This window comes from Sphaerimonospora mesophila, from assembly GCF_001417795.1.
In the GTDB taxonomy this organism is placed as follows: Bacteria; Actinomycetota; Actinomycetes; order Streptosporangiales; family Streptosporangiaceae; genus Sphaerimonospora; species Sphaerimonospora mesophila.
Genome location: NZ_BCBX01000035.1, coordinates 56,312 through 171,654, shown reverse-complemented (window position 1 = coordinate 171,654; position 115,343 = coordinate 56,312). Strand labels below are relative to the sequence as shown.

Below are 115,343 nucleotides of genomic sequence, written 5' to 3'. Positions count from 1 at the left end.
TCGACACCGAGGCCGCGCTGGATCTGTTCGACCACGCCCTCGCGAGCCCGGAACCGGCCGTGCTGCCGCTCCGGCTCGACCTGGCCGCCGCCCGCGCTCACGCCGAGCCGCCGTCGCCGCTGCTCCGCGGTCCCGCCCGCCCCGCTCGCCGGGACCACCAGGGCCACCGGGAGAGCCTGCGGCGGCGCCTCGCCGGAATGGCCGCGGCCGAACGCGAACGCGTCCTCCTGGACCTGGTCCGCACCCACGCCGCCGCCGCCCTCGGTCACTCCTCTCCCGGCGAGGTCGACCCTGACCGCGCCTTCCGAGACCTGGGCTTCGACTCGCTCACCGCGGTCGAGCTGCGCAACCGGCTGAACGCGGCGACCGGGCTCCGCCTGCCGGCCACGCTGGTCTTCGACTACCCCGCGCCGACGTCGCTCGCCGCCCACCTGCTGGCCGAGCTGTCCGGCTCGCTCCCCGCCCGGGCGGTGGCCCGGGTGCGTACGGAGCACACCGACGATCCCGTCGTGATCGTGGGGATGGCGTGCCGGTTCCCGGGTGGGGTGTCGTCGCCGGAGGGGTTGTGGGATCTGGTGGTGTCGGGGCGGGACGCGGTGGGGGTGTTTCCGTCTGATCGGGGTTGGGATCTGGGGGCGTTGTTCGACGATGATCCTGGGCGGGCGGGGCGGTCGTATGCGCGTGAGGGGGGTTTCCTGTACGACGCTGCGTCGTTTGATGCCGGGTTTTTCGGGATTTCGCCGCGTGAGGCGTTGGCGATGGATCCGCAGCAGCGGTTGTTGTTGGAGTCGTCGTGGGAGGCGTTCGAGCGGGCGGGGATCGATCCGGTGTCGGTGCGCGGCACCGACACCGGCGTCTTCGTCGGCATGATGTACCACGACTATTCGGCCCGGCTGCACACCACCCCGGCCGAGTTGGAAGGCCACATCGGCATCGGCAACTCCGGCAGCGTGGCCTCCGGCCGCCTGGCCTACACCTTCGGTCTGGAGGGGCCCGCCGTCACCGTCGACACCGCGTGCTCGTCCGCGCTCGTGGCCCTGCACCTGGCCGTACGGTCGCTGCGCTCGGGCGAGTGCTCGCTCGCGCTGGCCGGCGGTGTCGCGGTCATGGCCAAGCCGGACGCGTTCATCCAGTTCAGCCGGCAGCGGGGGCTGGCGCCGGATGGGCGGTGCAAGTCGTTCTCGGCCTCGGCTGACGGCACGGGCTGGGGCGAGGGTGTCGGGGTGCTGGTGGTGGAGCGGCTGTCGGACGCCCGCCGCAACGGGCATCGGGTGCTGGCGGTGGTGCGTGGCAGTGCGGTGAACCAGGACGGCGCGTCGAATGGTTTGACGGCGCCGAACGGTCCGTCGCAGGAGCGGGTGATCGGTCAGGCGCTGGCCAACGCTGGGCTGTCGCCCGCTGACGTGGATGTGATCGAAGCCCACGGGACCGGGACCACGCTCGGCGACCCCATCGAGGCGCAGGCGTTGCTGGCGACCTATGGGCAGGGTCGGGAGCGTCCGCTGCTGTTGGGGTCGATCAAGTCGAACATCGGGCATACGCAGGCGGCTGCCGGTGTGGCCGGTGTGATCAAGATGGTCGAGGCGATGCGGCACGGGGTGGCGCCGAAGACGTTGCATGTGGACGCGCCGTCGCCGCATGTGGACTGGTCGTCGGGTGCGCTGGAGTTGCTGACCGAGGGCCGTGGGTGGCCGGAGGCCGGACGTGCTCGGCGGTGCGCGGTGTCGTCGTTCGGCATCTCCGGCACCAACGCCCACGTCATCCTGGAGCAGGCACCGGTCGAGGAGAGCGCCGCCGAGGAGGCCGCTTCGGGGCAGACCCCCGCTGACGGTCCGCTGGTCTGGACGCTCTCGGCCGGTGGTGAGGAGGCGCTGCGCGCCCAGGGGGAGCGGCTGCGTGTCCACCTGGACCGCCACCCCGAACTCGGCGCAGCAGACGTGGCGCACACCCTCGCCCGGGGCCGTACGGCGCTGCAGCACCGCGCCGCCGTGGTCGGCACCGACCGGAACGAGCTCGTAGCGGGACTCGCCGCCCTCGCGGAGGGCCGTGCCACCTCGAACGTCGTCACCGGCTCGGCCGCGCCGGGAACCGTCGCGTTCCTGTTCTCGGGGCAGGGGAGTCAGCGGGCCGGGATGGGGCTGGAGCTGGCGGCCCGGTTCCCGGTTTTCTCCCGGGTCTTCGACGAGGTGTGCGCGCAGCTCGATGGACATTTGGATCGCCGGTTGCGTGAGGTGATCGCCGAGGGTGGCGGTCTGCTGGATCGGACGGTCTATACCCAGGCGGGGCTGTTCGCGGTTCAGGTGGCGTTGTATCGGCTGGTCGAGTCGTGGGGCGTACGCCCGGACGTGCTGGTCGGGCATTCGATCGGGGAGTTGGCGGCCGCGCATGTGGCCGGGGTGTTGTCGCTGTCGGATGCGTGCACGTTGGTGGCGGCGCGGGGGCGGTTGATGCAGGACCTGCCCGCGGGTGGGGCGATGGTCGCCGTTCAGGCCGATGAGGCCGAGGTCGTGCCGTTGCTGGGTGAGCGGGTGTCGATCGCGGCGTTCAACGGGCCGGGTTCGCTGGTGGTGTCCGGCGACGAAGACGAGGTGGCCCGGATCGCGGATCATTTCGCCGCTCTTGGGCGGCGGACGCGGCGGTTGCGGGTGAGTCATGCGTTCCACTCGCCTCGCATGGAGCCCATGCTCGATGCGTTCGCCGAGGTCGCATCGGGGCTGGAGTTCCGTGCGCCGGTGATTCCGGTGGTCTCGACGGTGACGGGTCTTCCGGCCGAGGAACTGGACACGCCGGGGTATTGGGTGCGGCAGGTGCGGGAGCCGGTGCGGTTCGCCCAGGCGGTCGCCGGGCTGGGTGAGGACGTCACGCTGGTGGAGGTCGGGCCGGATGGTGTGCTGGCCGGGATGGTGTCCGATCGGTCGGTGGTGGCGCTGCTGCGCCGGGATCGCGACGAGCCGCGCACGCTGCTGACCGCGCTGGCCGAGCTGCACACCCGTGGCGTGGACGTCGACTGGGGGGAGGTGTTTCCCGGTCGGGTGGTCGATCTGCCGACCTATGCCTTCCAGCGTCGCCGCTACTGGCTGGAGGCGCCTCCCGGCGGCGGCGATGCGGCGGGGTTGGGGTTGTCCCCGGCCGGTCATCCGCTGCTGGGCGCGGCGGTGACGCTGGCCGATGGTGATGGTCTGCTGTTCACCGGCAGGCTGTCGCCGGACGCCCATCCCTGGCTCGCCGACCACACCATCGCCGGCACGGCGGTCGTACCGGGCACGGTTCTGGCCGACCTGGCCTGGCACGCCGCCGAACAGGCCGGATGCGCCGCGATCGACGAGCTGGTCCTGCACTCCCCGCTGGTCCTCCCACCGACCGGCGGCCTGCGGGTGCAGGTGCGGGTGTCCGGCCCGGACGCGGCGGGGCGGCGCGAGCTGAGCGTCCACGCCCGCGACGACGACGAGCGTCCCTGGACCCGGCACGTCAGCGGCACGCTGTCCGCGTCCGCCGCCTCCTCCCCGGACATCGGCGAGTGGCCGCCTCCGGGAGAACCGGTGGACCTGGACCGGTTGTACGCGGATCTGGCCGCGACCGGTCTGGACTACGGCCCGGCGTTCCACGGGCTGGTCACGGCGTGGCGCGACGGCGACGACGCGTACGGCGAGCTGGTGCTGCCCGAGGAACTGCACGCGGACGCCGCCCGATATGCCCTGCACCCGGCCCTCCTCGATGCCGCGCTGCACCTGCTCTCCGCGACGGGCGCCGAGACGGCGCGGGTGCCGTTCTCCTGGCGGGACGCGCACCGATACGCGCCCGCTCCGTCCCGGCTGCGCGTACGGATCTCCCCCACTGGTGACGAGGGGGCCGCGATCCTGATCACCGACGAGGCCGGACGGCCCGTCGTCACCGTCGGCTCCCTGACCCTGCGCCCGCTCGACCCGGCCGACCTTCGGGCGGCGGGCGCATCGGCTCGGGACGCGCTCTTCGACGTCGAGTGGGTCCCCCTGTCGTCCGACACCGAGCTGCCCACCCCGACGTGGGCGGTGCTCGGTGCGGCCGGACGGGATCTCGCCGAGGCGCTGGACGCGGCCATCCACCCGGACCTCGACGCCCTGGCCGAGGCCGGCGTGCCGGACGCCGTGCTGCTTCCGGTCGAGACAGCGGCCGAGACGGCAGCCGAGACGGCAGTCGAGACGGCGGGAGACCTTGCGGTCACGGCGAGCACCGCGACCGCGTCCGTACTCGCCGCCCTGCGGCGCTGGTCGGCCGACGCCCGGTTCGCCGCGGCCCGCCTCGTCGTCGTGACCAGCGGCGCCTTCCCGTCCGGTACGGACCCGGCGGCCGCGGCGGTCTGGGGACTGGTGCGCGCGGCCCAGTCGGAGCATCCCGGCCGGTTCGTGCTCGCCGATCTCGGTGACACCGCCGCCGCGCGGCTCCTCCCGGCCGCCCTGGCCACCGGCGAACCCCAGGTCGCGATCGGCGCGGGCGTCGTTCTCGTGCCGAGACTGACCAGGTTCGCCCCGCGTGCCGAGCCACGGCCGAGGGCGGTGGAGTGGCGGCCCGAGGGCACGGTGCTCATCACCGGAGGCACCGGCACGCTGGGCGGCCTTCTGGCGCGGCATCTCGTGACCGAGCACGGTGTGCGCGACCTGCTGCTCGTGGGAAGGCGGGGCCCGGACGCGCCGGGGGCCGCCGAGCTGGCCCGCGAGCTGACCGAGTCGGGCGCGCACGTACGCGTGGCCGCGGTGGACGTCGCCGACCGTGCTGCGCTGGGCGCCCTTCTGGCCACGCTGGAACGCCCGCTGACCGCGGTCGTGCACGCGGCCGGGATCACCGACGACGCCCTGGTAGAGTCGCTCACTCCCGAGCGCGTCGAGCCGGTGCTGCGGGCGAAGGCCCATGCGGCCTGGCACCTGCACGAGCTGACCCGCGACCACGACCTGTCCGCTTTCGTGCTGTTCTCCTCGGCCGCCGGCACCCTGGGCAGCCCAGGGCAGGCGAACTATGCCGCGGCGAACGCGTTCCTCGACGCCCTGGCCCGCCGCCGCGCCGAGGAGGGTCTGCCCGCCACCTCGCTGGCGTGGGGGCTGTGGGCGGAGAGCAGCGGCATCACCGGTCGCCTCGGCGAGGCCGACCACGCGCGCATGGCCAGGCACGGCACGCTTCCCCTCGCCACCGCGGACGCGCTGGCCCTGTTCGACGCCGTGCTCGCCGACGGCCGTCCGACGGCGGTGCCGCTCCGCCTCGACCTCGGCGCGCTGCGCGCGCGGCCCGGCGAGGCGCCGCCGCTGCTGCGCGGTCTCGTGCCCGCCCCCGCCGGCCGTACGACACCTTCCCCCGCCGGTACGGCGCCCGCCGCCGACGGGCCGAGCGGTCCGACCCTGCCAGAACGGCTGGCCGCCCTGTCGGACGACGAGGCGAGCGCGGTCCTCCACGAGGTGGTGCGGAGGCACGTCGCGGTGGTCCTGGCCCATACGGCGGCCGACACGGTCGACCCCGATCGTCCGTTCAAGGACCTGGGCTTCGACTCGCTCTCCGGCGTCGAGCTGCGCAACCGGCTGCGCGACGACACCGGCCTGGATCTGCCCGCAGCCCTCGTCTTCGACTACCCCACGCCGGAGGCGCTCGTCGGCCACCTGCTCGAGTCGCTCCGACGCGACGTGCCGGGTGCGCCCGACCCGACCGGTGAGGCGCTCGACCGGCTGGAGGACAGCCTGGCGGAACCGCCCGATGAGGCGGAGCGCGACCGGATCGTCGTGCGGCTGCGTGCCCTGCTGTCGCGGTTGACACCGGAAAAGGAAGCCGATCTGGCCGCCGCAAGCGACGACGAACTCTTCGACCTCGTAGAAAACCTGGGGAGCTGACGACACGATGCCGAACGCCAACGAGGAGAAGCTCCGCGAATACCTCAGGCGGGCGATCGCCGAGGCCCAGGACGCCCAGCGGCGGCTGCGCGAGCTCGAGGAGGCGGACCGCGAACCGATCGCCATCGTCGGGATGTCCTGCCGGTTCCCGGGCGGGGTGTCGTCGCCGGAGGAGCTGTGGGACCTGGTCGCCGGGGGACGCGACGCGATCTCGGAGTTCCCCGCCGACCGCGGCTGGGATCTCGCCAAGCTCCACGACCCCGACGTCACCCGACCCGGCACCTCCTCCACCCGCTTCGGCTGCTTCCTGCACGACGTGGCCGATTTCGACGCGGACTTCTTCGGGATCTCGCCGCGTGAGGCGCTGGCCATGAATCCCCAGCAGCGGCTGCTGCTGGAGACGTCGTGGGAGGCGTTCGAACGGGCCGGCATCGACCCGACCTCGCTGCGCGGCAGCCGTACGGGCGTCTTCGCGGGGCTGATGTACCACGACTACCACTCCCGGCTGCACGAGGTGCCCGAGGAGGTGGAGGGCTTCATCGGCAACGGCAACGCCGGGAGCATCGCGACCGGGCGGGTCGCCTACACCTTCGGTCTGGAGGGGCCCGCCGTCACCGTCGACACCGCATGCTCGTCCTCGCTCGTCGCGCTTCACCTCGCCATCCAGTCGCTGCGCCGCCGGGAGTGCACGCTCGCCCTGGTCGGCGGCGTGACCGTGATGGCCTCACCCAACACCTTCGTGGAGTTCAGCCGGCAGCGCGGGCTGGCGCCGGATGGGCGGTGCAAGTCGTTCTCGGCCTCGGCTGACGGCACGGGCTGGGGCGAGGGTGTCGGGGTGCTGGTGGTGGAGCGGCTGTCGGACGCCCGCCGCAACGGGCATCGGGTGCTGGCGGTGGTGCGTGGCAGTGCGGTGAACCAGGACGGCGCCTCGAACGGTTTGACGGCGCCGAACGGTCCGTCGCAGGAGCGGGTGATCGGTCAGGCGCTGGCCAACGCGGGGTTGTCGCCCGCTGACGTGGATGTGATCGAAGCCCACGGGACCGGGACGACGCTGGGTGATCCGATCGAGGCGGGGGCGTTGGTCGGTGCGTACGGCCCAGGGCGGGAGCGTCCGCTGCTGCTGGGGTCGGTGAAGTCGAACATCGGGCATGCGCAGGCGGCCGCGGGTGTGGCCGGTGTGATCAAGATGGTCGAGGCGATGCGGCACGGGGTGGTGCCGCCGTCGTTGCATGTGGATGCGCCGTCGCCGCATGTGGACTGGTCGTCGGGTGTCCTGGAGTTGTTGACCGAGGGCCGTGAGTGGCCGGAGGCCGGGCGGGTGCGGCGGTGCGGGGTGTCGTCGTTCGGCATCTCCGGCACCAACGCGCACATCATCCTGGAACAGGCCTCGGCCGAGGAGGAGCAGGAGCGGGACCGTGGCGTGGACGCCGAGGGCCCCGTGGTCTGGACGCTGTCGGCCAGAAGCGAGGACGCGCTGCGCGAGCAGGCCGCCCGCCTGGCAACCACCGTAGGCGACGCCGATGTGCGGGACGTGGCCCACTCCCTGGCCACCACGCGCGCGACCCTGTCCCACCGCGCCGCCGTGGTCGGCGCCGACCGGCACGAGCTCGTCGCGGCACTCACCGCCCTGTCCCGGGGCGACACCCCTCCCGGTGTCGTCCGGGGCACCCCGGTCAGGGGCAGGGTGGCGTTCCTGTTCTCGGGGCAGGGGAGTCAGCGGGCCGGGATGGGGCTGGAGCTGGCGGCGCGGTTCCCGGTTTTCTCCCGGGTCTTCGACGAGGTGTGCGCGCAGCTCGATGGACATTTGGATCGCCGGTTGCGTGAGGTGATCGCCGAGGGTGGCGGTCTGCTGGATCGGACGGTGTACACCCAGGCGGGGCTGTTCGCGGTTCAGGTGGCGTTGTATCGGCTGGTCGAGTCGTGGGGTGTGCGGCCCGATGTGCTGGTCGGGCATTCGATCGGGGAGCTGGCGGCCGCGCATGTGGCCGGGGTGTTGTCGCTGGCGGATGCGTGCACGTTGGTGGCGGCGCGGGGACGGTTGATGCAGGACCTTCCGGCCGGTGGGGCGATGGTCGCCGTTCAGGCCGATGAGGCCGAGGTGCTGCCGTTGCTGGGTGGGCGGGTGTCGATCGCGGCGTTCAACGGGCCGGGTTCGCTGGTGGTGTCCGGGGACGAAGACGAGGTGGTCCGGATCGCGGATCATTTCGCTGCTCTTGGGCGGCGGACGCGGCGGTTGCGGGTGAGTCATGCGTTCCACTCGCCTCGTATGGAGCCGATGCTGCAGCCGTATGAGGCTGTCGCGTCGACCTTGGAGTTCCGTGCGCCGGTGATTCCGGTGGTCTCGACGGTGACGGGTCTTCCGGCCGAGGGGTTGGATTCGCCGGGGTATTGGGTGCGGCAGGTGCGGGAGCCGGTGCGGTTCGCCCAGGCGGTCGCCGGGCTGGGTGAGGATGCCACGCTGGTGGAGGTCGGGCCGGATGGTGTGCTGGCCGGGATGGTGTCCGATCGGCCGGTGGTGGCGCTGCTGCGCCGGGATCGCGACGAGCCGCGCACGCTGCTGACCGCGCTGGCCGAGCTGCACACCCGTGGCGTGGACGTCGACTGGGGGGAGGTGTTTCCCGGTCGGGTGGTCGATCTGCCGACCTATGCCTTCCAGCGTCGCCGCTACTGGCTGGAGGCACCGCCGAGTGCCGATGCGGCGGGGCTGGGGCTGTCCCCGGCCGGTCATCCGCTGCTGGGCGCGGCGGTGACGCTGGCCGATGGTGATGGTCTGCTGTTCACCGGCAGGCTGTCCCCGGCTGCCCATCCCTGGCTCGCCGACCACGCCATCGCCGGGACCCCTCTCCTTCCCGGCGCCGCCTTCGTCGAGCTGGCCGTACGCGCGGCCGACCACGTCGGCTGCGACCGCGTCGAGGAGCTCACCGTCGAGACGCCGCTCGCCCTGCCCGAGCACGACGCGCTGTCCGTGCAGCTCCTCGTCGGTCCGGCCGACGAGTCCGGCAGGCGTACGCTCGGCGTCTATTCGAGCGCGTCCGGCGAGGAGTGGACGCGGCACGCGAGCGGTGTGCTCGCCACCGGCCCGGCCGCCTCCTCCCCGGTCACCGGTGAGTGGCCGCCGCCGGGGGCCGACCCCGTGCCGCTGGACGGGCGTTACGACGATCTCGCTGAGGCTGGGCTCGGGTACGGCCCGGCGTTCCGGGGGCTGCGTGCCGTGTGGCGGTCAGGCGCCGACGTCTACGCGGAGGTGGCCCTCCCCGAGGCAGTCGCGGCGGACGCCGGGGCGTACGGACTGCATCCGGCGCTGCTGGACGCGACCCTGCACGCCCTCGCGGTGGCCGCCGCCCCCGGCCAGGACGAGGCGGCGCGGTCGGGTGAGGCCGTGCGGCTTCCGTTCTCCTGGTCCGGGGTGACGCTGCACGCGGCGGCCGCCTCCGCCCTGCGCGTCCGGCTGTCGCCCGCCGGTCACGACGCCGTGTCGATCACCGCGGCCGACCCCACCGGCCGGCCCGTCGTCACCGTCGAGTCCCTGGTCCTGCGGCCCCTCGCGCGGGCGACCGGTGCCGCCCACGACGACTCCCTGTTCCGGGTCGAGTGGACGCACACGCCCGTCGAGCTCGACCCGGCTCCGGCCCCCGGCGTCTCCGTCGCGTACTGCGGCCCGCTCCCTGAGGAGGCCGGCGACCTCGCCGAGGCGGCCCGCGTCTCGGTGCACCGGGCGCTGGACGCCGTACGAGACTGGCTGGCACAGGACCATGCCGAGGGCGACCGCCTGGTGGTCGTGACCTGCGGGGCGGTGTCCGCCGTGCCCGGCGACGCGGCCCCCGACCCGGCGGCCGCGGCCGTCTGGGGTCTGGTCCGCTGCGCCCAGGCCGAGCACCCGGACCGGATCCTCCTGGTCGACATCGACGACCGGGACACCTGGACGGCCGGGGCGCGCGGTGGCACACCCGCCGGACTGCCGCTGCCCGTCGACGCCGCCGAGCCGCAGCTCGCGATACGTGCCGGTACGGCGTACGCGCCGAGGCTGGCCCGCGTCTCCGCCGGTCCCGGGCTGATCCCGCCGACGGGAGCGCCGGACTGGCGGCTCGAGGCGCCGGTGAAGGGCACCCTCGACGGGCTCGTCCTGGCCGCAGCGCCCGCCCCGGAACGGCTCGCGCCCGGTGAGGTACGCGTCCGGGTGCGGGCGGCTGGGGTCAACTTCAGGGACGTGCTGATCACCCTTGGCCTCTATCCGGAGGACGTGCCGCTCGGTGGTGAGGGCGCGGGGATCGTCACAGAGGTGGGCCCCGGCGTGACCCGGCTCGTGCCGGGGGACCGCGTGTTCGGCCTGTTCTCCGGCGCGTTCGGGCCGACGGCGGTCGCGGATCACCGGGTGATCGCCCGCATGCCGGACGGATGGACGTTCGAGGCGGCGGCGGCCGTGCCGATCGCCTACCTCACCGCCTACTACGGCCTCGTGGAGCTGGGCGGGCTGCGGCAGGGGGAGAAGGTGCTCGTGCACGCCGCCACGGGCGGCGTCGGCACCGCCGCCGTCCAGCTCGCCCGGCACCTCGGCGCCGAGGTCTTCGCCACCGCGAGCCCCGCCAAGTGGGACGCGCTGCGCGCCCTCGGCGTGGACGACGCGCACATCGCCTCCTCGCGCACGCTGGAGTTCGCCGAGCGGTTCGCGGGCGGGGTCGACGTGGTGCTGAACTCGCTCACCGGGGAGTTCCTCGACGCCTCGCTCGGCCTGCTGCGGCCGGGCGGCAGGTTCCTGGAGATGGGCAAGACCGACCTGCGCGACCCGGCCGATCACCCCGAGGTGACGTACCTGCCGTTCGACCTGATGCGGGCGGATCCCGGGCTGGTCCAGCGGATGCTCGCCGACCTGCTCGACCTGTTCGCGTCGGGCGCGCTCAGCCTGCCGCCCCTCACCACCTGGGACGTGCGCCGCGCTCCGGAGGCGTTCCGTCACCTCAGCCAGGCCAGGCACATCGGGAAGGTCGTCCTGACCGTGCCCCGCCCCCTCTGGGACCCGGAGGGGACCGTACTGATCACCGGTGGTACGGGGACGTTGGGGCGGTTGGTGGCGCGTCATCTGGTGGTGGCGTATGGGGTGCGGGATGTGGTGTTGGTGTCGCGGGGTGGTGGTGGTGTGGGGGTGGTGGAGGAGTTGTCCGCGTTGGGGGCGCGGGTGCGGGTGGTTGCGGCTGATGTGGCCGATCGGGGGGCGATGGCGGCGTTGGTGGGGTCGTTGGGTGGGTTGTCGGTGGTGGTGCATGCGGCGGGGGTGGTGGAGGACGGTCTGGTCGGGGGGTTGGATGCGGGGCGGGTTGATCGGGTGCTGGCTGCGAAGGTGGCTGGTGGGGTGGTGCTGGATGAGGTGACGCGGGGGCGGGATCTGGCGGGTTTTGTGGTGTTTTCGTCGGCTGCGGGGGTGTTGGGGGGTCCGGGTCAGGGGGCGTATGCGGCGGGGAATGCGTTTGTGGATGCGTTGGTGTCGTGGCGGCGTGGTCGTGGGTTGCCGGGTGTGTCGTTGGGGTGGGGGTTGTGGGCGGAGCGTAGTGGGATCACCGGTGGGCTCGGCCAGGCCGACCTCGCCAGGATGGCCCGCTCCGGCGTACGGCCGCTCTCGACCGAGGCCGCGCTCAAGCTGTTCGACACGGCTCTCGCGGCCGACGAACCCGTGCAGGTGCCCATCCACCTCGACCTGACCGCCTTCCGCGGTGGGCGTGCCCCCGTCCCCGCGCTGCTACGCGGCCTGGTCAGAGCCCCGGCCGCCCGCGCCGTCGCACGTTCCGCGCCCACGTCCGACAGCTCGTACGCGCGGCGGCTCGCCGAGATGCCGGAAGCCGACCGCGATCACGCGCTTCTCGACCTGGTGCGCGGCCACGCGGCGGCCGTCCTCGGCCACGCGACCCCGGACGCCGTCGCGGCCGACCGTCCGTTCAAGGAGATCGGCTTCGACTCGCTCACGGGGGTCGAGTTCCGCAACCGGCTGGGCGAGGCGATCGGACTCCGCCTGCCCGCGACGCTCACCTTCGATCACCCCACCCCCGCCGTGCTCGCCGCACACCTGGGCCGCGAACTGCTCGGGCAGCCCAGGGCGCTGCCGGTCTCCCCCGCCCCGGCCCGTACGGCCGTCGCCGACGATCCCGTCGTGATCGTGGGGATGGCGTGCCGGTTCCCGGGTGGGGTGTCGTCGCCGGAGGGGTTGTGGGATCTGGTGGTGTCGGGGCGGGACGCGGTGGGGGTGTTTCCGTCTGATCGGGGTTGGGATCTGGGGGCGTTGTTCGACGATGATCCTGGGCGGGCGGGGCGGTCGTATGCGCGTGAGGGGGGTTTCCTGTACGACGCTGCGTCGTTTGATGCCGGATTTTTCGGGATTTCGCCGCGTGAGGCGTTGGCGATGGATCCGCAGCAGCGGTTGTTGTTGGAGTCGTCGTGGGAGGCGTTCGAGCGGGCGGGGATCGATCCGGCCTCGGTGCGCGGCACCGACACCGGCGTCTTCATCGGCGGTATGTACCAGGAGTACGGCCCGCGTTACGACCAGACGGTGAAGGGTGCGGACGGCTATCTGCTGACCGGTGGCGCCGCCAGCGTGATGTCCGGACGGTTGGCGTACTCGTTCGGTCTGGAGGGGCCGGCCGTCACCGTCGACACCGCGTGCTCGTCCTCGCTTGTGGCCCTGCACCTGGCGGGGCAGTCGCTGCGCCGCGGCGAGTGCTCGATGGCCCTGGTCGGCGGGGTGACCGTGATGGCCTCACCCGGCGTCTTCGTGGAGTTCAGTCGGCAGCGGGGGCTGGCGCCGGATGGGCGGTGCAAGTCGTTCTCGGCCTCTGCTGACGGCACGGGGTGGGGCGAGGGTGTCGGGGTGCTGGTGGTGGAGCGGCTGTCGGACGCCCGCCGCAACGGGCATCGGGTGCTTGCCGTGGTGCGTGGCAGTGCGGTGAACCAGGACGGCGCGTCGAATGGTTTGACGGCGCCGAACGGTCCGTCGCAGGAGCGGGTGATCGGTCAGGCGCTGGCCAACGCTGGACTGTCGCCCGCTGACGTGGATGTGATCGAAGCCCACGGGACCGGGACGACGCTGGGCGACCCGATCGAGGCGCAGGCGTTGCTGGCGACCTACGGCCGTGACCGGGAACGGCCGCTGCTGTTGGGGTCGATCAAGTCGAACATCGGGCATACGCAGGCGGCCGCCGGTGTGGCCGGTGTGATCAAGATGGTCGAGGCGATGCGGCACGGGGTGGCGCCGAAGACGTTGCATGTGGATGCGCCGTCGCCGCATGTGGACTGGTCGTCGGGTGCGCTGGAGTTGCTGACCGAGGGCCGTGAGTGGCCGGAGGCCGGGCGGGTGCGGCGGTGCGCGGTGTCGTCGTTCGGCATCTCCGGCACCAACGCCCACGTCATCCTGGAGCAGGCACCGGCCGAGGAGGAGGCGCCCGCGCCGTCTGCCGACCCGAGTCCTGCCGCGCTGCCCGTGGTGCTGTCGGCCAGGACCGAGCGGGGACTGCGCGACCAGGCCGCCCGGATCGCGGCGTATGTGCGCGAGCACGAGGACGTGCCGCTGCGCGACGTGGCGTACTCGGCGGCGCTGCGCCCGCGGTTCGATCACCGCGCGGTCGTCGTGGCCGCGGATCGTACGGAACTCCTCGCCGAGCTCGACCACCTCACGATCTCGGCCTCCACGGTCAGGGGCAGGGTGGCGTTCCTGTTCTCGGGGCAGGGGAGTCAGCGGGCCGGGATGGGGCTGGAGCTGGCGGCCCGGTTCCCGGTTTTCTCCCGGGTCTTCGACGAGGTGTGCGCGCAGCTCGATGGACATTTGGACCGCCGGTTGCGTGAGGTGATCGCCGAGGGTGGTCTGCTGGATCGGACGGTCTACACCCAGGCGGGGTTGTTCGCGGTTCAGGTGGCGTTGTATCGGCTGGTCGAGTCGTGGGGCGTACGCCCGGACGTGCTGGTCGGGCATTCGATCGGGGAGCTGGCGGCCGCGCATGTGGCCGGGGTGCTCTCCTTGGCGGATGCGTGCACGTTGGTGGCGGCGCGGGGACGGTTGATGCAGGACCTGCCCGCGGGTGGGGCGATGGTCGCGGTCCAGGCCGAGGAGGCCGAGGTCGTGCCGTTGCTGGGTGAGCGGGTGTCGATCGCGGCGTTCAACGGGCCGGGTTCGCTGGTGGTGTCCGGCGACGAAGTCGACGTGGTCCGGATCGCGGATCATTTCGCTGCTCTTGGGCGGCGGACGCGGCGGTTGCGGGTGAGTCATGCCTTCCACTCGCCTCGTATGGAGCCGATGCTGCAGCCGTATGAGGCTGTCGCGTCGACCTTGGAGTTCCGTGCGCCGGTGATTCCGGTGGTCTCGACGGTGACGGGTCTTCCGGCCGAGGAGCTGGACACGCCGGGGTATTGGGTGCGGCAGGTGCGGGAGCCGGTGCGGTTCGCCCAGGCGGTCGCGGCACTCGGCGAGGACACCACGCTGGTGGAGGTCGGGCCGGACGGCGTGCTGACCGCACTGCTGCCCGACCACCCCGTGGTCGCCCTGCTGCGCCGGGATCGCGACGAGCCGCGCACGCTGCTGACCGCGCTCGGCGAGCTGCACACCCGAGGCGTGGACGTGAGCTGGCGGGCGATGCTCTCCGGCAGGCTCGTCGACCTGCCCACGTACCCGTTCGAGCACGAGGACTACTGGCTGCCCCGGGTCTCCGGCGGGGACGCGACCGGGCTGGGCCTGTCCCCGGCCGGGCATCCGCTGCTCGGGGCGGCGGTGACGCCGGCCGACGGCGACGGCGGGCTCGTCTTTACCGGGAGGTTGTCCACACGGACCCACCCCTGGCTCGCCGATCATGTGGTCGCGGGCGCCGTGGTCGTCCCGGCCGCGGTCTTCGCCGAGTTGGTGCGGCACGCGGCCGAGCACGCGGGCGGCGCCGACATCGGCGAGATCACCTTCGAATCCCCGCTTGTGCTCCCCGAGGGCGGGGAGGCGACGCTCCAGGTCCTGGCCTCGCCCGACGGGCGTACGGTGACCGTGCACACCCGGTTCGACGACGGGCCGTGGACGCGGCACGCCACGGCCGCACTCTCCACCGGCCATTCAGCTCCCGGTGATCTGCCCGATCTGGCCGAGTGGCCGCCACCGGGTGAGCCGGCCGACGTGGCGACGCTGTACGACGAGCTGGCCGTGGCCGGTCTCGAATACGGGTCGGCGTTCCGCAACCTGCAGGCCGCCTGGCGGGACGGGGATCGCGTCTACGCCGAGGTCGCCCTGCCCGAGCGGCTCCGCTCCGACGCCGAAGGATTCGCACTCCACCCGGCCCTCCTCGACGCTGCCCTGCACGCGACGGGGCTCGGCGCGTCGCCGGAGGCCCGCGTCCCGTTCACCATGTCGGGAGTCCGGGTGCACGTGCCGGGGGTGACGGTCCTGCGCGCCCGGCTCACTCCGCTCGGGCCGGACTCCCTGTCCCTCACACTGGCCGACACCGCCGGGCGCACCGTCGCCACCATCGACGCGCTGACCTTCCGCCCGCTCCCGGCCGGAGATCTGGCCGGGGTCGGCCGGCACCTGTTCCGGGTCGAGTGGACCGAGCTTCCCGTGCCCGAGGCCGCGCCCGCCCTCCGCCTGGCCGTCCTGGGCGGACCGATCACCGGGCCGGACACCGGAGCGATCACCGGGCCGTACGCCGGGGTGGACGCACCGGTGTACCCGGACCTGGCGGCCTTACCCGACGGCGACGCCGCCCCCGACGTGGTGCTCGTCCCCTTCCCAAGACCCACCGACCCCGACGCCGACACGGCCGGGGCCGTACGCCGTGCCGCCGAGTGGGCGCTGACCCTGGCGCAGGACTGGACGGCCTCCGGCCGCCTGCCCGAGACCCGCCTCGCTCTGATCACCAGGGGCGCGGTGGCGACCGGCCCCGGAGACTCCGCCAGTCCGGACCTGGCCGGAGCGGCGGTCTGGGGGCTCATCGGGTCCGCCCAGTCGGAGCACCCGGGCCGCTTCCTCCTGGTCGATCTCGACGGAAGCGCCGAGTCGCACCGGAACCTCGACCACGTGCTGGCCTCCGGTGAACCCCGGGTGGCCGTGCGCGAGGGGAGGCCGCTGGCCCCACGCCTGGCCCGTGCCGCACTCCCGGCCGGTGATCAGCACCCGGCCGGGCCTGCGTACGACCCGGAGGGAACGGTGCTGGTCACCGGCGGCACCGGGGCCCTCGGCCGCCTGCTGGCCCATCACCTCGTGCGCGAGCACGGCGTACGTCACCTGCTGCTCGCCGGTCGGCGCGGGCCGGAGGCACCCGGGGCCGCCGAGCTGCGGGCCGAGCTGTCCGATATGGGCGCCCAGGTGACCGTCACCGCGTGCGACGTGTCCGACCGAGCGGGCGTCGCCGCCCTGCTGGCCGGGATCGATCCGGCCCATCCGCTCACCGCGGTGGTGCACGCGGCGGGCGTGCTGGACGACGGCCTGCTCGACGCGCTCACCCCCGACCGGCTCGCCGCCGTGCTGGCGCCCAAGGCCGAAGCGGCGCTGCACCTGCACGAGCTGACCCGGGACCTTCCGCTGCGGTCGTTCACCCTGTTCTCCTCGGCCGCCGCCACGTTCGGCGCGCCGGGCCAGGCCAACTACGCCGCGGCGAACGCGGTCCTGGACGCCCTCGCCCGGCGTCGCCGGGCGGACGGCCTGCCCGCGACCTCCCTCGCCTGGGGCCTGTGGGAGCTGGAGACCGGCATGGCGAGCGGGGCGCGCCGCGGGATTCCCGCGTTGACGGCGCAGGAGGGGCTGGCGCTGTTCGACGCGGTGTCCGGCGCTGGGTCAGGCGCTGGGTCAGGCGCGGCGGCGGACGCCGTGCTGCTGCCGATGCGCCTGGACCTCGCCGCCGGCGCCGGGCCCGTGCCGCCGCTGTTGGCGGGCCTCGTCAGCCCGGGCCTCGTCCGTACGGGCCGCGCCCCCGCCGAGGGCGGTGCCGAGCTGCCCCGCCGCCTCGCCGGCCGGACGGACGCCGAGCGGGCCCGGATCACGCTGGACGCCGTACGCACCCAGGTGGCCGTGGTGCTCGGTCATCGCGGGTTCGAGGCAGTGCCGCCCACGGCGACCTTCACCGAGCTGGGCCTCGACTCCCTCACCGCCGTCGAGTTGCGCAACGGGCTGGCCACGCTCACGGGCGTCCGGCTGCCGGCCACGCTCGTGTTCGATCACCCCACGCCGTCGGCCCTCGCCGAATATCTGCTCCGGGAGGTCCTGACCCCCGCGACGGACCCCGTCCGTACGCAGCCCCGACAGGCGGGGCCGGCCACCGACGAGCCGATCGCCATCGTGGCGATGGGCTGCCGCTACCCGGGTGGCGTACGCTCCCCCGAGGACCTGTGGGACCTGGTGGCCTCGGGCGGCGACGGCATCTCCCTGTTCCCCGCCGACCGCGGCTGGGACCTGGAGTCGCTCTACGACCCCGACCCCGACCACCCCGGCACCAGCTATGCCCGTGAGGGCGGCTTCCTCTACGACGCCGATCGGTTCGACGCGGAACTGTTCGGCATCGGTCCCCGCGAGGCGCTGGCCATGGACCCCCAGCAGCGGCTCCTGCTCGAGGTCACCTGGGAGACCTTCGAACGCGCCGGGCTCGACCCGACCGCGGTGCGCGGCAGCGACACCGGGGTCTTCGTCGGCGTCATGTACCACGACTACGCGGCCCTGCTGCCCGCCGTACCACGCGAGCTGGAGGGCTACGTCGGCACCGGCACGGCGGGCAGCGTCGCCTCCGGGCGCCTCGCGTACGCCTTCGGGCTGGAAGGGCCGGCGGTCACCGTGGACACGGCGTGCTCGTCCTCCCTGGTGGCCCTGCACCTGGCGGCGCAGGCGCTGCGGCGCGGCGAGTGCTCGATGGCGCTGGCCGGCGGGGTGACCGTGATGGCCACGCCGGGCACCTTCGTGGAGTTCAGCCGGCAGCGCGGCCTGGCGCCCGACGGCCGGTGCAAGTCGTTCGCCGCCTCGGCCGACGGCACCGGGTGGAGCGAGGGAGTGGGCCTGCTGCTGCTGGAGCGGCTGTCCGACGCCCGTCGCAACGGGCACCGCGTGCTCGCCGTCGTCCGGGGGAGCGCGGTCAACCAGGACGGCGCGTCCAACGGGCTCACCGCCCCCAACGGGCCCTCCCAGCAGCGGGTCATCCGCCGGGCACTCGCCGATGCCCGCCTCGACCCCGCGGACGTGGACGCGGTGGAGGGGCACGGCACCGGCACCGCCCTGGGCGACCCGATCGAGGCGCAGGCCCTGCTCGCCACCTACGGCCGCGACCGCGAACGCCCGCTGTGGCTGGGCTCGGTCAAGTCGAACATCGGTCACACCCAGGCGGCGGCCGGGGCCGCCGGAGTGATCAAGATGGTGCAGGCGATGCGGCATGGCACGCTGCCGCGCACCCTGCACGTGGACGAGCCGACCCCGCACGTCGACTGGGCCGCCGGCGCGGTGTCCCTGCTGACTGAGCCCGTGCCCTGGCCCGAGACCGGCGGCATCCGGCGGGCGGCGATCTCCTCCTTCGGCATCAGCGGCACCAACGCCCACGTGATCGTGGAGGCCGCGCCGGCGGAGGAACCGATCCCGGCGCCGAACCCGGAGGAGCCGCGGCGCCCGCTGCCGTGGGTGCTGTCCGGCCAGAGCGAGGCCGCCCTGCGCGAGCAGGCCGACCGGCTGCTGGCCCGCCTGGAGGCCGATCCGGCGCCCGATCTGGCCGGCATCGGCCACGCCCTGGCCGTCACCCGGGCGACCCTCGAACGGCGCGCCGTCGTCGTGGCCACCGGCCGCGCGGGCTTCGCCGGCGGGCTGGCCGCGCTGGCGCGGGGCGACGCGGCGGCCGGGGTGGTGCGGGGGACGGCGGGACCCGACACGGGAGCGGTGTTCGTCTTCCCCGGCCAGGGCTCGCAGTGGCTCGGCATGGGGGCCGCGCTGCTCGACGGGGAACCGGTGTTCGCCGCGCGGATCGCGGAGTGCGCCGAGGCGCTCGCGCCGTACGTGGACTGGTCGCTGGAGGACGCGCTGCGCGGCCGTGACCCGGCGGACCCGGATCGGGTGGATGTCGTGCAGCCCGCGCTGTGGGCCATGATGGTCGCGCTGGCCGATCTGTGGCGTTCGTACGGCGTGGAGCCCACCGCCGTCGTGGGGCACTCCCAGGGTGAGATCGCGGCGGCGTGCGTGGCGGGAGCCCTGTCCCTGGCCGACGGCGCCAGGATCGTGGCCCTGCGCAGCAGGGCCCTGCGCGCGCTGGCCGGCACCGGCGGCATGGCCGCGCTGGCGCTGCCTCCCGACCGGCTGGACCTCACGGAGTCGGGGCTCGCGCTCGCCGTCGTCAACGGTCCCTCCTCCGTCGTCGTCGCGGGCGACCCCGCCGCGCTGGAGGAGCTGGTCTCCGGGCACGAGGCCGCGGGCGTGCAGGTCCGCCGCCTGCCGGTGGACTACGCCTCCCACTCGTCCGGCGTGGAGGCGATCCGCGACGAGTTGCGCCGGGCCCTGGACGGGATCACCCCGCGCGGTCCCGACGTCCCGTTCCTGTCCACGGTCACCGGGCAGTGGGTGGACGGGGCCTCGCTGGACGAGGAGTACTGGTATCGCAACCTGCGCCAGACCGTGCGCTTCGCCGAGGCCACCCGCACCCTGCTGGACAAGGGCCACCGGGCGTTCGTGGAGATCAGCCCGCATCCCGTGCTCGCCGCCGCCGTCCGGGAGACGGCCGACGAGGCGGCCGTACCGGTCACGGTGGTGGGCACGCTGCGGCGTGACGACGGCGGGCCGGACCGGTTCCTGACCGGCCTGGCCGAGGCGCACGTGGCGGGTCTGCCCGTCGACTGGCGGCCCGCGTACGGCAGGGCCGCCACGCCGCCCGTGGAACTGCCGACGTACCCGTTCCAGCGGCGGCGCTACTGGCTGGAGCCCGGAGAGGAGAAGCGCCCGGCCGAAGCGGCAGACCCGATGGAGCGCGCCTTCTGGGCGGCCGTCGAGAGCGCGGACCCCGCACGCTTCGCCGACGCGCTCGGCATGGCGGAGCCCGGCCCCCTCGGCGAGGTCCTGCCCGTCCTGTCCGACTGGCACGCCCGCCGCCGCGAACGGTCCGCCACCGCCTCCTGGCGCTATCGCGTCACCTGGGTCCCCGTCGGGGAACCGGCGGGTCCGCCGCCCACCCTGACCGGAACCTGGCTGCTGCTCGTGCCCGCCCAGCAGAACGCCGAGACGGGAGGCTGGGCGGACATCGCCGGATTCTGCGCCGGCGCCCTGACCGGGGCCGGGGCCGACGTCGTCACGGTCATGGTGGACGCCTCCGCCCCCGAGGAACTGTCGGACGTGCTCGCGGCGGCGCCACGCGGGAGGATCGCGGGGGTGCTGTCGCTGCTGGGCCTGGCCACCGCCGCGCTGCCCGGCCACCCGGCCGTGCCCGCCGGTCTGGCCGCCACGGTGGCCCTGGTCCGGGCCCTCGACGCCCTCGACCTGGACGGCGTCCGGCTGTGGCTGGCGACCCGCGGCGCCGTGGGCCCAGAGGGCCGTGCCGCCGTCGGACCAGAGGGCCGTGGCGCGGCGGGGCCGGGGGGCGGAGACCCCGCGCAGGCGCAGGTGTGGGGGCTCGGACGCGCCGTGGCGCTGGAGCATCCCCGGCTGTGGGGCGGCCTGATCGACCTCCCGGGGACACCCGGCACCCTCGACGGCCGCATCGTCCCCCGGATCGCCCGTGCCCTGGCCGGGGTGGGTGAGGAGGACCAGCTCGCCGTACGACCATCCGGGCTACTCGCCCGCCGCCTGACCCGCGCGGCCACCCCGGCGGCGGCCGCCGGGCGGGCCTTCCGGCCGAGCGGCACCGTGCTCGTCACCGGGGGCGCCACCGGCTTCGGCGGCCACCTGGCCCGTTGGCTCGCCGCCCGCGGCGCCGACCACATCGTCCTCGTGGAGCCGCCCGGGGACGGCGGCGCCGCCGGCGATCTCGCGCGGGAGCTCGACGGGACGCGGGTGACGGTCGCCGAGTGCGATCTCACCGACCGGTCCGCCGTGGCCGCGCTGCTCGCCGAGCACCCGCCGACCGCCGTCTTCCACACCGCGGGCGCGCTGGAGGCCACGGCCCTGGCCGAGACCGGGCCGGCCGAGCTGCAGTCCGTGCTCGCGGCCAAGACGCTGGGCGCGGCCCACCTGCACGAGCTGCTCGGCGAACGGGAGCTCGACGCCTTCGTGCTGTTCTCCTCGATCGCGGGCGTGTGGGGCAGCGGCGGTCAGGCGGGGTACGCGGCGGCCAACGCCTACCTGGACGCGCTCGCCGAGCTCCGCCGCGCCCACGGCCGTACGGCAACCGCCGTGGCGTGGGGACTGTGGGCCGAGGTGGATCTCGGCGACGCCGCTGCCGAGGCGGAGCGGCGCGAGCAGCTGCGCCGCCGTGGCGTGCCCGCGATGGAGCCTACGCTCGCGCTGACCGCGCTGGGCCAGGCGCTGGAGGAGGACCAGGCGACCGTCGTGATCGCCGACGTGGACTGGGAGCGGTTCGTGCCCGCCTTCACCGCGCTGCGCTCCCGGCCGCTGATCGCGGACCTGGCCGAGGTGCGCCGCGTGCTGCGCGCCGCGCAGACCCCCCGCGACGACGCCGACGGGGAGGCCGAGCTGCCGCGCAGGCTGGCCGGGCTCTCCGAGACCGAACGACCGCGCGTGCTGGTGCGGGCCGTACGCGCCGAGATCGCGGCCGTGCTCGGCCACGAGAGCGTCGAGGCGATCCCGCCCGACCGGCCGGTGCGCGACCTCGGGTTCGACTCGCTCGCCGCGGTCAACCTGCGCAACCGGCTCGGCGCGGCCACCGGGCTGGACCTGCCGCCCACGCTCGTGTTCGACCACCCCACACCGGAGGCGCTGGCCGCCTACCTCCTCGGGCGGATCGGGGAGGGCGAGCGGCCCTCCCTCGACGCCGCGCTGGACGGGATCGCCGCCGCGCTGGCCGCCGGCGTGGACAGCGGGGAACGGCGGCGGGTCGCGGCCCGGCTGCAGGCCCTGCTCGGCGAGCTGACCGCCGCCCCGGCGGCGGACGCGGACGGGGAGGCGGTCGCCGAGCGGCTCCGCGCGGCCAGCGACGACGAACTGTTCGACTTCCTCGACGCAGAGCTGGAAGGGTGAGCGCCGGTGACCACTGAGATCTCCTCGACCGAGGAGAAGCTGCGCGACTACCTCAGGCGCGCCACCCTCGAACTGCACGAGACCCGGCGACGGCTGCGCGAGGCCGAGGAGCGCCGCCGCGAGCCGATCGCGATCGTCGCAGCGAGCTGCCGCTACCCCGGCGGGGTGCGCTCTCCGGAGGACCTGTGGCGGCTCGTCGCCGAGGAGCGGGACGCGATCGGCCCGTTCCCCGCCGACCGGGGGTGGGACCTGGACGCGCTCTATCACCCCGACCCCGACCACCCCGGCACCACCTATGTCACCCGGGGCGGATTCCTGGAGGGGGCGGGCGACTTCGACGCCGCCTTCTTCGGGATCTCCCCGCGCGAGGCGCTGGCCATGGATCCGCAGCAGCGGCTGCTCCTGGAGACCTCCTGGGAGCTGCTGGAACGGGCCCGCCTGGACCCGGAGTCCCTGCGCGGCACCCTGACCGGCGTGTTCGTGGGGAGCAGCGGCCAGGACTACGCCGGGCTCATGGACCCGGCGCCCGAGGAGTTGGAGGGCTTCCTGCTGACCGGCGTGGCGGCGAGTGTGCTGTCGGGGCGGCTGGCGTACGCGATGGGCTGGGAGGGCCCCGCGCTCACCGTGGACACCGCCTGCTCCTCCTCCCTCGTGGCGCTGCACCTCGCCGTGCAGTCGCTCCGGCAGGAGGAGTGCGACCTGGCGGTGGCCGGCGGCGTCGCGGTGCTGGCCACGCCCGCCGGATTCGTGGAGTTCAGCAGGCAGCGCGGCCTGTCGCCCGACGGGCGGTGCCGCTCGTTCGCGGCCGCGGCCGACGGCACCGGCTGGTCCGAGGGGATCGGTCTGCTGCTGCTGGAACGGCTGTCGGACGCCCGACGCAACGGGCACCAGGTGCTGGCGGTGGTGCGCGGCAGCGCGATCAACCAGGACGGCGCGTCCAACGGGCTCACCGCGCCCAGCGGCCCGGCCCAGGAACGCGTGATCGGCGCGGCCCTGGCCGCCGCCGGGCTGTCGCCGGCGCAGGTGGACGTCGTGGAGGCCCACGGCACGGCCACCCCGCTCGGCGACCCCATCGAGGCGCGGGCGCTGCTGTCGGCGTACGGCCGCGACCGGGACCGGCCGCTGTGGCTGGGGTCGATCAAGTCGAATATCGGCCACTCCGCCGCTGCGGCCGGGGCGGCCGGCGTGATCAAGATCGTGGAGGCCATGCGGCACGGCGTGCTGCCCGCGACCCTGCACGTCGACGAACCCACCCCGCGTGTCGACTGGTCGGCCGGACGGGTCTCCCTGCTCACCCGGGCCGTGCCCTGGCCGGACACCGGTGAGCCGCGCCGCGCGGGAGTGTCCGCTTTCGGGGTGAGCGGCACCAACGCACATGTGATCATCGAGGCCGCCCCCGCCGAAGACGCACCCCCCGAGGACGCACCCACCGAGGCCGCACCCACCGAGGCCGCACCCGCCAAGACCGCGCCCCCAGAGATCGTGCCCGCCGAGGCCGCACCCGCAGAGGTCTCTGGCGATGACACCGGTCGGGCAGTCGAACGCGGTGACGACGCCGTACTGCCCTGGGTCGTGTCGGCACGGTCGGAGGCGGCGCTGCGGGCACAGGGCGCGCGGCTTCAGCCGTACGCCGACGGGCACGACGCGCGGCGGGTGGCGTGGTCGCTGGCCACCACCCGGGCCGCCCTGGAACACCGGGCGGTGGTGCTCGGCTCCGGGGCTGCCGATTTCGCCCGCGGACTGGACGCGCTGGCCGCTGGCGAGCCCGCCGCGAACCTGGTCAGCGGGACGGCGACGCCGGGAGGCGCGCAGGTCGCGTTCGTGTTCTCCGGGCAGGGCGGCAGGTGGCCGGGGATGGGCGCGGCCCTGCTGCGTTCCTCGCCCGCCTTCGCCGAGGAGATCGAGCGGTGCGCCGAGGCCCTCACGCCGCATGTGGACTGGTCGCTCACCGACGCGCTGCGCGGCGGCCCCGGCGCGCCCGATCTCGGGCGGGACGAGGTCGCCCAGCCCGCGCTGTGGGCCATGATGGTCGCGCTCACCCGGCTGTGGCGGGAGGCCGGGGTGCATCCCGCCGCCGTGACCGGCCACTCCCAGGGCGAGATCGCCGCCGCCACCGTCGCCGGCGTGCTGTCCTTGGCGGACGGCGCCCGCGTCGTCGCCCTCCGCAGCGGATTGCTGGCGGCGGCACGCGGCCGGGGCGGCATGGTGGCCGTCACGATGCCCCAGGAGGAGGCCGAGCGGCGCTGGGGCGACCGGGTGACGGTCGCCGCGGTCACCGGACCCTCCTACGTCACGCTCGCCGGCGAGCACGGAGCACTGGACGAGGTGCTGGCCGAGTGCGAGGCCGCCGGCGTGCGGGCCCGACGGGTCGACGTCGAATACGCGGCGCACTCCCCGCACGTGGAGCCGGCCCGCGCCGCGCTGGCCGCCGCGCTGGCCGACCTGGTCCCCGCGCCCGGCACGATCCCCTTCTACTCCTCCGTCACCGGGGGGCCGCTGGACGGGCGCGAACTCGACGGCGCCTACTGGGGGCGCAACCTGCGCGAACGGGTCCGTTTCGCCGACTCCGTGCGCGCGCTGCTCGCCGACGGCCACACCCTGTTCGTGGAGCCGGGCCCGCACCCCGTGCTCGTGGCCGGGGTGGCGGAGACGGCCGAGGCCGCCGGATCGTCCGCCGCCGTGGTCGCCACGCTGCGCCGCGGCTCCGCCGACCGGGCCAGGTTCCTCGGCGCGCTCGCCGAGGCGTACGCGCACGGCGCCCCCGTGGACTGGCGTGCCGTCCTCGACCCGGCCCGCCCGCTCGACCTGCCCACCTATCCCTTCCAGCCGCGCCGCTACTGGATCACGCCGCGGCGATCCGCCGACGGCGGCCCCGACTCGTGGCGCTACCGCGTCGCCTGGCGTCCCGTGGCGGAGCCGGACACGCCGCCGGAGCTGTCCGGCACCTGGCAGGTGCTCGTGCCCGAGGGATATGAGCACGACGAACTGGTGACCGACGTCGTGGCGGCCCTGACGGCGCACGGCGCCAAGGTGGAGACCGCCGCCACCCCGGACGGCGGCGCGTACGCGGGCGTGCTGTCGCTGCTGGCCCTCGACGAGTCGCCGCACCCGGAGCACCCCGAGCTCAGCCGCGGGCTCGCCGCCACGCTCGCCCTGACGCGGCCCACCCGGGGACCGCTGTGGCTGGTCACGCGCGAGGCGGTCGTCGCCGCGCCCGGCGACCGGATCGCCGAACCCGCCCGCGCCCGGATCTGGGGCCTGGGCCGCAGCCTCGCCCTGGAACGCCCCGACCTGTGGGGCGGGCTCGTCGACCTGCCCGCGCGGCTCGACGCCCGCGCCGGCGAGCGGCTGGCCCGGGCGCTCGCCGCGCCGCCCGGCGGCGAGGATCAGGTGGCCGTGCGCGCCGTGGGACTGCTCGCCGCCCGCCTGGTGCGCGCCGCGCCGTCCGCCCCCTCCTGGAGCCCGTCAGGAACCGTGCTGGTCACCGGTGGCGTCACGCCGTACGGCGGGCACCTCGCCCGCTGGCTGGTCGACCACGGCGCCGAGCGGGTCGTGCTGGTGGCCGGCGAGCCCGTCGCCGCGCCGGGAGAGAAGATCACGGTCGCGGCGGCCGACCCGGGTGACCGCGACGCGCTCGCCGCCCTCGTCGCCGAGCATCGGCCCCGCACCGTCGTGCACGCCGCCGACCATCTGGAGGAGAGCACCCTCGACACGCTCACCCTCGATCGGCTGGAGCGGGTCCTGCGTGGCAACACGGGCGCGGCCCACGCCCTGCACGCGGCGACCGCCGCAGCCGAGGAGGAGCCGGCCGCGTTCGTGCTGTTCTCCTCGATCGCGGCCACGTTCGGCGGTGTCGGCCAGGCGGCGTACGCCGCCGCGGGGGCTGAGCTGGACGCGCTCGCCGAGCACCGCCGCGGCAGCGGTCTGCCCGCCCTGTCCGTGGCCTGGGGACTGTGGTCGGCACAGACCCCAGAGCAGATTCCAGAGCAGACCCCGGTGCAGACGCCGGAGCAGACGCCGGTTGGGCCGGGATCAGGTGAAGGGCCGCAGCGAGGGGGACGGCTGACCGGCCGCGGAGTGGGCCTCATGCCGCCGGCCTCGGCACTGGACGCGCTCCGCCGTGACCTGCACGGGGACACCGGCGCTGTGGTGGTCGCCGATCTCGACTGGAGCCGCTTCGCCCCCGCGTACGAGGGCGAGCGCAGCCGCCCCCTGATCGCCGACTTCACCGCGGTGCCGGAGGACGGACGGCCCGGGGAGACCGGCGACGCCGTACCCCCGATCCAGGAGCCGGGGGAGCTGCTCGACCTGGTGCGCGGCCACGCCGCCGCCGTGCTCGGCCACGAGACCCCGGCCGAGATCCACCCCGACCGGCGCTTCACCGAGGCCGGCTTCGACTCGCTCACCGCCGTGGAACTGCGCAACCGGCTCGGCACCGCCTTCGGTCGCCGCCTCCCGGCCGACGTCGTCTTCGATCACCCCACCCCCCGGCAGCTCGCCCGGCACCTGGGACAGACCCTGGAGGAGCCACACCATTGAACAGTCCAAGCACCGTACTCATCGTGGGCGGCGGCCCGTGCGGCCTCATGATGGCCTGCGAACTGCGGCGGCGCGGCGTTGACGCGGTCATCGTCGACGCCGACGAGCAGCCCGGGGGCGGCTCGCGCGCCATCCTCCTGTGGCCGCCCTCGCTGGAGCTCTACCGCGACGTCGGCATTCTGGAGGAGGCGACCAAGCGTGGCGCGCGGATCAAGGCGCTGAGCTACCACACCGGCGGCAACCCGCTGCGGCTGCCGCTGGCCCAGCACATGGCGCCGCTGATCCTCCCCCAGGAGGACACGGTCGAGCTGCTCGACGACGAGCTGCGCCGCCTCGGCGGCGAGGTGCGGCGCGGGGTGCGGGTGACCGGCGTGACCCAGGAGGCGGACCGGGTCGTCGTCACGGCCACCCGCGCGGACGGCACGGAGATCAAGCTGGAGACCGAGTGGCTGATCGCCGCCGACGGTTTCCGCAGCACGGTCCGCGATCTCATCGGCGCCCGGTTCACCGGCGCGCCGCTGCCGATCAGGTTCCTGCTCGCCGAGGGCGACCTGGAGGGCGGCCACGACCCGGAGGCGGTGACCTACTATCTCGGCCGCACCGGGGTGGTCCTGGTCGCCCCGCTGCCCGGAGGCCGGGTGCGGATCTCCGGCGCCCTGCCCGACGGCGTGGAGGTCGACGAGGGGACGGCCCAGCGCCTGCTGGACGAACGCGGACCCGGCGGACTGCGCGTCACCGGCCTGACCATGAACACCACGTTCACCAGCCACGAACGCATCGCCTCGACGCTGCGCGCCGGCCGCTGCTTCCTCGTGGGAGACGCGGCGCACGTGCACTCCGTGGTCGGCGGACAGGGCCTGAACCTCGGCTTCGCCGACGCGCGCAACCTCGCCTGGAAGCTGGCCGGAGTGATCCAGGGCCGGTACGTCCCCGGCGTGCTCGACAGCTACGACCCCGAGCGCCGCGCCGCCGCCGAGCAGACCGTCCAGGCCACCGGCCGGATGGCCAGGCAGGCCGTGCTCAGCCCGCTCGCCAACCGGGTGCGCAACGCGCTCATGACCCTGGCCCACCGCACCGGCGCGCTGGGCAAGAAGCTCCCGCCGCTGCTGTCCGGCTGGCTGATCCGCTATCCGGACGTGCTCATCCCCGCACCCGCCAAGGTCCCACGCGGCCTGCCCCTGCCCGGTACGCGCTCGCCGCTCTATGTCCTCGAACCCGACGAGGCCGACCGGTGGCAGCTCATCACGGTCGGCGCCGAGGGCGGCGACGCGTACGCCCAGGGGACCGCGCTCGCCGGACGGCTGCCCGGGCTGCTCGCCCATCGGCACCGCGACGGCGGAGCGGAGGGGTTCGTACTGCTGCGCCCCGACGGCTACGTCGCCACCGCAGGACGGCCGGGCGACCTGGCTCCCGCCGCCACGGCTCTGGAAAAGCTCGCACCGCAGAACTCGAAGGAACAGTGATGACAGAACAGCAACTTCCCCCCGCACTGGGCGGCTTCGACCTTTCCGACCAGGGGCGTTTCACCGACGGTTTCCCACATCACGTCTTCACCCGCCTGCGCGAGGAGGCGCCGGTCTTCTTTCACCCGGCGGGTCATACCGCTGACGGCGAGGGCTTCTGGGTGCTGAGCCGCTACGAGGACATCAGGGCGGCGGCCGCCGATCCGGCGTTCTCCTCCCAGGGCGGCGGCGGGCGCGCCGGCGGCGGCACGCACATCGACGACCTCGCCCCCGGCGTGCACGCCGGGACCATGCTGAACATGATGGACGACCCCCGGCACCGGGCCGTACGCGACGCCGTCAGCCCCTCGGTCGACGCCGCCGCGCTGACCGCCATGGAGCCGGAGCTAAGGGCCATCGCGGAGGACCTGGTGGCCAAGGCCGTCGAGGGCGGCGAGGGCGACCTGATGGTGGACGTCGCCGGGCCTTTCGCGATCACGACGGCGCTGCTGCTGCTCGGCGTGCCGCGCCGGGACTGGCCCACGCTGCGCGCCTGGGCCGACGTCAGCATGGGCTTCGACGACCGCGAGGCGGGCGAGGACACCGAACGCTCGCAGATGTCGCGCCTCGCGCTCTATCAGTACGGCACCGGCGCGCTCAAGGCCCGCGCGGCGGCGGAACCCGGCCGAGACCTGCTCTCCCTGGTCGCCCGTGCCGAGCTGCCCTCCGACGAGCGGCCGATGTCGGCGTACGAGCGGGAGGTGTTCTTCAACCTGATCCTCGGCGCCGGCTCAGAGCCGCCGCGCAACGCCATCGCGCACGGTCTGCTCGCGCTGGCCGAGCACCCCGACCAGTGGAAGGCGCTGCGCGAGGACCGCTCGCTGATCCCCGGCGCCGTCGAGGAGATGCTGCGCTGGTCGTCCCCCACCCCGTACAACCGGCGCACCGCCACCCGGGACGTCGAAGTGGGCGGCGCGCTGATCAGGGCCGGGGAGAAGGTCACCTTCTGGTGGGCCTCGGCCAACCGCGACGAGAGGGTCTTCGCCGACGCGCACACCTTCGACATCCGTCGCGACCCGAACCCGCACCTCGCGTTCGGGTTCGGCACCCACGACTGCATGGGGCAGGCGCTCGGCCGGCTGGAGCTGCGGATCGTCCTGGAGGCGCTGCTTGACCGCGTCGGCGAGCTGCGTACGGCCGGGCCCGTGCGGTGGGCACGGAGCAACAAGCACACCGTCATCCTGAACCTGCCGGTGGCCTACGGCGACGTCACCCCGGTCGCCGCGCCCGCGTTGCCCGAGGAGCCGCCCTCCGGCCTCCCGGCGAATCCGGGCGTTTACATCATCACCCAGCTGCTGCCGTTCAACCCCTTCGATCCCACGTTCCGGGCCGATCCCTACCCGGTGTACCGCAAGATCGCCGAGGCGGGGCCCGTCACCCGTACGCCCGGCGGCACCGTCGTCGTCACCGGCCATCGTGAGGCCTCCGCCGCGCTGCGCGACCCTCTGATCGGCTGGGGCGACGGGCAGGCGGTGTCGGAGCACTTCGGCCGCGACCCCGAGGGCAGGCCGGTCCGGCAGTTCATCTTCATGGACCCGCCCGACCACACCCGTCTGCGGTCCCTGGTCAGCAAGGCGTTCACCGCCCGCGCCGTCGAGCGGCTGCGCCCGAGCGCCGCCGAGATCACCGCGCGGCTGCTCGCCGAGGCCGGGACCTCCTTCGACCTGATGGACGCCGTGGCCCACCCCCTGCCCGCGCTGCTGCTCGGTGAGCTGATGGGCGTGGAGGAGGAGAACCTGGACCGCTTCCGCGCCTGGTCCGCCGAGATCGGCCGGGGTCTCGACCCCGACTTCGTGCTCACCAGGGAGCAGGTCGCCCGGCGTCAGGGCGCGCGTGAGCAGTTCAACCAGTACTTCGCCGAGCTGGCGGAGCGGCGCCGCGCCGAGCCCGCCGACGACCTGATCAGCGCGCTCGTCGCGGCCGAGCAGGAGGGCGACCGGCTCACCGAGACCGAGCTGGTCACCACCTGCACCCTGTTGATCTCCGCCGGCTACGCGCTGACCGTGCACCTGCTCGGCAACGGCGTGCTCGCTTTGCTGCGCAACCCCGACCAGCTCGCCTGGCTGCGCGCCAACCCCGACCGGCTGGCCCCGGCCGTGGAGGAACTGCTCCGCTACGACTCGCCGGCGCAGGTGATCTCCCGCGTGGTGCTCGAGGACACCGTGATCGGCGACACCCCCGTGCACGCGGGGGAGGCGCTGCTGCTCGTCCTCGCGGCCGCCAACCGCGACCCGGCGGCGTACGACGAGCCCGACCGCCTCGACTTCGCGCGGTCGTCCGGCACGCGCCACCTCGGCTTCGGGCACGGCATCCACTTCTGCCTCGGCGCCCCGCTCGCGCGCCTCGCCGTCCAGACGGCGCTGGGCGAGATCGCGGCCCTGGATCTGGAGATCGCCGAGCCGGGCCCGCGGCACACCGAGGGCATGGTCATCCGCGGGCTGGCCTCGCTGCCCGTCAACGTGCGCGGGAGGTCCGGCACATGACCGGCGGCGATCCGGACATGTGGCTGCGCCGCTTCCACCGCGGTGCCGCCACGGGCCCGCGGCTGGTGCTGTTCCCGCACGCCGGCGGATCGGCGAGCTACTTCCACGGCCTGTCCGGACTGCTGTCGCCCGCGCTGGACGTGGTGGCCGTGCAGTACCCCGGGCGGCAGGACCGCCGCGCCGAGCCCGGCGTCCGGGACATCCGCGACCTCGCCGACCGCGTCACCGAGGTGCTGACCTCGGGCGGCGAGGCGGGGCCGGGACGGCCGTACGCGCTGTTCGGGCACAGCATGGGGGCGAGCGTCGCCTTCGAGGTGGCGCTGCGGATGGAGCGGCGGGGCCTGCCCGTGGTCCGGCTGTTCGCCTCCGGCCGGCGCGCGCCGGGCCTGCGGCGGCCGGAGCTGCCGGGTGGCTACGGGGACGCGTCCCTGCTCGCCGAGCTGCGCCTGCTCAGCGGCACCGACGCGCGGCTGCTCGACGACGAGGACGTGGTACGGATGATCATGCCCGCGCTGCGTGACGACTACCGGGCCATCGGGGCGTACGAATGGCGGCCGGGCGACGTGCTCGGCTGCCCGGTCACCGCCCTGGTCGGCGACGAGGACCCCCGGGTCGGCGAGGACGACGCCCGGGCCTGGGCCGAGCACACGACCGGCTCCTTCGAGCTGATCGGCTTCCCCGGCGGCCACTTCTACCTCGGGGAGCGCGCCGAGGAGGTGGCCAAGATCGTCGTCGACCGGTTGACGTGATCACGGCCGGGGCGTGTCGGATCGACGCGCCCCGGCCCCGTACGGAAGAACACGCGTTCGCCGGCGGGACGTGCACAGCGATCGCGAGAAACGCCACGCCCTGACCGCTCCGGTCGTCCCCCCCACCCGAAAGATCGCGAAGGTCCCCGCCGCGAGTCTCGGCGCCTCGCGTTCGTCCCACCCCCCAGGAGGGCCATTGTCCGTCTCCGATCGGGATGCGCAGACCGCGTCCCGCCCCCTCCCCTCGCGGGTCGACGCCGTCATCGTCGGCGCCGGCTTCTCCGGCATGTACATGCTGCACCGGCTGCGCGAGATGAACCTGTCCGCGATCGTGTTCGAGGCCGGTGGCGACGTCGGCGGCACCTGGTACTGGAACCGCTATCCGGGCGCCCGGGTGGACGTGGAGAGCCTGGCGTATTCGTACTCGTTCTCGGCGGAGCTGGAACAGGAGTACGAGTGGCCGGAGCGTTATCCGGCCCAGTCGGAGATCCTCCGGTACGCGCGGCACGTGGCCGACCGGTTCGACCTGCGCCGGGACATCCGCTTCGACACGCGCGTGACCGCCGCCGCCTTCGACGAGGGCGGCAGGGCCTGGCGGGTGCGCACCGAGCACGGGGACGTCGTGACGGCCCGCTTCCTCGTCATGTCCACCGGATGCGTGTCGGTGCCGAAGCGGCCGGAGATCCCCGGCATCGGCCGGTTCGGCGGCCGTGCCTACCACACGGCGGACTGGCCGCACGAGGGGGTGGACTTCACCGGCCTGCGGGTGGGCGTCATCGGCACCGGGTCATCGGGCGTGGGGGTGATCCCGCTCATCGCGGAGCAGGCCGCCGATCTCACCGTCTTCCAGCGCACTCCCGCCTACAGCTTCCCCGCTCGCAACCGCACGCTGCGCCCGGAGGAACTCGCCGACATGAAGGCGAACTACCGGGCCTTCCGCAAGGAGCAGCGGGAGTCCCATTTCGGCATACCCGTCCCGATGCCGACGCGGTCCGCCCTGGAGGTCTCCCCGGAGGAACGCGAAGCCGCCTACGAACGGGCCTGGGAGGCCGGCGGCCTGATCACCCTGATGTACACCTACACCGACCTCTACACCTCCCGGGAGGCCAACGACACGGCGAAGCGGTTCGTCCACCACAAGATCCATCAGATCGTCGGGGATCCGCGTACGGCGGCCGACCTCTGTCCCGACTACCCCGTGGGAACCAAGCGCCCATGTCTCGACACGGGCTACTACGAGACGTACAACCGGGAGAACGTGCATCTGGTCAACCTGCGGCGCACGCCGATCGCGGAGATCACCGAGACGGGCGTGCGCACCTCGGACCGGGAGCACGCGCTCGACGTGATCGTGTACGCCACCGGGTTCGACGCGATCACCGGGGCGCTGACGAGCGTCGACATCCGGGGCAGGGGCGGGGTCTCGCTCAAGGAGAGCTGGCGCACGGGCCCGCGTGCGTACCTCGGGATCGCCTCGGCGGGCTTCCCGAACCTGTTCATGATCACCGGACCAGGGAGCCCGTCGGTCCTGTCGAACATGATGGTCTCGCTCGAACAGCATGTCGACTGGACGGCCGACGCGATCCGCCACCTCGAACGCAACGGCCTGACCACCATCGAGCCGACCCGGCAGGCCCAGGACGCCTGGGTGGACCACGTCGGCCTCGTCGCCGCCCACACCCTTTTCCCCGAGACGGACTCCTGGTACACCGGGGCCAACGTGCCGGGCAAGCCGCGGGTCTTCATGCCCTACGCCGCCGGCGTCGGCCAGTACCGCAAGAGGTGCGACGACGTCGCCGCCCGGGGTTACCAGGGCTTCACTCTCTCCGCCTGACGACGGCGGGAGACCTCGCCGTGCCGCCCAACGGCCCCAACGTGGAGGCGCCATCGCGGCGACGACCGCGATGACGCGCCTGGCGAGGGGGAAGGGCCAGGCGGGCCGTGGGCGGTGGCGCTGATGCCTGCGATGGGTGAGCACGCGGCGAAACGAGCCCCATCGCAAGCCCCGAAACTCTACTCTTATGTCGGGATATATAGCAATATTCGGCGGCGCTGACCGAGGCGTGTCTCAGCGGTCGGCGAGGTGCCAGGGCGCCCGGGGGCGGGTGGCGCGGCCCGTCGGCTCCACCCGCAGCGCATAGGTGGGGCGGTCGGCCTCCGGCAGCGGGCCGAGGTAGCTGTGGCCGGTCAGATGACACCAGGCCGGCAGGTCGATCGGCGCGGCCGGGTCGGTGGCGATCAGGTGGACGACGTCGCCCGGCGCCAGGCCGTCCACGAGGCTGCGCAGCTCGATCAGCAGTCGCACACAGCGCCGGTCGCCGCCGTCCAGGACGACCGGTCCGGCGGCCCGGCCGTCATTCGTCTCGTGACTCATGTGGCCACCGAAAGACCGGCGGGCCGCCGTTCCAGCATTCCGTCCTCCAAACGTCAGGGAAACAGTCTAGATCCGGGCACCTCCGCCCCTCGGCGACCGGGGAGCCGCGGAAGCCCGCTCGAGGAGCGGACTCGGGCGGAATCAGAAATCGGAGTCGAAGCTGACCGTCCCGGTCACCCCCACCTGGTACGCCGACACGCGGCGCTCGAAGAAGTTCGTCAGCTCCTGGACGTCCTGCAGCTCCATGAAGGCGAACGGGTTCTTCGAGCCGTACAACGGGTCGATGCCGAGCTGGGCCAGCCGGCGGTCGGCGACGTGTTCCAGGTAGGCGCGCATGTCGGTGACGGACATGCCGGGCACGCCCCCGCCGAGCAGGTCTTCGGCGAACTGGGCCTCGCACTCCACCGCTTCGGCGAGCATCTCCCTGACCCGCGCGGCGAGTTCGTCGTCGAAAAGGTCCGGCTCCTCGCTCCGGACGACGTCCACCACGTCGAAGGCGAAGGCCATGTGCAGGGACTCGTCACGGAAGACCCAGTTGGTGCCGGAGGCCAGCCCGTGCAGCAGCCCACGCGAGCGGAGGAAGTAGACGTAGGCGAACGCGCCGTAGAAGAACAGGCCCTCGATGCAGGCGGCGAAGCAGATCAGGTTGAGCAGGAAGGCGCGCCGGTCCTCCTTGGTCTCGAGCCGCTGGAGGTCGCCCAGCGAGTCGATCCAGCGGAAGCAGAACTCGGCCTTCCGGCGGATCGAGGGGATGTTCTCCACCGCGGCGAAGGCCTCGGACCGCTCCCGCTCGCCGGGCACGTACGTGTCGAGCAGGTTCAGGTAGAACTGGACGTGCACCGCCTCCTCGTAGAGCTGACGCGACAGGTACAGCCGCGCCTCCGGGGAGTTGATGTGCTGGTACAGGTTCAGCACCAGGTTGTTGGCCACGATCGTGTCGCCGGTGGCGAAGAAGGCGACCAGGCGGCCGACGAGGTGCCGTTCCGCCTCGGAGAGGCGGTCCAGATCCTTGAGGTCGGAGTGGAGATCGACCTCTTCGACGGTCCAGGTGTTCTTGATGGCGTCACGGAACCGGTCGAAGAACCGCGGATAGCGCATCGGGCGCAGGGTCAGGTTCATGCCGGGGTCGAGCAGCAGATGAGCGGTCACTGGCAGGTCTCGCAGTAGTCGGGATTCTCAAGAGAGCCGTCGCCCAGGGAGCAGACCCGGGCCTGCTCCGGTACGGGCTCCGGGGCGACGGGAACGGTCGCCTGCTGGATCCGCGTCGCCGGACGGGAGCGCAGGTAGTAGGTCGTCTTCAGGCCCGCCTTCCACGCGTAGAGGTACATGGAGGAGAGCTTGTCGATGGTGGGCGCGCTCATGAACAGGTTGAGCGACTGGCTCTGGTCGACGTACGGCGCCCGCGCGGCGGCCATGTCGATCAGCGCGCGCTGCGGCAGCTCCCACGCCGTGCGGAACAGGTGACGTACGTCGGCCGGCAGCTCGGCGATGCCCTGCACCGAGCCCTCGGCCCGCCTGATCGCGGTCCTGATCCGTTCGGTCCACAGCCCGCGTGCCTTCAGCTCGGCGACCAGGGCGTTGTTGATCTGGAGGAACTCGCCGCTGAGCGTCTCGCGCTTGAACAGGTTGGACACCTGTGGCTCGACGCACTCGTAGCAGCCGGCGATCGAGGCGATGGTCGCCGTCGGCGCGATCGCGACGAGCAGCGAGTTGCGCAGCCCGTGTGCGGCGATCTTCTCCCGGACCCGCGCCCACCGCTCGGGCAGTGCGCTCTCGACGTTCCACAGGTCGTGGTGGAGCCTGCCCCGCGCGGCCCACGTCTGGTCGTACGCCGGATGGGCGCCGTGGCGCTCGGCCAGATCGGCCGACGTCTCCAGGGCCGCCAGGTAGATCTCCTCGGCGATCCGGGTGGACAGCTCACCGGCCTCGGGCGAGTCGAAGGGCAGGCGCAGCGCGAAGAACACGTCCTGCAGGCCCATGACGCCGAGCCCGACCGGACGCCAGCGGGCATTGCCGGTGGCGGCCTGCTCGATGGGGTAGTAGTTGATGTCGATCACACGGTCGAGGAACGTCACCGCCGTCCGGACCGTGGCGCGCAGCCGCGCCCAGTCCATGCCGCCGCGGTCCTCGGCGAGGTGGGCCGCGAGGTTGACCGAACCGAGGTTGCACACCGCGGTCTCGGCGTCGCTCGACACCTCGATGATCTCGGTGCAGAGGTTCGACAGGTGGACCACGTTTCCCGGCTCCGCGGCCTGGTTGCAGAACCGGTTCGAGGTGTCCTTGAAGGTCATCCAGCCGTTTCCGGTCTGCGCGAGCGTACGCATCATCTTGGCGTACAGGTCGCGGGCCCTGACCTGGCGGACGTGGCGGCCGGCTGCCTCGGCCGCGCGGTAGGCGGTCTCGAACGCCTCACCCCACAGGTCGGGCAGCTCTGGGACCTCGTCGGGGTCGAACAGCGACCACAGGTCGTCGCTTTCGACCCGGCGCATGAACTCGTCGGGGATCCAGTTGGCCAGGTTGAGGTTGTGCGTGCGCCGGGCGTCCTCGCCGGTGTTGTCGCGCAGTTCGAGGAACTCCTCGACGTCGGGGTGCCACGGCTCCAGGTAGACGCAGGCCGCACCCTTGCGCCGTCCGCCCTGGTTGACGGCGGCCACCGAAGCGTCGAGCGTGCGCAGCCACGGCACGATGCCGTTGGAGTGGCCGTTGGTGCCGCGGATCAGCGCGCCGCGCGACCGAACGCGTGACCAGGAGATGCCGATGCCGCCCGCGAACTTCGACAGGTGCGCCACCTGGGCGTAGCGCTCGTAGATGGAGCCCAGCTCGTCGCGCGGGGAGTCGACCAGATAGCACGACGACATCTGGGTGTGCCGGGTGCCGGAGTTGAACAGGGTCGGCGAGCTGGGCAGATAGGCCAGCGACGACATCAGGCGGTAGAGGTCGATCGCCTCGCCGGGCGTCCGCGCCAGGCCGCACGCCACCCGCAGCAGCCAATATTGCGGGGTCTCCACCGCCAGCCGGGTGAACGGGTGCCGCAGCAGGTAGCGGTCGTAAACGGTGCGCAGCCCGAAATACTCGAACCGCAGGTCGCCGCGTGGATCGACCGCGTCATCCAGCTCGCGGGCGTGTGCGGCCACGAACTCGGCGGTCGCGTCGCCGATCAGCCCCTCGGCGTGGCCGAGACGGACGGCCTGGCTGAATGACGCGATGCCCTGACCACCCACCTCCTCGCCGATGTAGGCGGCCAGCAGCCGCGCGGCCAGCCGCGAATACTGCGGCTCCTCGCCGATCATCTCGGCCGCCGTCTGGATCGACAGCCGGTCGAGTTCCGCGGTGGTCGCCCCGTCGTACAGACCGCTGATGGTCTTGGTCGCCACGCGCAGCGGGTCGACGTCGGCGAGATCATCCGCCCAGCGCTCGACCGCACGCACGATCCTGGTCACGTCGACGGGTTCCGACAGGCCGTCGCGCTTGCGTACGCGCATCTGGGTCTGCCGCGGCACGGGCTCGTCCACCGTTGCCGATTGAGTCGGCGGGTCCCCGGTGACCGTCATGGTCCTCTCCTCGCGAACTCGGTCCACATGACCGAGGTGCGCGCAGGAGACGCCCGGCGGAGACGCACAGCGGTCGCCGCCGGAGCCGTCGGTCGTCCCGCGCGACCTCGGAGCAGCCGCGCACGCATGGTCGTACGCGGCGCGCCGGCAGGTCTTCGGACTCGTGGGCGCGCTCGTAGCTCCTACTGACCGTCGCTTCCCAGACCGTGATGGCTCAGTGCGTATGACGGCGGTCGTTCCCACTCACCGCTGCGGGGCAGTCCCGGACTTCCACCGGGTTCCCTCTTGCCCCGGCCACTCTGGCTGAGCGGCCGGACCAGCGCAGGGACACCATATATGGGGTGGCGGCTCGATGTCACACCCAACATGTTGCGTCCTAATGAAACGGTGTCGATCCCGAACGCACCACGGCGCTCCCCCGGGCGTGCCACGGTGATCTGTCGCGGCGAGCGGACCGCCGGTACGGACCATCCGGCCACGGGGCTCATGCCCGCCCCTACCGGACGGGTCCGGGTGAGCGGCGGTGATCCTCGGGTTTACTCTGGTGGCGCAGTCGGTTCGCCTCCGCCCGCCAGGCGGGAGCGTCGTAAGAGGGAACCCGGTGCGGTCGCGCTCACCTCGGAGTGGGCAGGCCAATTCCGGGACTGCCCCGCAGCGGTGAGTGGGAACGACCGCCGTCAACGCACTGGGCCAGCACGGTCAGGGAAGCGACGGCCAGTAGATGTCCGGGCTCGGTGAGCCCGTGGCGTGCCCGCGAGTCCGAAGACCTGCCACTGCCCGCGTGCGACCGCGCGCGGTGATGTCGATGGCCTCGTGGGCGGGCCGGCGGCTTCGCGAGCGGTATGCGCGCGTTCGCCGGTGGGCGTTCCTTCACGTCTTCGGGGCCGGTCGGCGTCGTCCGTGACTCGCGAAGGAGAGTTTCATGGCTCACAGTTCCGCCGCCCCCACTCCGCTGGCGACCGTGTACGGCTACCCGCGCCAGGGGCGGGACCGCGAACTCAAGAAGGCGATCGAGGGCTACTGGGCGGGGCGTGTCGGCGCCGACGAGCTGCGCGCGACCGCCGCCGACCTGCGTCGTACGGCCTGGCGCGATCTCGCCGACGCCGGCATCGGCGAGGTGCCCTGCGGTGACTTCTCGCTGTACGACCATGTGCTGGACACCACGGTCATGGTGGGCGCGATTCCCGAACGGCACCGTGCCGCGTTCGAGGCAGACCCGCTCGACGGCTACTTCGCCATGGCCCGCGGCACCGGGGAGGTCACTCCGCTGGAGATGACCAAGTGGTTCGACACCAACTATCACTATCTGGTGCCCGAGCTCGGGCCGGACACCGTCTTCGCCGCCGATCCCGCCAAGCCCGTCGGGGAGTTCCGGGAGGCGCTCACCCTCGGGTACGACGCGCGGCCGGTCCTGGTGGGCCCGGTCACCTACCTCCTGCTCGCCAAGCCGGCCCCCGGCGTCGAGCCGGGCTTCGATCCCGTCACGCTGCTCGACCGGCTGCTGCCGGTCTACGCCGACGTGCTCGCGCGGCTGCGGGCCGCCGGGGCCGAGTGGGTGCAGCTCGACGAGCCCGCCCTGGTCCAGGACCAGCCCCAGGCCGTCCTCGACGCGGTCGCCCGCGCCTACCGGGAGCTCGGCGCGCTGACCCACCGGCCGAAGCTCCTCGTGGCGAGCTACTTCGACCGGCTCGGCGCGGCCCTTCCCGTGCTGGCCGCCGCCCCCGTCGACGGCCTCGCGCTCGACTTCACCGGCCCGGCCGCGGCCAACCTCGACGGGCTGGCGCGGGTCGGCGGTCTGCCCGGCAGACGCCTGGTCGCGGGGGTCGTCGACGGCCGCAACGTCTGGATCAACGACCTGGAAAGGTCGCTGTCCACCCTCGCCACCCTGCTCGGCCTGGCCGGACGGGTGGACGTCGCCGCCTCCTGCTCGCTCCTGCACGTCCCGCTCGACGTCGCGGCCGAGGGCGAGATCGAGCCCGAGATCGCCGCCTGGCTCGCCTTCGCCCGGCAGAAGGCCGCCGAGGTCGCCACCCTCGCCCGGGGCCTGGCCCGCGGCACCCACGTCATCGCCGACGCCCTCGCCGACAACCGGGCCGCCCTGGCGGCCAGGAAGACCTCCGCGATCACCTGCGACCAGGTCGTACGGGCACGCGCGGCCGCGGTGACCGTACGGGAGACCAGGCGGGCTCAGCCGTACGCCGAGCGGGTCGCCGCCCAGCGCGCCCGCCTGGACCTGCCCGTGCTCCCGACGACCACGATCGGATCCTTCCCGCAGACCGACGAGCTGCGGGCGGCCAGGGCCGACCTGCTGGCCGGACGCATCGACGACGCCGCCTACGACGAACGCATCGCCGCCGAGATCCGCGAGGTCATCGCCTTCCAGGAGAAGGCGGGCCTGGACGTCCTCGTCCACGGTGAGCCGGAACGCAACGACATGGTCCAGTACTTCGCCGAGCGGCTCACCGGCTATGTCGCCACCCGGCACGGCTGGGTCCAGTCGTACGGCACCCGCTACGTCCGGCCGCCGATCCTCGCCGGGGACGTCTCCCGGCCCGCGCCCATGACCGTGCGGTGGGCCACCTATGCCCAGTCCCAGACGAGCCGGCCGGTCAAGGGGATGCTCACCGGGCCCGTCACCATGCTCGCCTGGTCGTTCGTACGGGACGACCAGCCGCTCGCCGACACCGCCCGGCAGGTCGCCCTCGCCCTGCGCGACGAGGTCGTCGATCTGGAGGCCGCCGGCGCCGCCGTCATCCAGGTCGACGAGCCGGCCCTGCGCGAGACGCTGCCGCTGCGTGCCGCCGCCCGGCCCGCCTACCTCGAATGGGCCACCGAGGCGTTTCGCCTCACCACGGCGGGCGTACGGCCCGAGACCCAGATCCACACGCACATGTGCTACGCCGAATTCGGCGAGATCCTGGCCGCGATCGACGCCCTCGACGTCGACGTGATCAGCCTGGAGGCCGCCCGCTCGCACATGCGGGTGGCGCACGAGCTCGCCGAGGCGGGCTATCCCCGGCAGGTGGGGCCAGGGGTGTACGACATCCACTCTCCCCGCGTCCCGAGCACGGAGGAGTTGGTGTCCCTCCTGCGTGAGGGGCTGGCGGCCATCCCCCTCGAACGTCTGTGGGCCAACCCCGACTGCGGGCTGAAGACCCGCGGCCGGCAGGAGGTGCACGACTCGCTGCGTAACCTGGTCGACGCCGCCCGGCGGATTCGGGCCGAGGCGACCTGACCCACTGTCGTCCGGCCGGCGCCTTTCCCGGGCGGCGCCGGCCGGACGAGCGGGGTGATCAGGCCGGGGCGGTCTCGGTCTCGGCGTCGCGGCCGCCCAACTCGGCCTCGACCGCCTCGACCGACTCGTTGGCCTTGTCGCGGCGGTACGCACGCACCGAGTAGGCGATGGCGGCGGCCCAGATGACGGCGATGGCGATGTAGGCGACGGACTGCACGCCGCCCGGGGCGTCGATCCAGTCGCTGCGCAGCAGGGTGCGCACGTTGGTCAGCACGATGATGCCGCCCACGGCAGAACCGAGGACGCGCGGCGGAATGTGGCGCACCAGCCAGGCCGCCAGCGGGGCCGCGATCACGCCGCCGAGCAGCAGCACGGCCACCCAGGAGAAGTCGATGTTCTCCGAGCCGATGCCGACGAAGAAACCGACGCTCGCGGCGATCGCGATCGCGAACTCGCTGGCGTCGATCGACCCGATCACCTTGCGCGGCGCCAACCGGCCGCTGGCCAGGATGGCCGGGGTGCCCACCGGGCCCCAGCCGCCGCCACCCGTGGCGTCGACGAAACCGGCCACCACGCCGAGCGGGGCCAGAAAGCGGGCGCGCAGCGGCTTGCCCAGGTTGCCGCGCGGCAGGCCGAGCACGGTGAAACGGACCAAGATGTAGGCGCCCAGTGCCAGCAGGATCAATGACATGACCGGGGCGGCGACCTCGGTGGACAGGCTGGACAGGAAGGTCGCGCCCGCGAACGCGCCGGCGGCGCCGGGGACGGCGATCTTGCCGACCACTTTCCAGTCGATGTTGCCGAAACGCCAGTGCGAGATGCCCGAGGCCAGGGTGGTGCCGATCTCGGCCAGGTGAACGGTGGCGGAGGCCGCCGCGGGGTTGGTGCCGATGGCGAGCAGCAGCGTCTCGACGTCACGCCGTAGGCCATGCCCAGGCTGCCGTCGACGAGCTGGGCGGCGAGGCCGACCAGGCCGAGCAGGACGAGAGAGCGCACGATGCTCCTTTCCGATTTTCCCTACTTAATCAGTCGGGAAAATCGTGATTGCGCCATGGCGATCCGTCAAGTCACGATTCGAGCTCGGCCGCTCCGCCTCGGCTCCGGCTCGTACCCGGCTCCGGATCCGGAGCCGGCTCGGACTTCGGCTCGGACTTCGGCTCGGGCGAAACGGGGGCGGCGTCGATCGCCGTGGATGTGCCGTCTGCCACGTGGGCTGTCTGGGATTACGGGTAGGGGGGTGTGGATGCCCGGTGAGCTGAAGGAGGGGGACGCGGTGAGTCAGCACACACCGGAACACGATCCGCATTCGCGGTTCGAGGACGAAGGCATTCCCGACCTCCAGGACGGGACCCCGCAGCAGCAGTGGGCGGTCGATCCCCAGGAGGCGCCACTGCCCGCGGATCACCCGACCGCCGCGGACGACTATGGCACCACGGTCGACGAGATGATCCAGGGAGAGCCGCTTGACGGCCGGTTGAGCAGGGAGATGCCGGAGGAACAGCCGGTCTACGGCACGGACGGACCACCCGTCGTCCATCAGGAGCGTCCGCGCATCGGACAGGCGATCACCGAGGACGGCGGGCTCGGTGTCGGCTCCGACCTGGACACCGACTACGAGCAGGACAGCGGGGTGCCGGCCGGTTGGGAGGCACAGCCGGAGGAGCCGTCCGGCGCGGTCTGGGACGCGCCACGCCCTGCCGGCCGTCTCGTCGCTCCGGACGAGGGTGCCCATGGCGACGACGAGGCGGAAGAGACGGCCGTGGAGGTCGGCCCCGACGCGGGAGGTTACAGCGCCGAGGAGGCCGCCATGCGAGTCGAGCCCGAATGACCAACTCGACGGAGGACGAGCGATGCCCAGGGAAGAGGACGAAGGTACGAAGTTCGACAGCGATCTGCACAACATGGGCGGCGACATCGGCCCCGGGTCGATCCGCGGCGCCAACCGTGCCCCGAGGGGCAAGCCCGACGACACCGCCGAGCCCGCGAGCGGCTACGCCGAGCCGATGGGCTACGTCACCGGCCGCGACGACGAGTGGGGCGTGACCGCCGGGTCCGGCGAGAAATCGGTGGCGGCCCGCACCGACGAGGTCCCGGATCACCTGGAGACCGCCGGGCCCAGCCCGCATCCGATGCCGCCGGACGCCATCGAGGAGCAGGGCCATGGCGGCCGTCCCGGCTTCCGGGTGCAGGGGCCGGTGGACGAGGCCGAGCATGGTGTCGTCGAGGACGAGACGCCGCGCGGTGCCATGCCGTACCGGGTCGGAGAAGGCGGGCACGTCAGCGGCGACCTGGAATGGGCCGAGCCGGGAGAGGACGACCCCGACGTCGGCTCGGGCCGTACGGACGCCGACGACGGCGGCTATCTGCCCGGCGAAGGCACCGGACGCCCCTACTGATGCGGCCCGCGCGACCACGAGAAATCGGTACGGACGGATCTCGGGTGTCGGCCTCGACCGCCGTGCGGAGAGGCCGGCACCCGCGTCAGGCGACGTTTTGTGACGAGGATCAATATCTCGGTAAAGCGAGTTCGCTGCCGGGCCGGTGGCGGCCGATTTCCGGAGCAGAGCGGATGTAATTTCCAGGGGCGGAACCGGACCGCTGAACGGTACGGAAGATTCCCGCCGGGACAGGGAAGGGGACCATCCGCATGACCGAGACCATCGCCGGCATCGTCATCCCGGATTCGGCGCTCGCCAGGGAGGCGACGGAACTGGTCCGGGACACCGCGACCCCGCTGCTGTATCACCACTCCCGCCGCGTCTACCTCTTCGGCTCGCTGCGAGGTCTCCGGCTCGGTCTGCGTGCCGACCCCGAGTTGCTCTACGTGGGCGCGATGTTCCACGATCTCGGGCTCACCGAGACCTACCGGCGTACCGACCAGCGCTTCGAGCTCGACGGCGCCGATGAGGCTCGCCGCTTCCTCACATCACACGGGGTGCCGGAGGCCGACGTCCGCAAGGTGTGGGAGGCGATCGCCCTGCACACCACGCCCGAGATTCCGTACCGCCTGGAACCCGAGGTGGCCCTCGTGACCGCCGGTGTGGAGACGGACGTCCTCGGCATCGGCTACGCAGACCTGGACACCGGGCAGATCATGGCGGTCACCGCCGCGCACCCCCGGCCGGACTTCAAGCGCCAGATCCTGCTCGCGTTCAAAGAGGGGTTCGAGGAACGGCCGGACACCACGTTCGGCACCGTCAATGCCGACGTGCTGGAACACTTCGTGCCCGGATTCCGCCGCATCGACTTCGTCGACGTGATCCAGAACTCCGACTGGCCCGAGTAGGGCGATCACTGATCGCGAATCTCGGGCGGCCTCGCGAAGAGAGCCCTACCGATCGGACGCCGGTCAGTCCGTCGTCCAATGCCGGAGCTTGTCGGGGTTGAGAATCGCCCAGATGTGCTTGATCTTGTCGCCGGTGACGTCGAACGCCAGCACCGACACGGTGACGCCGTCCTGTCGAGCGACCAGGCCGGGCTGACCGTTGACCGTACACTCCACGATCGTCAAGTCGCGCACCGCGCCCGCCCGATCCGCGAAGAAGCGCGCGACCCGCTCGGCGCCCTCGACCGGACGGAGCTCGGCCCTGGCGAGTCCGCCGCCATCGCCGGTCGCCGTGGCGTCGGAGTCGAGAAGTCCGATGAGGGCGTCGATGTCCTTGGCCGCCCAGGCCCGCTTGAAGTCCCTGACGATGCCGGCGTGCCGGTCCGCCGGGGTCGCGGGAGGCCGCGACGCGCGAACCCGGCGGCGGGCCGAGGAGGCCAGCTGACGGCAGGCCGCCGGGGTACGGCCGACGATCTCGGCCACCTCGGCGAAGGGGTAGCGGAAGACGTCGTGCAGGACGAAGGCGACGCGCTCGGCCGGGGTCATCGATTCGAGCACGACGAGGAAGGCCATGCTGACGGACTCGTCGAGCGTGACCCGGTCGGCCGGGTCGTCGTCCGCCGGCTCGGGCAGCGGCTCGGGAATCCACGCGCCCACGTACCTCTCGCGCCGGGCCCGGGCCGAGCCGAGCAGGTCGAGGCAGATGCGACCGGCGACCGTCGTCAGCCAGGCGCCTGGGGATGCGATGGCCTCCTGCTGCCGCCGGGACAGGGCGCACCAGCGGGCGTACGTCTCCTGCACGACATCCTCGGCATCGGTCAGGGAGCCGAGCAGCCGGTAGGCGAGATTGATCAGGTGACGTCGCTCGCTCATGATCACGTTCAGGTCCGGATCGGTCCTGCCGTCCACCGGCCCGGATGGGTTGGTCCCGGATGGGTTGGTCATGGTGTTGCCGACTCCCTCGGTCGCGTCGCCCTCACCCATTCGACGGGACACCCCGCCGAACTGTCAGGTCGGGCCCCGCCTCACATCTCGCGGGGTCATGTCGTCGTACGGATGAACCGACCCGACGAGGAAGGAAACCGATCATGCGACCCGTGAACGTGGCGATCATTTACTACAGTGCCACCGGCACCGTGCACGCCCTGGCCCTGGCCGCCGCCGAGGGGGCGGAGAAGGCCGGTGCCCACGTGCGACTGCGGAAGGTCGCAGAACTGGCCCCGCCGGAGGCGATCAGCGCCAATCCGGCCTGGGCCCGGCACATCCGGGACACCGCCGACATCGCCGAGGTCGACCTCGACGACCTCGCCTGGGCCGATGCCGTGCTCTTCGGCACCCCCAGCCGCTTCGGCAACCCCGCGAGCCAGCTCAGGGCGTTCATCGACACCACCGGCCCGCTGTGGTTCCGAGGCGAGCTCGCGGACAAGGTCTACTCGGCTTTCACCGCCTCCAACACCGCCCACGGCGGACAGGAGTCCACCCTCCTGGCACTGGGAAACACGTTCTACCACTGGGGCGGCGTCATCGTGCCCCCCGGCTACACCGATCCCGTCCAGTTCCAGTCGGGCAATCCCTACGGCACCTCCCACGTGGTCGGCGATGGCCCGCCCGGCGAGGTGTCCCTGCAGGCCGCCCGCCACCAGGCCCGCCGCGTCGTCGACACCGCCGCCTCGCTCAGGGCCGGCCGCACCGGCTGATCCCGTACCGCACACGTGGCGGCGTCGGCGGCCAGGACGGCCGGCAGCGCGCGGGCGATCACCGGCCGGCGCGGGTTCGTCTTCGGCGGTCACCAGATGACGGGCAGGGCGGTCAGCCCGCCGGTCAGTACGTTCGGGTCGAAGGTCAGCTCGTCGATCGGGCATCCCGGCTTCAGGGTAGGGAAGCGGGCGGCCAGCTGGGCGAAGACCACCCGGAGCTCGAGGCGCGCCAGCGGTGCTCCGATGCAGTAGCGGGCGCCGTGGCCGAAGCTCAGGTGCGGTACGGCGGGGCGGCCGATGTCGAAGCGGTCCGGGTCGGTGAAGACGGACGCGTCGTGGTTGGCCGCGCCGTTGTCCAACAGCACCAGATCCCCGGCGCGCACCCGCACCCCGGCGATGTCCAGGTCCGTACGGGCATAGCGGGGGATCCCGCCCCCGCCCAGGCCGGGCGCACGCAAGATCTCCTCCACCGCCGCGTCGATCCGGGACGGTGCGTCGACCAGGGCCTGCCACTGGCCCGGGGTGGCCAGCAGCCACAATGCTCCCTCGCCGATCGCGGTGACCGTGGTCTCGTGCCCGGCGAACAGCAGGAGCATCCCCATCATGGCGGCCTCGTCGTCGCCGACCCCGTCGGTGGCGGCCAGCCGAGAGATCACGTCGGCGTCCGCCTCGCCCTCGGCCCGCTTGCGCGCCACCAGGTGCCGGCCGTAGCCGAACAGCTCGGCCAGGCCCTGCTCGGAGCGGGAACGGTCGGTGATGTCACCGGCCGCCTGAGTCCATTCCCGGAACCGGGCGCGCTCCTCGTACGGGACGCCGAGCAGCTCGCAGATCACCGCGATGGGCAGCGGCAGTGCCAGCGCGGCGTGCAGGTCGGCGGGCGGACCGGCGGCGGCCATCTCGTCCAGGAGATCGGAGGTGAGCGCCTCGACGCGGCCGCGCAGCGCACGCATCCGCTTGGGCGAGAAGTGCGGCTGCAGCAGCGCGCGCATCCGCCGGTGGTCGGCCTGCTCGGTGTCGAAGTCGCCCAGCGGGCCGCCGAACAGCGCCGACTCCCCGGTGCGGGAGGCCTTGTCCGGCTCCCGGTGGGCCCGGCCGAGGCGGTCGTCGTCCAGCAGCCGGCGCACCTCCTCGTATCCGGTCACCTGCCAGCCGGGGGCACCGACAGCGGTGCGGATGGCGTGGATCGGGCCGCGTGCCTGCAGCTCGCGCAGCAACGGGGCGGGTCGCATGGGATGGGCCTGCTCGTACGGCAGCCGAACGGGGACGGACATGACTCCCCCTCTAGGTAGACGCCGATTTATACACTTCGATGTTTACTAAAACACATATATACTTTGCCGTCTACAAGTGGAGGTGGGATGAGCGATCGCGAAGCCGAGGGCACCGGTCCTGCGACCGTCCCGGCCCCGCCGGTGCGGCGGCTGCGCCGAGCGGAACGACGCGAGCAGATCCTGGACGCCGCCACCCGTGCCTTCGCCCGCGCCGGCTACGCCGCCACCGGCCTGGACGACATCGCCGCCGAGGCCGAGCTGACCCGGGCGATGCTCTATCGGCACTTCGATTCCAAGGCCGATCTGTACCGGGCGGTGCTCGATCGGGCCTGCGTACGGGTGGCCGAGGAGGTCGGTGCCGACGACTTCGGCGACGACGCCATCCCGGCGCTGCTGCGTGCCGCGGCCGCCGACCCGGACGGCTTCCGGCTGCTGTTCCGCCACGCCTCCCGTGAGCCGGACTTCCGCGAGTTGATCGACTCCTTCGCCGCCGCCTCACGCGAGGTCGCCCACCGCAACCTCGCCCGCCACATCCCGGCGGGCCCCTGGCTGGACTGGGCCGCCGATCTGATCCCCACCATCACCCTGGAGGCCGTCATCGCCTGGCTGGACGCCGGTCGGCCCGATCCCGGCCAGGCGGCCGAGCGCATCGGCCAGATCGTGCACGGCGTCATGGCGGCGGCGCGGCCCACCGGCTGACCCGCGGCCGACCGTCACCGCCCCTGCGCGCACCGCTTCGCCGGCGGATGCACGGCCACGGAACCTGACCGATCAGCTGTGGAAAGGCGGGTTCCACGGGTTCCCCAGGTGATCCGGTGACCGGTTCCACGATGACCCTGTGACCGAACGGGCCGATCGACGTGCGACAGCGGGCCTTTCGCCCCTGTCCGAGAAGGTCCAACGGGAGAAGCCTCGGATCGAGGAGCTTCGACCATGGAGGTGCGCCATGTCCTGTCCCGTTGCCACTGAACTTGGCATCCGCAGGCTGCTCACCGCCGCGGGCCAGGCGCCTTCGGTGCTCAACACCCAGCCATGGCGCTTCCGGATCGTCCGGGGAGAATACGCCGAGCTGTACGGCGACCGGGACCGCACGCTGTCGGTCAGCGACCCGCGTGGCCGTTCGCTGCACGTGAGCTGCGGGGCCGCGCTGTTCAATGTGCGGCTCGCGGCGCGGGTCGCCGGTCATCGGCCACTGGTGTGGCTGCTTCCGGATCCGGAGGGGCGGCATGACCTGCTGGCGGCCGTGCGCATGGTCGAGCTGGGGCCGCCCACGGCCGCCGAGCGCGACCTGTACGAACAGATCGGCCGCCGGCGCACGAACCGGCAGCCCTTCGACCGGCGGCATGTCCCCGACCAGGTGATGTCCGAGCTGCGCACGGCCGCCGCGAGCGAGGGCGCCCGGCTGGTGCCGCTCGGCCGCGGCGCCACGGCTGAGCTGTTGGACTACGTCACGATCGCCGAGGACGGCCTGCTGGCGGACCACGACTACCTCGCCGAGCTCGCCGCTTGGACGATGCGGGGCGCGTACGCCGATGGGATTCCCGCCTACGCCTTCGGCCCGCGTTCCGCGGACGACCCTTCCCCCGTACGGGACCTCGGCGCGGCGCACCCGGGACGGCCGTCCGCCTGTTTCGAGCCGCACCCCCGGCTCGCGGTGCTGACGACGCCCGGTGACAGGCGGGTGGACTGGCTACGTGCCGGGCAGGCCCTCCAGCGGATGCTGCTCGTCGCGACCGCGCACGGCGTGTCGGCGTCGTTCCTCAACCAGCCGCTGGATCTGCGCGACATGCGGCGCCGCAGGGACCCGTACCACCGGCGCGGCCACGCTCAAATGATCATCAGGTTCGGGTACGGCCCGGCCGTCGCCCGCGCGCCCCGGCGCCCGCCGGCCGAGCTGATGACCTCATTTTGACCGAGGGAGCGTAGATCACCTTTCACCAACGAGGGTGCGAGGGACCGGGCTTCCCGCGGATGTCTCGGTGAGATCGCATCTTGACTCATATCGATATGCATAGCAGACTGCCGTTATCCTACACATAACTGCGGAGGTCTGCGGTGAAGATCGCTCTAGTAGGCGGGACGCTGGTCGACGGTCGCGGCGGAGCGCCCGTACCGGCGTCGACGGTGGTCGTCGACGGCACACGGATCGTCGGAGCGGGGGCGGACATCACCCCCGATCCGGACGCGACGGTGATCGACGTGAGCGGCAAGACCGTGATGCCGGGGCTGATCGACAGCCATGTGCATTTCGCCGGTTGGGCGCAGCGGCTCGCGAGCCTGCCCAACATCCGCCTCATGTACCTGGCCGCGCGCAGCGTGTACGCGATGCGGCGGACCCTGGAGCTCGGCGTCACCACCGCTCGGGACCTCGGCGGCCTCGAGGCCGGTTTCGTCGAGGCGGCCGACGCCGGGGTGCTCACCGCGCCGCGGCTGCAGACCTGTGTGTCGATCATTCATCCGCGCAACGGGGTGCTGGACAACATCCCGAGCCACGGCGGCCTCACCACCCGGCGCGGTCTCAACCAGATGATCCCGGGCGCGCCTGTGCCGTACTGCGACGGGCCCTGGGAGGCACGCGGCAAGGTACGCGAGGTGCTCAGCTGCGGCGCTCAGGTCATCAAGATCGCCACCAGCAGCCAGAGCGTCAAGGACGAGGTGCAGTGGGAGCTGCCCACCTTCACCGAGGCCGAGGTGGCCGCGATCGTGTCGGAGTCCCACGCGGCCGGGGTGAAGGTGACGAGTCACGCGATCGGCAGCCAGGGCGCCATGACCGCCGTGAAGGCAGGGGTGGACGGCATCGAACACGGCTGGGGGATCGATGACGAGGTCCTGGAAGCGATGGCAGAGCGGGGAACGTGGCTGATCCCCACCTTCTTCATCGCCGACTACCATCGCCGGTTCGATCCCACGGTGGCGGAACGCGAGCAGGCGGACCGGCTGCTCCATGGGGCGCTCGACACGGTGGCGAGAGCGCGTGCGATGGGGATTCGCATCGCGATGGGCAGCGACGCCGGCGAGCACGCCATCGGCGGATCCATCGAGGAGCTGTCCTGGATGGTCGAGGCGGGCATGACCCCGACGGAAGTGATCACCGCGGCGACGAGCGGCGCCGCCGAGTGGCTGGGCGTCGCCGACCACGTCGGCACGCTGGAGGTGGGCAAGGAGGCCGATCTGCTGGTCGTGGACGGTGACCCGACCGCCGACATCACGGTCATGCGCCGGCCGCTGCCGCTGGTGATGAAGAGGGGAGAGGCGGTCTACGGCGCGCTCGCGCCGAGCCTGTCGGAGTGGGAGCCGATCATCCAGCGCTCGTCGTACCAGGCGGCGTGGGCGGGGCCGGACGCGTGATGACGTCCTTCGGTGCCCGGCTACGGCAACTCGCCTCGGCCCACCCGGACAGCGTGGCCATCACGCTCGTCTCCCCCGACGGTGCGGAGGAGCACGTCACCTGGGCCGAGCTGGACAGCGGGGTCGACGCGGCGGCCGCGGGCCTGGCCGCACGCGGTCTGACGGCCGACTCCCTCCTGATCGTCGCGCTACCCTCCGGCAGGGCGCATTTCCACGCCGTGCTCGCGGGCTGGCGGCTCGGCGCCTGCGTACTGCCGATCAGTCACCGGCTGCCGGGGCCCGAGCGCGATCAGATCCTCGATCTGGCACGGACCTGGCGGCGCACGCTCGTCGTCACCGGCGAACCGCTGCCGCGACGCGATCACGTCACGGTCCGGACGATGTACGGCGAGGCCGGCGGGCCCGCGCCGGCCGATGTGGTGCCCCACCCGGGGAAGGCGATCTGCTCCGGTGGCTCCACGGGCCGACCGAAGATCATCGTTGATCCGCAGCCCTGGGCCCGTACAGCGGGCGACCTGGGGGTGCTGGGCCATCAGGGGGTGGCGTCCGGGCAGACCCAGCTCGTCACCGGGCAGCTGTACCACAACATCGCGTTCACCCTCAGCCACGTGGGGCTGTTCGAACGCCACCACCTGGTGGTGATGACCAAGTTCGACGCCGCGCTCGCCGTCGACCTGATCGAGCGGCACCGGATCACGTTCGCGGGCTTCGTCCCGACGATGATGCAGCGCATCGCGCGGCTGCCCGGCATCGCGGAGCGTGACTTCTCCAGCTTCGAGGCGCTCTACCACAGCGGGGCCCCGATGCCCGACTGGGTGAAGCGGACCTGGCTCGATCTGGTCCCGCCGGAACGGCAGTTCGACGTGTACGGCACCGCGGAAGCGGTGGGGCGCTGCCTCATCCGGGGCGACGAGTGGCCGGCCAGACCCGGCAGCGTCGGGCGGCCCCACTTCACCGAGCTCCGAATACTCGACGACGACGGCGTCGAGGTCCCACCCGGCACGGTCGGCGGCATCTACATGCGGCGGACGGACGTCCAGGGCCCCACGTTCCACTACGTGGGCGCGCCCGCCCCGCCGGCCACTCCCGACGGCCTGGTCACCATGGGTGATCTGGGGTGGATGGACGAGCAGGGATACCTGTACCTCGCCGATCGGCGGCTCGACATGATCGTCACCGGAGGCGCCAACGTCTATCCGGCCGAGGTCGAGTCCGCCATCTCCAGCCACCCGGCCGTACGGGACGTCGCCGTCGTCGGACTGACCGACGAGGAATGGGGAAAGCGGGTGCACGCGGTCGTGGAGTTGGTACCGGGACACGATCCCGAGCGGGCCCCGGCCGAGCTCGACGCGCATCTGCGGGCCCGCCTCGCCTCCTACAAGATCCCCAAGAGCTACGAGTTTCCGGCCAGGATGCCCCGCGACGAGTCGGGCAAGATACGCCGGCAGGCGCTGGTCCACGAGCGCGAGAAGGCTCCTCATGCGTAGCCGCCCATGGGACGTGTACGTCACCGGAGTCGCCGAGACGCCGTTGGGCGAGGTCACCGGCCAAACGGAGCTGTCCATGGTGGCGCTCGCCGCCCGTGAGGCACTGGCCGAGGCCGGGCTCGGCCTGAAAGACGTGGACGGACTCTTCGTCAACTACCTGGGTGAGCAGGGATCCGTGCAGGTCGGGGAGTATCTCGGCATCCAGCCCCGGTACGCCGACTCCACCGACCTGGGCGGCGCCGCCTTCGCCGCGTTCGTCCACCACGCCATGCTCGCGGTCGCGGCGGGCCGCTGCGAAGTGGCGCTGGTCGCCTACGCGTCCCGCCAGCGCAGCCGCAGGGTCCGGCGCCTCGGCGAGACGCCGGACCCCTACACCCTCATCGGCCAGTTCCAGGCCCCGCACGGGCTGCCCCGGCCGATCGGCCACTACGCGCTGATCGCGGCCAGGCACATGCACGTGTACGGCACCCGCCCCGAGCACCTGGCCGAGGTCGCGGTCGCCGCTCGCCGCTGGGCGCGGCTCAACCCCAAGGCATGGGTCCGCACGCCGCTGTCCGTCGACGACGTGCTCACCTCACGGATGATCTCCACGCCGCTGCACCGGCTGGACTGCTGCCTGGTCACCGACGGCGGCGGCGCGCTCGTCATCACCGGCCGTGCGGTCGCCTCCGGCGCGGCCAAGCGGCCGGTGCGCGTCCTCGGCGCCGGGGAGAGCCACACCCACTGGCAGATCTCGCAGATGCCGGATCTCACCGTCTCGGCCGGTGCCGTCTCCGGCCGGGAGGCGTTCGCGATGGCCGGAATCGGCCCGGACGACGTGGACTTCACCGAGCCCTACGACTCCTTCACGATCACTCCCCTGCTCGCCTTCGAGGACCTCGGCTTCTGCGGCAGGGGTGAGGGCGGGGAGTTCGTCTCCGGGGGTCGGCTGGGGCCGGGCGGTGAGCTGCCGAGCATGACGTCGGGCGGCGGGCTGTCGTACAACCACCCGGGCGCCCTGGGCGTACAACTGCTGGTCGAGGCGGTCCGCCAGATCCGCGGCGAGGCGGGCGAACGCCAGGTGCCGCGCCACCGCGTCGGCCTGGTCCACGCCGTCGGCGGCTGCTACTCGGCGGCTTCCACCGTGATACTGGCTCAAGACTGAGGGACGACGGATGGACCACGATCCGCTGACCACCTGGTTCTGGCAGGGCGCCGCCGAGGGCGTCCTGCTGGTGCAGCGCTGCGAGGAGTGCCGGCACCACCAGTTCTACCCCCGGCCGTTCTGCCTGCGATGCGAGTCCGACCGGGTGGTGCCGGTCGAGGCTTCGGGTGCCGGCACCCTCTACTCGTTCACCGTCGTGCACGTGAGCACGGGTCTTGACGTCCCGCCGCCGTACGCCGTGGGCCTGGTCACCCTGGACGAGGGCCCCCGGCTGCTCGCCCGGCTGGTCGGCCTGGATCACACGATCGGCGACCGGGTCACCGTGCGGTGGCGGGACGGGAACCCTCATCCGGTCTTCGGTCCGGCTGCCCGCCCAGCTTCGCGGTGATGCGCGCTGCGGTCTCCAGCATGATGCCGGGAAGATCGCCCGACAGGCGTGGTCTCACCCGATAGGAGGGCCCGACCAGGCCCAACGCGGCGACGATCTTGCCGGTGTGGTTCCAGATCGGCACACCGATGGCGTCGGCGCCGATCACGTGTTCCTCCTGTACGGTCGCGTAGCCGCGCTGTCTGATCTCCTCGACGGCGCGGCGCAGCTCGTCCGGCGTCAGCGTGTGCTCGGTGAACCGTTCGACGGGCTGCTGCGTGAGGTAGGCCTCCCTGTCCTCCGGGCTGAGAAACGCGAGCAGCACCTTGGACGCGCCGCCGGCGTGAAGAGGTAACACCACACCCGGTTCGAGGACTCCCCGGATCAGTTCCGGGCTTTCGATCACGTCGAGGCACAGTGCCCTGGTCTTGCCCTGTGCGACGAGAAGGTAGCTGGTCTCGCCGGTCCGCGCGCACAGCGCTTCGAGCTCCGGCCCGGCCGCCGCCTTCACCAGGTCGTGTCCCTGTGTGGCGGTCGATGCGAGCTCGAAGATGCGCAGGCCCAGGGTGTAGCCGTCCTCGACGCGAAGAACGAAGCCCTTGTCCTCCATCGTGCGCAGCAGGCGGAAAACCTGGTTCTTGGTCATGCCGAGGCGCCGGGAGAGCTCGGCCATGCCGAACGTGTGCGGTGGTGCCTCGAACGCCCCCAGTAGGTCCAGCGCACTGGCGACCGCCTCGACCGTGTAGACCGTGCGTGGTCGCGCCGTTTCCGATGCCATGAACGTGCCCTTCCGGGTCTGTCTGAACGTTTCTGCGGTAAGGCCGTGATGCCCGGACCAGCCGTCGGCCGCCCGGGCATCACGGCGAGGAGTCGCTACTTGACGGCGTCCGTCTGGCGGATGTCGACGACATCGCCCACAGGCTGCCATTGCTCCCCGTCGAACTGTGAAATCTGATACTGGAAAACGAGCCGTCCCCCGGCACCGCCATTGAGACGAACGCCCGGTAGCAGCGTATCCAGTTCAAGATCCGATGTGCTGTCGATCGCCTCCAGGAGGGCGGCACGCGTGGGGCTGTTCATCCGCTTCAGCGCGTCGGCGAACGCCTGACCGGCGGCGTACCCGGACAGCGCCTTGTCGTCGGCGGGTTTGACGTCCGAAGCGTACTTGGCGATGACCTCGCGGTAGCGCGTGATGCCCGGGTCGTTCGCCCATCGGGCGTCCGCCGGATCCTTGGCCCACTGGGTGGAGTAGAAGCCCTTCACGTTGTCCAGCCCGGCCGGTTCGAGGATGGCGGTGCGTGAGCTGTTGAGCGCCTCGACGAACCACACCGGACTCCAGCCGATCTGCTTGAGATACTTCGGCGCGGACACGCCCTGCAGGCCGGCGAGGTTGCTGATGACCGCCGTCACACCGGAGTTCTTCAGCTCCAGCAGTTGCGCGCTGACGTCCGGGTTCGCCACGTCGTAGCTGACGACCTTCGCCAACTGGCCCGCACGGCCGGGGCCGAGTGCCTTCTTGATGCCCGTGACGTAGTCCGAGGTGAGCTCGTTGTTCAGCGCGATCACGCCGATCTTCGCCCCGGGCTCCTTCTCCAGGATGAACCGGGTCGCCAGGAATCCCTCGTAGGCGATGTCGTCCCACCAGGCGCGCGACGTGGCGTAGCCGGTGGAGAAGGCGCTCACCGCGGTGCCCACGAAGATCTGCGGGACCTTCGCCCGGTTGAGGTAGTCGCGGACGTTGTTCTGCGGCACGCCGATGCCGCTCACCGCGAAGACCTTGTCCTGCTCGACCGCGCGGCGGACGTTGGCCAGCGTCTTCGCCGGGTCGTAGGCGTCGTCGTAGATCGTGAAGGTGACCTTGCGCCCGTTGATCCCGCCGGCGTCGTTGAGCGCGTCGAAGTAGGCCTTCATGCCCTGGCCGTAGGACCGGCTGGCCGCGAGCGGCCCTGTCTCCGGCCCGCTGAAGGCGACCTTTATCTCGGTGTCGCTGATCCCGGGGTCGGGGTAGCGCTCGGGGTCGCTCTGACCGCCGCCGCGCCCGGCCGATCCGCAGGCCGTCAACAGGCACAGCACTGCGGCGATGGCGACCATTCTCGGGGGTGTTCTCATGGTCTTCCTCATTTCCTTACATGTGCGGGCGGCAGGCTCTGTTGCGGTGCGGCGTCATCGCCGGGGCCGGATGCCGGCCGGGCCTCGGCGGCGTTCTGATCGACAGTGGAATCGGCGGCGGGGCCGGCGGATCGGGTACGGCGCCACCGGCGGATCAGCGGCTTCACGGCGTCGGGAAGGCTCGCGAGCCCGTCCGGCCGCAGGTAGAGAACGAGCAGGACGGCGGCGGCGAACGCGTACTGCGGAAGACTGCGGGGCAGCGTCGCGGTGACCGCGGGCACGAAGCTGATCAGCGCGCCGCCGAGCAGCGCGCCCACCGGTGAGGCGACGCCGCCCACGACCGCGCCCACCAGCAGGTTCGCCGACAGGTTGAAGGTGAAGGCGTCCGGCGAGATGGCGCCGGCCACCAGCGCGAAGAGTCCGCCGGCGAGGGCGGCGTAGGCGGCGCTGAGCACGAAGACGACGATGCGCTCGCGGCCCACGCTCACCCCCATCGCGGCCGCGAGCGGCTCGCTGCGTCTGATCGCCTGCAGGGCCCGGCCCCGCGCTGAGTGCTTGAGGTTCTGCAGCACCAGCACGGCGATCAGCCCGATGACGACGGTGACCAGGTAGAACCACTGGCTGATGGTGAGCGCGCCGACGGGCGAGTCGACCGGCGGCAGGCTGTATCCGCTGGCGCCGCCCGTCAGACCGGAGAAGCGCATGAGCAGCGGCGGGAAGACCAGCGACAGCGCGAGCGTGACCAGGCCCAGGTATATGCCGCGCAGCCGGAGCGAGGGTATGCCGAGTGCCAGGCCGACGAGCGCGCCGAGCGCGGTGGACACGCACAGCGCGAGCGGGTAGGGCAGGCCGAGGCGGTCCATCGTGATGGCGCAGCCGTACGCGCCGATGCCGAAGATCGCGCCGTGGCCGATCGAGATGGTGCCGGTGAGCCCCGTGAGCAGCACCAGCCCGAGGATGGCGATGCCGTAGATCAGGACGATCGTGACGTGGAAGACGTAGAAGTCGGAGTAGAGGAAGGGGAACGCGCCTGCGACGAGGAGACCCCCGGCTCCCGCGAGGTACGTCAGCGGACTACGTCGCTTGCCCATGTCAGACCCTCCCCGAGGTCGCTCGGCCGAACAGACCGGATGGCCGCACCAGAAGGACGGCGAGGATGAGCACGAACGGCACGACAACGTTGAGATCGCTGCCGATGGCCGGGATGTAGGCGGCGGAGAGCGTCTGGGCCAGTCCGAGCACGAGCCCGCCGACAACGGAGCCGGCCATGCTGGTGAGACCCCCCAGGGTCACGGCGGCGAACGCGTACAGCATCGCGTTGAAGAAGATCGTGGTGTCGAGCCCCAGCATCGGGGCGGCGAGCATCCCCACGATCGCGCCCATCGCGGCGGCGAGACCCCACCCGATGAGGAGCATCCGGCTCACCGACACACCCAGCAGGCGGGCGGATTCCGGGTTCTCGGTGGCCGCACGCATGCGAAGGCCCACGGTGGTGTACCGGAAAAGGGCCGCCATCAGGACGAGCGATCCGCCGAGTACGGCCACGGCGCCGAGTTGATGAGCGGTGATCACGACGTCGCCCATCCGTACGACGCCCTCGCCGAACGGGCTGGGCACGGACTGCGGCAGGTATCCCCACAGCGAGCCGATGGTCGCGTTCAGCAGAAGCAGCAGCGCGAGCGTGGCGACGAGGAGGTTCAGCTCGTGCGCGCCCTCGATCGGGCGGATGAGGACACGCTCCACGGCCGCGCCGAGCACGAACGAGACCACGACGACGCCTATCACGATGAGCGGCCACGGCACGCCGTACGTGGTCAGGGTCCAGGCCAGGAACGCCGAGAACGTGGCGAACTGGCCCTGGGCGATGTTGAGGATGCCGCTGCCGTGGAAGACCAGCACGAGGGCGAGCGCCAGGCCCGCGTAGATGAGCCCGATGGAGAGCCCGTTGACGATTTGCTGTGCCAGATAGGTCATGATGTGCCCCCCAGGTAGGAGGACTTGGCGAGATCCGCCAGGGTCAGCTCGCTCGCGGTGCTGACGCGGTCGACACGGCCGGCCGCGAGCACGTACACCCGATCGGTGACGTCCAGCGCCAGCGCGGCGTTCTGCTCCACGAGCAGGACCGAGATCCCCCAGGCGTCGCGCAGGTTGCGCAACTGGAGCAGGATCTCCCGGGCGAGCTGGGGTGCCAGCCCGAGTGTCGGCTCATCGACCATGAGGATCCGCGGACGGGTGAGGAGCCCGCGGGCGATGGCCAGCATCTGCTGCTGCCCTCCGCTGAGGGCCCCGGCGCGGCGCCGGCGATACTCGCCGAGCACCGGAAAGTACTCGAGAACGGAGTCGAGGTCGGCCGCCCGGCGGTGGCGCTCCTGCCGGGGCCGCAGCCCCAGCGCGAGGTCCAGGTTCTCCTGGACGGTCAGCTCCGGGAAGGTGCCGCGGCCCGCGGGGACGTGCGCGACGCCGAGCCGGGCGATCTGTTCCGTCCGCATCCCGGCCGTGTCCGTGCCGAAGACCTCGATGCCGCCGGTGGTCTTCACCATGCCGGAGACGGCACGCAACACGGTGGTCTTCCCCGCGCCGTTGGGCCCGAGCAGGCCGACCACCTCTTTCACCCCCAGCGTCAGCTCGAGATCGCGTACGGCAGCGAGCCCGCCGTAGAAGGCGGTGACCGAGCGCAGCGCGAGGGCGGTCACGCGGCCACCCCGCCGAGGTAAGCGGCGATCACCTGCGGATCCTCGCGTACGGCCGCGGGCGTGCCGAGGGCGATCTGCTTGCCGAAGTCGAGGACCGTGACCCGGTCGGCGATCGCCATGACCAGGCCCACGTTGTGCTCCACCACGACCACGGCCACGTTCTGGGCGCGCGCCAGGGTGGACACCAGCCGTCCCATGGCGACGGCCTCGTCATGGTCGAGTCCACTGGCCGGCTCGTCCAGCAGGAGCAGCCGCGGGCGGCTGAGGAAGGCGCGGACGAGCTCCACGTTCTTGCGCAGGCCGTGTGCCAGCTCACCGGCGGGCCGGTCGGCGAGCCCGGCCATTCCGGCGTCCGCCAGCGACTGACGGGCCCGCTCTCTCGTCTCCGCCTCGAGGTGCCGCTCCAACCTGAGCGCACAGGAGAGGTAGCCGGGCCGCCGCACCAGGTCGGCGCCGAGCAGCACGTTCTCCAGCACGGTCATGGACTCGATCAACACGGGCGTCTGGAACGTGCGTGCGATGCCGAGACGCGACCGCCGGTGGGCGGCCATCCGCTCGATTCGCCTGCCCGCGAACCAGATCTGTCCCTCGCACCGGTAGAGGCCCGTTATGCAGTTGAACAGCGTGGTCTTTCCCGCACCGTTGGGGCCGAGGACGGCGAGGATCTCACCTTCGTCGACATCGGCGGTCACGCTCTGCAGGGCGCGGAGGCCGCCGAACGCGATGCCGACCTCGCGAAGCGACATCAGGTGCCGCGGCGGCCCGGTCGCAAGGTCATCAGATTTGCTTTCCATATCACCGATATAGTAGGTAGAACTTAGTGCCGTCAAGGGCCGCCGTCCGGGTGAGAGGAAGCCGCAATGATCGGATCGGGCGAGCACGATGAGGTGGCAGAGATCTGCCGGGATTTGATCAGGATCGACAGCAGCAACTGGGGAGACGGCTCAGGTCAGGGAGAAAGAGCGGCAGCGGAGTACGTCGCGGGCGAACTCGCGGAGTGCGGCGTGCAAGCCACGATCCTAGAGTCCGCGCCGAAGCGCGCCAATGTGCTGGCCCGCATCACGGGAACCGACCCCACCCTGCCCGCACTACTCGTGCACGGTCACCTGGACGTCGTGCCGGCCGTGGAGGACGGCTGGCGCTTCCCGCCCTTCTCCGGCGAGATCGCCGACGACTGCGTCTGGGGGCGTGGCGCCGTGGACATGAAGGACATGGACGCCATGATCCTCGCGGTCGTACGCCGCTGGGCCCGTGACGGCGTCCGGCCCCGCCGGGACATCGTCCTGGCGTTCCTCGCGGACGAGGAGGCGGGCGGACGCCACGGCTCCCACTGGCTCGTCGACCACCACCCCGAGCAGTTCGAGGGCTGCGCCGAGGCGATCAGCGAGGTCGGCGGGTTCAGCGTCACACTGGCCAACGAAGCACGCCTGTATCTGGTCGAGACCGCGCAGAAAGGGCTGGCCTGGCTGCGGCTCACGGCGCGCGGCCCCGCCGGCCACGGTTCGATGACCAATGACGGCAACGCGGTCGCGGCACTGGTGGACGCCCTCGGCCGGCTGACGGCTCACCAGTGGCCGGTACGGCTGACGCCTACCGTACGGCGCCTGCTCGACGGCGTCGCCGACACGCTCGGACTGGACCCCGCCACCCCGCCGGACGACATCGTGCGACACCTCGGGCCCCTCGCCCGCATGGTCGGCGCGACGCTGCGCAACACCGCGGCGCCGACCATGCTCGATGCCGGATACAAGGTCAACGTGGTGCCCGCCGCCGCCACCGCGCACGTCGACGGCCGGTTCCTGCCCGGACACGAGGAGGAGTTCATGGCCACCGTGGACCGGTTACTCGGCCCCGGCATCGAACGTGAAACGGTCCACCATGACATCGCGCTGGAGACCGGCTTCTCCGGCGATCTGGTGTCCGCCATGGTCAGCGCGCTGCGGGCCGAGGACCCGGAGGCCGGGGTCCTGCCCTACTGTCTGTCCGGCGGCACGGACAACAAGGCGTTCGCCAGGCTGGGCATCCGTGGGTACGGATTCGTACCGCTGCGGTTGCCGCCGGACCTCGACTTCTCGGGAATGTTCCACGGCGTCAACGAGCGGGTGCCGCTGGCCGCGCTCCGGTTCGGCGCCCGCGTTCTCGACCGCCTGCTGGTGGCGTACTGATGGCCACCTACGTTCTCGTCCACGGCGCCTACCATGACGGGTCCTGCTGGGACGCCACCACCCATTACCTGCGCGGACGGGGTCATACCGTACACGCACCGAGCCTGCCGGGGTCCGGCCCGGACGGCGATCACCGGGTCGGCCACGCACACTACAGCGCCCACGTGATCGACCTGATCGTCGGGGGCGACCTGCACGAGGTGACGCTGGTCGGCCACAGCATGGGCGGCTCCGTCGTGGCCGGGGTCGCCGAAGCGGTGCCGGACCGCATCATGACGGTCGTCTTCGTCGCCGGCGTCGTATTGCGCGACGGCCAGCGCCTGGTCGACGAGATCCCATCGGCGGCGCGTGCTCCGCTGGAACAGGCGCTGGCCCGCGGCGAGACCGCCTACCTGCCCCCGTTCGACGCGGTGCGGGCCACCTTCTTCCCGACGGTCACGCAAGAAGTCGCGGCCGACCTCTACCGCCGATACTGGAGGCCGCAGCCCCTGGCGCCGTTGCTGGACCGGGTGCACCTGCCCCGGTTCCACCGACTCGGCCTGACCACCGCATACCTGGTCGGCACCCAGGACGTCCGCGGGGTGAGCCCGGAAGAGAACTGGGACCCCTACTTCTCCTCGCGCCTGCCGGGCACACGGGTCGTCCGCTTCCCGGGCGATCACGAGATCATGCTCACCGCTCCGCGGGTCATCGCCGCCGAACTCGCCAAACTCTCCGGGGAGTGACCACCGCGAGCAGGCCGAGGTCTGATCACTGCTCGGCGGCCGTCACTCCGGGGGCATCCTCGGCGCCGGGGCCATCGGGGCGAAGCCGAGATCGGCCAGCGCGGCCGCGCCGCGGGCGGCGTGGTCGCCGCCGGCGAGCACCAGGGTCCGCATCGACTGATAGCGGCAGCCGGCGGCGTCGAACGCGTCCACCGTGGCGAGCAGCCGCTCCCGGTCGTCGTCGAGCAGCGCCCGGGCCCGCTCCACAAGGGCGGCGGCGACCGGGTTGCCGGCCACGACGGTCCGCGCCTCGGCCAGTCGGTCGCGAGCGCCGGGACTTCCGGCGAGCACGGCGGCCTCGGCGCGCAGCGCCACATACCAGTGAAGCCAGATCCAGGTGACCCACTGCCACACCTCGCCGGGCTCGGGCGCCATCCGCCGCAGCGCCTGCGGGGCCTGACCATGGTGGAGCAGCAGCATCCCGTCGAAGACCGCCCCGTAGCCGTACGTGTTGGCCGGCGAGGGGCCGAGCCGATTGAGCACAGCGCGCCATTCGCGCAGGGCGTCCTGGTCGTCGCGCAGGCCGTGGATCGTCGCCACCGCCGCCGCCGGCGGACCGAGGACGGATTTGGCCGGGCCGTCGGCCCGCTGCCAGGCGTCGAGGAACCGGACGCTGCCGGTGAGCACCTCGTCGAGGTCGCCCGCGAGCGTGTCGGCCACAAGGAGCCAGCCCACGGCACGGTGGCCGACCTCCGCCAGCAGCGGGTGATCCGCGAGCTGCCGTGCCCATCGGCGGGCACCGGGCAGATCCCCCGCGCCGAGGCCGGCCTCTGCGGCCTCGCCGAGTGCCTCGATCAGCTCGTGGGTGCCGGCCGGGGTGGTCGGCGTCGACGAGAGCAGCGTGACCCGGCGCCGGGCCGTGTCCGCGGCGGCGAACGTGTCACCGGCCCAGCTCCGGACGCCGGTGAGCGTGTCCAGCGCGGCGGACTCGGCGAGCGGATCACCCGTGCGGTGGGCGAGCTCGACCGCTCGTTCGGCGCGCGCGATCGTCACCGGCATCGCTTGGTCGTCCGGGCCCTGTGCGGCGCCGAACGCCTCGGTGAGCGCCTGCCCGGCCTCGGCCAGCGCCACCGCCGCCTGGGCGGCCGGGTCGTCGCCCGCCAGCTCCCGCGCCTGGGCGATGAGCGCGGTCGCCTCGCGCTGCGGCAGTTTCCGTACGAACTTGCTGGAGAACCGATAGGCGTTGGCGGCGGCGGTCGCCAGGTCACAGGCGGCGCCGGCGGTGTCGCCGGCCCTGCGGGCGGCGTCGGCGGCCGCGCGGTGCAGGCGGTCCATGTCGTCGCCGCGCATCCGGCAGCCCGCCACGGCCGCGGCCTGCCGGAGCATCGACGCGGCGGCGGCCGGGTCGTCGGCGAGTGCGGCCGCCTGCTCATAGCGCCCCTGGGACTCGCTGATCAGGTTACGGGTGAAGGTCAGTTCGGCCAGGCAGCGGGCGAGGCGGTATGCGTCCGTGCGCTGCTCCGGCCGTTCGGCCGCCCACGCCAGGGCCGCGCGGAGGTCGTCCGCCACCGCGTCGAACCGGGCCCGCCAGTCAGCCCGTGCCACCGCCAGTTCGGCGGCCCTGGCCAGGCACCAGCGAACGTGGCGCGATCGCGTGTCGATCAGCTCACCGGCCTCGGCCAGCCGCTCCATCCCGTACTGGCGGATGGTCTCCAGCGCCCGATACTCCGTACCTCGCGGGGACGCCGTCACCACCAGCAGGCTCTGCTCGGACAGCCGGGCCAGGCCGTCGGCGACCAGGCCTTCCTCCGACCCGGCCACCTCCGCAGCGGCTGCGGCGGTGAACGGCGCCACGAACACCGACACCCGGCGCAGCAGCGCCCGGTCGGCGGGCTCCAGCAGGGCATGGCTCCAGTCCAGCGCCCCCCGCACCGAGCGGTGCCGTTCATCGGCACGGGAGCCGCCGGTGAGCATCCGCAGCGGGTGGGACAGTGCGGCGGTGATGCCGTCGAGCCCGAGCGTGGGGCAGCGGGCGGCGGCCAGCTCGATGGCCAGTGCCATTCCATCCAGCCGCGCACAGATCGCGGCGATCTGGTCGCGCAGCGGAGGGTCGAGCGGACGGCCGACCGCGGCCGCTCGCTCCATGAACAACGCGACCGCGTCCGACTCGCCGTCGACGGCCAGTGACAGCGGCGGGACCGGATAAACCCGTTCGAACGGCACCATCAGCCGTGCCCGGCTGGTCGCCAGCACCGTCACTCGAGGGCACGTCGCCAGCAGTCGCTCGACGAACAGCGCCACCCCGTCCACCACGTGCTCGCAGTTGTCCAGCACCAGCAACGCGTGACGGTCGGCCAGCGCGGCGGCCACGGACTCGGTCATGTCGCGGCCGGGCTGCTCACCGAGACCGAGCGCCCCGGCGACCGTGGTCGCGATCAGCACCGGATCGGTGACCGGGACGAGGTCGACGAACCACACTCCGTCGGCGTACTCGCCGGCCGCTTTCGCGGCCACCGCCAACGCGAGCCGGGTCTTGCCCACGCCACCGGGACCGACCGCGGTCACCTGGCGGTGCGCTTTGATCATCTCGGTCAGCTCGGCCCGCTCGTCGGCCCGGCCGATGAACGAGGTCAGCGGGGTCGGCAGCACCGGTGCCGGGTGAGACGGGCCGGCGTCGGCCGGCTCGGGCGCACGCCGGGCGAGTGCCCGCCGGTCCGGCACCTCCAGCTTGCGCAGCAGTGAAGAGACGTGGCTCTCCACCGTACGCACCGAGATGCACAGCCGCGCCGCGATCTCGGCGTTGCTGAGGTGCGCGCCGATCAGCTCCAGCACCTCGGCCTCGCGAGGTGAGATGTCCACCGTTAGTGCCACTTGCCCAGTTTGCCGTTGTCCGCTTCCGTCTCCTACCCGCAGTGGCCACCGTACGTGATCCGTGCCGCCGATCCATGCCGCCGATCCATGCCGCCGATCCGTGGCGCCGATCCGTGGCGCCGGTTCGTACCGTCGTTCCGTGGGTGATTCCGTGGTCACCACGGATGCCGGTCGGCCCGGCCGCGAGAGAGGCTGTGACCACGCACGACAGCGGGTCGATGCGAACCACGACGACAGGAGTGACCATGAGCGGCTCTTCCACCCAGGGCATCAAGACCGTGCTCCATCCCGTGTCCGATCTGGCGAAGGCCAAGGCGGTGTACGCGGCCCTGCTCGGTATCGCACCACAGGCCGATTCGTCCTACTATGTCGGCTTCGATGCCGAGGGTCAGCACATCGGGCTGGTGCCGGGCGGCGGACCGCAGGGGATGACCTCGCCGGTGGCCTACTGGCACGTATCGGACATCGAGGCGAAGCTGGCCGAGTTGACCGCCGCGGGGGCGGTCGTGCGGGAGGCCGCGCACGAGGTCGGCGGCGGCCGCCTGGTGGCCACCGTCACCGACCCCGACGGCAACGTCCTCGGGCTGATCCAGGACCGGTGAGCGTGAAGCGACGGCGCGGCCGAGCAGAGGCCGCGCCGTCGCTTCACGCGAGATTTCGAATTTCAAGATCCTCAAAGAGGGAAACGTGCCATGAGCAGCACCGAAAGCGGCAAGTACGACGGATTCACGGCCGCGGAGCGGGCCGCGATGAAGGAGCACGCCCAGGAGCGGAAGAAGGCGGCGAGCCGCAGCGCACATGCGGACAAGGCGGCGCAGGAACTGCAGGACGTGCTCGCGCAGATCGCCGAGATGGAGGACTCCGACCGGATCCTCGCCGAGCGCGTCCACGAGATCATCACCACCGGCGCCCCGGCCCTCGCACCGAGGCTCTGGTACGGCATGCCCGCCTACGCGCTGGACGACGAGATCGTCTGTCACTTCCAGGGTGCGGCGAAGTTCAAGACGCGTTACTCGACGATCGGGTTCAGCGACCAGGCGAAGCTGGACGACGGCCCGATGTGGGCGGTCGGGTTCGCCCTGACCGAGATCACGGCCGAGGTGGAGGCGCGGATCAGCGCGCTGGTGAAGCAGGCGGTGAGCTGAGGCGCGCACGCACTGCCACCTCACGGCGAGGCGGTGGCGGAGCCGTACGGCCCCCGTGCTCGACGGCGTACGGCGTGGCTGGTTGGATGAGGCTCTCGCGATCGAACATGGAGATCGTCCGTGCCGCGAGCGGCTGCGGAGCTGACCGGGAGGACCTGTGCGACTGCCCTTCGACGCGGTGCTGTGCGACTTCGACGGAGTGATCCGCTTCTACGACACGGCCGGGGTGACCGAACTGGAGCGCGGCTTCGGCGTCGAACCGGGCACGACGGCGCGGGCCGCCTTCGCGCCGGGTGTGGACGGCCCCGCGCTGGTGGGCGAGATCACCGTGGCGCAGTGGGTGGACTCGATCGTCGCCGTGCTCGTCGACCGGATCCCGGAGGAGCAGGCGCGGAAGCTGGGCGAGGCGTTCACCGGTGTGCCGTTCCGCGTGGATCAGGACGTCCTCGACCTGTTGCGGCAGGCGCAGACGTACGTCCCGGTGGTGCTGGTGTCGAACGCGACGCTCAAGCTGGAAGAGGACCTGGACGCGCTCGGGCTGACCCACTTCTTCGACGAGGTGGTCAGCAGCGCCCGGGTCGGTGTGGTCAAGCCGGATCGGCGGATCTACGAGATCGCGGCAGAACGGGCGGGGGCAGAGCCCCGCCGGTGCCTGTTCGTCGACGACCGGGCGGAGAACGTCGAGGCGGCGGCCGGTCTCGGCATGACGGGCGTGCTCTATCGAGAGGTTTCGGATCTACACGCCGCGCTGGCCCCGTTGCTCGGCCGGCCGACGGCGTGAAGCGTTCCGTCGTCGTCCGCTCACCCGGCGCGGCTCCCCAGGAGATGGGACGACGACGACCCACGCCCAGCGCCACGTGCTCTTCGACCCGGTGATAATCTCCGGCGAGGTCGCCCGCGCGATCAGCCGGGGCCGATCCTCGGGCTGTCGCGGTCACCGCTTCGGCCCTCCCCCCACTGGGGTTTCTCGTCGCCGACACCGACTCCGACCTTGCGCCCCATGGGCCGGGCCACTCACGTGGTCGACCATCGGGACCTCCCCTGAGAAGAGAGAATCAAGGAGACGACATGAGCAACAGCAACGGCCGTACCGCGATCGTCACCGGGGCTGCACGCGGAATCGGCGCCGCCATCGCCAAACGACTGGCCGCGGACGGCTTCGCCGTGGCGGTGCTCGATCTCGACGAGGCATCGGGTAAGCCGGTGGCCGACGCGATCGAGTCCGCCGGTGGCCGCGCGTTGTCGGTCGGCGTGGACGTCTCCGACGCGGCCGGCGTCGAGGCCGCGGTGACCCGGGTCGCCGCGGAGCTCGGCGGTCCCACGGTGCTCGTGAACAACGCCGGCATCACCCGCGACAACCTGCTCTTCAAGATGACCGACGAGGACTGGGACTCCGTGATGAACGTCCATCTGCGCGGGACGTTCCTCATGAGCCGGGCCGTGCAGCGCCACATGACCGAGCGCAAGTGGGGTCGCATCGTCAACCTCTCCAGCACCTCCGCGCTCGGCAACCGCGGTCAGGCCAACTACTCCGCGGCCAAGGCCGGCATCCAGGGCTTCACCAAGACCCTGGCCATCGAGCTCGGCAAGTTCGGCGTCACCGTGAACGCGATCGCGCCGGGCTTCATCGAGACCGAGATGACCGCGGCGACCGCCGCGCGGATCGGCGTCACCTTCGAGGAGTTCAAGGCCATGGCCGCCGCGCAGATCCCGGTCGCCCGCGTCGGGAAGCCGGAGGACATCGCCCACACGGTGTCGTTCCTGGTCAGCGAAGGGGCCTCGTTCGTCTCCGGCCAGGTCATCTACGTCGCCGGCGGCCCCCGCGCCTGAGCGCGACAGGAGGGGAGGGGTCGTGAAGGTCTTCCAGGGCATCGAGGAGTTCGAGCAGGCGGTCGGCGGCCATCTCGGGTACAGCGACTGGCACACCGTCACCCAGCAGCAGATCGACCTGTTCGCCGAGGCGACGGGTGACCATCAGTGGATCCATGTCGATCAGGAGAAGGCGGCGCAGGGCCCGTTCGGCACCACCATCGCGCACGGATATCTGACGCTGTCACTTGTGCCGAAGCTGGTCGGGCAGGTCTACCGCGTCGAGGGTCTGAAGATGGGGATCAACTACGGCTGCAACAGGGTGCGGTTTCCCTCTCCGGTGCCGGTCGGTTCCCGGGTACGTGCCGGCGTCGAGCTGGTGTCGCTGACCCGCGGCTCGAACGGTGTGCAGGCCGTCGCCCGCGTCACCGTCGAGCGCGAGGGGTGGGACAAGCCGGCCTGCGTGGCCGAGACGGTCACCGTGCTGATCCCATGAAACGAGGGTCTGATCCCATGAAACGAGGGGCTCCCGAGGCTCGGGGAGCCGCTCGGCCGTGACCCGTTACCGGCCCTGACGGGTCCCTCCCACCGCATCCACGATCGGGTCCCGATGGACAAAGGGAGTGCCGGGACCGTTCGCTCTCGACAAGTGTCCGATGACACGGCGGGCGACCGGCCAGTACTTCTTGGAACCGAGCTCAGGATGAGGAGCGGGATGAAGAGTCGTCAGAACAGCGAGCCCGAATCGACGATCGACTACGTGGCCGAGGCCGGAGTGGCGCGGATCGCCCTCAACCGCCCGGCCAGGCTGAACGCCGTCGTTCCACAGCTTGTGCGCGAACTGCTGGACGCGATCGAACAGGCGCATCGCGACGGCGTACGGGTCATCGTGCTCAGCGGGCGGGGCCGCGCGTTTTGCTCGGGTTACGACCTGAAGCACGAGGTGGTCGGAAGCCCTTCGGCGGACGAGCGCGTCGAACGATTGGCGCGAATCCAGGCGTTGACCACCACCCTGCGGGGTTCGCCGTGCTGCGTCATCGCCCAGGTGCACGGGTACGCGTTGGGCGCGGGGGCGGAACTCGCCCTCGCCGCCGACTTCGTCGTGGCGGCGGAAGACGCGGTTTTCGGGTTTCCCGAAGTCGAAGCCGGTCTGAGCGTGACCGGAGGCGTCTCAGCCGTTCTCCCCCGGCTCGTCGGGCCGGCACGTGCTCGGCGACTGATGATCCTGGGCGAACGGATCGACGGGAAACAGGCGTACGACCTGGGTCTGGTCAGCCATGTCTCCACCGCCGGCGAGCTGCCCGCGGTCGTGGACGCGCTGGCCGACACGGTCCTCAGCCGTCCGCGGCGGGCCGTCGAGGGCGCCAAGCTGCTCCTCGAGCAGGGTACGTGGGCGGACCTGGCGGACGCCCTCGACGCCGAGGTGCGCTCCGCCCTCCGTGCCCAGGACTCCGGAGAGGCGCGGGAAGCACAGGAGAGATTCGCCGCGGGCCGCGGCCTTCGAATGGCTGGAGACGCGTGATGGCGGGGAACCGCGACGACGACGCCGCAAGGGTGCAGGATCTGGCCACGCTCGTACGACGGGCGGCGAGGCTGTGGCCGGAGCGGCGCGCACTGCGCTTCGACCAACATGACCTCGACTATACGTTCGCCGAGATCGACGGGCTGACGGACCGCTACGCCGCCGTCCTGCACGCCCTCGGGATCGGGTACGGCGACCGCATCGCGCTGGTCTTCGACAACCGTCCGGACTACCCGCTGCTGTGGTTGGGCGCGGCCAAGATCGGTGCGGCGGTCGTCCCGGTGAACCCGAGGTACTCGGTCAGGGAACTGTCCCGGCTCCTGGACCACGCGGATCCCGCCCTCGTCGTCACCTGCGCCGACTACCTCGATCTCGTCCTCGAATCGTCGAATGGAGGCCGCCGGGTCGCCGTCACCGCTGCTGCGGACCGGCCGGGGGCGATCGTGCTGGACGACGTGGACGTCGCCCCCGGCGTCGCGCCGGGCGGGGCCGCCTATCCCGAGACCCTGGCCAACATCCAGTACACGTCCGGCACGACCGGGCATCCCAAGGGATGCATGCTGTCGCATGGCTACTGGACGACGATGGTGCGCAAGTACGCGGACGGCTTCCCCCATCTCGGCCCCGACGACGTGCTGCTCACGGCCCAGCCGTTCTACTATCTGGACCCGCAGTGGAGCCTTGCCGCCTGCCTCCTGGTGGGATCGTCACTCGTCGTCCTGGACCGCTTCCACCCCACGACATTCTGGGAAAAGGTGCGCACATACCGCGTGACGTACCTCTATTGCATCGGCATGATGCCCACCCTCCTGCTCCGGCAGCCGGAGAGGCCCACGGACCGTGTCCACTCGCTCCGCGCCGTCGCCTGCTCGGGCATCCCCAGGGATCTGCACGCCGCGCTGGAGGAGCGGTTCGGGGTCCCCTGGTACGAGGGCTTCGGCATGACCGAGACCGGCGGCGACCTTCGGGTCCTCCCCGACGACCATGACGAGCTCGTCGGCACCGGCTGCGTCGGCCGCCCCAACCCCCACCGGGAGGCCCGCATCGTCGACGAGCAGGGCGCCCCCGTGCCCCGCGGCGCGACGGGTGAGCTGATCCTGCGCGGAGCCGGCATGATGGACGGCTACTACAAGGACGAGGCGGCCACTCGCGCCGTCTTCCGCTCCGGGTGGTTCCACACCGGCGACCTGGCCAGGATGGACGGACTCGGCCGGGTCTACATCACCGGCAGGCTGAAGGACATGGCACGCCGAAGCGGGGAGAACATCGCGCTGAACGAGGTTGAGGCGGTCCTGTGCTCGTCCGCCTCCGTCGGCCAGGCCGCCTGCGTTCCGGTCCCCGACGACGTGCGGGGCGAGGAGGTCCACGCGTTCCTCGTCCTCGACGGGGCCGCACCGGAAGCGGCGACCCTGGCCGAGATCGTGGCACACGCGAACGCGAACCTGGCGCCGTTCAAGGTCCCGAGATACTGGAGCTTCCTCGACCGGCTCCCCCTGACCCCGTCCCAGCGGGTCGCCAAGGAGAAGCTGCGCGCCATGGCGGTCGCCGCGTTCGACCGCACCACGGGTGAGCACGTCCGTCTCGGGCCGCCCTCGGCCGTACCCGACCTCGTCGCCGAGCGCGCCGATGGCTGAGCCGCAGCTGAAGATCGCCGGGCATTCGATAGGGGTCTCGGATGCCTGGGTGCTCCTCCAGCTCCCACCTGATCTGGAGTTCATCGGGTTCGACTACGCCGGCGACCTCGGCAACGACCCGCCGGGCGGGAGCGACACGGTGGAGCTGCCCGACTTCGGCCGCCTGCTGCTGCTGGGGATCCCCCTGGACACCGACCACGTACGCTCGTGCCTGATGGCGGCCGAGCATGCCCCGTGGTCGGCCGTCCCGCTGGAGGCACGCCTGGCCGACACGCCTTATGGCGGAGCGGGCACGCCGTACGCCCATGCGACCGCGTTGTACCGGCACTTCCGCTACCGCTACCGGCTCGGGGTCACGATCGCCTCGGCGATCCTGCACCTGAAGCGCCCCGCTCTCGTGCCGCTGCTCAACAACGAGATCCTCGCCTTCTACAGCGAGCGGGCCGTGGATCTCGCCGCCTCGAGCGACAGCGAGTCCCCGCTGTACTGGGAGGTGTTCCGGCGCGACCTCATCGACAGCGCGCCCGGTGTCGCCGCACTGAGGCGGAAGCTCGGCTCGGCGGACGACGCGGTCTCGCATGCGCTGTCGCGGCTGAGCGATGTGCGGCTCTTCGGTGTCGTGGTGAACGGCCTGGCGGCGAGCGCGACGTCCAGCTAGAGGGTGGATCGCAGGATGGCGTGCATCTGCAGCGCGATCCCGAAGCTCAGCATCCATTCCGGGCTGCGCGGATCCTTCCCGGTCAGCTGGGCCACGCGATCCAGCCGATAGGAGAGCGTGTGCCGGTGGATGCACAGCTTCTCCGCGGTGGGTCCGGGACGGCAACCCGTATCGAAGAACGCGGTCAGCGTGCTGACGAGGTCCGTGTTGTTGGCGGCGTCATGGCTGATCAGCTCGCCGAGCAGGTTGTCGGCGAACGGCTTCATCACGTTCTGCGGATCGAGACCGGCGAGCAGCCCCGGCAGGCCGAGCGAGGTGACGTCGTGGATCCGGCCGGCCGTCGATCCTGAATATTGGCTGGCGGCCGCCGATTCGCGGATCGCCAATGCGAGGCTCTCCGCGTCGGTCTTGGGCCGGCTGCGACCTATCGTGATCGCCTTCCACCCACGGGCCTGGCAGGCCTGGAGGAAATCCTCGGGAACCGTGCTGTCGACCGGCTGGACCAGGCAGAAGATCTTTCCCCACAGGCTGCCGACGATTGGTCTCGTGCTCGCCGCCGCGACGTCCTCGAGCAGTGTGAACGCCCGAGCCTCGGGGGTGCTGCGGTCGAGCCGCACCGCGAGAACCCGGTAGCCCTCGGCGGGCTCGAGCCCCAGCCCGCGTAGCGTCAACGCCAGCTCGCCGTGGTTCATCGATCCGTCGACCGCGGCCCGCAGGAGCTGCCCGACGGTGGAGCGCTGGGCATCGCGCCGGGACTTCTCCCGCGCGAAGCGGAGCAGTACGGCGGAGCGGGCACGCTCGACGAGGACGAGCTCCGCGGCGGTCAGCCGACGGGGGCCGACGTACACGATGGCGCCTTCCGCCTGATCATGAAGACCCACGCCGACCATCACGGCGAACCGGCCGTCGCCCAGCTCGATCTGCGTCGTGTCGATGGGGGGCGGGGTCTTCAGCGCGATCTCGAGCTCGGCGGGCACCTCCAGGCTGCGCCGGCCACGATGACTCCACGAAGACACGACGATGCCGGTGTAGTCGACGAACATCGCGTCGAACCCGGACACCTGACGGGCCGTCAGTTTCAGGATCGTTTCGAGATCGGCGCCCGCCATGACCGCGGCGACGAGCGAGTCGTGCAGTTTCAGGACTCGCGTCAGGCTCGTACGCCGAAGGGTCTCCACGAGCCGCCGCAGGTCCTGCGTGAAGGCTTCGGCGTCGACGCGACGGGGACAACAGGCCAGGGAGAGCCCGGAGGTTCCGATGCCGGCCGCCAGTGCCGAGGTCGCCTCACCCGCGTCCGCGCCGACCACCACGAGTGTCCCGGCGGCGTGGGGCGGCAGCTCACGGACCCTCGCGAGGGCGGCCGGGACGGCGGCGGCGTTCACGACCAGGACGTCTCCGCGTCCGTGGAAATCCGACGGCTCCGCCGTCACGGCCTCCACCGGCAGCATCGCGTCGGCCGTTTCGCGGACGAACGTGGTCGGGTGTTCGAGCGCACCCAGCGCGACGGCCGCGGACACGTCGAACACGCTGGGCATCCTGGCATGCGTCAACGTGTCTCCTCGGTGCCGTGCCTCCGGCGGGAACCCTTCATCACCGGGGTCCGTACGATCCTGTGTTTCCCTGGCGTCGACGGCGTTTCTGCGGGCTCTGCCGCGGCGGCTGCCACCGACCGGCTGGTACCCGTACTTTAGCGTTCTTGTCCAAAGGGCCACGAAGGGGGACAGAACGCTCGCCAGGACCAACGGCTATCCTGACACCACCGGCGTCGAACCCGAAAGCTCCGGGCGCACCGGCGATCCCATCGCCCCTTGGCCACTTGGCCATGTACGCGCCGTTGAGACTGTCCATCCGTCGGCTGACGTGATTCCTGTCACGTGTGACTCTCTTACGACCGATCCATCGCGGTGATGCCAGTCGCCACCGCGATGGATCGTGACAAGCCAGACGAGCCGGTGATCGATGGGCGAGCGACCGGCTGCCGCACTCACCCAAGAGCGGGAGATCGACCGTGACGAAAAGAATGTCCAGGAGAGCCGTCCTGCCACTTCTGCTGGCTCCGGCGGTGGCGCTTTCCGCGTGCTCGACCGGCACCACATCGGATGAGGCGAACGGCGGCGAGACGACCATTCGCCTGATGGCGTACGCGACCGGCGGATTCAAGGAGAAGTACATAAAGGCGGTCATCGAGCCGTTCGAGCAGGCGAACCCGGGCATCAAGGTGGAGTACGACGGCGTCGTCTCGTCAGCGGAGATGCTCGGCCGGCTGCGCACGCAGAAGAGCAACCCGACGGTCGACGTTTCGATCATGGACCTGTCGGTCGCGGAAAGCGCCAACAAGGAAGGCATCTTCGCGCCGCTGGACCCCGCGAAGGTCCCCAACATGAAGGACCTCAGCGAGCAGGCGAAGGTCCGCGACAATTTCGGCCCGGGTGTCACGTTCGACAACCTGACGCTCGCCTACAACACCAAGGCCGTGTCCACTCCGCCGACGTCGTGGAACGACCTGTGGGATCCCGCGTACAAGGGGAAGATCTCGATCAGTGCTCCACCCCAGCTGGACGGGATCGGCCTGACGGTCATCCTGAACAAGATGCTGGGCGGAGACTACACGGCCTCCATCGAGCCGGCGATCAAGCGTCTCCGCGAGCTCGCGCCGTCCGTCCAGACGTGGAACCCCCAGCCCGACACCTACACGCTCGTCAAGTCGGGTCAGGTCGAGCTGGCCCTGGCATGGAACGCGCGCAGCCAACTGCAGCATGACCAGTCCAACGGTGCACTGGGCGTCGTCCTGCCGAAGGAAGGCAGCATCATGCAGGTCAACACCATCAACCTCGTCAAGGGCGGCAAGCAGGCGGACGCCGCGCAGAAGTTCATCGACCACGCGCTGAGCCCCGACGCGCAGGCCGCGTTCTCCGCTGAGATGTTCTACGCGCCGACCAACATGCTGACCAAGGTCAACGACGAGGTCGCCCAGCGGACCGTCATGACACCGGAGAAGCTCAAGACCATGATCGCGGTCGACTGGAACTGGCTCGCCGAGCACAGGGCCGAGTGGACCGACGTCTGGCGCAAGGACGTCATCTCGAATTAGTTCAGGGCCGCGAGGAGTCCAGCGTGGAAGACGCGTATCTCGTTCTCAACAAATTAACTAAAACATATCCGAACCAGCCCAGGCCGGCCGTGCACGAGGTCGAAATCGATGTCGCGCGTGGCGAGTTCATCTCCCTGCTCGGACCGTCGGGTTGCGGCAAGACGACGACGCTGCGAATGATCGCGGGTTTGATCACCCCCACGTCAGGCCGCATCAGCGTCGACGGGACCGACATCACCAGCCGTCCGGTCCACAAGCGTGACATGGGCCTGGTGTTCCAGTCCTACGCGTTGTTTCCACACATGTCGGTGGGGCAGAACGTGGAGTTCGGGCTAGAGATGCGGCGCATCGCCAGAGGCGAACGTCGCCGTCGGGTCGCCGAAGCCCTCGACATGGTTCATCTGAGTCACCTCGCGAACCGCCGGGTGAGCCAACTCTCCGGTGGGCAGGCGCAGCGCATCGCGCTGGCACGGGCGTTGGTGATCGAGCCGACCGTGCTGCTCCTCGACGAGCCACTGAGCAATCTCGACGCGAAGCTGCGTGAGGAGCTTCGCGTCGAGATCCGGCGGATCCAGCAGGAGATCGGAATCACCACGGTGTTCGTCACCCACGACCAGGACGAGGCGCTGGCCATGTCGGATCGGCTCGTGGTGATGTCCGAGGGGCGCGTCGAGCAGGTGGGCGAGCCCTGGGCCATCTACGAGACGCCGAAGAACCGGTTCGTCGCCGACTTCATCGGGCGGACCAACATGTTCGACGGACAGGTGGTCGGCCGCGACGACGGCGTGCTGCGGGTGGAGATCGCCGGGGTCGGGACCCTGTCCGTACGCGCGCCGGAGGCCGACCTGGCGACCGCCACCGTGATGGTCCGGCCGCACCGGGTGCGGATCGAGCCCGCTCAGCAGATGGCGAACGAACTGAAGGGGCGGGTCGTCCAGTCGAGCTATCTCGGCGACGTCGAGTCCGTCGTGATCGATGTGAACGGCACCCGCGTCCTGGCGGAGCGGGCGCACAGTGGTCGACCACTGGCGGCCGGCGCGACGGTCGGTCTCGGATGGGGTGACGCGGATGCGTACGTCATCCCCCAGTAGGTCGTCACCCGCCGGAGGATCCCCCGAAGGACCCCCCAGGAGATCCCGTGGGGGTGTCCCCAGCGGCGAAGGCGGCTCGCGCAGAGCGGCGGTGGCCCTGCTCACCCCCGGGCTGCTGGCCCTCGGGGTCAGCTTCCTGGTGCCCCTGGTCTGGCTGGCCCGGATGTCGCTGAACAGGACCGTGGGACCGGCCGAGCTCCAGCCGGCCGTGAGCCCGCAGTCCTACATCGACGTGCTGACCGACGGCTTCATGTGGAAGGTCGCCTGGCACACGTTGTGGCTCGGCCTCCTGGTGACCGTCCTGACGATCGTCGTGTCGTACCCCATCGCGCTCTTCCTCGCACGCACGCGCTCGCGGCTGCGCGGACTGCTGATGGCGCTGGCGATCGCACCGCTGTTGACGTCGTCGGTCGTACGGACCTTCGGCTGGCTGATCCTGCTGTCCGACGACGGCGTCGTGAACTCGGCGCTGCGCACGCTGGGGATCACCAGCGAGCCGCTCGTGCTCACCAACAATGTCACCGGCGTGGTCATCGCCCTCGTCGAGATCATGATGCCGTACGCCATCCTCGCCATGATCGCCGGGTTCGGCCGGGTCTCCAAGAATCTGGAGGAGGCCGCCGGATCGCTGGGCGCAGGACGGCTGCGCTGCTTCGTCCGGATCACGTTCCCCCTGAGCCTGCCGGGCGTGTTCACCGGCGCGCTGATGGTGTTCGTGCTGACCATCTCCGCGTTCATCACGCCGCGGCTCATGGGCGGCGGCCGGGTCTTCGTCATCGCCACCGAGATCTACGACCAGGCGACGACGACGCTGGACTGGCCACGTGCGTCCGCCCTCTCCGTGCTCCTGCTTCTCCTCTTCGGAGTGTTCCTGGTCCTTTACCAGCGCCTCTTCCGCATGGTGGAAGGAAAGTAAGCGCCATGAGATCTTTCTCCGAAGCGATCTACAGAACCGTCGCGGGCCTCGTCGTCCTCTGCAGCTATCTGTTCCTGCTGGCGCCGCTCCTCGTGGTCTTCCTCATCTCGTTCGACGCCAGTCCGAACCTCGAATTCCCGCCCAAGGACTGGTCCCTGCGGTGGTACGCCGGGCTGGCCGACAACGGGGAGTTCCTCGAGGGCCTGCGGGTGTCGCTGCTGCTCGGTCTGGTCGTGACGGTCATCTCGCTCGCCGTCGGCGTCACCGCCGCTCTCGCGCTCACGCGGCACCGCTTCGGCGGACGGGACGTCGTGATCGGACTGTTCACCTCGCCGTTGCTGCTTCCGAGCGTCGTCCTCGGCCTGGCTCTGCTGCTGGTGCTCGGGCCGATGGGGCTGGTCGGCACCTATCCGGGCCTGGTCGTCGCGCATCTCGGCCTGACGATTCCGTACGTGGTCCGCACCGTGATGATGAGCCTCAACGCGGTCGACGCGGCCTGTGAACAGGCGGCGCGGACCCTGGGAGCCGGTCCGGTCACGACCTTCCGCCGGATCACCCTGCCCCTGATCACACCCGGTCTGGTGGCCGGTGCCGCATTGTCGTTCATCATCTCCTTCGACGAGGCGGTGGTGTCGCTCTTCGTGGTCGGCACCGGCCGCACCACCCTGCCGGTGGTGGTGTTCCGCTACGTCTCCAACAACACAGATCCCCAGGTCGCCGCGTTGTCGGTGGTCCTCATCGTGTTCTCGCTCGCGGCCGTCGCGTTGATCGAGCGGGCACTGGGTCTGAAACGTGTGCTGAGTAAGGCCTGATCGCTATGACACAGATCATGACCGTGACCGGAGCCGTGGAGGGCGGACAGCTCGGCATGACCCTCATGCACGAGCACGTCTTCATCAACCTGTTGCGCGAATATCGGGGCACGGGGCTGATCCAGGATTTCCATCTGATGCGGCATGAGCTCGACCGCTATCGGGAGGCCGGCGGGGTGACGCTGGTCGACGTGACACCCGCCGAGCTGACCTGGGGCGCGAGTCCGGACCCGGGCGGCGTCTACCGCGCGGGGAGGCCGGCCGCCGCGTCGGCCGAGCACACGAGGGCGCCGGACAACGTCGCCGCCCTGCTCGAGCTGTCGGCCGCGACCGGCGTACGGATCGTCCTGGGGACCGGCCACTATCGCGATCCCTATCTGGCCTACGAGGAATTCGACCGCAAGAGCATCGACGCGATCCGCGATCTGCTGGTCAGAGACCTGCTGGAGGGGTTCGCCGGAACGCGGATCAGGGCGGGCCTCATCGGCGAGGTCGGGGCGGACCAGTGGTTCGTCTCGCCCAGGGAGGAGCGCAACCTGCGTGCCTCGGCCCGCGCGTGTCGCCGTACCAACGCGGCGATCAGCACGCACGCGGCGCGCTGGCCGGTGGGCCGCAGGCAACTCGACCTGCTGCTGGAAGAGGGCGTGGCGCCCGATCGGGTGATCATCGGTCACTGCGACACGGTGAACATCCCCGAGTATCATCTCGATCTCGCCAGAAGCGGATGCTACGTGCAGTTCGACACGATCCGCCCGGGCTCGGAATTCGCGCTGAACACGCGGGTCGCCCACATCGTCTCGCTGATCCGCGCCGGTTTCATCGACAACATCCTGCTGAGCCACGACGTGTGCGGAAGAGACCACCTGCAGGCGTACGGCGGCGGCGGATTCGGCTACATCCCCCGGCACTTCTCCCGGCGACTGTCGCAGGCCGGCGTCGACCAGGGGGAGCTCGACCACATCCTGATCGAGAATCCACGGCGAGCCCTTTCGGGGGAGGCCGGGTGACGATGCCTCGCGACCCTTGGCGGGCCCGGCTGGCCGTACGGTTCTCCGATCTCGACGTCGCGGGGCATGTCAACAACGTCGCCTGGCTCAGGTTCGTCCACATCGGGGTGTCGCAGGCGCTCGCCTCCTGGTCGCCGCCGGACACGGCGGAGCCGGGGAGCGCCCGGCGTGCGCCCGGCGAACTCGTGTGGCGGTCGGTGGACATCCGCTACCGCAGGACGGTCCAGGCGGTGGGGACCCCGATCGAGGTTCGCGCGAAGCCCGTCGAACAGGTGGACGGCGTGCTCGTCGCCTGCGACGCGGGCGTGGTCGAGCCCGGCGGAGGCGTGGCCGATTGCGTCTCGGCGGAGGTCTTCCTCGCCCCGCCCGTGACCCTGGGCGGACCCGACATGTCGTGGGCGGGTCTCGGCTCCGGGGCGCAGGCGCGTACGCCGCCCCGCCCCTCGCCGTGGACCGTGGTCCTTCCGGTGCGCGTGACGGACCGGACGGCCGGCGGATGCCTGTCGCCTGTCGCAGCGGCCGACCTGCTCCAGGAGGCGCGGCATGACGCCGTGTCCACCTGGCGACCGGGGATCGGCGGTGTGCTGGTGGTGGCCAGAACCGCGTTCGGCCTGACCCAGGCGACGGTCGGGGAGGAGATCCGCTTCGAGTCCTGGTGCTCCCGCGTCGGCCGCGCGTCCGTGGACCTGGTCTCGCGCGGCGTCGATCTCGCCGGTGGGGCGGTCGTGGTCCGGTCGACCACGAGGATCGCCCGGCTGTCGAGCGGCGCCGACCGATCCGCCACGCCGTGGTCGGACGCCGAGCGTGCCCTGCTGCACGGGGGCGGGCCATGCGCCGCGGCTCCAAATGGCCACGCATCCTCGGCCGGTTGTGGACAGTTGGCTATATGTCCGAACAACTCCGGTTCATAAAGTTACCGAAGACGATGAAGAGCCGGGGGCGTGTCGAAATCGCGTGATTCTCGAAATGCGAGCTCTCGGCGCTCGCCAAGGCCGGAATCGAGCCGCGCGACCTTCGCGGCGGCCCGCCTGCGCTGTCTTGACCAGAGAAACTAGGGAAAACGGATGTACCGACTTGGTATCGACACTGGCGGAACACATACGGACCTCGTGTTGCTGGACGAGGAGACGGGGGAGATCTGGTTCGAAAAAGTTCCCTCGACGCCCCGAAGAATAGTTGACGCCGTTTTTTCGGGAACCGCGCGAATCCTCGACAGCGCGGGGGCACGACCGGCGGACGTGCACACGATCGTGTACGGGACCACCGTCGCCGTCAACATGATCCTCCAGGGCGAACGCATCTCCGCCGGCCTGCTCACGACCGCCGGGTTCGGCGACGTCCTTGAGGTCAGGAACTCCTACCGCAGCGGCAACATCTACGACGTCCAGTGGGAGCCCGGCCCGCCGATCATCGAACGTCGGCACTGCTTCGAAGTCCGGCAACGCCATGATTTCCGCGGCCACGAAGTCGAGCCGCTCGACGAGGAGCAGGTCCGGCAGGTCGCGCGGGCCATCCGGAAACTGGGCCTGGAGAGCGTGGCGGTCTGTTTCCTCCACAGCTACAGCGAGCCCGCCCATGAGGTGCGGGTGGCGCAGATCCTGGCCGAGGAGGCGCCGGAGATCCCGGTGTCGCTCTCCTCGGTCGTGAGCCCGCGCGTCTCCGAGTACGAGCGTGCCAGCACGACCGCCCTCGACGCCTACGTCAAACCGAAACTGAGCGCCCACTTCGTGGACTTCGCCGAGCAGGCGGAAACGGCCGGTTTCGGCGCCACCCTGCTCACGATGCAGGGCAGCGGCGGCACTTTCAGCCTCAGGCAGGCGGCGGAGCGGCCGATCCGCGTGGCCAACTCCGGCCCGGTCGCCGGGGCCATCGCCGGCGCGTACTTCGCCGCCGAGGTCGACTGCGCCAACGTGATCACCTACGACATGGGGGGAACCAGCACCGACCTGGCGGTGGCGATAGACGGGGCCCCCACGGTCGTGCCGCGCGACGAGTTGCTGGGGCACCCGATCCAGCTGTCGAGCATCGAGATCACCCCGATCGGGTCCGGCGGCGGATCGATCGTCTGGATCGACGAGGGCGGCGCGCTACGGGTCGGACCGGACAGCGCGGGAGCCAGCCCCGGGCCCGTCTGCTACGGCGCCGGCGGGACCAGGCCCACCCTGACCGACGCGGCCGTGGTCACCGGGCGGCTCAACCCGGACTACTTCCTCGGCGGGCGGCAGCGACTCGACCGGCAGGCAGCTCGCCGTGCGCTGGCGCTGTCCAGGCACGACACCGACGACTGGGATCCCGAGCGCTGGGCCGCCGGGGCCATCGCGATCGCCGCTGCCGACAGCGTCCGCGCGATCCGACGGGTGTCCATCGCCCGCGGGCTGGATCCCCGTGATTTCGCGATCGTGGGATTCGGCGGAGCCGGCGGCCTGATCGTCAGCGACGCCGCACGTGAACTCGGCATCCCGACGGTGGTCGTCCCGCCGAGCCCCGGCAACGTCTCGGCGATGGGCCTGCTCCTCGCCGACCAGAGCTGCGACGCGGTCGCCTCCCGGCTCTGCCCGCTGGACGAGGTCGACGTCGGCATGGTGAACGAGTGGTACGACCAGCTCGAGACCGAGGCGGCCAAGGAGCTCGTGTCCGAAGGCATCGCGACTGACCGGATCACGGTGCTGCGGACCGCGGAGCTGCGCTATCGCGGCCAGAGCTTCGAGCTCGTGGTCCCCTTCGAAAGGGGGTACGGAGACCGGGCGCTCGACCGGCTGGCCACGTCCTTCCACCGGCTCCACGAGCAGCGCTATGGCCACGCCTCTCCGGACGACCCGGTGCAGCTCGTGAGCCTTCGGGTGTCCGCGGTCGCCGCGACGGCCAAGCCCGGCTTCCCCCGGCTGGAGCCGACCGCGACCGCGTGCGCCGACGAGGCGCTCAAGGAACGGCGTCAGGTCGTGTTCGACGAGCCGACGGACACCCCCGTCTACGACCGCGCTCTGCTGCGGCCGGGCCACGTCATCGAGGGCCCCGCGATCATCGAGGAGTCGGGTAGCACCACCGTCATGTGGCCCGACCAGCGCCTTTCCGTGAGTCCCATCGGCACGCTCGTGCTCACCATGCGGTGAGCGCCCCCTTCCGACGGCCCGACACATGAAAGAGAATTTCGTGAATTCAGCGGATACGCGAGACGGCGCCTCAGGTCGCAGCCTGGACGTGGTGACCGTGGAGGTCATCCGGAGCGCGCTGGAATCCCTCGCCGAGCAGATGACCGAGACGATGACCCGGACGAGCTACTCCCTGCTGTTGAAGGAGGGCAAGGACTGCTCGTCCTCGATCTTCGACGCGACCGGGCGGCTGGTCGCGGAAGGCGCCAACGTGCCGGTCCACCTCAACGCGCTCGGTCCCTGTCTGAAGGGGATGCTGAAGCGGCATTTCCCGCCGCACACGCTCGTCCCCGGCGATGTCATCCTCACCAACGACCCGTACGTCGACGGCAGCGTCGGAGCGCACCACACGGCCGACTTCATCGTCTACGAGCCGATCTTCTACGACGGCGAGCTGGTGGGCTTCTCCACGATCTTCGCGCATCTGGCGGGGGCCGGTGGCCTGGATCCGAACGACTGGCACACCAGCATCTTCGAGGAGGGGCTGCGGATCCCGCCGGTCAAGCTGTACTCCGCCGGGGTCCTGGACGAGGACCTGCTCAAACTGATCCTGACCAACACCAGCGTGCCGTACGCGCAGCGCGGCGATCTGCTGGCCCAGGTGTCCGGGGCGCACGTGGGCGCCGAGGGGTTCCTGCGTCTGCTGGAGCGGTACGGCAAGGACGTCGTCCTCCAGGCGGTGGACGCGCAGATCGATTACGCGGCGCGGCGCACGGCCGACTACATCAGGCGCGTTCCGGACGGTGTCTATCGGGCGGAGAAGTCGCTGCTCGAGGACGGCAGCATGGGCGGGCCAGTCACGCTCCGGCTCGCCATGAAGGTGGCCGGCGACCGGATCACCTTCGACTTCTCCGGTTCCGACCCGCAGATCGCGGGCCCGATCAACTGCCCGAAGTCGGCGACCATCTCGGCCTGCCTTTTCGGCCTGCTGGCGATGATGCCGCCGGACATCCCCAAGAACCAGGGCCCGGCCGACCTCGTGACGATCGAGGCGCCCGAGGGCTCCATCGTCAACCCCACTCCTCCGGCGGCGGTGTACCAGCGGATGGCGGTGACCCATCAGATCGTGGACATGATCTTCGAGGCCATGGCCGCGGTGCTGCCGAAGGCGGTGGTGGCCAACTCCTGCGGTCTCATCTACGGTCGCGGATCCGCGGTGAACACCACCACGCATCCGGAGGGCGGCGACGTCTCGGCTCGCCAGGAATGGCGGATGGGCACCGGACCGAGCACCGGCGGCCTCGGCGCCCGGGCGGACCGGGACGGCCTGAGCGCGATGCCGGGATGGATCACCAACGTCGCCAGCCCTTCCATCGAGAGCTCCGAATGCGAAGCCCCCGTGCTCTACCGCTCGAAGGCGCTCTACCCCGACTCCGGCGGCGCCGGCCGACACCGCGGCGGGCTCGGCCTGAAGTTGAGCTGGCAGGTCAGGGGTGAGGCGGCCAGGTTCTCGCACACCTCCCAGCACTCGGCCGTACCCCCGAAGGGCCTCTTCGGCGGGCACAGCGGCGCACCGAGCCGGTGGGTCATCAACGAGGGCAGGGAGTCCGAGCGGGAACTGCCGTACCAGACCGGCCCCACGATGAGCCTCGACTACGACGACACGGTCACCCTCTACACGCCCGGCGGCGGGGGGTACGGCGATCCGCTGCTGCGTGATCCCGCCCTGGTGCTGGCCGATGTGCTCAACCGCATGGTGAGCGTCGAGGCCGCGCGTGACGTCTACGGGGTCGTGTTCACCGACGCCTTCGAGGTCGACGAGCCGGCGACCGCCGCGCGCCGTGCCGCCGTCGAGTCGGCGCGGAGCCGGGGATGACGACCGTGAACAGGAGCACGCGGGAAGCGGCGTCGCGGCCGACGGTCGTCATCGGGGGCGGTGTGCTCGGGCTCTGCGTCGCGTGGGAGCTCGCGCACCGGGGCCATCCGGTCGTCGTCCTCGAACGGGACCGGGTCGGCAGCGGCGCCTCCCGCGGGAACGCGGGAGAGATCTGCTCGTCGATCGTGGGCCCGCTCCCGGCGCCCGGCATCGTCGGCACCGCGCTGAAGAACATGTACCGCAAGGACAGCGCCCTCTACGTCCATCCGACGGCGGCGCTGACCATGGGGACGTTCCTCCTGCGCATGGCCGCCAACGCCACCGCCGGCCGCTTCAGGACCGGTGTCCGGGCGCTGGCGAGGTTGGGAGCCGACACCTATGAGCGGTTCGCCGCGCTGTCGGACGGCGGGGTGGGCGTCGAGCTCACGAAGCGTGAATATCTGTACCTCTTCCCCTCCCGGGAGCGGGCCGAGCGGAAGCGCGCGTTCCTGCGCGAGCACTACCCGGTCGAGCGCGACCTCGGCGAGATCCTGGACGGGCCGGAGCTGCGTGCCCTGGAGCCGTGCCTGGGTGAGCGGGCGCGATCCGGGTTCGTGCTGTCCGGCCAGGGGCAGGTCGACCCGAGCGCTTTCGTGGACGCGCTCGCCGATGCCCTGCGCGCCGACGGCGTCGTGATTCACGAGGGCGCGAGGGTGACGCGCGTCGTCCCGTCGTCTCAGGACGTACGCGTCGAGTCCACGGTCGGCGGCTTCGCCGCCGCGCGTGTCGTCATCGCGGCCGGAGCAGGTTCCGCCGACCTGACCGGCGATCTCGGGCTCGACCTCCCGGTACGCCCCGGTAAGGGATACAGCTTCGGCATCGCTCCGGCCGCGCCGCTGACCCGCGTGCTGAAGCTGGAGGAGGCGCACGTCGGCGCCGTCCCGCTGAACGGAGGCGTGCGCATCGCCGGAACGATGGAGTTCGACGCCAGGGACGACAGGTTCAACCGACGCCGCATCCGGGAGGTCGTCAACGCGGCCGCGCCCTACTTCACGGGCGTCGACTGGGCCCGGCGTACGGCCGAGTGGATGGGGCCGCGTCCGATGACCCCGGACGGGCTTCCCTTCATCGGCGCGGCACCGGGATGGCCGCGGATCTTCCTGGCGACCGGGCACAACATGCTCGGCGTGATGATGGCGCCCTCGACCGCGCACCTGCTCGTACGGCTCATCGAGGGCCGAGACGTTCCGGAACTGCGGCCGTTCGACCCCGCCCGCGCGCCACGGCGCCGAGGGGCGCGGCCGGCCGCTCCGGGCGTTCCGGGCCCGTCCCGCCGGAGGGGGAAGTAATGCCTGAGGCGGTCATCGTCGCGGCCGTGAGATCGCCCATCGGCCGCGCGGTGAAGGGGTCACTCGCGACGATACGCCCGGATGATCTGGTCACCCAGGTCATCCGGCGTGGCTTCGAGCTCGTGCCGGAGGCCGACCCGGCGGACTTCGAGGACCTGCTGCTCGGCTGCGCGCAGCCGGCGGGGGAGTCCGGCTTCAACCTGGCCCGCATCGCGGCGATCCAACTGGGTCTGGACGGGCTTCCGGGGACCACCGTCAACCGCTACTGCGGCTCGTCGATGCAGACCACCCGGATGGCCTTCCACGCGATCAAGGCCGGTGAGGGCGAGGCGTACCTCTCGGTCGGCGTCGAGACGGTGTCCCGGTTCGCCAGGGGAACGGCCGACGGGTGGCCCGACACGAGAAACGAGATCTTCACCGCGCCCGGCGAGCGGACCAGACGGCGGGTCGACCAGGGCGCACACGGCTGGGACGATCCGCGGGATCTCGGGCTGCTCCCCGACGCGCACATCCCGATGGGCCAGACCGCAGAGAACGTGGCGCAGTTGAAGGGGATCGAGCGGGAGGACATGGACCGTTTCGCCGTACGCTCGCAGCGGCGTGCGGAGGAGGCGGCCGACAGTGGATTCTGGGCCCGGGAGATCTGCCCGGTACGCCTGCCGGACGGGCGGGTCGTCACCGCCGACGACGGGCCCCGGCGCGGCGTCACCTACGAGGTGGTCTCCCGGCTTCCCCCGGTGTTCCGTCCCGACGGCCGGGTCACGGCCGGCAACAGCTGCCCGCTGAACGACGGCGCGGCCATGTTGGTCGTGATGAGCGACGCCAAGGCACGTGCGCTGGGACTCACGCCACGGGCGCGGATCGTGGCGACGGCCGTCAGCGCGCTGTCACCGGAGATCATGGGCCTCGGGCCGGTCGAGGCGACCCGCAAGGTGCTCGGACAGGCCGGCATGACCATGGCGGACATCGACCAGGTCGAGATCAACGAGGCGTTCGCGGCACAGGTGCTGGCCTGCCAGAGAGACCTGGACATCCCTGACGATCGGCTGAACGTGAACGGGGGTGCGATCGCGATGGGGCATCCGTTCGGCATGAGCGGCGCACGGCTGACGGTCACCCTCCTGAATTCCCTGGAGTCCCACGACGGCCGGCTCGGGTTGCAGACGATGTGCACGGCCGGCGGACAGGGCATCGCCATGATCGTGGAACGGCTTTCGTAGGGGCAGGGCGGCATCCGGCGGTCGAGGCGCCGTCGAGGTGTCGTCGCCCGGGCCAGGGTGAGGGCCCTCCGCATGAGAAGGCCCCGGACTCGGTGAGAGCCCGGGGCCTTGTCGCTCATCGGGTGACGGGCCAGGCCACTGCCCGGCCGTCACCTGCCGCTGTCACGGCACTGATTACAGCGGTCGTACGCGCTCGGCCTGCGGGCCCTTGGCGCCCTGGCCCGCGGTGTACTCGACCCGCTGGTTGTCCTCCAGGGACCGATAACCGCCGGCGTCGATGGCCGAGTAGTGGACGAAGACGTCCGCGGTCCCGTCGTCGGGGGCGATGAAGCCGAAGCCCTTCTCGGCGTTGAACCACTTGACGGTTCCCTGAGCCATGCTCTCTCTCCTTGTTGAAACGATCTCCGAGAGCCACGGAGTGATCTCGGGGCTGCTGCGACCGACCGCCTTGGAAAGCCATGGCTTCATCCGGTAGACGCCCGCTGTCATAGCTCCGCAGACGCTGTTACGCATACCGGGACTTCGACACAACCTGTTTTCCCCAACACTACACGCCACGGACGGCTCCATCACCGGGTACGGCAGAACCGTCCGTCCGTGCGCGTCGTCTCCCCCGTGCGCTTCGGCCGGGGCGGCGGAGGAACGGCCGCCCCGGCCGCCGCCTGCCGTTCGATCGCCGGGCTCAGCCCATCACGGTCCCGGATGTCTCGTTCATCTCGCGCCTGCGGCTGTAGTGACCGAGATCGGCGACGTGGCCGGTGTACGGCAGGCGGAGCTGGACAGGGTCGGTGTCGTGGTCCCGACCGTTCTCGCACGCGGTGATCAGGGTGTGCATGATCAGCCCGACGATGGGGGCGTTCTTGAACTGGTTGCCACTGGTGCCGATGGCGACGTAGTAGCCGTCGACGGCGGTGCGGTCATAGATAGGAGTCCAGTCCGAGCTCACGTCGTAGATGCCGACGATGCCGCGCGGCGCGTGCGGCAGCGCGAGATCGGGCAGCCGCCGGGCCGCCCGGCAGGTCTGGGCCTCGTATACCGCCTGCGTCGGCGCACCGTGATAGTCGTCCGGGTCGTCCAGCCAGTGCAGGGGGTCGCACCGCGGTTCTGTACCGCCGACCAGGAGGTTGCCGCCGGGGGTGCCGCGGAAGTAGACGCCCAGGTCGAGGTCGGCCACGATCGGACCCGGAGCACCGTAGCCGGGAGGGGCGGGGACCTCGTGGACCTCCTGACGCAGCGGGCGGGTGGTGACGGTGAAGTCGTCCAGCACTCCGTCGACCAGGGCGTTGATCGCGGCCGAGTGCGGACCCGCGCAGTTGATGACGACGGGGGCGTCGATCCTCGTTCCGTCCGCGAGCGTCACCCCGATGATCGTCCGGCCCTTGCTGCGGATCTCGACGACGGCGGTGCGGAACGCGACCTCGACCCCGCTGCGCCGCGCCGCGTTCAGGAGATTGCGCGCGGCCAGTGCGGGGTCGTCGATGAAGCCGGAATCCGGCGTCCACAGGCCGAAGAGCTCGCCCTGCGGGTCGTCCCAGAAGGCCTTGTCGTCCAGCGACTTCGGTGGATAGTGCCGGTCGGGGGACAGGCCGGGAATCTTCGCGCGGATGTCGTCCGGCGACAGCACCTGATAGGTCACGCCGGCCTGCTGGAAAAGGTCCCGTACGACCGTGAAGTCTTGATCGGGGGAGTCCAGGGCCAGCCCGCCGGTCTTGAAGTACTTCGCCAGCGGGCCGTCGTCGAGCCCGTCGAGGTGCTCGCCCCACCGTTCCCAGGCGTGCTTGGACTCCCAGGCGGTGACGACGCCCGTCCATGTCGAGTAGTTAAACCGGACGATCGCGGAGGACGCGCTGGTGGATCCGTGACCGGGACCGGGACCGCGGTCCACAACCACGACGCGCCGACCCGCCCGCGCGAGCTCCAGCGCTACCGAGTTGCCCATGACGCCGGCTCCGATGATGACGACGTCCGCGGTCTGCCCGGACATGGCACCTCCCCTTGGCTCAGCAATCACGTTAGGGCGCGGCCGGCCCGGGCCGACACCGCCCGCTGTCGAGAGTGTGCGGGGCGCATTGCGACAGGTGACGAAGTCAGATGTCATACTTTTGGGGTGTTGGCGCAGTTAGATGGGCTTGCTCACTCTTTGGCTGCCCGCATCCACCGAACCGTCGCTGTCGACGACCCCACCCTGCGGCTGCTCGTCCACACCCCGCACCACGGGCCCATCGACCAGACGCGGATGGAGTCGATCCTGCACCTGCGGGCCCAGCCGGAGGTCGTGACGTGGGTCCTGGGAGTGTTGGAGAGCTCCAGCGAGGACATCGTGCGGATCCCGGCACAGAAGCGCTGGGAGATGCTGTCCCGGGTGTGCGTGCCGCTGCGGCACGCGGGACGGCTGCTCGGCTACCTGTGGATCATCGACGAGGACGAGTCGCTGACAGACGCCGAGCTCGACGAGGTCGCCGCGGCCGGGAGGGCGGCCGCACGCATCATGGCCCAGGGCGGGATGCCTCGCGACACCTCCCTGGTGTGGGAACGCTCCATCCTCGAAGACCTGCTCTCCGACGACGTCCGGGTGCGTACGGCCGCCATGCGCCTGGCGGGCACGCGAAGCGGTGTCGACGGGCCGCTGCGAGTGCTCGCCTTCGGGCCGCTGCCGGAACCTCCGCTTTCGCAGGACCTGAAGGACGCGCTCTACCTGGGCCTGGACGGCGTCGCGGCCAACACCGCCCATCTACGTTGCCTGGCACTCGTGACCGACCAGGCGGCGGTGCTGCTGGTGCCGCAGCGCACCGGCGGGGACGGAGCGATCGGTGCCCTGGCCAAGGCCGGTCGCGCCGCCTGCACGCGGGCACTCGGGGGGACGCCGGTCGTCACGGGCATCGGCGAGGTCCGCACCGGCCCCGACGCGGTGCTGACCAGCTATCGGCAGGCGGTGGCCACGGCGCACGTCGTGAAGACGACCGGACGGTACGGCGCGCAGGCCGACTGGTCGGAGATCGGCGCCTACCGTTTCCTCGCCCACCACGCCGAGGCCGCTGCGGCCCTGCGGGATCTGGTGCCCGACAGGTTTCGCGAGATGCTGGCCGATCCCGCGGCGGCGGAGATCGTCCGTACCGTCGAGGTCTACCTGGACCACGCCGGCGACGCGCTGTCCTCGGCGAGCGCCCTGGCGATCCACCGCACCAGCCTCTACTACCGGTTGCGTCGGTTCAACGAGGTCTGCGGACTGGATCTGCAGGATGGCGACGCCCGTCTGACGCTGCACCTGGCCTTCCGGCTGGCCCGCCTGCTCGGCTGGACCCCGGGCAAGCCGCTGTCCGCACCGGGCGGGGAGTGACCCGGCCGAGGGCCCGGCGCTTCGACAGATGTAGGTGCCCGAGCGGGAATGTTGCGGCATTCTTCGGTAGCGATGCCGCGACGGCGATGCCTAGCGTTGACGGATGTCACGAACTTTCCCCGCGGCGTCGTACCGCCGGCTCGTAGAGGACTGGTTGCAGCGCACCGAGGGCCCGGCCTTCGGACAGGTCAGCAGGATGGGGGCGGTCCGGGTCCGGCCCGACGGCTCGACCGCGGCCGCGATCGGCACCGTTCTCACCGACATCTCGCGTCCGGCCCACTCCGTCGTATGCCTGGTCGACGTGCCCTCGGGGGCGATGCGCACCCTGCACCTGGAGCCCCAGTGCCTGGGCTGGGCCGGTGACCGGCTGCTGATCGGCTCGGGGGACTCGGTGCTGGTCTGCGACGAAGACGGTCATCCGGTGCATCGGATAACGACGCCCGGCCGGGTGGAGCACCTAACCGGATCGCCGTCCGGTGGCCGCCTGCTGGCCGTCACCAGCCCCTCCCAGGACGAGCATTACGACGTGGCCCCGGCCGGCGGTGACGGCGGCGACGGCCCCCTGGCGTACACCGACGACCCGCAACGCCCGCGGGAGCTCGTGCTCGTCGAGGCGGCCTCCGGGCAGAGCCGGACGTTGGACCTGCGGGGTCGCGACGTCTGGGAGGCGGAGTGGATCGACGAGGACCGGATCGTCGCGATCATGTCCGACAGGGCCGGTGAGGGCGCCTGGTACGCCGCGTACCTGGCCGTCATCGACACCCGTGACGGTTCGGTGGACGTACGGTACGACCCCGTCGACGGGCGGCAGCTGTCGCATCCGGTCGGCCTGGGCCGGCACCTGCTGGTGATCGAGTCGATCAGCAGCGACCGGGGGGTCGTGGCCGGTGACGTGGTGTGCGTCGACGACGCCGGGTCGAGCACCCGGCTCGACACCGACGGGGTCGACGTCTCCTGCCTGATGCGCGCCGGCGACCGGGTCGGCTACGTCGGGCTGCGCGGGCTGACCACCGTGGTGGGCGGCATCGACGTCTCGGCCGCCACCTGCACACGACTGTGGGCCGGACCGGAGACCCTGTCGGGGTTCACCCCGATGGGCGACATCGACGTGGACGGGCGCGTACACGGGGTGATGGAGTCCTTCACCCGCTATCCCCGGTTGGTGCGGATCGAACCGGGACGGGTCCGTACGACCCACGACCTGCGTCACCCGGGCGCCGACGCCTACCTCGCCGCGGGTCAGACGGCCATGGAGGTGTCCTGGCGGGCGCCGGACGGGCTGGAGATCCAGGGCATCGTGGTCCTCCCGGCGGGGCCGGGTCCCTTTCCGCTGCTGCTGAACGTCCACGGCGGCCCGGTGGCGGCCTGGCGCAACCGGTGGGGCATCGCCAACGGAAACCGTCATCCCTACGTGGGGCTGCTGGCCGAGCAGGGGTACGCCAGCCTGTACGTCAACCCGCGCGGCAGCCACGGCAGGGGACAGGACTTCATCGACCGAGTCCGTGGCGACATGCTCGGGAAGGACGTCGACGACCTGCTCAGCGGCATCGACCACCTGATCGGGCAGGGCCTCGTGGACGGTTCCCGGGTGGCGGTGACCGGCAACAGTTACGGCGGGCTGATGTCGGCCTGGCTGGCGGCCACGACGGACCGGTTCGCGGCGGCCATCGCCACCTCTCCCGTCACCGACTTCATCAGTCAGCACTACACGTCCGACATCCCCGAGTTCGACGAGTTGTTCCTCAGGGACGACATCACGGCACCGGGCAACGCCTATCACGCCCGCAGCCCGCTGACGCACGTGGCGGGTGCCCGCACCCCGACCATGCTGACCGCCGGCCTGCTGGACAAGACGACCCCGGCGGACCAGGCGGTGATGTTCCATCAGGCGTTGCGCCGTCAGGGCGTGCCGACCAGCCTGGTGCTGTATCCGCGGCAGGGGCACGGCATCGCCGGCTTCCCCGACACGGCGGACTTCCTGCCGCGTATGTTGGCCTGGCTGGGGCGCCATCTGAAGAACGAGGCGGAGTGACCCGGTTTCCGCGCAGCGGTGCGCTCCGCCTTTCAACGGACGTCGAACCGGGGGTCCGATGATTTCATCAAGGGTCGGTACCCTCCTGACCAGCCCTTCGGCAGGATTGCGCTATGACTCCACTAGCTGCGGACACCCCGATCTGCGTCGTGGGCGCCGGAATTCTCGGCGCGAGCGCGGCTCTTCATCTGGTCCGGGCCGGTGCGCGAAACGTCACGCTGATCGACGCGGGTGACCCGCTGAGCGGCACCACCCCCGCGGGAGCGGGGTTCGTGGCGGCGTTCGCGGCCGACACCAACCGGCGGTTCCACCGCGGGTGCGTCCCACTGGAGATCTACGGCATCGAGTTCTATCGCAGCCTGCACGAGGCCGGTCACGATCTCGACTTCGCCGCCAACGGCAACCTCGTCCTGGCCCTGACAGAAGAGTCCCTGGACCGGCTGCGCGCCGGGATCATGGAGCACCCGGACCGGCTGCCCGGCACCCGGGTGCTCGACCCCGCGCAGATCCAGGAGATGACCTCCGGGGCCGTCGACGCGGACAAGATCGCCGGTGGGATCTTCATGGCCGAGGGCATCCAGCTCACCACGGGCAAGGCCGTCGTCGCGATCCTGGACGACCTGGCCGGGGCCGGGGTGAGCGTGCGGCACAACACCAGGGTCACGGGGATCCGTACCCAGGACGGGGCGGTGACCGGGGTCGAGACGGCCGACGGGGCGATTCCCGCGCAGGCCGTGGTCATCGCCTGCGGGGCGTGGAGCAACGAGGTGCTGGCGACCGTGGGCTGGCGGCTGCCGCTGGTGCCGGTCGTCGCGACCCGCTTCGTGACCCGCGACGTCGGGCTGAGCCCCACCATGCCGACCGTGCAGTGCCCCGACCTGGGCCTGTGGATCCGCGAGCTGGACGGTGCCTACTCCTGGGGGGTGGGCACCGCCTACCGGCGGGCGTCGCTGCTGCAGGATGACGGCGTCGACCCGTCGGCCATCGGCCGACCCCACTCGCCGAGCCTGATCGAGATGCAGCGGGGGAGCCAGCCCGACGTCGCCGAGGTGTTCCCCGCGCTGAACGGCGAGGAGCCGGAGCTGATCACCCAGGGCATGCCGTGTTACTCGGCCGACGGCAACCTGTACGTCGGACCCGTTCCGTCCTGTCGTGGGGTCTGGTTGATCGGCGGGGACAACGAGTCGGGGGTGACCCACGGGCCGGGGATGGGCCGTCTCGTCGCGGAGCTGATGATGGGCGACGAGCCGCTGACCGACCCCGCGCCGTTCCGGTTGGACCGGACCACTCCACAGGACTTCCCCGACGAAGAGGCGGCCGTCCGCGCCATGGCAGAGGACCGCATCGCCACCGCCATGGGCTGACCACCCGCCGATCGCGGCGGACTCGGCTTCCGCCGTCCGTTCACCATGAGGAGATGACATGAGGGTTGATCGGCTTGCGCTCGCCCTGACGGGCACCCTGCTTGTCGCACTGTCCGCCTGTGCCCAGGTCGATTCCGACCAGGCGGGTGGTGGCAGCCCCTTGACCATCGGCACCACCGATCAGGTCACGGGACTGGACCCCGCCGGCACCTGGGACCTGGGGTCGGCCACCCTGCACGGGCAGGTGTACCGCTGGCTGATGACCTCCAAGCCCGGCAGCACCCAGCCGGTGCCCGACATCGCCGAATCGGCGGAGTTCACGTCGCCCACCGAGTTCACGGTCAAGATCCGGCCCGGCCTGACCTTCGCCAACGGCCACAAGCTGACCGCCTCGGATGTGAAGTTCAGCTTCGAACGGATGCGGCGCATCAACGACCCCAACGGTCCCTCGCAGCTGCTCGCCGACCTCGACGACATCACGGTCCAGGGCGACGACACCGTCGTCTTCAAGCTGAAGTCGAAGGACAACGTGCTGTGGCCGCAGATCCTCACCAGCCCGGCGGCGATGATCCTCGACGAGGAGGTGTTCCCGGAGGGGAAACTGGCCGAGGACGCCGAGATCGTCAAGGCCAACGCGTTCAACGGCCCGTTCGTCATCACCGCGTTCAAGAAGAACGAGGTGGCTCAGATGAAGCGTAACGAGAGCTACGACGGGATCCTGGGCGAGGCCAAGAGCGCGGAGCTGGTCGCCAAGTATTACGCGGAGCCCAGCAACCTCAAGCTCGACATCGAGCAGGGCAACATCGACATCGCCTACCGCACCCTCGGCCCGACCGCCGTGGCCGACCTCGAGAGCAAGCCGGGCATCAAGGTCTACAAGGGGCCCGGCGCGGAGATGCGGTTCATGGTGTTCGACTTCACGGCGATGCCGTACGGATCGAGCACCGGCCAGGCCGACCCGGCCAAGGCGACGGCGGTGCGCCAGGCGGCGGCCGACCTCATCGATCGAAACGCGCTGGCCAAGGACGTCTATCTCGGCACGTACAGCCCGGTTTACAGCCAGGTCCCGGCCGGGTTGGACGGCGCGGCCGAGCCGTACAAGAGCCTGTACGGCGACGGCAACGGCGGCCCCGACGTCGAGCGCGCCAAGAAGCGGCTGGCGGACGCGGGTGTCGAGACCCCGGTCGCGCTGAACCTGCAGTACAACAACGATCACTACGGGGACACCTCGGCCGAGGAGTACGCCCTGATCAAGGCCCAGCTGGAGACCGGTGGGCTGTTCGAGGTGAACCTCCAGACGACGATCTGGAGCCAGTACATCCAGGACCAGGCGAAGCACGAGTACCCGGCCTACCAGCTGGGCTGGTTCTCCGACTACCCCGACTCGGACAACTACCTCAACATCATTTACGGCTCCGACGACGTCAGCTCGCTGCTCGGCAAGGAGAACGAGAAGCCGGAGCTCAGCAAGCTCATCGAGGAGTCCCGCGTCGCCGTCGACCCGGCCGCCCGCACGGGCCTGATCGAGAAGGCTCAGCAGATGTACGCCGAGTACGTCCCGACGCTGCCGCTGCTGCAGGGTTCGGACATCGTCATCGCCCGGGACACGGTCGAGGGCGTGGAGACCACCCTCGACGCCTCCTTCCGGTTCCGCATGGGAGTGCTCAGCAAGTCGTCGTAGGGACGTGTGCTCGGGGCCCGTACGGCAGGAGCCGGCGGGCCCCGGGCGTACCGGGCTTATCGCGCGTACCCGGGCGTATCGGCAGGAAGACGTGAGGGAAGCATGGCGACGACGTCACTGGAGGACAAGGCCACGGTGGCCGTCAAGACGGGCGGTGGCCTGGGCCGTTACATCCTCGTACGTTTCCTGCTCATCCTCCCCACCGTCCTGGTGCTGGTCAGCCTCGTCTTCGTGCTGATGCGCGTGGTCGGCGATCCGATCACGGCTTCGGCCGGCGGTCGGCTGACCCAGGAGCAGTTGGCCGAGCGCCTCGCCGCCGCCGGCTACGACCGCCCCATCGCGGTGCAGTACGCCGAGTTCATCCGCGACATCTTCACCGGCGACTTCGGACGCACCGTCACCGACAACCGGCCGATCTCGGAGGTGCTGCTCACCTACGGCGCCGCCACCTTCGAGTTGGTGTTCTTCTCGGTGATCGTGGCCCTGGCCGTGGGCATCCCGCTCGGGCGCTGGGCGGCCTACCGCCGCGACCGCCTGCCCGACGCGGTGCTGCGGGTCCTGGCGATCCTGGCCTATGCCACCCCGGTGTTCTTCGCCGGGCTGCTGCTCAAGCTGGTGTTCTCGGTCTGGCTCGGCTGGCTGCCGCTGGGCGGCCGGGGCACGACCGCCACCCAACTGACCCTGTCCGGCATCGACGGCGCTTCCGGGATCTACACCCTCGACGCGCTTCGCACCGGGCGGTGGGACCTCATCTCCGACGTGCTGTCCCACGCGGTGCTGCCCGCGCTCGCGCTCGGACTGATCACCGGAGGGGTGTTCCTGCGCCTGGTCCGCATCAACCTCATCGGCACACTGTCGATGGACTACGTCGCCGCGGCCCGGTCTCGTGGGGTCCGGGAGCGCCGGCTGGTCCGCAAGCACGCCTACCGTCCGGCGCTGATCCCGATCATCACGGTGATGGGCATGCAGATCGCGCTGATGCTCGGCGGGGCCGTACTGACCGAGACCACCTTCGAGTGGCGTGGCCTCGGCTTCGAGCTGGCGCGCTATCTCGCGGCGCGCGACTACGTCGCGGTGCAGGGAATCGTGGCGCTGCTCGCGGTGATCGTGGCCGTGACCAACTTCCTGGTGGACGTGATCGCCGCGTTCATCGACCCCCGGGTGAGGTACTGATGGAGAACTCGCAGCGCGTGGCCATGACGCGAGCCCGGTCCTGGCGTTCCCTGCCGATCGTGTGGCACCTGCGCCTCAGCAGCGGGCTGCAGCGCGGCATGCTCATCGCCGGTCTCGTTCTCGTCGGCGTCTTCCTCCTGGCGGCCGCCCTGGCCCCGCTGATCGCCCCCTACTCCTATAACCAGTTGTCGGGTCCCGGCGGCGCCTTCCCCCGGCATGCGTCCCCGTCCGCCGAGTTCCTCTGGGGGACCACGGTGGGCGGCTACGACGTCTTCTCCAGGGTGGTCTGGGGCTCTCGGACCGCCCTGCTGACCGTGGTCATGGCCATCGCGCCGTCATTGGTGATCGGTGTCGCGCTGGGACTGATCTCCGGCTATCTGGGCGGAGCCCTGGACCGGGTGCTCGCCATGATCGCCGATGCGATCTACGCCTTCCCCTCGCTGCTGCTGGCGATCGTGGTCTCGATCGTGATCTCCGGCGGGCAGTCGAGTTTCCTGGGCGGGATCCTCGCGGCCGCCCTGGCGATCAGCGTGGTGTTCGTGCCGCAGTACTTCCGGGTCACCCGGGCCGAGACGCTGCGGATCAAGGCCGAGCCGTACGTCGAATCGGCCCAGGTGATCGGCACCTCGACCCGGCGCATCCTGGCCAAGCACGTGCTGCGCAACGCCACACGGTCGCTGCCGCTGATCATCACGCTGAACGCCTCCGAGGCGATCCTGACCCTGGCGGCCCTCGGCTTTCTCGGCTTCGGGATCAACCCCGCGGCGGCAGCCGAGTGGGGCTACGACATCAACCGGGCCATCTCCGACGTCGCCAGCGGCATCTGGTGGACCGGCGTGTTCCCCGGCCTGGCCATCGTCCTGCTGGTCATGGGGATCACCTTGGTGGGAGAGAGCTTGAACGATCTGGCCGACCCGCGGCTTCGGCTCCGTCGAGAAAGCCGCCGGGCCAGAACGACGGAGGGCGCGGCATGACCCCGGTCGTCACCATCAGCAACCTGTCGGTGGAGTTCGCCACCGACACCGGCCGGGTCACCGCCGTGGCGGACGTCTCCCTGGAGGTACGCCCCCGGGAGGTGCTGGCGATCGTCGGCGAATCCGGTTCCGGCAAGACGGTGACCGCCAAGTCCATCCTGCGGATGCTGCCGGAGAACGCCACGATCGGCGGGCGGATCCTGCTGAACGGCGAGGACGTCGTACGGATGGACCACCGTAGGCTGCGCCGCGCGCGTGGGACCGACATAGCGATGGTCTTCCAGGAGCCCTCGACCGCGTTGAACCCGGTGTTCACGATCGGCTGGCAGATCGCGGAAGGGCTGCGGGCGCACCGCAGGATCACCCGGCGGCAGGCGCGCGAGCAGGCCGTGGAGTTCCTGCGCCGCGTCGGAATCCCAGAACCCGAAGTGCGGGTCGACTACTACCCGCATCAACTGTCCGGAGGGCAGAAGCAGCGGGTGGTGATCGCCATGGCGCTGGCGCTCGACGCCAAGGTGATCGTGGCCGACGAACCCACCACCGCGCTCGACGTCACCGTGCAGGCCGAGATCCTCGATGTGCTGCGCCGGGTGCGGGACGAGTTCGGCCGTTCCGTGGTGCTGATCACTCACAATATGGGCGTCGTCGCCGATCTCGCCGACCGGGTGGTCGTCATGAAGTCCGGTCAGATCGTGGAGGTGGCCGACACGACCACCCTGTTCCGCACGCCGGAACACGACTACACCGCGGCGCTGCTGGCCTCGGTTCCGTCGCTGGAGACGACGGTCGTCGCGGATCCACCGCGTACGGCCCTGGCCGAAGCGGGCGGCGATCAGCCCGTGATCAGGGCGCGGAACCTTGAGGTCACCTTCCCCGGCCGTTGGGGGCAGGCGCCGTTCCGTGCCGTGTCAGATGTGTCCTTCGACCTCGGCCCAGGCGAAGTGCTGGGGCTGGTCGGGGAGTCCGGTTCGGGCAAGACGACCATCGGCCGCGCCATCGCCGGGCTGGTTCGTGCCAGTGGCGGCTCGCTGCGGGTGCTGGGCCGGGAAATGATCGGCGGCAAAGAGCGGGACATCCGGCCGATCCGTTCCCAGATCGGGTTCGTCTTCCAGGACCCGGCGACGAGCTTCAATCCCAAGATGACGATCGCCGACTGCATCGCGGAACCGCTCATCGTCCACGGTCGGGCCGCGAGCATGTCGCAGGCCTGGCCCAGGGTGACGGAACTGCTCGACGCGGTCCACCTCTCGGCGACGCTCGCCACCCGCTACCCGCACGAGCTGTCCGGCGGGCAGCGGCAGCGCGCCAGCCTCGCCAGGGCCCTGGCCCTGGACCCGGCCCTGCTGATCGCCGACGAGCCCACGTCGGCCCTGGACGTCTCCGTACAGGCCAGGGTGCTCGAGGTGTTCTCCGAACTCCAGGAGCGGCTGGGCTTCGCCACCCTGTTCATCAGCCACGACCTGGCCGTGGTCGGCATGCTCGCGCAGCGGATCGCGGTGCTGCGCGGCGGCGAGCTGATCGAACTCGACACGGCGCGCCGGGTGCTCGCCAGCCCGGCCCACCCCTACACGCAGCGCCTGCTCGCCTCGGTGCCGGTGCCCGACCCGGTCGCCCAGGCACAGCGCCGCCGGCACTGGCAGGAGCTGGTGGCCTCGGACCGGCCTGCCCCCGCGGTCACGGCGGAGGGACAGGCCCCGGCCGTACGGGAGGCCTGACAAAGGCCTCCTCACCTCGACCCCGAGGCCTCCGGTTCTGTCGATCTAGTGCCCCTCCCGCCAATCTTTGCCCCGTCGCGTCGTCCAGGGCGGCACCTCGCGGCGTTGGAGTCGTCGCTCGTAGCTCCGCTACTCAGCTCCTCCTCCGCCTTGCGATGCACCACCCTGGCCGCCGCTCCTTCCGGGCAAACCTTGGCGGTCGCGGCACTAGGTCGATCGACCGCTTACCGGAGGCCTTGTTCGTCGTCGATCTACCACCCGGGTTTCAGGGGGTGGTCAGGTCGAAGCGGCGTACGGTCACCGAGCCGCCCAGGGACTGGGTGGCGTAGTTGAAGATCCCGAACCGGTAGCCCATGAAGAACTGCCAGGCGTTGTTCAGGGTGAAGGCCGGACCGAGCGTGGTGAAGTTGGTGCCGTCCGTGCTGTAGGAGAACCGGGCCTGCCGGCCAGTACCCGGCCGGATGTCGGCGTTGACGCGCAGCCAGATCCGGCCGCCCGACACCGCGGCCGAGGCCGCCTCGCTGCCGGTCGACGTGGTCTGCCAGCTGCTGTTCATCGTCAGGTTGTTGGTCATCACGACCCGGTACGCGCCGTTGTCGCGGCGCACCCCGATCCAGGCCGAGGAGTCGCGCAGCATCGCGAGACCCGCCCGGTCGCCGTTGGCCATCGCCGAGTAGTCCAGCTCGATCGTCGCCGTGGACGATGGGCCCTGGATGCGGTGGGTCAGCGTGTTGCGCGCGTTGTAGAGGTCGTTGGTGACGGTCGCGGTCTGCAGCCGCAGGCCGCTGCCGGACGACCACCTGCCGTTGTCGGGGTTGTGGTTCCACTCCCAGCGTGGGTCGAGCGCGCTCGTGGTGAACGTGTCCGGGCCGATCATCGACTTGACGGTCTTGGTCGTGGAGATCGCCGGCTTCGGGTAGGTGGCGCCCCAGCCGCCGTTCACGGTCTGCACGGAGGGCCACCCGTCGGAGCTCCACGAGATCGGCGCCAGCACCGGCACCCGGCCGCCGGGGAAGGCGTCGACGAACGCCATGTAGTACCAGGCGCCGTTCTGCGTCTGCACCAGGCCGCCCTGGTGCGGCACCCCGCCGCCGGAGATCGGGCTCGGCATGTTCAGCAGCACCTGGCGCATCTCGTACGGCCCCCACGGGCTGCTCGACCGCAGCACGTACTGGCCGTTGGCCGGGCGGGTCAGCCAGATGTAGTAGTAGCCGTTGCGCTTGTAGAAGCGGGCGCCCTCCAGCGTGCCGACGCTGGACGGGGTGCTGAACACCTGCTGGGCGCGCACCTGGCTGAGTCCGTCACCGGACAACTGCGCCACGCTGATGTTCGAGTTGCCGTAGGCGACGTACATGGTGTCGTTGTCGTCGATCAGCAGACCGGCGTCGTAGTAGCAGTTGTTGATCCGCGCTCGCTTGGTCCATGTGCCGTCGACGGCGGTCGCGGTGTAGACGTAGGTGCGGTTGAACTCGGTGCAGCCGAGCCAGTAGAAGGTGCCGTTGCTCTTCCGGTAGTTGAACGCCGAGGCCCAGATGCCCTTGACGTAGGCGCGCCCGCCGTTGAGGTCGTAGGCGTTGGAGTCGAAGTCCAGCCGCGGCACGGAATGGCCCGCGTACTCCCAGTTGACCAGGTCATAGGAGCGCAGGATCGGCGCGCCCGGCGAGTAGTGCATCGTCGAGGCCGAGTAGTAGTAGGCGTCGCCGACCCGGATGATGTCGCCGTCGGCGAAGTCCTGCCAGACGACGGGGTTGTCGTACCGGCCCGATGGCGTGGAAGGGGTGGGCGTGGGCGTGGGCGTGCCGCCGCCGTCGTCGACGCGGACGAGCTGCCACTGCTGGTTGTTTCCGCCCCAGTCGTCGTACTGGACGATGTTGGCGTTGTCCGCGGTGGAGGCGTTCTGGACTTCCAGGGCCTTGCCGCTGTTGCGGTTGATGAAGCGGACGTGGCCGCCGGAGCTGTCGGCCAGGCGCCACTGCTGGTTGGCGCCGTTGTGGTCGGTCCACTGCACGATTTCGGCGGCGTTGGCGGTGGACCAGTTGTAGACGTCGAGGACCTTGCCGGAGTGGCGGGATTTGATGCGGTAGTAGCCGCCGCCGGAGTCGACGAACTGCCATTGCTGGTTGGCGTTGCCGCCGCGGGTCCACTGGGTGATGCGGGCGCCGTCGTTGGTGGCGAAGTTGTAGACGTCGAGGGCCTTGCCGCTGTTGCGGTTGACCAGGATGTACCAGGCGTTGGTGTCGACGGTCGCGGCCGATGCCGGGCCGGTGCCGAGCACGAGCGCGGAGGCGGTCAGGACGACGGCGGCCACGGCGGCGATCAGTGATCGCCAGTGGCGCCGCACAGGGAGGGCTCTGGGGACCTCACCGATGGTGATCATGAGTTTTTCCTTCGATCTCCGGGCCGGGCGGCCCGGTGGGGGGATGTACGACGGGCCGACGCTGAGCTTTCGTCGCGTCGGCGGCTACACGAATCGCCAGAGGTGATCATTGGCTCCGTTGTCGTCGGAGAGTACGATCTGGGCGCCCTGAGCGGTGGAGCCGCCGCTCACGCCGAGGACCCGGCCGCCGTTGGCGCACTGGATGCGGAAGTACCCGTTGGATCCGTACCGCAGCCGCCACCGGTGGTCGGCGGTGCCGTTGTCGTCCCACTGGATCACCCGGGCGCCCACCGTGGTGGACATGTTCTCCACGCCGAGCACCTTGCCGCTGTTGGAGTTGCGCAGGCGCAGGTAGCCGCCGGAGTCGACCACCGCGGTCCACAGATGGTCGGCGGTGCCGCTGTCGCCCCACTGGATCACCAGGCCGCCGTTGGTGGTGGACATGTTCTGCACACCCAGCACGAGTCCGCTGGCCAGGTTCTGGATCCGCCGCGCCCCGTTGGGCACGAACCGCCACCTGTTGTCCGCGCTGCCGTTGTCGGAGTCCTGGGCGGCCTGCGCCCCGTTGGCGGTGGAGCCGTTGAGAATGCCGAGCAGCTTGCCGCTGTTTACGTTGCGGATCTTGTGGGATCCGTCGCCGGCGTCGATGATCGTCCAGCGGTGGTCGGCGGTGCCGTTGTCGGTCCACTGCAGGATGCGGGCGTTGTCGGCGGTGGACATGTTCTCCACGCCGAGCACCTTGCCGCTGTTGACGTTGCGCAGCCGTACGGCGCCGCCGTCCACGATCATCTCCCAGTCGTGGTCGGCGGTGCCGTTGTCGGTCCACTGCAGTGCCGTCCCGCCGTCGGCGGTGGACATGTTCTGGATGCCCAGCACGAGACCGCTGGCGGCGTTGACCAGACGGTAGCTCGCGTTCCCGCCTCCGCCGCTGCCGCCGCCGGTGTTCCAGTAGACGGTGTAGTTGTGCCCGTGCGCGTCGTAGAACGGGCCGAGGTTCACCGACGATCCGTTGGCGGTGGCCGTGAACGCCAGCGACGTGGTGCTGGTCCGGGTGATCGACGCGGTGTTCAGGGCCGGCAGCGCCGACAGAGCGGTGTTGCCGTAGTTTCCGGACAGGACGACCGGGCCGTACGTGATCGCCGCGACGTTCGGGTTGTCGTTGGCGGCCTTCATGAGCACGCGCATGGGCAGGCGCACGGTGACGGTGTCGCCGGAGGACCAGGTGCGGGTGAGGGTCGCGTACGTGCCGGGGGTGGTGTCGACGTTCTGCTGGACGCCGTTGACGCTGATCGTGGCGCCGGTGGTCCAGGACGGGATGCGGACGCGCATCGACCACGACCCGCCGGCGTTCCCGGTGACCTCCAGGGTGGTGGTGTCGCTCGCCGGGTAGGACGTCGTCTGGGTGACCGTGATCCCCCGCTGGGTCCAGTTCAGCACCGACGGCGTGAACAGGTTCACCGTCAGCGTGGTGCCGTTGTAGAAGTAGATGGAGTCCATCAGCGCCGTGTTGACCTCCACACCCGTGCCCTGGCAGCACCAGAACGAGTTGTAGTCGGTGCTGTAGGTGCCGCCGCCCCACGCCGGGCCCACACCACGACGGCCACCCGGCTTGAGCGGCGTGAAGTAGGTGATGTGCCCGTGGGAGTCGGCCGGGTTCTGCGCGCCGATGACGTGGTTGAGCAGCGCCTGCTCGTAGAAGTCGAAGTACGCCACCCGGTTCGGGTCCAGCAGCCACAGCTCGCGGGTCAGCTTGAGCATGTTGTAGCTGTTGCAGTGCTCACAGGTGTCGTTGGCGAGATATCCGGCGATCGCGTTGGGGGCTCGGAAGTGCTCCGCCTGGCTGTTGCCGCCGATCGCGTAGGTGTGCGCGCCGACGGTGATGTTCCAGGCGTTGGTGGCGATGTCCCGGTAGCGGGTGGTGCCGGTGGCCTTGTACTCGCGGGCCGCGCCGACCCACTTGGGCACCTGGGTGTTGGCGTGCAGACCGTTGAGCTGGTCCTGGTTGGACGCCAGCGGGTTGAACACGGCGGCGTGGTCGAACCGCTGGGCGGCGGTCAGCCAGCGGGCGTCGCCGGTCTGCTGGTACAGGTCGGCCAGTACGGCGTTCATGCCGCCGAACTCGGTGCCCAGCATGGCCTGCATCTGGGCGGCGGACAGCCTGCCGGTCCGCCAGTCGACCCAGCCGGCGAGCGCCAGCAGCACGTCACGCGCCTGGGTACTCCCGATGTGGCGCCACACGTCGAGCAGACCGGCCATGGTCTTGTGGATGCAGTAGTACGGCACGTTGCCGTTGTTCAGCGTGCGGGCCTCGAGGGCGTTGAAGTCGGACTCGGGAAAGCCCGACAGGTAACCGGTGTTGAATCCGGCCGCGCCGTTGTTGGCCTGGCACTTGGCCATTTCGGCGACCATGTAGGTGGCCTTGTCCCGGCACGTGGTGTCGCCGAGCACGGCGTACGCCTGCGCCCACGCGCTGAGGAGGTGCCCCTGCATATGGGTGCGGAACGGGAACGAGGGGGCGTCCCACCCCCCGTTCGTCGCCGCCCCCTGCGTGGACAGGCGGTGGTTGGCCCGGAAGTTGTACAGCATTCGGTTGACGTCGACGAACCGCAGGTACGACAGCGTGCGGTTCTGGTTGTCCATCCAGCGTCCGGCGGTCAGCCGCACCTGCCCCAGCTCGAACGGGTACATGGACACGCCGATGTCGGGCCGTGCCGGGGCGACAGCGGCCTGAGCCGTGGCGGCCTGGGCCGTGGTGGCGGCGGCTACCTGCCCGGCGGCGGAGGCGACGACGGCGATGCCCGCCGTCTGAAGTAACTGTCGGCGGCTGAGCGGTGATAGCGACATCTGAACTCCTGTGGGCTGGGTGAACCGATATGGGCGGGCTGGTAGTACGGGTGGGCCGATATAGGCGGCTGGTACGGCCGAGTCGGCACCGTGGTCGGGCCTGTTGTTGTTAGCGCTAACACGACCCCTCCAAGGCGTGCTTCACGCGGGGCGGTCGTGCCGTCGCCGCCGACGAGAGCTGCTCACTTTAGAGTTAGCGCTAACACTAAGGCTCTAACGCTAAGGCTCTTCCGGATGCGGACTCACCCGTGAGGGGACGGCGAAACGCATCGGGCCCGGCGTCGTGCTCAGGCATCCATTTCCGCCTCCAGGCCTCGTGGTGACGTTCGGTGATGGAAACCCGGTCCACCGGGGAGCACGCCACGGGAGCCGGACGTGACATCGGAGGTCCAGGCTGCGGCTCCTCGGCCAGTGGACCGGAGCGCCACTATGCGCGAGCGAACATCGGCGGGAGGGAACGCGTCAACGACGGGCGTTCCTGCCGTCTGCCCCGGTGCTTCGCCGATGGTCCTGACCTCGGTGTCGAGGACGATCGGAGAGCGCGGGGAAATGAAACTTTCATATCACGCGGCGCTAGGTTTCTCGGCCGAAGAAGGTGAGCGAAGCACTCCTCCAGGCGGTCGATCCCGTAGACCGATGTGGACCCGGGCGCTTCCGCGAATCGGAGCACGCTTGGGCTGGGTGCCGCAGTCGGTTCGCCCTGCCCGCCAGGCAGGCGCGTCGTAAGAGGGAATTCGGTGTGATTCCGGGGCTGCCCCGCAGCGGTGAGTGGGAGCGTCCGCCGTCACACGCACTGGACCTGAAGATCCGGGAAGCGACGGCCAGTAGGAACGAGCATCACGCCCACAAGTCCGAAGACCTGCCGCTGCCCGCACGTTCCCCGCGTGCGGCGACGTCGACGGCCTCGAGGGAGGGCCCGGCGAGACCGGGCAGGCCCATGCGCCTGTCCACCGGTTACGCCCTTGAGCCGCTCAGCGGCCCTGAGCGGCTCCCTCGGTTCCCCGGCGGGCTGTCCCGGGGAAGGTGAGCGGGCGGGCGAGTCTTGTGTGAAGGCGTGCCGCCTGCGCCGGAGTGACGAGATCGCGCAGCGCGAGCCACGCCGCCGCTCCCGCGCCGTCCCCCGCCACGGCGACCGCCACGTCCGGTTCGAGAAGGTCCCGTACGGCCCGCCGCACGGGACCTTCGCTTGTCAGCACGCTCCCGGCCAGCACCACGGGCGCGTCGTCACCATGGGTGTGGACCTCGAGGGCGGTGCGCGCGAGCCTCCGCGCGGCCTCCCGCACGATGCCGAGCGCGGGGGGATCGCGCTGCAGCGCCGCCCGGCTGACCAGCGGCGCCAGCTCGGCGAGCAGGAGCGGAGGCCGCCCCTGCACGATTGTGGCAAGTCTGTCGACGATGTCCCCGCCTGAGTCCGCCCCGTTCGTCAGGAGGTGCCGTACGACGAGATCGGTCAGCCGGCTCACCCCCCGCGGCACGTGAGGCACGTCCGCCAACTCGTGACCGGCGTCCGCCGCCCGGCGGACCGCATCCGCCCGTTCGGTGTGCCACGTCCTGCCCGCCCGGGCGGTCGCTTCGGCGAGTTCGCGTACGGCGAGGCGGCACGCGGCGCGGCCGAGCCAGAACGCCGATCCCTCGTCGCCGAGCTGCCAACCGAATCCGTCGGCCAGAGCGACGGATGTGTGGTCAATAATTTTTGCCGAGATGGCTCCGGTGCCGGAGATCAGTACGGTGCCCGAGGGGGATGCGGAACCGGCGGCGAAGGCCACCACGACGTCGCCCACGACCCGCGGCGCGCACGTGAGGCCCGCGTCGGCGCACACGCGCTCGAACGTCGCCCGGACGGCGGCCTCGCGCAGCAGGCCGGATCCCGCCATCCCGACGACGACGGCCCGTACCTGCGCCGGATCCTCCCCGCTCAGGGCATGCCGTACGGCTGCGCCCACGTGTGCGAAGGCGTCTGTGGGATCGAGTGCCATGGGATTGCCGCCGCCCGCCCTGCCGCGTCCGACGACGGTGCCGTCGAGTGTGCTCACCACCGCGCGAGACGACGTACCTCCCGCGTCCACTCCAACGATCAGAGTCATGTAAAAAATTATTCACCGATTGTCTTGACGAAGCCAGTGTTCGAGCATAATTTTCACCGCAAGGGCGAGATGGAGGAGCGACGTGGATCTACTGGGCCGGATCCGAGCCGAGCAGCCGGAGCTGCCCGAGGCGCTGCGCCGGGTGGCGGAGCTGATTCTCAGCAATCCCGGCGAGGCCGCGCGATCGACGATCATCGACCTGGCGGAACGCAGCAGCACCTCGACCGCAACGGTCACCCGTTTCTGCCGGGCGCTGGGCTTCGGCGGCTACGCCGAGCTCAGGGTCGCGATCGCCACCGAGCAGGGCAGGGTCGCCCAGCAGACATGGGAGACCGACATCGGCCAGGAGATCCTGCCCGGCGACAGTCTGGAGCGGGTGCTCGGCGTGGTGTCCGGGAACGACATCCGGCTCATCCAGGAGACCGCGGCCCAGCTCGATCTCGCCGCGGTCGAGAAGGCCGCGGCCGCGATCTCACAGGCGGGCCGGGTCCTGCTGTTCGGCGTCTCCAGCAGTGCGGCGGTGGCCAGCGAGATGGAGTATCGCCTCCAGCGCATTCGGATCCCCACCTGGAGCAGGTCCGACGCGCACAGTGCGCTCACCGACGCCGCGCTGCTCGGCGAGGGCGACGTGGCCGTCGGCATCTCACACAGCGGCAGGACGCGCGAGGTCATCGAGGTGCTCGCCGAAGCGGGCAGCCACGGAGCGATCACGGTGGCGGTCACCTCGCACCCGCGGTCGCCCCTGGCCGAGGTGGCCGAGCTGGTGCTCACGACGGCCAGCAAGGAGACCATGTTCAGGGGCGACGGTTTCGCGGCGATCCACTCCCAGCTGCTCGTCCTCGACGTCGTTTACGTCTCGGTCGCGCAGCGCACCTACGAGCGCACCCGGCAGGCGTTCGACCTGACCTTCAGGGCCGTGGCCGGCCACCGGCTTCCCGAAGGAGACATGTGATGATCGACCCACGCCGCTACGCCGAGCACGTCGAAGGGCTGGTGCACACCATCCCCGCCGACCAGGCCACGTCCATCAGGCGGGCGGCGGCCCTCGTCACGACGGCCCTCGGCAGGGGCGGCATCATCCAGGCATTCGGCTCAGGCCACTCCGAGGCGGTCGCAATGGAGATCGTCGGCCGGGCCGGGGGCCTGGTTCCCACCAACCGGCTCGCACTCAGGGACATAGTCCTGTACGGCGGCGCCGACCCGAAAGAGCTCCAGCGCTACGACCTGGAGCGCGACCCCGCCATCGCACACCGCATCCTGGACCTCGCGCCCGTCGAGGACCACGACCTGTTCGTCATCATCTCCAGCTCGGGCGTCAACGGTGTCGTCATCGAGCTCGCCACCCTCGTGAAGGAGCGCGGTCACGACCTGATCGCGATCACTTCCCTGCAGCACAGCTCGGCGGTCTCCCCGAAACACCCCTCGGGCCGCAAACTGTGCGACCTCGCCGACGTCGTCCTCGACAACCGGGCTCCGTACGGCGACGCCGTGCTCCCGCTGCCCGGTGGAGGAGCCGTCGGAGCCGTCTCCACCATCACCTCCGCCCTGCTCGTCCAGCTCGTGATCGCCGAGGCGGTACGTGAGCTGCTCGCCGCAGGACAGGTGCCGCCGGTCTACCTGTCGGCGAACGTTCCCGAGGGCGATGCGCACAACCTCGCCATCGAGGCCCGCTACGCCGGCCGGATCCGCCGGGGCGCCTGACCCGTCTCGGGGGAATCCCGGTCGAGGCCCGCACCGCCGGGGGAGGCGGCCCCGACCCGGTCACCGACGGCGGCCCTCGCCGCCGTGCCGTACAACCAGCCATGTCGTACAACCAGCCGTGCCGTACAACCACTCGGGGGTCCCCGCAAAGGAGATCACTTCATGTCCCGACATTTCCTGAAGGTTCTGCTGGCCTTAGTCCTCCCGGTCTCCCTCGCCTGCATCGCCCTCGCGACGCCGGCCTCCGCCGTCCAGTCGGTGCGCCTGCAGTACAAGAACAGCTCGACCGGCGCCACCACCGCGCAGGCCGAGCCGTGGTTCAAACTCGTCAACACCGGCACCGAGTCCATTCCGCTCAACCAGGTGAAGATCCGCTACTACTTCCGTGGGGAGACGACCTACCGCTTCGCCTGCTCGTGGGCCGTGGTCGGCTGCTCGACGGTGACGGGACGGTTCGTCGACCTCGCCACCCCTGTGCCGACAGCCGATCGCTACCTGGAGGTCGGCTTCACCTCGGGGACCCTCGCGGCCGGTGCGAACACCGGAGACATGCAGCTGCGCTTCTACCGTGCCGACTGGCAGAACTTCTCCCAGAGTGACGACTACTCCTTCGGCACCCAGACCGCTTACGCCGACTGGAACAAGGTGGCGGTGTTCGTGAACGGAAAGCTCGCCTGGGGCATTCCCGCGGCCGGCGGTGACGACCCGTCGCCGAGTCCGTCGCCCAGCCCCTCGGACGATCCCGGCACCGGCCAGGGCGTCCTCTTCGACGACTTCGCCTACACCGGTTCCGCCGACCCGCGCCTGGCCCAGCGTGGTTGGACGGTGCGCTCCAGCTCCGGTGGTCCCGGTGTGCCCGGCGCCACCTGGTCGCCCGCCGCCGTGACCTTCCCCACGGTCGACGGCGGTCAGGTGCTCCAGCTCGCCTCTTCCACCAACGGCACCGGCTCGGGCACCGTCCAGACCGAGCTCTCGACCACCGACCGCAAGTTCTTCGAGGGCACCTACGCCGCCCGGGTGAAGTTCAGCGACGCCCCGGTCAGCGGCCCCGACGGCGAACACATCGTGCAGACCTTCTTCACGATCACCCCGCTGGCCCACGACCTCGACCCCGACTACGGTGAGCTCGACTTCGAGTACCTCCCCAACGGCGGATGGGGCGAGCCGGGCAACATCATGTACGCCACCAGCTGGGAGACCTACCGGAACGACCCCTGGCTGGCCGTCAACACCCACACCGAGGAGCGGGCGAGCTTCGCCGGGTGGCACGACCTGGTGATCCAGGTCGCCGGGGGCCGGATCAAGTACTACATCGACGGACGCCTGTTCGCCGACCACGGCGGCGATCACTACCCCGAGACGCCCATGTGGATCATGTTCAACCAATGGTTCATCGACCTGCAGGGCGGCAGCACCCCGCGCACCTACCACCAGCAGGTCGACTGGGTCTACTACAGCAAGGGCGAGGTCGTCTCTCCCGCCGAGGTGGGCAACAGGGTCGGCGCTTTCCGCGCCGCCTCCACCACGTTCACCGACACGGTTCCCAACTCCTGAGCCACCGTGCGGCTCGCGCCATCCGGCGTGAGCCGCACTCCATACTTTTTCGCCCCAAGGCCGACGCCAGTCGTACCCCCCGAAAAGAGAAGCACCATGAAGCACCGCCTCCTGGCCGCAGCGGCCGCTCTCGTCATGACCGCGGGCGTCGGCGCCTGTGGTTCCGGCGAGTCGTCCGACGGCACCCCTACCGGCGCGGGACCGACCAAGCTCACCGTCTGGATCATGGACGGCAGCGTCACGGACGAGCTGCTCGAACAGTTCGAGACCGAGTACGAATCCGCGCACGAGGACGTCGACCTCGACATCCAGATCCAGGCATGGGACGGCATCGGCGAGCGCGTCACCGCCGCGCTGGCCAGCACCGACGCGCCGGATGTGATCGAAGTCGGTAACACCCAGGTCGCGCAGTACTCCTCGAGCGGCGGGGTCAAGGACCTCACCGACAAGATCGCCGACCTTGGGGGTACGGACTGGATCCCCGGCCTGGCCCAGCCCGGCAACATCGACGGCAGGCAGTACGGCATCCCCTGGTACGCGGCGAACCGCGTCGTCATCTACAACAAGGACCTGTTCGCCAAGGCCGGGATCGACTCCCCGCCCAAGACCCGTGAGGAGTGGCTGGCCGACACCGCCAAGTTGAACACGGGCGGCGACCAGGGCATCTATCTGACCGGGCAGACCTGGTACGTGCTGGCCGGGTTCATCTGGGACGAGGGCGGCGATCTCGCCGTGAAGGACGGCGACCGGTGGAAGGGCGCGCTCGACACGCCCCAGGCTTTGGCCGGCATGGACTTCTACGCGAAGCTCCAGGCGCTCGGCAAGGGCCCGAAGGACGCCGACGAGGCCAACCCGCCGCAGCACGAGGTCTTCGCGAAGGGCAAGGTCGCGCAGATGATCAGCGTGCCCGGCGGCGCCGCCCGAGTGCTGGAGGTGGAGCCCGGGATGAAGGACAAGATGGGCTTCTTCCCCATCCCCGGCAAGACCGCCGACAAGCCGGGCGCGGTGTTCACGGGTGGCTCGGACCTGATCATCCCCGAGGCGTCCAGGCACCAGGATGCCGCCTACGAGGTCGTCAAGGCACTGACCGGCGAGAAGTTCCAGAGCGACCTGGCCAAGGCGATGAGCTTCGTGCCGAACAGGACGTCGCTGGCGCATGTGCTCGACTCGAACGAGGGGACCGCCGCGATGGCCGCGGGCGCCGCCAACGGCAGGGCCACCCCGAACACCCCGAACTGGGCCGCCGTCGAGGCCACCCAGGTCGTCAAGCAGTACATGACCGCGGTGCTCACCGGTGGAGACCCCGCCACCGAGGCGCGCAAGACCTCCGAGGCCATCACCTCGACGCTCAACAACGGCTCCTGAACGACCCCGCGTCGCCCGGCCGCACGCCGGGCGACGCCCGAAACGGAGGGAGGGCGCCGTGCCCACCGTCCACGCCCCCACCCGGGAAGCAGGAGCCGACCACCGACCCGCGACGCCACCCGTCATTCGCGCCGGAGGCCGACGGATTTCGCGGGCGTGGCCGTACCTGCTGATCGCCCCGGCCGTGGCCGGGGGCGTGTTCCTCCTGCTCTACCCGCTGCTGCGGGCCGCCCTGATCTCCTTCCAGCACTTCAGGATGGGCGAGCTGATCAGGGGCGGCGCCGCCTTCATCGGCCTGGACAACTACCGGGAACTGCTGGCCGCCGGCGAGTTCTGGGCCGTGGTGCTGCGCACCTTCGTCTGGACCGCGATCAATGTGGTGCTCATCGTGGGCATCTCGACCGGCATAGCGCTGATGCTGGTACGGCTCGGTCGCCGTATGCGTACGGCCCTGATGAGCGTGCTCGCGCTGGTCTGGGCCACTCCGATCATCGCGGCGACGACGGTCTTCCAGTGGCTGTTCCAGTCGCGGCTCGGCATCGTCAACTGGCTGCTCGTGCGTGTCGGGTTCGACTCCTTCGAGGGATACTCCTGGTTCGCGAACGGCACGGCCATGTTCGGCGTGCTGGTCGTCCTGGTGGTCTGGCAGTCGGTGCCGTTCGCGGCACTCACTCTCTACGCGGGCCTGACCACGATCCCGGTCGAGCTCTACGAGTCGGCCAGGCTCGACGGCGCGGGCGGATGGCAGGTCTTCCGGCAGATCACCTTTCCGATCCTGCGCCCGATGTTCGCTCTGATCACGTCTCTGGAGGTGATCTGGGTCTTCAAGTGCTTCCCGCAGATCTGGGTGCTCGGCCAGGGCGGCCCCGACGGCGCGACGACCACCCTGCCCGTCTACGCCTTCAAGATCGCTCGGGCGCTGCACCGCTACGACCTCGGCTCGGCCGTGGCCATCCTCACCGTCGTCATCCTCACCGTCGCTCTCGTCGGCAACCTGCGGCGGATGCTCAAGCAGGAAGGAGCCGACACGTGAGACCACGCCGGATCGCGCTCAACACCGCGGCCCTCGCCGTCCTCGCCGTGATGATCTTCCCCGTCTACTGGATGGTCGTCACCGCGTTCAAATCGTCCACCGACATCCAATCCGAGACGCCCACCCTGTGGCCCGCGCATCCGACGATCGAGCACTTCGCCACGGCCGTCGGCGCCGACGGGTTCTGGACGTTCTGGCGCAACAGCCTGATCGTGACCGGCGGCGCCGTCTTGATCGCGCTCGTCGTCTCGCTCCTTGCCGCGTTCGCGGTCGCGCGGATGCGCTGGAAGGGGAGGGGGGCGTTCATCGTGGCGGTCTTCGCCGCGCAGATGGCGCCTTGGGAGGCGTTGCTCGTGCCGATGTTCATCATCGCCCGCGACAGCGATCTCCTGGACTCGCTCGCCATGCTGACCGGTGTGTACTTCACGATCACGATGCCGTTCACGATCGTGACGCTTCGCGGCTTTCTGGCCGCCATCCCGGTCGAAATCGAGGAGGCGGCGCTGGTCGACGGATGCACCCGGTCGGCCGCCTTCCGCAGGGTGATCTTCCCGCTTCTCGCGCCCGGCCTGATGGCGACTTCGCTGTTCGGCTTCATCACCGCCTGGAACGAGTTCGCGTTCGTCAACGTCCTGATCATCAAGGATCAGGACAGGCGGACGCTGCCGGTGTGGCTGTCGTCCTTCCGCGACGTGTTCGGCGCCGACTGGGGGGCCACCATGGCGGCGGCCACGCTGTTCGCCCTGCCCGTTCTCATCGTCTTCCTGTTCCTGCAGCGCAGGGTGGGTACGGGAATGGTCGCCGGGGCGGTCAAGGGGTGATCCGGCGCAGGCGGCGGTGTGCCAGGACGCCGGCGATGAGGCCTTTCCATGGGCTGACGTACGCGGCGCTTCGCCTCCGCGTGCCCGTCAGCGGCGCTTCGCCTCCGCGTGTCCGTCAGCAGCAGAAGCACAGGTAATCCCGCAGGTCGGTGAGCATGCGCATCGCGCGTTCACGGTCGCCGCGATACAGCACTTCCTTGCCATCACGGCGGGAGGTGACGATGCCGCCGCGGCGGAGCAGGGCGAGTTGCTGGGAAGCCGTGGACTGGCTGATGCCCGCGCGTTCGGCGACCTGGCCGACCGACAGTTCTGCGCCACGTGCGAACAGCAGCATGATCTGCTGGCGGCCCGGGCTGGCCAGGGCCTTGAGGAAGTCGTGGACGTCCTGGCCGAGTTCCGGCACCGTGCACGGGTCGCCGCACCCGCAGCCTGGCCCGGCGGCCGGCGGTGTGCAGGGGACGGTGCTTTCCGCGTCGCCGACGGTGTCGCGGTGTGTTGTCGTCTCGGCCATCTCATCCTCCTGAGGCGCACCCTACTGCTCGCATCGTCATATTGACATATTAGAAGATGACGATATGTTTTCCCGCATGACTTCTCACAGGGACTCCGTGGTCATCGTCGGGGGCGGGCAGGCGGGCCTGGCCGCAGCGCACGCCGCGCTGGGGGCAGGGTGGCATCCGCTGGTGCTGGAGGCCTCCGATCGGCCGGTCGGATCCTGGCGGGGCTATTACGACAGCCTGAAGCTGTTCTCGCCCGCCCGCTACAGTTCCCTGCCGGGCCTGGCCTTCGGTGGTGACGGCGAGCGGTATCCGTGCCGAGACGAGGTGGTCGACTACCTGGAGCGCTACGCCGCCGGTCTGGTCGGACGCGGTGCCGAGATCCGTACCGGCGCCCACGTGACGGCGGTGGAGGCATCGGACGGCGACGGTTTTTCCGTACGCCTGGCCGGTGGCGAGGTGCTGACCGCGCGCATCCTGATCGCGGCCAGCGGCTCGTTCGCCCGCCCGCACCGACCCGTCCTGCCGGGACTGGACGGCTTCACCGGCCAGGTCCTGCACGCCGCCGACTACCGTTCCCCGGCGTCGCTGTCCGGCGAGCGCGTGGTGGTCGTCGGAGCGGGCAACTCGGCGATCCAGATCGCCTACGAACTGGCCGCGCACGCGCGGGTCACCGTGGCCAGCCGTGACCCGATCCGGTTCGTGGCCCAGCGTCCGCTCGGACGGGACCTGCACTTCTGGCTCCGCCTGACCGGATTCGACCGGCTCCCCCTGCGCCGAGCCGATCGCCCGCCGACCGTACCCGTGCTCGATGACGGCCGCTACCGCCAGGCCCTGCGCCAGGGGCGGTTCGACCGCCGCCCGATGTTCGACCGGCTGGACGGCGATCACGTCGAATGGGCCGACGGCCACCGTGAGCGCATCGACGCGGTGCTTCTGGCCACTGGATATCGGCCCAATCTGGACTATTTGGCCGATCTCGGTGCGCTGACCGCTGACGGACGGCCACTGCAGCGCGGGGGAGTGTCGCACACGCACCCGGGGCTGGGCTACCTCGGGCTGGAATGGCAGCGCACCCCCTCCTCCAACACCTTGCGCGGGGTCGGCGCCGATGCCCGTCACCTGGTCCGGAGCCTCGCCCGCATGGACGGCGCGGGTGGTTAGGCCTGTCAGACCCGGCCGGGGCCGGTCACGGGCTTGGTCGCCTGGACGATCGCCGAGTGGACGCCGTCGCCGTGATCGGCGGTCAGGCGGATGGTGAGGCCGACGAAGCCGGCCCGGCGCAGCAGGTCGTGGTACTCCGCCACGGTCAAAGACCCGGCCACGCAGCCCACCCGCTGCTCGGCGGTCTCGCGCCGTACCGGATCGACCGGGCCAACAGTGACCACGTCGCTCACGCCGAACCGCCCGCCGGGGCGCAGGACCCGGAACGCCTCGGCTATGACGGCGGCCTTGTCATCGGACAGGTTGATCACACAGTTGGAGATGACGGCGTCGACCGCGTGATCGGGCAGTGGGACGGCCTCGATGGCGCCGTGCAGGAACTCCACGTTGGCCACCCCCGCCTGCTCGGCGTTGGCGCGGGCCAGCCGGACCATGTCGGGACTGGCGTCCAGCCCGTAAACCCTGCCGTACGGACCGACCCGGCGGGCCGACAGCAACACGTCGATGCCGCCACCCGAGCCGAGGTCGAGTACGGTCTCACCGGCGCGCAACTCGGCGACGGCCACCGGGTTTCCGCAGCCGAGGCTGGCACGCACCGCGCTCTCCGGGATGCCGGTGGTGTCGTCGTACCCCGCGGCGCCGAAACAGCCCTGATCGAACTCCTCCGCACTGCAATCCAGGGCGATCTGTCCCTCGAGGGCGGCGCGGGCCAGTCCTGAATAGCGCTCGACGACCTTGTCATGTGCCATCGCGTTCTCCTTCACTCGCAGACGGGAGCTGCCGGAACCGGGTTGCCCATCACCACGTCGGCGGCGGTGGGGAAGCAGCTCACGCAGCTGTCGTTGATCCGGTAGAAGGCGGAGGTGCCCTGCCGCTCCACGAGGACGAAGCCCACCTCGGCCAAGATCTTCAGATGGTGGGAGACCGTCGACTGACCCACCCCCGACGCGGTCACGATCTCGCCCACGCTCATCGGCTCGCGCCGCCGGGCCAGCAGCGACACGATCTGGATCCGCGTCGCGTCCGCCAGCGCCTTGAACCAGCTCGCGTACTCCTCGGCCTCGGCCCGGGGCAGCGGACCCTTCTTTTCACCGTTCATCGAAAATCGACGATAATCGATAAATCAACGGAGGGGAACCCCCGCCCGGGAGCGGCTGGGGCACGCGAGCCCATCGATCACGGTGAACATCTACGCGCACGTCACAAATCCGCCGCCGCACGGGAGGGTAGCCGTGGAGGTCCCTTGTATCGCATCTCCGCGATTGTCGATAATGTCGGTTCAGGTGAGCCGGGAAGTCTGGTCGGCACGTCATGCCGCCTGGAGCCGGAGGTCATACCGTGCGCGCCCGTGATCTGCTCATCGATCTTCCGACGATCGATCTGGACTCGACCGTTGTCGACGCGGTGAGGCTGCTCACCGAGCAGGACCTGCCCGGCCTCATCGTGGTCGACGATGACGGGTCGCCGGTCACGGTCCTGTCGGAGACCGAAGTGCTACGTCTGGTCGTCCCCGGCTACTGCCAGGTGGATCCGGTCCTGGTCCGGGTGGTGGACGAGGCTCACGCTGACGGGATTCTGCACCAGACGAGCGGCCGAACCATGCGTGCCTGTCTGTCTGCCCCGCCGCGCGAGCTGCCGATCAGCGGCCCCGACGCCACCGCGCTGCAACTGGCCGAACTCATGATGCGCACCCAAAGCCCATTCGTCGCGGTCGTGGACGAGGGCCGGCTTCTGGGCGCGCTCACCCTCAAAGCCCTGATGAGGCGCGTTCTCGCCGCATGACAGTCCTGGTCACGTTGGCGATGGGGTCGGCTCAACGACGCGAAAGGCGCCTCACCGCCTCTGCGTCAGCGATCGGCCGCTTCGGACCGGCCGATCTGATAAACGTCCGGCACGCCATCCTGGTTGACGTCGGCGGTCTCGATCTCATGGATGCGCCGGTAGACGCGGTTACGCAACCGCAAAACCACTGTCGCCAACAGCGCTGCGGTCACCGAACCGGACAACACCGCCACCTTGACGTGCTCGTCGTTGCCCAGGCCGAAGGCAAGTTCGCCGATCAGCAGCGAGACGGTGAACCCGATCCCTGCCAGGATTGACAATCCCAGCATGTCCACCCAGGTCAGGTCCTCGTCCAGGTCGGCGTGGGTGAAGCGGGCCATGAGCCATGTCGCCGTCATGATGCCGATCGGCTTGCCCACCACCAAGCCCACTGCGACCCCCAGCACGACCGGATCACGGAAGGCGCTCCCCAGGCCGTCCAGCCCGCCGAGGGACACTCCCGCCGACAGAAACGCGAACGCCGGTACGGCCACTCCGGCCGAGATGGGGCGGAACCGGTGCTCGAAATGCTCGGCCAGACCGGGCCCGGCCTCAGGGCCTCCGGCCTTCTGGCTCCGCAAGACCGGTACGGCGAAGCCGAGCAGAACGCCGGCGACGGTGGCGTGCACACCCGAGGCATGCACCAGCGCCCACGTGGCGGCGGCCAACGGCAGCAGCAACCACCATGATCGAACCCGGCGTTGCACCAGTACGGTGAAGACCGCCAGCGGTGCCAGTGCCGCCAGCAGCGGGACCGGTGACAAGTCCTCGGTATAGAACAGCGCGATGATGGCGATGGCCACCAGGTCGTCGACCACGGCCAACGTGAGCAGGAAGGTGCGCAGCGCCGTGGGCAGGAAACGGCCGATGACCGCCAGCACCGCCAGGGCGAAGGCGATGTCGGTGGCGGTGGGGATCGCCCACCCGCGGGCCGCGCCTTCCACGCCCCGGGTGATGAGCAGGTACAGCAGAGCCGGGACGATCACCCCGCCCAGCGCCGCCGCTATCGGGACCGCGGCTCGCCGTGCGTTGCGGAGGTCACCGGCGAC

74 protein-coding genes, 2 pseudogenes and 3 riboswitches (2 of these 79 running past the window's edge) are annotated in these 115,343 nt (G+C 71.1%); of the genes and pseudogenes, 53 read left to right on the top strand and 23 right to left on the bottom strand.

Annotated features, from left to right (window positions below; all coding sequences use genetic code 11):
- The 7 genes from AP234_RS14715 to AP234_RS14680 all read left to right on the top strand — a co-directional run.
- A protein-coding gene (locus AP234_RS14715) for a type I polyketide synthase (RefSeq protein ID WP_055480220.1) crosses the window boundary here: on the top strand, window positions 1-5,849 show its 3' portion. 4,735 nt of this gene lie to the left of the window's left edge; only the last 5,849 of its 10,584 coding nucleotides appear in the window; its start codon lies beyond the left edge, outside the window; it ends in the stop codon at window positions 5,847-5,849.
- A gap of 7 nt (window positions 5,850-5,856) precedes the next feature.
- On the top strand, window positions 5,857-21,945 hold the full coding sequence (locus AP234_RS38645; protein ID WP_055480219.1) for a type I polyketide synthase: 16,089 nt from the start codon (window positions 5,857-5,859) through the stop codon (window positions 21,943-21,945).
- Window positions 21,946-21,951: 6 nt separating this feature from the next.
- On the top strand, window positions 21,952-26,484 hold the full coding sequence (locus AP234_RS39525; protein ID WP_055480218.1) for a type I polyketide synthase: 4,533 nt from the start codon (window positions 21,952-21,954) through the stop codon (window positions 26,482-26,484).
- Entirely contained in the window at window positions 26,481-27,947 is a 1,467-nt protein-coding gene (locus tag AP234_RS14700; RefSeq protein WP_063842922.1) for an FAD-dependent monooxygenase, read from the top strand. The genes AP234_RS39525 and AP234_RS14700 overlap by 4 nt, the downstream gene beginning before the upstream one ends.
- Window positions 27,947-30,469 carry a cytochrome P450 gene (locus tag AP234_RS38630; protein ID WP_235558178.1) on the top strand — a complete coding sequence of 841 codons (2,523 nt, stop codon included), beginning with the start codon at window positions 27,947-27,949 and terminating at the stop codon, window positions 30,467-30,469. The genes AP234_RS14700 and AP234_RS38630 overlap by 1 nt, the downstream gene beginning before the upstream one ends.
- On the top strand, window positions 30,466-31,218 hold the full coding sequence (locus AP234_RS14685) for a thioesterase II family protein (protein ID WP_055480217.1): 753 nt from the start codon (window positions 30,466-30,468) through the stop codon (window positions 31,216-31,218). Before AP234_RS38630 ends, AP234_RS14685 begins: the two co-directional genes overlap by 4 nt.
- Window positions 31,219-31,414: 196 nt before the next feature.
- Window positions 31,415-33,052 carry a flavin-containing monooxygenase gene (locus tag AP234_RS14680; RefSeq protein WP_055480216.1) on the top strand — a complete coding sequence of 546 codons (1,638 nt, stop codon included), beginning with the start codon at window positions 31,415-31,417 and terminating at the stop codon, window positions 33,050-33,052.
- A 234-nt stretch (window positions 33,053-33,286) separates the two neighbouring features.
- Here AP234_RS14680 and AP234_RS14675 read toward each other — a convergent pair whose 3' ends face one another.
- From AP234_RS14675 to AP234_RS14665, 3 genes are all read right to left on the bottom strand, one after another.
- Complete coding sequence (locus AP234_RS14675; protein WP_055480215.1) at window positions 33,287-33,592, bottom strand: sulfurtransferase TusA family protein; 306 nt, start codon at window positions 33,590-33,592, stop codon at window positions 33,287-33,289.
- A 141-nt stretch (window positions 33,593-33,733) separates the two neighbouring features.
- Window positions 33,734-34,741 (bottom strand): ribonucleotide-diphosphate reductase subunit beta, encoded by a 1,008-nt coding sequence (locus AP234_RS14670; RefSeq protein WP_235558177.1) that lies wholly within the window; start codon window positions 34,739-34,741, stop codon window positions 33,734-33,736.
- Window positions 34,738-37,143: a ribonucleoside-diphosphate reductase subunit alpha gene (locus tag AP234_RS14665; RefSeq protein WP_055480214.1), complete on the bottom strand. Its 2,406-nt coding sequence runs from the start codon at window positions 37,141-37,143 to the stop codon at window positions 34,738-34,740. The genes AP234_RS14670 and AP234_RS14665 overlap by 4 nt, the downstream gene beginning before the upstream one ends.
- A gap of 129 nt (window positions 37,144-37,272) precedes the next feature.
- Window positions 37,273-37,479: riboswitch (cobalamin riboswitch) on the bottom strand.
- A gap of 200 nt (window positions 37,480-37,679) precedes the next feature.
- Window positions 37,680-37,932: riboswitch (cobalamin riboswitch) on the top strand.
- A 133-nt stretch (window positions 37,933-38,065) separates the two neighbouring features.
- On the opposite strand from AP234_RS14665, the gene metE reads away from it, so the two are divergent.
- Window positions 38,066-40,378: a 5-methyltetrahydropteroyltriglutamate--homocysteine S-methyltransferase gene (gene metE / locus AP234_RS14660; protein ID WP_055480213.1), complete on the top strand. Its 2,313-nt coding sequence runs from the start codon at window positions 38,066-38,068 to the stop codon at window positions 40,376-40,378.
- A gap of 58 nt (window positions 40,379-40,436) precedes the next feature.
- Here metE and AP234_RS14655 read toward each other — a convergent pair.
- Window positions 40,437-41,374, bottom strand: a pseudogene (locus tag AP234_RS14655) (sulfite exporter TauE/SafE family protein).
- 277 nt (window positions 41,375-41,651) lie between these two features.
- Between AP234_RS14655 and AP234_RS14650 the strand changes: the two are divergent.
- From AP234_RS14650 to AP234_RS14640, 3 genes are all read left to right on the top strand, one after another.
- Window positions 41,652-42,206: a DUF5709 domain-containing protein gene (locus tag AP234_RS14650; RefSeq protein WP_152990415.1), complete on the top strand. Its 555-nt coding sequence runs from the start codon at window positions 41,652-41,654 to the stop codon at window positions 42,204-42,206.
- 22 nt (window positions 42,207-42,228) lie between these two features.
- Window positions 42,229-42,774, top strand: a complete 546-nt coding sequence (locus tag AP234_RS14645) for a hypothetical protein (protein ID WP_055480211.1) — start codon at window positions 42,229-42,231, stop codon at window positions 42,772-42,774.
- Between the two features lie 251 nt (window positions 42,775-43,025).
- Window positions 43,026-43,664 (top strand): HD domain-containing protein, encoded by a 639-nt coding sequence (locus AP234_RS14640; RefSeq protein ID WP_055480210.1) that lies wholly within the window; start codon window positions 43,026-43,028, stop codon window positions 43,662-43,664.
- Between the two features lie 63 nt (window positions 43,665-43,727).
- Here AP234_RS14640 and sigJ read toward each other — a convergent pair whose 3' ends face one another.
- Complete coding sequence (sigJ, locus tag AP234_RS14635) at window positions 43,728-44,687, bottom strand: RNA polymerase sigma factor SigJ (RefSeq protein WP_235558176.1); 960 nt, start codon at window positions 44,685-44,687, stop codon at window positions 43,728-43,730.
- Window positions 44,688-44,791: 104 nt separating this feature from the next.
- Between sigJ and wrbA the strand changes: the two genes are divergently transcribed.
- Entirely contained in the window at window positions 44,792-45,400 is a 609-nt protein-coding gene (wrbA, locus tag AP234_RS14630) for an NAD(P)H:quinone oxidoreductase (RefSeq protein WP_055480209.1), read from the top strand.
- A gap of 89 nt (window positions 45,401-45,489) precedes the next feature.
- Here wrbA and AP234_RS14625 read toward each other — a convergent pair whose 3' ends face one another.
- Window positions 45,490-46,671: a cytochrome P450 gene (locus AP234_RS14625; protein ID WP_055480208.1), complete on the bottom strand. Its 1,182-nt coding sequence runs from the start codon at window positions 46,669-46,671 to the stop codon at window positions 45,490-45,492.
- An 87-nt stretch (window positions 46,672-46,758) separates the two neighbouring features.
- Between AP234_RS14625 and AP234_RS14620 the strand changes: the two genes are divergently transcribed.
- The 6 genes from AP234_RS14620 to AP234_RS14595 all read left to right on the top strand — a co-directional run bounded on the left by AP234_RS14620 (window position 46,759) and on the right by AP234_RS14595 (window position 53,038).
- On the top strand, window positions 46,759-47,370 hold the full coding sequence (locus AP234_RS14620) for a TetR/AcrR family transcriptional regulator (RefSeq protein WP_055480207.1): 612 nt from the start codon (window positions 46,759-46,761) through the stop codon (window positions 47,368-47,370).
- A gap of 247 nt (window positions 47,371-47,617) precedes the next feature.
- A complete protein-coding gene (locus tag AP234_RS14615; protein ID WP_055480206.1) occupies window positions 47,618-48,583 on the top strand; it encodes an Acg family FMN-binding oxidoreductase in 966 nt (321 codons plus the stop codon).
- A 143-nt stretch (window positions 48,584-48,726) separates the two neighbouring features.
- A complete protein-coding gene (locus AP234_RS14610) occupies window positions 48,727-50,019 on the top strand; it encodes an amidohydrolase family protein (protein WP_055480205.1) in 1,293 nt (430 codons plus the stop codon).
- Complete coding sequence (locus AP234_RS14605; protein WP_063842942.1) at window positions 50,019-51,506, top strand: AMP-binding protein; 1,488 nt, start codon at window positions 50,019-50,021, stop codon at window positions 51,504-51,506. Before AP234_RS14610 ends, AP234_RS14605 begins: the two co-directional genes overlap by 1 nt.
- Entirely contained in the window at window positions 51,499-52,650 is a 1,152-nt protein-coding gene (locus tag AP234_RS14600) for an acetyl-CoA acetyltransferase (protein ID WP_055480203.1), read from the top strand. The genes AP234_RS14605 and AP234_RS14600 overlap by 8 nt, the downstream gene beginning before the upstream one ends.
- A gap of 10 nt (window positions 52,651-52,660) precedes the next feature.
- On the top strand, window positions 52,661-53,038 hold the full coding sequence (locus AP234_RS14595) for a Zn-ribbon domain-containing OB-fold protein (RefSeq protein ID WP_055480202.1): 378 nt from the start codon (window positions 52,661-52,663) through the stop codon (window positions 53,036-53,038).
- On the opposite strand, the gene AP234_RS14590 is transcribed toward AP234_RS14595, so the two are convergent.
- The 6 genes from AP234_RS14590 to AP234_RS14565 form a co-directional block, all read right to left on the bottom strand.
- A complete protein-coding gene (locus AP234_RS14590; RefSeq protein WP_055480201.1) occupies window positions 52,968-53,795 on the bottom strand; it encodes an IclR family transcriptional regulator in 828 nt (275 codons plus the stop codon). The two genes, AP234_RS14595 and AP234_RS14590, sit on opposite strands and share 71 nt — an antisense overlap.
- A 95-nt stretch (window positions 53,796-53,890) precedes the next feature.
- Window positions 53,891-55,126 (bottom strand): ABC transporter substrate-binding protein, encoded by a 1,236-nt coding sequence (locus AP234_RS14585; protein WP_160330441.1) that lies wholly within the window; start codon window positions 55,124-55,126, stop codon window positions 53,891-53,893.
- Window positions 55,127-55,134: 8 nt separating this feature from the next.
- A complete protein-coding gene (locus AP234_RS14580; protein ID WP_055480199.1) occupies window positions 55,135-56,217 on the bottom strand; it encodes a branched-chain amino acid ABC transporter permease in 1,083 nt (360 codons plus the stop codon).
- A gap of 1 nt (window position 56,218) precedes the next feature.
- Window positions 56,219-57,100 carry a branched-chain amino acid ABC transporter permease gene (locus AP234_RS14575; RefSeq protein ID WP_055480198.1) on the bottom strand — a complete coding sequence of 294 codons (882 nt, stop codon included), beginning with the start codon at window positions 57,098-57,100 and terminating at the stop codon, window positions 56,219-56,221.
- Window positions 57,097-57,819 carry an ABC transporter ATP-binding protein gene (locus AP234_RS14570; protein WP_055480197.1) on the bottom strand — a complete coding sequence of 241 codons (723 nt, stop codon included), beginning with the start codon at window positions 57,817-57,819 and terminating at the stop codon, window positions 57,097-57,099. The genes AP234_RS14575 and AP234_RS14570 overlap by 4 nt, the downstream gene beginning before the upstream one ends.
- Window positions 57,816-58,613, bottom strand: coding sequence for an ABC transporter ATP-binding protein (locus tag AP234_RS14565; RefSeq protein ID WP_063842921.1), 798 nt, complete (start codon window positions 58,611-58,613; stop codon window positions 57,816-57,818). Before AP234_RS14565 ends, AP234_RS14570 begins: the two co-directional genes overlap by 4 nt.
- 66 nt (window positions 58,614-58,679) lie before the next feature.
- Between AP234_RS14565 and AP234_RS14560 the strand changes: the two genes are divergently transcribed.
- Together AP234_RS14560 and AP234_RS14555 are read left to right on the top strand one after the other, a co-directional pair.
- A complete protein-coding gene (locus tag AP234_RS14560) occupies window positions 58,680-59,984 on the top strand; it encodes a M20/M25/M40 family metallo-hydrolase (protein WP_055480195.1) in 1,305 nt (434 codons plus the stop codon).
- Window positions 59,984-60,709, top strand: coding sequence for an alpha/beta fold hydrolase (locus AP234_RS14555; protein ID WP_055480194.1), 726 nt, complete (start codon window positions 59,984-59,986; stop codon window positions 60,707-60,709). The genes AP234_RS14560 and AP234_RS14555 overlap by 1 nt, the downstream gene beginning before the upstream one ends.
- Window positions 60,710-60,751: 42 nt before the next feature.
- On the opposite strand, the gene AP234_RS14550 is transcribed toward AP234_RS14555, so the two are convergent.
- Window positions 60,752-63,559 (bottom strand): LuxR C-terminal-related transcriptional regulator, encoded by a 2,808-nt coding sequence (locus AP234_RS14550; protein ID WP_083502111.1) that lies wholly within the window; start codon window positions 63,557-63,559, stop codon window positions 60,752-60,754.
- Between the two features lie 245 nt (window positions 63,560-63,804).
- Between AP234_RS14550 and AP234_RS14545 the strand changes: the two genes are divergently transcribed.
- The 8 genes from AP234_RS14545 (at window position 63,805) to AP234_RS14510 (ending at window position 70,327) form a co-directional block, all read left to right on the top strand.
- A complete protein-coding gene (locus tag AP234_RS14545) occupies window positions 63,805-64,161 on the top strand; it encodes a VOC family protein (RefSeq protein ID WP_055480193.1) in 357 nt (118 codons plus the stop codon).
- A gap of 90 nt (window positions 64,162-64,251) precedes the next feature.
- A complete protein-coding gene (locus tag AP234_RS14540; RefSeq protein WP_055480192.1) occupies window positions 64,252-64,704 on the top strand; it encodes an iron chaperone in 453 nt (150 codons plus the stop codon).
- 157 nt (window positions 64,705-64,861) lie between these two features.
- Window positions 64,862-65,485 carry an HAD family hydrolase gene (locus AP234_RS14535; RefSeq protein WP_055480191.1) on the top strand — a complete coding sequence of 208 codons (624 nt, stop codon included), beginning with the start codon at window positions 64,862-64,864 and terminating at the stop codon, window positions 65,483-65,485.
- A 287-nt stretch (window positions 65,486-65,772) separates the two neighbouring features.
- Window positions 65,773-66,534 carry a 3-oxoacyl-ACP reductase FabG gene (gene fabG / locus AP234_RS14530; protein ID WP_055480190.1) on the top strand — a complete coding sequence of 254 codons (762 nt, stop codon included), beginning with the start codon at window positions 65,773-65,775 and terminating at the stop codon, window positions 66,532-66,534.
- 22 nt (window positions 66,535-66,556) lie between these two features.
- Window positions 66,557-67,009 carry a MaoC family dehydratase gene (locus tag AP234_RS14525; RefSeq protein ID WP_055480189.1) on the top strand — a complete coding sequence of 151 codons (453 nt, stop codon included), beginning with the start codon at window positions 66,557-66,559 and terminating at the stop codon, window positions 67,007-67,009.
- Between the two features lie 219 nt (window positions 67,010-67,228).
- Window positions 67,229-68,035, top strand: coding sequence for an enoyl-CoA hydratase-related protein (locus AP234_RS14520; protein WP_055480188.1), 807 nt, complete (start codon window positions 67,229-67,231; stop codon window positions 68,033-68,035).
- Window positions 68,035-69,669 carry an AMP-binding protein gene (locus AP234_RS14515; protein ID WP_055480187.1) on the top strand — a complete coding sequence of 545 codons (1,635 nt, stop codon included), beginning with the start codon at window positions 68,035-68,037 and terminating at the stop codon, window positions 69,667-69,669. The genes AP234_RS14520 and AP234_RS14515 overlap by 1 nt, the downstream gene beginning before the upstream one ends.
- Window positions 69,662-70,327, top strand: a complete 666-nt coding sequence (locus tag AP234_RS14510; RefSeq protein ID WP_055480186.1) for a DUF6308 family protein — start codon at window positions 69,662-69,664, stop codon at window positions 70,325-70,327. The genes AP234_RS14515 and AP234_RS14510 overlap by 8 nt, the downstream gene beginning before the upstream one ends.
- Here the strand turns inward: AP234_RS14510 and AP234_RS14505 are convergent.
- Window positions 70,324-71,877, bottom strand: a complete 1,554-nt coding sequence (locus AP234_RS14505; protein ID WP_152990414.1) for a helix-turn-helix domain-containing protein — start codon at window positions 71,875-71,877, stop codon at window positions 70,324-70,326. The two genes, AP234_RS14510 and AP234_RS14505, sit on opposite strands and share 4 nt — an antisense overlap.
- A gap of 458 nt (window positions 71,878-72,335) precedes the next feature.
- Here AP234_RS14505 and AP234_RS14500 point away from each other — a divergent pair, with 458 nt between their 5' ends.
- From AP234_RS14500 to AP234_RS14455, 10 genes are all read left to right on the top strand, one after another.
- Window positions 72,336-73,418: an ABC transporter substrate-binding protein gene (locus tag AP234_RS14500; RefSeq protein ID WP_200926520.1), complete on the top strand. Its 1,083-nt coding sequence runs from the start codon at window positions 72,336-72,338 to the stop codon at window positions 73,416-73,418.
- Window positions 73,419-73,441: 23 nt separating this feature from the next.
- Window positions 73,442-74,509 carry an ABC transporter ATP-binding protein gene (locus AP234_RS14495; protein WP_055480183.1) on the top strand — a complete coding sequence of 356 codons (1,068 nt, stop codon included), beginning with the start codon at window positions 73,442-73,444 and terminating at the stop codon, window positions 74,507-74,509.
- 91 nt (window positions 74,510-74,600) lie between these two features.
- On the top strand, window positions 74,601-75,425 hold the full coding sequence (locus tag AP234_RS14490) for an ABC transporter permease (RefSeq protein ID WP_055480182.1): 825 nt from the start codon (window positions 74,601-74,603) through the stop codon (window positions 75,423-75,425).
- Between the two features lie 5 nt (window positions 75,426-75,430).
- A complete protein-coding gene (locus AP234_RS14485) occupies window positions 75,431-76,237 on the top strand; it encodes an ABC transporter permease (RefSeq protein WP_055480181.1) in 807 nt (268 codons plus the stop codon).
- Between the two features lie 17 nt (window positions 76,238-76,254).
- Window positions 76,255-77,244 (top strand): phosphotriesterase family protein, encoded by a 990-nt coding sequence (locus AP234_RS14480; RefSeq protein WP_160330440.1) that lies wholly within the window; start codon window positions 76,255-76,257, stop codon window positions 77,242-77,244.
- 2 nt (window positions 77,245-77,246) lie between these two features.
- A complete protein-coding gene (locus tag AP234_RS14475; RefSeq protein WP_055480179.1) occupies window positions 77,247-78,155 on the top strand; it encodes an acyl-CoA thioesterase in 909 nt (302 codons plus the stop codon).
- Window positions 78,156-78,308: 153 nt separating this feature from the next.
- Window positions 78,309-80,354 carry a hydantoinase/oxoprolinase family protein gene (locus tag AP234_RS14470; RefSeq protein ID WP_055480178.1) on the top strand — a complete coding sequence of 682 codons (2,046 nt, stop codon included), beginning with the start codon at window positions 78,309-78,311 and terminating at the stop codon, window positions 80,352-80,354.
- A gap of 40 nt (window positions 80,355-80,394) precedes the next feature.
- The gene (locus tag AP234_RS14465; RefSeq protein ID WP_160330439.1) at window positions 80,395-82,209 is read left to right on the top strand and encodes a hydantoinase B/oxoprolinase family protein; all 1,815 of its coding nucleotides are present in this window, start codon (window positions 80,395-80,397) and stop codon (window positions 82,207-82,209) included.
- Window positions 82,206-83,537, top strand: a complete 1,332-nt coding sequence (locus AP234_RS14460) for an FAD-dependent oxidoreductase (RefSeq protein WP_055480176.1) — start codon at window positions 82,206-82,208, stop codon at window positions 83,535-83,537. The genes AP234_RS14465 and AP234_RS14460 overlap by 4 nt, the downstream gene beginning before the upstream one ends.
- Entirely contained in the window at window positions 83,537-84,757 is a 1,221-nt protein-coding gene (locus tag AP234_RS14455; RefSeq protein ID WP_055480175.1) for an acetyl-CoA C-acetyltransferase, read from the top strand. Before AP234_RS14460 ends, AP234_RS14455 begins: the two co-directional genes overlap by 1 nt.
- 174 nt (window positions 84,758-84,931) lie before the next feature.
- Here AP234_RS14455 and AP234_RS14450 read toward each other — a convergent pair whose 3' ends face one another.
- Window positions 84,932-85,135: a cold-shock protein gene (locus AP234_RS14450; protein WP_055480174.1), complete on the bottom strand. Its 204-nt coding sequence runs from the start codon at window positions 85,133-85,135 to the stop codon at window positions 84,932-84,934.
- A gap of 304 nt (window positions 85,136-85,439) precedes the next feature.
- The gene (locus AP234_RS14445; RefSeq protein WP_055480173.1) at window positions 85,440-86,741 is read right to left on the bottom strand and encodes an NAD(P)/FAD-dependent oxidoreductase; all 1,302 of its coding nucleotides are present in this window, start codon (window positions 86,739-86,741) and stop codon (window positions 85,440-85,442) included.
- Window positions 86,742-86,897: 156 nt separating this feature from the next.
- On the opposite strand from AP234_RS14445, the gene AP234_RS14440 reads away from it, so the two are divergent.
- The 7 genes from AP234_RS14440 to AP234_RS14410 all read left to right on the top strand — a co-directional run bounded on the left by AP234_RS14440 (window position 86,898) and on the right by AP234_RS14410 (window position 97,033).
- Window positions 86,898-88,094: a PucR family transcriptional regulator gene (locus AP234_RS14440; protein ID WP_055480172.1), complete on the top strand. Its 1,197-nt coding sequence runs from the start codon at window positions 86,898-86,900 to the stop codon at window positions 88,092-88,094.
- Window positions 88,095-88,197: 103 nt separating this feature from the next.
- Window positions 88,198-90,126: a prolyl oligopeptidase family serine peptidase gene (locus AP234_RS14435; protein ID WP_083502108.1), complete on the top strand. Its 1,929-nt coding sequence runs from the start codon at window positions 88,198-88,200 to the stop codon at window positions 90,124-90,126.
- A 113-nt stretch (window positions 90,127-90,239) separates the two neighbouring features.
- Window positions 90,240-91,490, top strand: coding sequence for an NAD(P)/FAD-dependent oxidoreductase (locus tag AP234_RS14430; protein ID WP_063842920.1), 1,251 nt, complete (start codon window positions 90,240-90,242; stop codon window positions 91,488-91,490).
- Between the two features lie 58 nt (window positions 91,491-91,548).
- Window positions 91,549-93,171 (top strand): ABC transporter substrate-binding protein, encoded by a 1,623-nt coding sequence (locus tag AP234_RS14425; RefSeq protein ID WP_055480169.1) that lies wholly within the window; start codon window positions 91,549-91,551, stop codon window positions 93,169-93,171.
- 102 nt (window positions 93,172-93,273) lie between these two features.
- Complete coding sequence (locus AP234_RS14420) at window positions 93,274-94,344, top strand: ABC transporter permease (RefSeq protein ID WP_055480168.1); 1,071 nt, start codon at window positions 93,274-93,276, stop codon at window positions 94,342-94,344.
- Window positions 94,344-95,318 (top strand): ABC transporter permease, encoded by a 975-nt coding sequence (locus AP234_RS14415; protein WP_055480167.1) that lies wholly within the window; start codon window positions 94,344-94,346, stop codon window positions 95,316-95,318. Before AP234_RS14420 ends, AP234_RS14415 begins: the two co-directional genes overlap by 1 nt.
- The gene (locus tag AP234_RS14410; RefSeq protein ID WP_055480166.1) at window positions 95,315-97,033 is read left to right on the top strand and encodes a dipeptide ABC transporter ATP-binding protein; all 1,719 of its coding nucleotides are present in this window, start codon (window positions 95,315-95,317) and stop codon (window positions 97,031-97,033) included. Before AP234_RS14415 ends, AP234_RS14410 begins: the two co-directional genes overlap by 4 nt.
- 265 nt (window positions 97,034-97,298) lie before the next feature.
- Here AP234_RS14410 and AP234_RS14405 read toward each other — a convergent pair whose 3' ends face one another.
- The 3 genes from AP234_RS14405 to AP234_RS14395 form a co-directional block, all read right to left on the bottom strand.
- A complete protein-coding gene (locus AP234_RS14405) occupies window positions 97,299-99,410 on the bottom strand; it encodes a family 43 glycosylhydrolase (RefSeq protein WP_055480165.1) in 2,112 nt (703 codons plus the stop codon).
- Window positions 99,411-99,494: 84 nt separating this feature from the next.
- Entirely contained in the window at window positions 99,495-102,254 is a 2,760-nt protein-coding gene (locus AP234_RS14400; protein WP_055480164.1) for a beta-L-arabinofuranosidase domain-containing protein, read from the bottom strand.
- Window positions 102,255-102,924: 670 nt separating this feature from the next.
- A riboswitch (cobalamin riboswitch) is annotated at window positions 102,925-103,135 on the top strand.
- Window positions 103,136-103,225: 90 nt separating this feature from the next.
- Window positions 103,226-104,338, bottom strand: a complete 1,113-nt coding sequence (locus AP234_RS14395; protein WP_083502107.1) for a BadF/BadG/BcrA/BcrD ATPase family protein — start codon at window positions 104,336-104,338, stop codon at window positions 103,226-103,228.
- An 82-nt stretch (window positions 104,339-104,420) separates the two neighbouring features.
- On the opposite strand from AP234_RS14395, the gene AP234_RS14390 reads away from it, so the two are divergent.
- From AP234_RS14390 to AP234_RS14365, 6 genes and pseudogenes are all read left to right on the top strand, one after another.
- On the top strand, window positions 104,421-105,290 hold the full coding sequence (locus AP234_RS14390) for a MurR/RpiR family transcriptional regulator (RefSeq protein ID WP_055480162.1): 870 nt from the start codon (window positions 104,421-104,423) through the stop codon (window positions 105,288-105,290).
- Window positions 105,290-106,039, top strand: coding sequence for a sugar isomerase domain-containing protein (locus tag AP234_RS14385; RefSeq protein ID WP_055480161.1), 750 nt, complete (start codon window positions 105,290-105,292; stop codon window positions 106,037-106,039). Before AP234_RS14390 ends, AP234_RS14385 begins: the two co-directional genes overlap by 1 nt.
- Window positions 106,040-106,201: 162 nt before the next feature.
- Window positions 106,202-107,593, top strand: a complete 1,392-nt coding sequence (locus tag AP234_RS14380; protein ID WP_055480160.1) for a cellulose binding domain-containing protein — start codon at window positions 106,202-106,204, stop codon at window positions 107,591-107,593.
- Window positions 107,594-107,689: 96 nt separating this feature from the next.
- Window positions 107,690-108,958: an extracellular solute-binding protein gene (locus tag AP234_RS14375; protein ID WP_055480159.1), complete on the top strand. Its 1,269-nt coding sequence runs from the start codon at window positions 107,690-107,692 to the stop codon at window positions 108,956-108,958.
- A 58-nt stretch (window positions 108,959-109,016) separates the two neighbouring features.
- Window positions 109,017-109,991, top strand: a complete 975-nt coding sequence (locus AP234_RS14370) for a carbohydrate ABC transporter permease (protein WP_083502106.1) — start codon at window positions 109,017-109,019, stop codon at window positions 109,989-109,991.
- A gap of 50 nt (window positions 109,992-110,041) precedes the next feature.
- Window positions 110,042-110,719, top strand: a pseudogene (locus AP234_RS14365) (carbohydrate ABC transporter permease); the annotation flags it as partial.
- Between the two features lie 208 nt (window positions 110,720-110,927).
- Here the strand turns inward: AP234_RS14365 and AP234_RS14360 are convergent.
- On the bottom strand, window positions 110,928-111,323 hold the full coding sequence (locus tag AP234_RS14360; RefSeq protein ID WP_083502105.1) for an ArsR/SmtB family transcription factor: 396 nt from the start codon (window positions 111,321-111,323) through the stop codon (window positions 110,928-110,930).
- Between the two features lie 76 nt (window positions 111,324-111,399).
- Between AP234_RS14360 and AP234_RS14355 the strand changes: the two genes are divergently transcribed.
- Complete coding sequence (locus AP234_RS14355) at window positions 111,400-112,473, top strand: flavin-containing monooxygenase (RefSeq protein ID WP_055480157.1); 1,074 nt, start codon at window positions 111,400-111,402, stop codon at window positions 112,471-112,473.
- A gap of 5 nt (window positions 112,474-112,478) precedes the next feature.
- Here the strand turns inward: AP234_RS14355 and AP234_RS14350 are convergent, their stop codons facing one another.
- Both AP234_RS14350 and AP234_RS14345 read right to left on the bottom strand, forming a co-directional pair.
- On the bottom strand, window positions 112,479-113,222 hold the full coding sequence (locus AP234_RS14350) for a methyltransferase domain-containing protein (RefSeq protein ID WP_055480156.1): 744 nt from the start codon (window positions 113,220-113,222) through the stop codon (window positions 112,479-112,481).
- A gap of 11 nt (window positions 113,223-113,233) precedes the next feature.
- On the bottom strand, window positions 113,234-113,572 hold the full coding sequence (locus AP234_RS14345) for an ArsR/SmtB family transcription factor (RefSeq protein ID WP_055480155.1): 339 nt from the start codon (window positions 113,570-113,572) through the stop codon (window positions 113,234-113,236).
- Window positions 113,573-113,811: 239 nt separating this feature from the next.
- Here AP234_RS14345 and AP234_RS14340 point away from each other — a divergent pair, with 239 nt between their 5' ends.
- On the top strand, window positions 113,812-114,255 hold the full coding sequence (locus AP234_RS14340) for a CBS domain-containing protein (RefSeq protein ID WP_055480154.1): 444 nt from the start codon (window positions 113,812-113,814) through the stop codon (window positions 114,253-114,255).
- 65 nt (window positions 114,256-114,320) lie between these two features.
- Here the strand turns inward: AP234_RS14340 and nhaA are convergent, their stop codons facing one another.
- A protein-coding gene (gene nhaA / locus AP234_RS14335; protein ID WP_055480415.1) for a Na+/H+ antiporter NhaA crosses the window boundary here: on the bottom strand, window positions 114,321-115,343 show its 3' portion. It continues 300 nt past the right edge of the window; the window shows 1,023 of its 1,323 coding nt (coding positions 301-1,323); its start codon lies off the right edge, out of view; it ends in the stop codon at window positions 114,321-114,323.

Excerpts from the sequence above, each read along its gene's own strand:
- AP234_RS38645 (WP_055480219.1), top strand. The coding sequence starts at position 5,857 with ATGCCGAACGCCAACGAGGAGAAGCTCCGCGAATACCTCAGGCGGGCG.
- AP234_RS38630 (WP_235558178.1), top strand. The coding sequence starts at position 27,947 with ATGACAGAACAGCAACTTCCCCCCGCACTGGGCGGCTTCGACCTTTCC.
- AP234_RS14685 (WP_055480217.1), top strand. The coding sequence starts at position 30,466 with ATGACCGGCGGCGATCCGGACATGTGGCTGCGCCGCTTCCACCGCGGT.
- AP234_RS14675 (WP_055480215.1), bottom strand. The coding sequence starts at position 33,592 with ATGAGTCACGAGACGAATGACGGCCGGGCCGCCGGACCGGTCGTCCTG.
- AP234_RS14665 (WP_055480214.1), bottom strand. The coding sequence starts at position 37,143 with ATGACGGTCACCGGGGACCCGCCGACTCAATCGGCAACGGTGGACGAG.
- metE (WP_055480213.1), top strand. The coding sequence starts at position 38,066 with ATGGCTCACAGTTCCGCCGCCCCCACTCCGCTGGCGACCGTGTACGGC.
- AP234_RS14645 (WP_055480211.1), top strand. The coding sequence starts at position 42,229 with ATGCCCAGGGAAGAGGACGAAGGTACGAAGTTCGACAGCGATCTGCAC.
- AP234_RS14640 (WP_055480210.1), top strand. The coding sequence starts at position 43,026 with ATGACCGAGACCATCGCCGGCATCGTCATCCCGGATTCGGCGCTCGCC.
- sigJ (WP_235558176.1), bottom strand. The coding sequence starts at position 44,687 with ATGGGTGAGGGCGACGCGACCGAGGGAGTCGGCAACACCATGACCAAC.
- wrbA (WP_055480209.1), top strand. The coding sequence starts at position 44,792 with ATGCGACCCGTGAACGTGGCGATCATTTACTACAGTGCCACCGGCACC.
- AP234_RS14625 (WP_055480208.1), bottom strand. The coding sequence starts at position 46,671 with ATGTCCGTCCCCGTTCGGCTGCCGTACGAGCAGGCCCATCCCATGCGA.
- AP234_RS14620 (WP_055480207.1), top strand. The coding sequence starts at position 46,759 with ATGAGCGATCGCGAAGCCGAGGGCACCGGTCCTGCGACCGTCCCGGCC.
- AP234_RS14615 (WP_055480206.1), top strand. The coding sequence starts at position 47,618 with ATGTCCTGTCCCGTTGCCACTGAACTTGGCATCCGCAGGCTGCTCACC.
- AP234_RS14605 (WP_063842942.1), top strand. The coding sequence starts at position 50,019 with ATGACGTCCTTCGGTGCCCGGCTACGGCAACTCGCCTCGGCCCACCCG.
- AP234_RS14600 (WP_055480203.1), top strand. The coding sequence starts at position 51,499 with ATGCGTAGCCGCCCATGGGACGTGTACGTCACCGGAGTCGCCGAGACG.
- AP234_RS14595 (WP_055480202.1), top strand. The coding sequence starts at position 52,661 with ATGGACCACGATCCGCTGACCACCTGGTTCTGGCAGGGCGCCGCCGAG.
- AP234_RS14590 (WP_055480201.1), bottom strand. The coding sequence starts at position 53,795 with ATGGCATCGGAAACGGCGCGACCACGCACGGTCTACACGGTCGAGGCG.
- AP234_RS14585 (WP_160330441.1), bottom strand. The coding sequence starts at position 55,126 with ATGAGAACACCCCCGAGAATGGTCGCCATCGCCGCAGTGCTGTGCCTG.
- AP234_RS14580 (WP_055480199.1), bottom strand. The coding sequence starts at position 56,217 with ATGGGCAAGCGACGTAGTCCGCTGACGTACCTCGCGGGAGCCGGGGGT.
- AP234_RS14575 (WP_055480198.1), bottom strand. The coding sequence starts at position 57,100 with ATGACCTATCTGGCACAGCAAATCGTCAACGGGCTCTCCATCGGGCTC.
- AP234_RS14565 (WP_063842921.1), bottom strand. The coding sequence starts at position 58,613 with ATGGAAAGCAAATCTGATGACCTTGCGACCGGGCCGCCGCGGCACCTG.
- AP234_RS14560 (WP_055480195.1), top strand. The coding sequence starts at position 58,680 with ATGATCGGATCGGGCGAGCACGATGAGGTGGCAGAGATCTGCCGGGAT.
- AP234_RS14555 (WP_055480194.1), top strand. The coding sequence starts at position 59,984 with ATGGCCACCTACGTTCTCGTCCACGGCGCCTACCATGACGGGTCCTGC.
- AP234_RS14545 (WP_055480193.1), top strand. The coding sequence starts at position 63,805 with ATGAGCGGCTCTTCCACCCAGGGCATCAAGACCGTGCTCCATCCCGTG.
- AP234_RS14540 (WP_055480192.1), top strand. The coding sequence starts at position 64,252 with ATGAGCAGCACCGAAAGCGGCAAGTACGACGGATTCACGGCCGCGGAG.
- fabG (WP_055480190.1), top strand. The coding sequence starts at position 65,773 with ATGAGCAACAGCAACGGCCGTACCGCGATCGTCACCGGGGCTGCACGC.
- AP234_RS14520 (WP_055480188.1), top strand. The coding sequence starts at position 67,229 with ATGAAGAGTCGTCAGAACAGCGAGCCCGAATCGACGATCGACTACGTG.
- AP234_RS14515 (WP_055480187.1), top strand. The coding sequence starts at position 68,035 with ATGGCGGGGAACCGCGACGACGACGCCGCAAGGGTGCAGGATCTGGCC.
- AP234_RS14510 (WP_055480186.1), top strand. The coding sequence starts at position 69,662 with ATGGCTGAGCCGCAGCTGAAGATCGCCGGGCATTCGATAGGGGTCTCG.
- AP234_RS14485 (WP_055480181.1), top strand. The coding sequence starts at position 75,431 with ATGAGATCTTTCTCCGAAGCGATCTACAGAACCGTCGCGGGCCTCGTC.
- AP234_RS14480 (WP_160330440.1), top strand. The coding sequence starts at position 76,255 with ATGACCGTGACCGGAGCCGTGGAGGGCGGACAGCTCGGCATGACCCTC.
- AP234_RS14475 (WP_055480179.1), top strand. The coding sequence starts at position 77,247 with ATGCCTCGCGACCCTTGGCGGGCCCGGCTGGCCGTACGGTTCTCCGAT.
- AP234_RS14470 (WP_055480178.1), top strand. The coding sequence starts at position 78,309 with ATGTACCGACTTGGTATCGACACTGGCGGAACACATACGGACCTCGTG.
- AP234_RS14460 (WP_055480176.1), top strand. The coding sequence starts at position 82,206 with ATGACGACCGTGAACAGGAGCACGCGGGAAGCGGCGTCGCGGCCGACG.
- AP234_RS14455 (WP_055480175.1), top strand. The coding sequence starts at position 83,537 with ATGCCTGAGGCGGTCATCGTCGCGGCCGTGAGATCGCCCATCGGCCGC.
- AP234_RS14450 (WP_055480174.1), bottom strand. The coding sequence starts at position 85,135 with ATGGCTCAGGGAACCGTCAAGTGGTTCAACGCCGAGAAGGGCTTCGGC.
- AP234_RS14445 (WP_055480173.1), bottom strand. The coding sequence starts at position 86,741 with ATGTCCGGGCAGACCGCGGACGTCGTCATCATCGGAGCCGGCGTCATG.
- AP234_RS14435 (WP_083502108.1), top strand. The coding sequence starts at position 88,198 with ATGTCACGAACTTTCCCCGCGGCGTCGTACCGCCGGCTCGTAGAGGAC.
- AP234_RS14430 (WP_063842920.1), top strand. The coding sequence starts at position 90,240 with ATGACTCCACTAGCTGCGGACACCCCGATCTGCGTCGTGGGCGCCGGA.
- AP234_RS14425 (WP_055480169.1), top strand. The coding sequence starts at position 91,549 with ATGAGGGTTGATCGGCTTGCGCTCGCCCTGACGGGCACCCTGCTTGTC.
- AP234_RS14420 (WP_055480168.1), top strand. The coding sequence starts at position 93,274 with ATGGCGACGACGTCACTGGAGGACAAGGCCACGGTGGCCGTCAAGACG.
- AP234_RS14415 (WP_055480167.1), top strand. The coding sequence starts at position 94,344 with ATGGAGAACTCGCAGCGCGTGGCCATGACGCGAGCCCGGTCCTGGCGT.
- AP234_RS14410 (WP_055480166.1), top strand. The coding sequence starts at position 95,315 with ATGACCCCGGTCGTCACCATCAGCAACCTGTCGGTGGAGTTCGCCACC.
- AP234_RS14405 (WP_055480165.1), bottom strand. The coding sequence starts at position 99,410 with ATGATCACCATCGGTGAGGTCCCCAGAGCCCTCCCTGTGCGGCGCCAC.
- AP234_RS14400 (WP_055480164.1), bottom strand. The coding sequence starts at position 102,254 with ATGTCGCTATCACCGCTCAGCCGCCGACAGTTACTTCAGACGGCGGGC.
- AP234_RS14395 (WP_083502107.1), bottom strand. The coding sequence starts at position 104,338 with ATGACTCTGATCGTTGGAGTGGACGCGGGAGGTACGTCGTCTCGCGCG.
- AP234_RS14385 (WP_055480161.1), top strand. The coding sequence starts at position 105,290 with ATGATCGACCCACGCCGCTACGCCGAGCACGTCGAAGGGCTGGTGCAC.
- AP234_RS14380 (WP_055480160.1), top strand. The coding sequence starts at position 106,202 with ATGTCCCGACATTTCCTGAAGGTTCTGCTGGCCTTAGTCCTCCCGGTC.
- AP234_RS14375 (WP_055480159.1), top strand. The coding sequence starts at position 107,690 with ATGAAGCACCGCCTCCTGGCCGCAGCGGCCGCTCTCGTCATGACCGCG.
- AP234_RS14360 (WP_083502105.1), bottom strand. The coding sequence starts at position 111,323 with ATGGCCGAGACGACAACACACCGCGACACCGTCGGCGACGCGGAAAGC.
- AP234_RS14355 (WP_055480157.1), top strand. The coding sequence starts at position 111,400 with ATGACTTCTCACAGGGACTCCGTGGTCATCGTCGGGGGCGGGCAGGCG.
- AP234_RS14350 (WP_055480156.1), bottom strand. The coding sequence starts at position 113,222 with ATGGCACATGACAAGGTCGTCGAGCGCTATTCAGGACTGGCCCGCGCC.
- AP234_RS14345 (WP_055480155.1), bottom strand. The coding sequence starts at position 113,572 with ATGAACGGTGAAAAGAAGGGTCCGCTGCCCCGGGCCGAGGCCGAGGAG.